The organism is Streptomyces sp. NBC_00237, from assembly GCF_026342435.1.
In the GTDB taxonomy this organism is placed as follows: Bacteria; Actinomycetota; Actinomycetes; order Streptomycetales; family Streptomycetaceae; genus Streptomyces.
Window position 1 is genome coordinate 344,450 of the sequence record NZ_JAPEMT010000005.1, and the last position, 112,350, is coordinate 456,799.

Here is a 112,350-nt window from a genome sequence, read left to right on the forward strand (position 1 = left end):
CACCATGGTCCGTTGGCCTCCTCATGGCTCACTCGTCCGCGCCAGGACTGTACCAACGGCACAGCTCCCGCAGCACGAGTTGAGCCACTGTCCCATCTAATGCTTTCCTCTGCCTACTGATGGCGCCGCGCAGCGCCCGGTCGGCGACGGCGCCGAGCGGACCAGCGGCGCCTTTTCCATGTCCGAAACGTCGAGGCCGCGCACCCGGCCTCCGCACATGACGCAGATGACGCATACGACGCACATGGCGCACGCGAAGCCGGACGACACACGCGACGCGCGCGACACACACGACCGAGGGGGCGGGGCTGCCGCTGTGAAGAGGATGTTCCACGCACCGGACCCGGGACTGCTGCGGCTGCGGGTCTCGACCCGTGCCGTCATCGGCATCGGCTGCGCGGTCGCCGTCGCCGAACTGTGCGGCATGTCCCTGACAGCGTCTATCGTCGGCGGTCTCGCCGCCCTGCTGGCGCTCTTCACCGTCCAGGACCCGACCGTCCCCCGCCAGGCCCTCACGACGGTCCTGCTGCCGGTCGCCGGTTTCCCGGTCCTCGCCCTGGCCACCCTCCTGCACGACCACCCGCTCCCGCGCGACCTGGCCTTCCTCGCGGTCGTCCTGGCGGGCGCGTACGCACGGCGGTGGGGGCCGCGCGGGCACGCGCTCGGCACGTTCGGCTTCATGATGTTCTTCGTCACGCAGTTCCTGCACGCCGTGCCGGGACAGCTTCCCGAGCTGTACGGATCGGTCGCGATCGCGACCGCTGTGTCCGCCCTGGTCCGCTTCGGGCTCTGGCGCATCGAACGGCGCACGCCGCCGCCCGTCGGCCCCGCCCCGCTCACCGGCCTCGGTTTCGCCCGGCCGACCACCCGCCAGGCATTCCAGGTCACCGCCGCGTGCGCGTTCGCACTCGCGATCGGGCAAGTGCTCTCCGAGGACCGCTGGTACTGGGCGGTCGGCGCGGCCTGGTGGATCTTCGTCAACACCGCCTCGCGCGGCGAGACCCTGGTGCGCGGCTTCCGCCGGGTGCTCGGCACGGTCGTCGGCATCGCCGCCGGATTCCTCGTCGCGATCCCGCTCGACGGGGCCCCCGTACCCACGGCGGCCCTCGTCGCCGTCTGCGTCTTCGGCATCTTCTACACGGCGGGCCCCAGCTACTCCTGGATGATGTTCTTCGTCACCGTCATGGCCGGTCTGCTGTACGGGCTGCTCGGCGTGCTGCACCCCGGGCTGCTCGTCCTGCGGGTCCAGGAGACCGCCGTCGGCGCGATCGGCGCGGCCCTCGCCGTCGCGGTCGTCCTCCCCGTCACCACGCACGCCGCCACCGACGCGTGGATCCAGCGCGCCCTGCACTCCGTGCGTGTGTGCACGGGGGAAGCCGCCCGCCGACTGGCCGGGGAGGCGCACGCCGACCCCTCCCCGCACGTCGCCGAACTGGAGCTGCTGCTCGGCCGGGTCAGGCTCTCGCTCGCCCCGCTCGTCCATCCGCTGAGCCCGGTACGCGCCCGCAAGGCGCGGGCCCGCCAGGTGCTGGCCCTGCTCGACGACTGTGCCCGTGAGGTGCGCGGTCTCGCGGGCATCGCCGCCGACGCCGAGGCGTCCCACGACGCACGCCTCACCGCCGCCTGCTGGCGGGTGGAGCGGGCCGTGGAGGCGCTCGTCGCGCCCCGGAACGCGTCCTCGGGAGCCCAGAACGCCCCTGCGGACGAGCACGCCCCCGACGTGACGGCCCTCGTGCACCTCCACGCCATCGAACGCGCCCTGGCGCAGTTGGCCGTACCGCTGGGCGGGCAGGCGCGTCCGTCTTCCGTGAGCGATTGCTGAGGCGCGGAGGGCCCCGGGCCGGTCGACGCCCCGGCTGCCGCCTCGACGACGCCGGTACGCGGGACCGGAAGGGCTCGACCCGCCGGGCGAGGTGGCCGCCGACCGGCAGGCCGATCCGCCCGTGTCCGCGCCACCGTTGACCGTGCACCGCCTGCACGGGGCGCGGGCGGGGGACGAGGGCGGCCCGCGCCGTCCGGCATCCTCCGTTCCGGTCCCGCTGTTCCACCGCGCCCCTGCACGGGGTCGTCCTCGCCGAACCGGATAGCGCGAGCACCTCAGTCCGTCGGCGTCGGCGCGTCCGCCGGTTCCCCTCCGGACAGTCCGGGCGAGAGGTCGAGTTGAGGCAGGGGCGAACGCCCTGGGGCCTCTTCGGTGCCGAGAGGGGGCGTGCGCCGCACTGGTCACGCCTTCGCGCGCTTCCCCGCGCTCCCCGGCGGCCCGTACGTATCCGGATGATCGGCGAGCATCGGGGGTAAACCCGGCGGCATCATGCGGGAGGAACGGCCCGGCGGGGCGAGTTGGTCGACGTCGCCGGGCGTGAATCGTCGATGCCCGGGGATGCGAGCAGGATGCGCAACGATCTTCAGCGAGCCGTGGACCGGATATCCGGCCGAACACCGGCGACCGACCGCACCGGTGCCGACTCTCCGGGACCCGAGGCGGGTTCCGGACCCCGGCACGGCGCGATACGCCAGGGGGCCACGGCACCGGGCGTCCCCCGGCAGCCCGGCGGACGGGAGCCGGTCACCCCGCCCGGAGCCCCTGAGCGGCACGACCGCGACTGGGCCGCCTCGCCCGCCCCGCAGGCCGCACGCGCCGCCCGTTGCCCCGTCGCGCACGGTGGGCTGCTGCCCGAGCCGGAGCAGCCGGACCGGGCCCTGACCGGGCAGCCCGACAACCGCGCGTACGCCCTCGGCCTCGACACTCTGCACCGCCTCGCCGAGGACTTCGTACGGCTGCACCACCGCGAGACCCCCGCCCACGGCGACCCCGGACCGCGCCTGGCCGCCGTGCACGCCGAGATCGACGCCACCGGCACCTACCGGCACACCCCCGGCGAACTCGCCTTCGGGGCCCGCGTCGCCTGGCGCAACAGCAACCGCTGCATCGGCCGCCTCTACTGGAACTCCCTGCGCGTGCGCGACCGCCGCCACATCAGCGACGCCGACACGGTCGCGCGAGAGTGCGTCGAGCACCTCGAAGAGGCGGGCAACGGCGGCCGCATCAGGCCCCTGATCACCGTCTTCGCCCCGGACACTCCGGCCCGCCCCGGCCCCCGCGTCTGGAACGAGCAGCTGATCCGGTACGCGGGCTACACCGCAGCCGGGGGCGAGATCGTCGGCGACCCCCGCAACACCGGCCTCACGGAGCTGGCGATGCGGCTGGGCTGGCGAGGGGGTCCCGGTACTCCCTTCGACGTACTCCCGCTGATCGTGCAGGGCAGCGACGACAGGCCCAGGCTGTACGAGCTGCCCGACGAGGCGGTGCTCGAAGTGCCGCTCCAGCACCCCGAGGACACCTGGGCCGAGGAGTGGGGCCTGCGCTGGCACGCCGTACCCGCGATCGCGCACATGTGCCTGGAGATCGGCGGCATCTGCTACCCCTGCGCGCCCTTCAACGGGTGGTACATGGGAACCGAGATCGGCGCCCGCGACCTCGCCGACGCCGACCGCTACAACCTGCTGCCGCCGCTCGCGGAGCGCCTCGGGCTCGACGTCACGAGTGACCGTTCGCTGTGGAAGGACCGGGCGCTCGTCGAGCTGAACCGTGCCGTGCTCCATTCCTTCGACCGTGCGGGCATCACCATCACCGACCACCACACCGAGTCGGAACGTTTCCTCACCCACCTCGACCGCGAGGAGGCCAAGGGGCGCGAGGTCGGGGCCGACTGGTCGTGGATCGTGCCGCCGATGTCGAGCGCGGCCACCGGGGTCTTCCACCGGACGTACGACAACACCGAACTGTCGCCGCTCTTCACCCACCACGACGACGCGCTCGTACGGGCGCGGGGCGAGGCGGCGCCGTAGGCAGCGGGCGGGAGTTGGTCTAGACCGCCCTGCTACCGTCGCCCCACGCACAACACTTCGCGGAAAGGGGCTGCACGGTGAGCAGCAGCACGGCATCGGGGTCCGAACCCCAGGAGACGCGCGCCTTCGTCGGCTCGTTCACCTCGGCGGGTGGACGCGGCGTCCTCACCGCCGCCGTGGACCCGAAGACGGGCGCGCTCACGCCGCTCGGCGCGACCGACGCCGTCGCCGACCCGTCGTACCTGGCGCTCTCCGCCGACCGGCGGCTGCTGTACGCGGTGAGCGAGACCGGGCAGGGCGCGGTGGCCGCGTTCGACGTGACGGACGCGCTGCCCCGCCCGGCGGGGGAGCCGGTCCCGGTCGGCGGCGGTTCGCCCACCCACCTCGCGCTCGCCGCGGGCCACCTCGTCGCCGCCAACTACGGCTCCGGCAGCGTCAGCGTCCTCCCGCTGCGCGCCGACGGCACTCCTGGCCCGGCCTCCTGCGTCCTGTCCCACCGGGGCGGCGGCCCCGACCAGGACCGGCAGGAGGGCCCGCACGCCCATCAGGTGCTGCCCGACCCGTCCGGCCGCTGGGTGCTCAGCGTCGATCTCGGCACCGACTCGGTGCGCGTCTGCGTGCTCACCCCGGACACCGGCACCCTCGTCGTGCACGCCGAGGTGGCGCTGCGCCCCGGCACCGGGCCGCGCCACCTGGTCTTCCACCCCACGGGCGCGTACGCGTACGTCGTGAACGAGCTGACCACCACGGTCACCGTCTGCCGCTGGGAGGCCGCCACAGGCACCCTCACGCCGCTCTCCGAGGCACCACTGCTTCCCGAGGAGCCGACCGAGGGGCGCAGCTACGCCTCCGAGGGCGTCGTCGCGCACGACGGACGCTTCCTGTGGGTCGCCAACCGGGGCCACGACAGCATCTCCGTACTGGAACTGACGGCCGGGGGCGAGCGGGCCGCACTGCGCACCACCGTGCCCTGCGGCGGCCACTGGCCGCGCGACCTGGCCCTCGACCCGACGGGGACCCGGCTGTACGCGGCCAACGAGCGCTCCGGCGACGTCACCTGGTTCGACGTGGACCCGCGGACGGGCGTTCCGCGGCGCGCGGGCTCGGTGGCGGCCCCGGCGGCGTCCTGCGTGGTCTTCGGCTGATCTCGCGGCGGCACGCGAAGGGCCCGCACCGTCGGCGATCCGGTGCGGGCCCTTCGCGTGTGCCGGGTACGTCCGGTCAGTGAACCGGTGCCGCCTGCTGCGGCGTGATGCCCAGCGCGGTCGCGTACTGCGAGAGCACCAGCTTGCCGATCGCCGGGTACGCGCCGAGCGGCTCGGCGAACGCGCAGCCCGCCTCCTTCGCGGCCGTCTCCAGCAGGTCGGTGGCGACCTCCGGGCCGATCAGATACGGGGCCAGCGCCAGGTTCGCGGAGCCCGAGCCGCGCAGCTGCTCGGCGATCGAGGCGATGGAGCCCTCCTCGTCGAGTGCCGCCGCCATCACCGGTACGGCGAGGCGCGCGGCCAGCAGCATGCCGGTGATCCCGGCGGCCTGAACGGCCTCCTCGCCGCCGACCGTGGCCAGGACGATGCCGTCGGCCGCCGTGGCGACCGTGAACAGCCGGGCGCGGTCGGCGCGCGACAGGCCCGCCTCGGACAGACGCACGTGCAGGGCTTCTGCGAGCAGCGGGTGCGGGCCGAGGACGTCGGTCAGCTCGGCGGCGGCGTGGCTGTCCACGAGAGCCTGCCGTATCCGGCGCATCGTGGACGCCTCGGGTCCGGCCAGCAGCGGCACCACGACGGCGACGGGGCCCTCGGGCTTCGCCACCTCGCGTCCGGCGGCCAGGGCCTGCTCGTAGCGGGCGGTGCGCTCGGTGGCGGCGTACGCGAGCACGGCGTCCAGCGTCGGGTACTCGGGGTACGCGCCCTGGTCGTCACCGTCGAGGTAGCCGATGCGGGCGTCGAGGCCCGGCAGCTCGGAACGGGCGATGCTCAGGAGTTCTTCCGCCAGGTTGCGGGTGGCGGTGGTCGGCTCGCCGGGAACGGCGAGAACAAGTGCGGGTGCGCCCTCGGGAGCCGCCACGGGCTCCGGACGACGGTGTCGTCCGGGCTGGCGGGGGCGCGGCATTCGTACAGGCAGGCCGGAAGCGGGCCCAGTGGGGGAGCTCATGGCGCCGCATGCTACTGGCTTTGCGGGTGCTGCTGTTCGGGGAGGGTGTATTCGAGAGGTATCTGTCCCGTTTTATCCAGTGAATGACGACGAATGCGCGCGAAATCAACGGGTTTGATGTCCCGATACGCACAACATGTACGGATCAGCCGGAAATGACAGGTTGTCGGCTGCGAGAGCGGTGGCGATCCGCACGGCACCGTCGAGCGGGCTGCCCAGCGCGTCCACGAGCCGCGCGTGCGGGAGCGCGCGGGCGAACTGCTCGTGCAGCGGTACGAGGAGCGGCGCGCCCAGCTTCAACAGCCCGCCGGTGAGCGCCACCTCGCAGGGCGCGGTGGGGGAGTGGTTCCCGGCGGCGGGCGCCGGGCACGCGGCGGCGGCCGTCTCCGCGACGTGCCGGGCCGCGTCCCGCAGGATGTCCACGGCCACCGGGTCCCCCTCGGCCGCGCACCCGGCGACCTGGGGGGCGAACGACGCGAGGACCGCCGGGCGGTCGGTACGCGGGTACAACCGCCCCGGCAGCTCCGGGGCAGGCCCGAACACGGCCTCCAGGCGGGCGAGCAGCGCGGCGGAACCGCCCCGCCGGCCGTCGTGCGCGCGCAGGGCCGCTGCCAGCCCGGCCCGGCCGATCCACGCCCCGCCACCGCAGTCGCCCAGCAGATGCCCCCAGCCGTCGGCCCGCCGCCACGCGGTGAGGTCGGTGCCGAGCGCGATCAGTCCGGTGCCCGCGGCGACGACCGCGCCGGGCCGCTGCCCCAGGGCTCCCGCGTACGCGGTGACCGCGTCGGCCGCCAGCGCCACGGGCCGCACCCCGAACTCCCCGGCCAGCAGCCCGGGCAGCCGTGCCCGCAGCGCGTCACCCAGCGTGGCCATCCCGGCCGCACCGACGCAGACGGCCGCCAGCGAGCCTCCGCCCGCGCGCGCCAGCAACGCGCGTGCCGCAGGGACCACTTGCCCGGCCATGTCGTCGGCGTCGATCCCGCCGGAACCGGTGCGCACGGGCGTGCCCGACACCACCGGCGGCGACGCGTACGTCACCGTGCCGTCGGCCCGTGCGGGCGCGAGCGCGACGCGGACGCCGGAGCCGCCCGAGTCCACGCCGAGGACGAACCTGCCGCCGGAAGCCATCACGCCCCCTACGGCAGCTGCCAGTCGACCGGAGCGGCCCCCTGCTGGGCGAGCAGCTCATTGGTCCTGCTGAACGGCCGCGAGCCGAAGAACCCGTTGTCCGCCGACCGGGGGGACGGGTGCACCGACTCGACGACGGGCACCTCGCCGAGCAGCCGCTTCAGGCTGCGGGCGTTACTGCCCCAGAGCACGGCCACCAGCGGTTTGCCGCGCGCCGCCAGCGCCGTGATGGCCTGCTCGGTGACTTGCTCCCAGCCCTTGCCCTGATGGGCGTTGGGCTTGCGGGGCGCCGTGGTGAGCGCCCTGTTGAGCAGCAGCACCCCCTGCCGCGTCCACGGAGTGAGGTCCCCGTTGGACGGGCGGGGGTGCCCGAGGTCCTGGTGCATCTCCCAGAAGATGTTGTCCAGGCTCGGCGGCACCGGGCGCACGTCGGGCGCCACCGAGAAGCTCAGGCCCACCGCGTGCCCCGGCGTGGGATAGGGGTCCTGGCCGACTATCAGGACCCGTACGTCGTCGAACGGCTGCTGGAACGCCCGCAGTACGTTCGCCCCCGCCGGTACGTAGCGACGCCCTGCGGCGATCTCCGCGCGCAGGAAGTCACCCATCGCGGCGATCTGTCCGGCCACGGGCTCCAGTGCGTCCGCCCACCCGGGCTCGACGATCTCTTTCAACGGTCTTGCTGTCACAGGGCGTCACTCTACTGGGCCGGTCCGACAATCGGCCGGGCAGACCGCCGGACCGTACGACGCCCGAGGGGGTGTCAGCCGATCACCGCCGCCCGTACGCACAGCACGTCCGGCAGGTGCGAGGCGAGCTGGCGCCAGCTGTCCCCGTCGTCGTCGCTCGCGAACACCTCGCCGTTGCGGTTGCCGAAGTACACCCCGGCGGCAGGCGCGTTGTCGTCCGTGCACAGGGCGTCGCGCAGCACCGTCCCGTAGTGCTCCCCGCCCGGCAGTCCCGCCGTCAGCGGCTCCCAGCTCTTGCCCGCGTCCTGTGTCCGGTAGACCCGGCACTTGCGGTCCGCGGGCACCCGGTCGGAGTCAGCGGTGATCGGGAAGACGTACGCGGTGTCCCCCCGGTGCGGGTGCGCGGCCACCGAGAACCCGAACGTCGAGGGCAACCCCGCCCCGATGTCCGACCAGTTGGCCCCGGCGTCGTCACTGCGGAACACGCCCCAGTGGTTCTGGAGGTAGAGCCGGTCGGGGTCGGCCGCGTCCTGCGCGATCTTGTGCACGCACTGGCCGAACTCCGGGTCGGGGTCGGGCAGGAAGACCGCCGACACCCCCTTGTTGGACGGCGCCCAGCTCGCCCCGCCGTCCCGGGACCGGAACACACCGGCCGTGGACACCGCCACCGTCACCGCGTCAGGGTCACGCGGGTCCGTGACCACCGTGTGCACGGCCTCGCCGCCACCGCCGGGCACCCACTGCGAGCGGGTCGGGTGCTCCCACAGCGGTCGTACGAGCTCGAAGGTCTCGCCCCGGTCCGCCGACCGGTACAGCGCCGCGGGCTCCGTCCCCGCGTAGACCACTCCCGGCGCGGCGGGCCCCGCCGGATGCAGCTGCCAGACCCGCTCCAGCGAGGTCCCGGTGTCCTGGGGGAACTTCACCGCCGGTTTCTCCGGCTCCGTCCAGGTCCGGCCGAGGTCGTCGGAGTGGAACACCGACGGACCCCAGTGCGCGCTGTCCCCGCCGACCAGCAGCCGGGGCGCGTCCCCGCTGCGGTCGATCCCCACCGAGTACACGGCCTGCGCGTTGAAATGCGGTCCCTCGAACTCCCACTCCCCGCCGCCGCGCCTGCGGCCGAGGAAGAGTCCCTTGCGTGTGCCTACCGCGAGCAGTACGTCGGACATGGCCGACACCTCCCAGACGTCGTTGTCTCCAGGTATCGGCCAGTCTGCACCCCACCACTGACAATGGCCCCGAGATCAGGCGTCCGCCCAGGTCAGGGCGGTAAGCCGGGATTGTCCAGGGGGTCGGCTTCCGTGCGCCCGGCCCGGTTGTGGACGGATTCCTTGACAGTGTCCACCCCCTTGGAAACCATCCAGTCGGTACGCCCCGAACGGTCCGACCGACGAGGAGAGTCAGCCATGACGTCCCCCACCACGGAACAGGTCATCGCCGCCGCCGCAGGACCGATGCCGCCGGGAGTGTCCGTGCCGACGCCCCCGGTCCACGACACCGTCGAGGCGGAACGGCAGTACCGCAAGGAGCAACTCGCCGCCGGGTTCCGGCTGTTCGGGAAGTTCGGCTTCTCCGAGGGAGTCGCCGGGCACATCACCGTCCGCGACCCCGAGCACCCCGACCGCTTCTGGGTGAACCCCTTCGGCATGGCCTTCTCCCTGATCAAGGCATCCGACCTGATCCTGGTCGACCACGAGGGCACCCTCCTGCACGGCCACCGCCCCGTGAACCGCGCCGCGTTCGTCATCCACGCCGCCGTCCACCGGGCCCGCCCCGACGCGCTCGCCGCCGCCCACGCGCACTCCCTGCACGGCAAGGCGTTCTCCAGCCTCGGCGTACCGCTCGACCCGATCACCCAGGACGCCTGCGCCTTCTACGAGGACCACGGCCTCTACACCGACTACACGGGCGTGGTCAGCGACGCCGAGGAGGGCAAGCGGATAGGGCAGGCCCTCGCCTCGTACAAGGCGGTGATCCTCCAGAACCACGGCCTGCTCACCGTCGGCTCCACCGTCGCCGAGGCCGTCTGGTGGTTCGTCACGATGGAACGCTCCTGCCAGGCCCAGCTCCTCGCCATGGCGGCGGGCACCCCCCGGCTGATCGACCGCGAGACGGCCCTGCGCACCCGGGGCCAGCTCGGCGGCTCCTTCGCGGGCTGGTTCCAGGCGCAGCCGCTGCTGGACCAGATCACCGCCTCCGACCCCGACCTGTTCGGCTGACCGGGCAGCGCGGGCCGTCGACCCATGGACCTCGCCGCCGTCTTCCTGCCGATCGCCCTCGCGGTCATCATGCTGGGCCTCGGGCTCGGCCTCACCCCCGCCGACTTCCGCCGGGTGCTCCTCCACCCGAAGGCCACCGTCGTCGCCCTGGCCTGCCAGGTGGTGCTGCTGCCCGCCGTCTGCTTCGGCCTGGTGAACGCCTTCGGGCTGCCGCCCGTCCTCGCCGTCGGCACGATGCTCGTCGTCGCCTCCCCCGGCGGCACCGCCGCCAACCTCTTCAGTCACCTCTACGGCGGTGACGTCGCCCTCAACGTCACGCTCACCGCCGTCAATTCGGTGATCTCCGTCATCACCCTGCCGCTGGTGTTCAACCTGTCGGCGCGGCACTTCCTCGGGGAGGGCACCGAGCTGGGCCTCCAGTTCGGCAAGACCCTCCAGGTGTTCGCGATCGTCCTGGTCCCCGTCGCGATCGGCATGTACGTCCGCGCCCGTGCCGAGGGCTTCGCCCGGCGCATGGACCGCCCGGTGAAGATCGCCTCGGTGGTCATCCTGGTGGGGATCATCGTCGGCGCGGCCCTCCAGGAGCGCGCGAACCTCCTCGACTACCTCCGCTCCACCGGGCCCGTCGCCGTGGCCCTGCTGGTGCTCAGCCTCACTGTCGGCTACTGGGTGCCACGTCTGTTCAAGGTGGAGCGCGGCCAGGCCGTCGCCTCCTGCATGGAGATCGGCCTGCACAACACCACGCTGGCCATCACCATCGCCATGGGCATCCTGGACAACACGGAAATGGCCGTCCCCGGAGCCACGTACGGGGTATTGATGTTCTTCGCCGCCGCCGTCGCCGGAGTGCTCCTGCGCAGGGCGGCGCACACGTCCGGCAACGGGGGCACAACCTCCTTGCCTGATCGAGCACTTCCCTGAGGTGCTTGATGCAGACTGTTGCCTTTTCAGAGAGTGAGCGTCCATGACCCACCTGGCCGGCCGAGGCATCTCCGACATCACCGGGGAGGCCGCCGAGTGCGGCATGCTCGGCTACGGAAAGGCCGGCCAGCAGACCACGGGCCTCCACACGCGCCTGCGCGCGCGTGCCTTCGCCTTCGCCGAGGGCACCGCCCCCGGCGACCGGCGCGTCCTGCTGGTGGTCTGCGAACTCCCGCTGATGTCCGGCGGGATCGTCCAGGAGGTCGTGCGCAGGCTGCCGCCGGAGTGGACCGAGTCCAACGTCATGCTCACCGCCACACACACCCACTGCGGCCCCGGCGGCTACTTCCACCACGCGCTCTACAACAGCAACACGGGCGGCTTCCGGCTCAAGACATACGAGGCGATCGTCGACGGCATCACCGAGGCCGCCCTCGCGGCCCTCGACGACCTCGCCCCGGCGGAACTCTCCCTCGCACACGGCGAACTCCACGGCGCCAGCGCCAACCGCTCCCGCCGCGCCTTCGACCGCAACCCCGGGCACGATCGCGCCCACTTCCCCCGGGGCGTCGACCCGCACACCACGCTGCTGCGCATCGCCCGCGACGGCGAACTCGCCGGCGCCCTGCACTGGTTCCCCGTCCACAACACCAGCATGACCAACACCAACACCCTGATCAGCAGCGACAACAAGGGGTACGCCGCCTACAAGTGGGAGCGCCTCGACAGCGGTACGGACTACCTGTCGCCGCAGCCACCAGCCCTGGTCACCGCCTTCGCGCAGACCAACGCAGGCGACATGTCGCCGAACCTCAACCTCCGCCCCGGCAGCGGCCCCACCGAGAACGAGTACGACAACACCCGCATCACGGGCACCCGCCAGCAGGAGTCCGCCACCGCACTCCTCAAAGAGGCGTCCCCCCTCACCGGCCCCCTCGACCACCGCCTCACCCACCTCGACCTCTCCCGCACCGAAGTGGGCCCCGACCACACCGGGGACGGCCGCGCGCACCGCACGGGCGCCCCCGTGGGCGGCGCCGCGGCCCTCGCCGGGGCCTGGGCCGACGGCAAGGGCTTCGCGGGCTTCCGTGAGGGCCGCAACCCCGTCTGGGACGCCCTCTCGCAGCGCGTCGTGTACGCCCTCTGGCCCGCTCTGCGCGACGCCCACGCCCCCAAGGCGCTCGTCCTGCCCGCAGGACCCCTCAACAAGCTGCGCCCCATGATCCAGGAGCGCGTACCCGTCCAACTCCTGCGCATCGGACGCCTCTACCTGATCGGCATCCCCGGCGAGGTCACCATCGTGGCCGGTCTGCGCCTGCGCAGGACGGTCGCCGGAATCGTCGGCGCGCACCTGGACGACGTCCTCGTCGCGAGCTACAGCAACGGCTACTTCCACTACGTCACCACCCCCGAGGAGTACGACGCCCAGGAGTACGAGGGCGGCAGCACCCTCTTCGGCCGCTGGCAGCTCCCCGCGCTCTGCCAGACGGCGGCCACCCTCGCCACCGCCATGCGCGACGGCCGCCCCGCCCACCGGGGCACCCCCGAACCCCTCCCGCGGGCCCGCCCGCAGCGCCGTACGAAGGCCCCGGAGGCGGCACCCCCGGGACGCGCGTACGGCGACGTGCTCTCCTTCGCGCGCATCGGCAACCGGGCGACCGCCACCTTCGTGGCGGCCCATCCCGGCAACGACCTGCGCAGGGGCGGCACCTACCTCGCCGTCGAGCGCCACGAAGAAGGCGACAGCTGGATCCGCGTCGCCGACGACGGCGACTGGTCCACCACCTTCCGCTGGGCCCGCACGAGCCGCAGCACCTCCACCGCGACAGTGACCTGGACCGCCCCCGACACCACCCCGCCGGGCGTCTACCGGCTCCGGTACCACGGTGACAGCGACACGGACGGCCCGTTCACCGGAGCGACGGAGCCCTTCGCGGTGGGGGACGCCGGGACCGCCACCGCATAGGGACCGGCCCGTCGCCCGGTGTCCGACCCCCCGTGCGCGGTCAGGACCGGCCGTACTGCACCGGCACGCGCACCTCGCCGAGTCCGCCGCGCGCGGCATCCCGCGCCCAGTACGGCGAACGCAGCAGCTCGCGGCCGAGCAGTACGGCGTCCGCCTCGCCGTTGGCGAGGATCTTCTCGGCCTGCTCCGGCTCGGTGATCAGCCCGACGGCGGCCACCGGCAGTCCGGTCTCGGCCTTGACGCGCGCCGCGAACGGCACCTGGTAGCCGGGTTCGACCGGGATGACGGCGTCGGACACGTTGCCGCCGGTCGAGACGTCGAGCAGGTCCACGCCGTGCTCCTGGAGCAGGCTCGCGAAGCGCACCGTGTCGTCGCCGTCCCAGCCGCCCTGCTCCAGCCAGTCGGTCGCCGAGATCCGGAAGAACAGCGGCAGCTCCTCGGGCCACACCTCCCGTACGGCGTCCACGACTTCGAGCGCGAACCGGACGCGATTGCGGAACGATCCTCCGTACTCGTCCATGCGCCTGTTGGAGTGCGGGGAGAGGAACTCGCCGATCAGGTAGCCGTGCGCACCGTGGACCTCGACGACCTGGAAGCCCGCCTCCAGAGCCCGCTTCGCGGCGTCCGCGAACTGCCCGACGATCTCCCGGATCTCCTCGGCCGTCAGCTCGGTCGGCACGTGGTGGCCGTCCTTGAAGGGCACCGGGCTCGGCCCCACCGGCTGCCAGCCCTCGGTCTCGGCACTCACCGGCCCGCCGCCCCGCCAGGGCCGGTCGGTGGACGCCTTGCGGCCCGCGTGGGCGAGCTGGATGCCGGGCACGGTGCCCTGTTCCTTGAGGAAGTCCGTGATCCGCCGGAAGGCGTCCTTCTGGGTGTCGTTCCACAGCCCCAGGTCCGCCGGGCTGATGCGCCCGTCGGGCGTCACGGCGGTCGCCTCCACCAGGATCAGCCCCGTACCGCCGACGGCACGTGCCGCGTAGTGGGCGAAGTGCCAGTCGTGCGCCACCCCCGCGTTCGGGCCGAACACCTCGGCGCTGTACTGGCACATCGGGGCCATCCAGATCCGGTTGGGCATGGTCACGTCGCGCAGGGTGATGGGCTGGAAGAGGTTGCTCACGGCGAACTCCATGGGAGGGAAGGGCCTGTTGCTGGTTGTACGATACCCATCGTAGTACGGCATCTGTCAAACTACGAAAGGTCTCGTACAATGGCGGAGACCGTCGACACCGCCACCCGAGGGAGCCCACCGTGGCCACCGCAGCAGCGCCCAGCAGCCGTGAACTCGCGCACCCCGACCGGACGGAGATCCGGCTCGAAAACGTGCTGCACGCCCTCTCCGACCCCATGCGGCTGCTGATCGTCCGCGACCTCGCCCGTACGGAAGGCGAACTGGCCTGCTCCGCCTTCGAGCTGCCGGTCTCCAAGTCGACGACCACCCACCACTTCCGCGTCCTGCGCGAGAGCGGCGTCATCGAGCAGGCGTACCGGGGCACCGCGAAGAAGAGCGCACTGCGCCGCGCCGACCTGGAGGCGCTGTTTCCCGGACTGCTCGAAGCGGTGCTGGCGGCCGCCGAGTCGCAGGCTCGGCGCGACTGAGGCCGCCCCTCAGGCGGGTGCGCCGCCCGCAGCGCCCAGCAGCCCCGCCCAGTCGTGGATCTTCACCGAGCGCCGCCCCAGGGAAGTGCCCAGTGCCGCCTCCGCCGCCTCGATCGCCAGCCACCCCGGCCACTGGACCGGCCGCAGCCCCGATTCCCGCAGTACGTCCAGGGGTTCCGCCGCGACGGTGCGGGACGCCAGCGCTGCGGCGTCCGCGAGGAGGGAGGCCGCCGTCTCCTTGGCGCACGGCCGGTTCGTCCCGATCACTCCTGTCGGGCCCCGCTTGATCCACCCGGCGACGTACTCCCCGGCCGACGGCACCCCGTCCCGCAGCACCCGCCCGCCCGCGTGCGGCACCGTCCCGCGCCCCGCGTCGAACGGCAGCCCCGGCAGCGGCACTCCCCGGTAGCCCACCGAGCGCAGGACCAACTGCGCCTCGATGTCCTCGTACGTCCCCGTGCCGCGCACCCCGCCCGCCCCGTCCGGCACGGTCCGCTCGAACCGCACGGCCGCCACCCGGCCCGCCTCCGCCAGCAGCTCGACCGGCCGCAGGTGGAAGCGCAGCCGCAGGGTCCGCGCCCGTGCCGGAGGCGGCGTCAGCGCCCAGCCGCGCAGCACCTCCACGTTGCGGCGCAGGGCGCCGGGCAGCCCCGACGGGTCGTGGTACGCCGGGTCCAGCTCCAGCTCCGAAGGTTCCACCGACACGGAGGCGTCCGGAAGGCCACCCAGCTCGCGCAGCTCCTTGGTGGTGAACCGGGCCTGGGAGGGGCCGCGTCGCCCGACCATGTGCACCTCGCGCACGGTGGAACCCGACAGCAGGTCCAGCGCCGTCTGCGGCACGTCCGTGGGCAGCAGCTCACCGGCCCCGCGCGCCAGGATCCGGGCCACGTCCACCGCCACGTTGCCGACGCCGATCACCACGGCGGACCGCACGCCCAGCGCGAAGCCGCCCGGGTCGGCGTCCGGGTGCGCGCTGTACCAGGAGACGAACTCGGTGGCCGAGAAGCTGCCCGGAAGGTCCTCGCCGGGCACCCCGAGCCGACGGTCGGTGGCCGCGCCGACGCAGTACACCACCGCGTGGTACAGCTCCAGCAGCCGCTGCGCGGGGAGTTCGGGCGTGCCTGCCTCGACGTTGCCGACGAAGGTGATCCGCTCGTGCTCCAGGACCGTACGCAGGTTGCCCTGGAGCGACTTGATCTTCTCGTGGTCGGGAGCGACCCCGTACCGCACCAGTCCGTACGGACACGGCAGCCGGTCCAGTACGTGCACCCGCACATCGGGCACGGCGGACTGCTGAGTGAGGGCCTGGGCCGTGTAGAGGCCGCTGGGGCCCGACCCGACGACTGCGACGCGAAGCACGGCGGAGCTCCCTCCCGCGGGGTCGCTCCAGCATCGCACCGCACGGGCGGCAGCGGCAGGGTCGTGCACGGGTGCGGGGTGCCCGGGAGCGGACGCGGCGGTGCTGCGCTAAACGGAGTGCCTGTCGCCGCCATGCGTGCGCGCCGTTCCAGTGATGCGGCCGAGTCCCGATACGTTGCCGAAATGCCGGAAAGTACCTTTTGCAATGCTCCTGGCCGATATGAGCCTAATGGCGCAGTTTCGGTATGGCCTGTCTGGGAACTCCAGGGGCACGGTTCCGTCACGTCCGACACTTCTGGTCCCACCGGTTCCACCGGCCTCTCCTGGAGCACCGGCGGAGTACGTCGTGATCTGCTCCCTCCCTGGTTCAACATCCGTCTGACCTTCGCCGACGGCGCCCGGATCGACGTGCTGGCCGTGGTCTCGGACGGCCGGATCGCGATCGAGGACATGCGGGCCGACCCTCCCCTGTCGCTGGACGGCTTCGCCGTCCTCGCCGACTGGATCGAGGGGCCCCTGGAGGACGCGTGCCGGGTCGTCGCCGAGCAGCACCGGCTCGGCATGTCCGGCCCCCGGGGCTACTACGCCGACGGCCGGGTGTTCGACGAGGAGCCCCCGGGCAAGCGCCGCGCCCGGCCTTCCTGGCCGCGCGGCAGCGCGGGACGCCGGATCGCGGCCGAGGCGTACCTGGCGGCCCAGGGGGAGGGCCGGGACCCGGTGCTCGCGGTGATGTACGCGACCGGGCGCAGTCGCCGCAAGTCGCTCAAGGTCATCGCGAGTGCGCGTGACGAGGGGTACCTCGCGCCGCGCCACAACAGGCGCTGACACCCGGCGGCCCTGAGCGCCCGCTCCACGAGCCTTCCTTCCGGGCCCCGGCTACGAGCCCTTGAGCATCCGGGCCATCCGGTTGATCTCGGTCGTCTGCTGGGCGACCAGGTCCGTCGCCATCTCCTCGATCGTCACGTCATTGCCGTCGGACAGCACGTCCCCGGCCATGGTGAGCGCCCCCTTGTGGTGCGTGATCATCAGCTCCAGGAAGAGCCTGTCGAAGTCCTCGCCCTTGGCGGCCTTCAGATCGGCGAGCTGCTTCTCGGTCGCCATGCCCGCCATGGCCGCGTGGTCGTGCGGCGTCTTCGGCCGCTTCGCCGCGCCGTTGCGGGTGTCCCAGCCCTTCATCGCGTCGATCTCCGGCTTCTGGGCCGCCGCGATGCGTTCCGCGAGCTGCTTGACGCCTTCGGAGGAGGCGCGTGACGGGGCGAGAGCGGTCATCACCAGGGCCTGTCCGTGGTGCACGACCATCATCTCCGTGTAGGTGAAGTCCGCCGAGTTGGGCTTGTCGAGGGGGGCTTCCCTGCGTGCCTCGTCGGCGCTGAGGGTGCGCGCCGGTTCGCCCGGCCTCCCCGGGGCGACGACCGAAGAAGCGCCCTCCGGCCCGGCCTTCACGTCGTCCTTCGGAGTTCCGTCGCAGGCGGACAGAACGAGCAGGGCGGCGGCGAGCGGGGCCGTCATGGCCAACGTGCGTCGCCATCCGCCGGATTGACGGGAGTGCACGACAACCTCCTGGGGTGCACGGGACAGTTGGTGACCGTAGTAGCACGGTTCCGCTCACAGATGATCAAAAAACTTCATTACGTCTCTGTTGCCGTCTGTTGAGATGTACATGAGAAGACAGATACTGCCGGGGTCCCTCAACCGTTCAACTGCGAACCGAAACAAGGGAGTACGCAGTGGCATCGTTGACCAACCCCCTCGTCAAGAGACGCAGACGCCTCGGCGTGGCAGCAGCCGCGGCCGGTCTGCTCGCGACGCTCCTCACGGCCGGCCCCGCCGCCGCGACCCCCGAGCCCGGCGACACCCCCGCGAAGCGGCAGGGCGTCACCACCTCGCAGCAGGAGGAGGCCCGCAAGGCCATCCGGAGCGGCGAGATACCCGGCGTGGACGAGATCGTCCACAGCGAGAACGTCGAGCACCTGGCCAACGTCCCGAAGGACGCCCTCAAGGGCCTCAACACGGACCTGGCGTTCCAGGGCAAGTACGCCTTCGCCGGAAACTACGACGGCTTCCGGATCTTCGACATCAGCAACCCGAAGCAGCCGAAGACCGTCACCCAGGTCCTGTGCCCCGGATCGCAGAACGACATCTCCGTCTCCGGAAACCTGCTCTTCCTCTCCACCGACTCCTCGCGCAGCGACAACTCCTGCACCAGCACCACGCAGCCCGCGACGGAGAAGTCCTCCTGGGAGGGCATGAAGATCTTCGACATCAGCGACATCCGGAACCCGAAGTACGTCGCCGCCGTCGAGACCGCCTGCGGTTCGCACACCCACACCCTGGTGCCCGAGCGCAAGAACGTGTACGTGTACGTCTCCTCGTACTCGCCGCGCGCCACGTACCCGGACTGCCAGCCCCCGCACGACGGCATCTCGATCATCAAGGTGCCCCGCAAGGCGCCCCAGAAGGCCGCGGTCGTCGACTTCCCGGTGCTCTTCCCCGACGGCGGCAACCCCGGCGGCGGCACGACGAACCCGGACCTCTCCGAGACCACCGGCTGCCACGACATCACCGTGCTGCCCTCGAAGGACCTGGCGGCCGGAGCCTGCATGGGCGACGGCATCCTCTTCTCCATCAAGGACCCGGAGAAGCCCAAGGTCATCGACCGCGTCCAGGACAACGTCAACTTCGCGTTCTGGCACTCGGCGACCTTCAACGAGCGCGCCAACAAGGTCGTCTTCACCGACGAGCTCGGCGGTGGCGGCGGTGCGACCTGCAACGCGGAGACCGGACCCAAGCGCGGTGCCAACGGCATCTACGAGATCAAGGGCCACGGCGACAGGCGCAAGCTCGCCTTCAAGAGCTACTTCAAGATCCCGCGCCACCAGGCCGACACCGAGAACTGCGTCGCCCACAACGGCTCGCTGATCCCCGTTCCCGGCCGCGACATCATGGTCCAGTCCTGGTACCAGGGCGGTGTCTCCTTCTGGGACTTCACCGACTCCTCGAAGCCCCGGGAGATCGGCTACTTCGAGCGCGGTCCGCTCTCCACGACCACCGCCTCCACCGGCGGCTCCTGGTCCGCGTACTACTACAACGGCCATGTCTACTCCAACGACATCGCCAAGGGCTTCGACGTCCTGAAGATCAACGACCGTCGTACCGACCCCGCCAAGTGGGTCCGTCAGCGCGAGCTGAACGTGCAGACGCAGCCCGACTACCTCTGACCACCCACCCCGTGATCACCCGTTAGTCGCTCCGGTCGCCGTGCCGCCGGGCGGATCCCCGTCCGGCGGCACGCCGAGCTCCCAGTCCAGCCCGTACCGCTGGAACAGCTCCGCGCGCAGCCGGACCAGCGGCATCGGCGCGCCGGGCAGCAGCAGCGCGAACACCGTGCCCATCAACAGGGCGCGCAGCAGCGGGTACTCCGTGTCCGGATCGGTCGTGCCGTAGCGCAGCATCGCGCCCCTCAGCACCCCGGCCAACTGCTGCTGCTCGGGGCACCGCACGAAGCCCTCCGCCTGGAGGATGCCCGCCATGTGCGTGCGCATCAGCACCGGATGGTCGAGCGCCAGCCCCAGTACGGCGTCCACCGCGCGCGCCAGGACCTCCCGCCCGTCGTCCGTCGCGGGCTCGCGGTCGATCGCCGCGCGGATCGTACGGTGCATCAGCCGGTGCACCGCGGACTGGAGCAACTGCCGCTTGCCGGGGAAGTAGTAAGACACCAGCCCCCGTGCGGAACCGGCCCGGTCCGCGATGGCGCCCAGCGTCGTCGCCTCGTAGCCGCGCTCCCCGACCAGCTCCACGGTCGCCTGGAGAATCCGCTCACGGGAGCGTCTGCGCAATTCCTCGTTGACCGATGCGCTGCGCGGGGACATCCTGTAACTCCTGCGTTGACTGGCTCCGAGCCAATATACTCAGTGCGGTTCGTGCACACCCCTTGCCGGGTGCGCGCGGCACGGCTGCCCGCCTCGGGCGACGCGGGGGATCGTCCGAGGCGGGCAGCGCCGTGCCGGCAGCACCTCACGGGCGGGTGCCGCACGGATCCAGCAGGTCCAGTACGGGCCGCAGGCCGTCCGGCCGCTCCGCCGCCGGGAGATGGTCCACGAAATGGACCGCGCAGCCCAGCGCGGCGGCCCCGCCGTCCGCGTGCCGACTGTCGCCCACCATCAGCGTGTGCGCCGGTTCCTGCCCCAGTGCCGCGCACGCCGTGCGGAAGAGCCGGGGGTCGGGCTTCTGGACTCCGTACTCGTACGACAGCACGTACGCGTCGACGAACCGGTCCAGGTCGTGCGCCCGGAACACCGGACGCAGGTCCCAGCCGATGTTGCTCACCACAGCCACCGGAATCCCCCGCGCCCGCAGCGCGCCCAGCACCTCCGCCGTGTCCGGGTACGGCTGCCACGCCTCCGGCAGCATGTGGCGTGCGTACAGCGCGTCGTGGAGGGCGTCGTCGGGCAGCGCGACCTGCCGTGACAGACCCGTGTACGCCGAGCGGTGCAGCTCCGCGCTCTCGTCGCGCGTCGCCCACAGACCGGCGACCGCGGGCGGAACCGACAGGGGGTCGGCGCCGCCGGGCAGCGCACCCGCCCGCTCCAGCAGGTCGGCGTAGTGCCTCAACTCCTCGACGGTGTGCGGCGACGAGGGCCCGCCGAGCACGGCGTCCACCCAGGAACGGGTCGATTCGATGCGCAACAGGGTGCCGGAGAAGTCGAAGAGCACGGCTTTGATCGTCATGCCGGAGAGCATCCCCGCCGTGCCTGGAGGTACGCGTACCACCGGACAGCCCCCAGCACCACCGCCACGCCCAGCAGCCAGCCGCCGAGTACGTCCGAGAACCAGTGCACCCCCAGGTACAGGCGGGTGAACCCGACACCCAGCACCGACACCACCGCCACCACCAGCAGCGCCGCTCGCGCCGCGCGGGACGCGGTGAACCGGGCCAACAGCCACAGCAGCAGACTGAAAGTGACCGCCGCTGTCATCGCATGACCGGAAGGGAACGCAGCGTACTGAGCGGAATCGACCGGATCGGGCCACTGCGGACGTTCTTTCCCGACAGCGGCCTTGAGCACCTGCTGTACGAGGGCTCCGAGAGCACTCGTCACCGCGATGGCCACGGCGAGCGTGCGCTCCCCGTGCACCAGCAGCCAGAAGAACACCACCGCGATCACCGCCCGCATCGCCCACGGGTCCCACACCCAGTCCGACAGGACGCGCATGACTCGGGTCGTCGCGGGATCGTCGATGGCCCAGCGGTGCAGCCCGTTCGCGATGTCGTCGTCGAGGGCGACCAGCGGCCCCCACTCCACGGCCACCAGGACGAGCAGCACGGCGAACACGGCCGTCAGCAGGGCGCACGCGAGCAGCACCGGCGGACGGGAGGGCGGAAGGGACGACGGAAGGGGAGCGGGGGAGGACATGGGGAGATCCTTGCCGACCCGCAGCCGATCACGCCCCACCAGCACACCCCTTCACGTACGAAACTCCCGTACTCGCAGGACCGCCCGCAGGACGAAGCCCTACCCCAGAGCCCGCAACCCCGGTACGAACGCCACCGCCAGCGGCACCACGGGCACCAGCGCCGAGGTCGCCGTCAGCCGCAGTCGCTGCGCCGGGCTCAGCCGGGGCACCGGCGCGAGCAGCCGGTTCACCCGCTGCGGAAGCCCCGCGTCCGGAGCCGAGGAGGGCCCGAACACCCCACGGTCCTCGTTGAGTTCCACCAGCGCCAGCGCCGTCGTCAGACGGCCGAAGCGGCGGGACGCCATGTCGTCGGCCGCCAGCTCCACCAGCCGGTGCATCTCGTCGCGGAACCCCGCGAACACCGGAACCTGCGGAAAGCCGCTCGCCAGCGCCGCCGAGCAGTGCCGCAGCCAGTCGTGCCGGGCGCGGGCGTGCCCCTGCTCGTGCGCCACCACCGCGTCCAGCTGACGGCCCTCCAGGCGGCGCAGGGCGGCCGTGGTGATGACCAGCCGGGGCTGCGCACCGGGCAGCCACCGCACGTCAGGACGCTCGCCCTCCAGAACGACGAGACGGCCGCCGGGCTCCTCGCCCGGCAGCGCGGGAGCACGCACGAGCAGCTCCGCCCGGTGCTGCCTGCGCCGCACGCGCGCCCGGTGGATCTCCCGGACCAGCATCGCGCCGGTCCACACGCCGCAGCCCGCGAGTACCACCGCGAGCACGGCCGACCACGGACCCGACGCACCCAGCGCGTACGCCTCGACGACCCCGCGCGGCGCCGACGCGAAGACGTGCCCCCGCACCTGGTGCCAGGCCGCCGCCGCACTGAACGTCATGGCGAGCGCGAAGCTCAGCAGCACCGCGCCCACGACGCACTGCCACATCCACAGCGCGACCACGGGTTCCCTGTCCCGCCATTCGGCACCCGCGAGCAGTCGCGGGGCCAGCACGGCGGTCAGCAGGCCGAGCAGCAGCAGGGACAGGGAGACCATCATGGGACTCAGCCTATGAGGGCACCACCACCCCCGGGTACGGGCCGGGTCGCGGAGTGACGTACGACTCACAGCGTCAGCAGCATGGTGAGCATGCCGAGGGCCATCGACAGACGGCAGGCGAGCGCCAGTTCCGGACGGGAACCCCACGACACCGTCCCCCCGGATGCCGAGGCGGCCGCCGGCACCGGCAGCAGCCGCGCCCCGACCCACAGGACGTACACCGCGTAGTACACCAGCAGCGCCCCCGTCAGCAGGGGAACGCCGCCCGCCTGCGCGCCCGCCCCGTGCCCGGTGTGCCCGCCACCGGGAGCGGCCATGGCCACCGCCATGTACACCATCGCGGCGGAACCGATCAGATGGTGCACGTGGTGCGAGCTCCCCGCTCCCGTACTGTGATGCGGGCCCCCCGCTCCCGCGCGCGCCCACCACAGCGCCCGCAGCGCCGCCGCCCCGAACACCACGACGTACACCGCACCGCTCCACCGGGGCGGGGCGAAGACGGCGGCGGGCACCGCCATGACGGCCATCCCCAGTCCCATCAGGGCTTCGCCGCGCGCCACCCCGCGCTCCTCCCTGGGCCCGCTGCGCATCCGCAGCAGGCAGTACGCGCTCGTCACACCGCACAGCGCCACCAGCAGCCAGCCGGACATCGTCGGTCCGTGCACGGCGTACCTCCCCGCTCGGGTCCACCACGACGTGGCGACAGGTCGAGAAGTCGATGCCCGCATCGGCCGGGGCGCACGCATGCGCAACGGCACACGGGGGGAGCACGAAGACCGTTAGGGTCGGACGGATCGTCGCCGTACGGAACCGAACAAGAGGACACATCCACCATGGACACCACTTCGCGCCCGGCCCCCGGGGAACTCGTCTTCCGCGACGCCGCCGAGGGCGACGCGGACGCGCTCGTCGCGCTCGTCGAGTCCGCGTACCGGGGCGACAGCAGCCGTACGGGATGGACCACCGAGGCCGACCTCCTCGAAGGACAGCGCACCGACCCCGAGGGCGTCCTCGCCGTGATCAGGGCCCCCGGCAGCCGCCTGCTCACCGTCGAGCGCGACGGGGAACTCGTCGCCTGCTGCCAGCTCGAACACCGGGGGGAGGCCGCCTACTTCGGGATGTTCGCCGTACGCCCCGGACACCAGGGCGGCGGCCTCGGCAAGATCATCATCGCGGAGGCGGAGCGTCTGGTCCGCGAGACCTGGGGCGCCACCCAGATGCACATGACGGTGATCTCCGTACGGAACGACCTGATCGCCTGGTACGAGCGCCGCGGCTACCGCCGTACGGGAAAGATGACGCCCTTCCCGTACGGCGACGAGCGCTTCGGCGTTCCGCAGCGCGACGACCTCGCCTTCGAGCTCCTGGTCAAGGAACTCTGAAGGCGCCGGGGCGGACCGGCCGTCACGCCATGTAGCGGCCGGTCCTGCGGATCTCCGGGAAGTCGGTGGTCACCCCGTCCAGCTCCAGCGCGTGGGCCAGCCGCAGCTCCTCCGTGGTGTTCACCACCCAGCCGATCACCCGCAGCTTCTCCGTGTGCGCCCGCCGCACGATCTCCAGGGTGAGCCGTTGCAGTTCGAGCACGAGGGCCGAGGCTCCCGCCGCCACGGCGCGGTCCACCACCTCGGGACCGTAGAACTGGGCGACCAGGGCCGTGCGCACCCCGGGCACCAGCGCCGAGATCTGCACCAGCGCCTCGTCGTGGAACGACAGGACCTCGACGCGCTCCACCAGGTCCCGCCGGTGCATCACCTCGGCGAGCGCCCGTGCGGCGGCCGGGTCCTTGATCTCCGCCTGGAGCGGTGCGGAGACGGCGTCGAGCACCTCCTCGAACAGGGGGATGCGGGCACCGCCGCCCGCGTCCAGGGTGCGCAGTTCGGCGAGCGACAGGGCGGAGACCGGCCCGTGGCCGTCCGTGGTGCGGTCGAGGTCGGCGTCGTGCATGACGACGAGCGCGCCGTCCTTGCTCAGATGCAGGTCGAGTTCGATGACGTCCATGCCCGCGCGCTGGGCGTGCAGGAAGGAGCCGAGGGTGTTCTCGGGCTCGACACCCATGACTCCGCGGTGACCGATGGTGAGGAAAGACAAGGCGATCTCGCTTCCGTCGACGGCGGCACACAGCTCAAAGCTGACAGCTCACATCACAAAGCTCACAGCGAGATTAGCGGCCCGCCTCCGCAACGGAACCCGCCTGACGCGAGGAACTGGAGTCCTCCGCAGGGGAGTTCGCGATGCCCAGCAGAATGCCGGTGACGACGGCGGCGAGAAGGATGGCACGCAGGCTCATGGGGGACGGCTCCAGGCGCATCGGGAAGTGACCTGTGCGCACGACCGGCGGGGGAGGCACGGTCGGGCCACCAGGACAGGGTGCGTCCGTCCTACTCCTCCGTGCGGCCCAGACCGCCCCAAGTCACCCTTCCGTGGGCGCGCCGTACGGTGGTTGACCGCCCGTGTCCGGACCGCCGACGTGCCCGAGATCCGCCAGCATCGCCCGCGCCGACGCCGGTTCCGCGAACGGGGTCCGCGAGGTGGCCCAGCCAGACGCGCAGCGAGGAGTCCGCCCACTTCTTCGGCTCGTGGTCTCTGCGGCGAAGGGGAGGCGTACGTCGCCGCGTTGCGGGCAGCAGGAGGGACGGCGGTCGGGCGGCGCTTCCCGGTGATGTGCTCCGGGTTCACCGGGGTCCTCGGATGCACCGCTCTGCTGGCCGGGGCGCGGGCCGCGATAGCCGGGGCGCGGGCAGCGACGGCCGGTGTGACGGGAGTCATCGCCGTCACTGGGTGCTACGACAGGAAGAATTCCGGTGATCTGGGGGGTTGCGCAGGATAATTTCTTCTGGCTCCTCTTGTGCGGAAGAACCACGCGTGGATACGGTTTCTTTACGCGAGGTTCTCCCGTGGAGGAAGTGACATGACGCAAATTCTGGTGCAGGACATTGCTGGTGGGGGCATAGCGGAGTCCTCGCGAGTGGCCGACCACCCGGCCTGGGGGGTGCTCAAGGCCGCGGTCGAGGAGATCCGCCCCTGGCAGAGCCCCGACGGGTCGATCGACCTGGACGCCGACGGAGCCCCGGCCCGCACGGCCGTGGACGCCGTACTGGCACGGGTGATCGCCGGGGTCGAGGAGCTCGCCCCGCTGCTGGAGCACGACGCCGCCTACCACCGCGCCCTCGTCGCGGACCTGCGCGCCTGGGCGGACTCCGCGTACGACGTGCCGGACTTCCTGGACTCGCTGCTGGCCTTCCAGCCCGCACAGTCGCGCGCCGACGGCCTGCAGCACCTCGTCGTCTTCCCGATGTACACCCAGAACGGCAACCCCGACCGCAACCTCGAAGCGGTCGTGCTGCGCATGGTGTGGCCCGAGTGGCTGGCGGAGCTGGAGCGCACCCGCTACGACAACCCGCTGTTCTGCGGCATCACCTTCGAGGACTTCACCTCGGGCTACGACACCAACTCCGCGGTGCTCTTCCCCGAGACGATCGCCGTGCGCCAGGCGCCGGAACGATTCACCTGGGGCGGTATCTTCTGCGACCGCGAGGCGGCCCGCTTCCGCGCGGTCACCGAGGCCGCCGTCGGCATCCTGGGCCTCGAACTGCCCGAGGACATCGCGGCGATGGTCACCGACCAGGACCGCTGCCAGCAGGCGTTCGTGCTGTGGGACATGGTCCACGACCGCACCCACAGCCACGGCGACCTGCCGTTCGACCCCTTCATGATCAAGCAGCGGCAGCCGTTCTGGATGTACGGCCTCGAAGAGCTGCGCTGCGACCTCACCGCCTTCAAGGAGGCCGTGAAGCTGGAGGCCGACGGCGTCTCCCAGGGCCGAGACGTGCAGTACGCGGTGCTCTTCGACCGCATGTTCCGCTTCCCGGTCACCGGCGAGCGGGTCCGCAACTACGACGGACTCGGCGGCCAGCTCCTCTTCGCGTACCTGCACAAGCACGACGTGGTGCGCTGGACCGACAACACCCTCACGATCGACTGGGAGCGGGCCCCGCAGGTCACCAACCAGCTCTGCGGCGAGATCGAGGACCTGTACCGCGCGGGCATCGACCGCCCGAAGCTGGTGCACTGGTTCGCCGCGTACGACCTGGTCTCGACGTATCTCGCCCCGCACCCCGGCTCCCGCTGGGCCAAGGGCCCGGACGCCCTGGACCTGTCGCTGCCGCCGCGGAAACTGGTCGACGACGTGCTTCCTGACGAGTTTCCGCTGAGCATGTTCTATGAGGCGCTTTCCAAGAAGCTCAAGTCCGTGATCGCCTCGACCAAGGGGATCACCGCGGCAGGCGCCGAGCGGGTGGCCGCGTGAGCCCCCACGCCCAGGAGGCGACCGACATGACCGCACAGAACGCACCCGAAGGCCCCCTCGACGGAGCCGTCATCGCCGTCGCGGGAGCGGCGGGACCCGCAGGAAGGGCCACGCTGCTGCGCCTGGCCGAGGCCGGTGCCACGGTCGTCGGCGCCGACGCCGACGTGGCCCGCCTCGCGGAGGCCGTGGACGCCGCCCGGTACGCGCACGGCGGGGCCACCGTCATCGGCGAGACCGTCGACCTCCTCGACCTCGACGCCACCCGCGCCTGGGCGGAGAAGACCGAGAAGGAGTTCGGCCGGATCGACGGCATGGTCCACCTGGTGGGCGGCTGGCGCGGCTCCGCGACCTTCGCGGAGACCGACCTCGCCGACTGGGACCTGCTCGAAAAGCTGCTGATCCGCACCGTCCAGCACACCTCGCTCGCCTTCCAGGCCGGACTCCAGCGCAGTGACAAGGGCCGATACCTGCTGATCAGCGCCGCCGGAGCCTCGAAGCCGACCGCGGGCAACGCCGCGTACGCCGCCTCCAAGGCCGCAGCCGAGGCGTGGACCCTCGCCCTCGGCGACGCCTTCCGCAAGGCGGGGGGCGAGGACGGGCCGCGTACGGCCGCTGCGATCCTGGTGATCAAGGCACTGGTGCACGACGCGATGCGCGCCGAGCGCCCGAATGCGAAGTTCGCGGGCTTCACCGACGTCACGGAGCTGGCCGACGCCATCGCCGGAGTCTGGGACAAGCCCGCCTCGGAAGTGAATGGACAGCGCCTGTGGCTGACCCCCAAGCCGTGAAGGACCCGGTGACCGGAGCCGTGACGACCACGACCACCGTGACGACGACCACGACGACCGTCACCACGGACGCTCCGGTCGACCGGCCCAGGACGGACGCCCGCCGCCACCACGACCCGGCGCTACGGGGCTTCGCCAGCGACAACTACGCGGGCACCCACCCGGAGATCCTGGCCGCCCTCGCCCTCGCCAACGGCGGCCATCAGGTCGCCTACGGCGAGGACCAGTACACCGACCACCTCCAACAGGTGATCCGCTCCCACTTCGGCCCCACCGCCGAGGCGTTCCCGGTCTTCAACGGCACGGGAGCGAACGTGGTCTGCCTCCAGGCACTCACCGACCGCTGGGGTGCGGTGATCGCCGCCGAGACCGCCCACATCAACGTGGACGAGGGCGGTGCGCCCGAGCGCATGGGCGGCCTCAAGCTGCTCACGGTGCCGACCCCGGACGGCAAGCTCACCCCCGAGCTGATCGACCGGCAGGCATGGGGCTTCGACGACGAGCACCGGGCCATGCCCCAGGTCGTCTCGATCACCCAGAACACCGAGCTGGGCACCCTCTACACACCGGACGAGATACGCGCGATCTGCGACCACGCGCACCAGCACGGCATGAAGGTCCACCTCGACGGGGCGCGCATCGCGAACGCGGCCGCCGCCCTCGACGTGCCCATGCGCGCCTTCACCAACGCGGCGGGCGTCGACATGCTGTCGTACGGCGGCACGAAGAACGGCATGATCTTCGGCGAGTGCGTCGTCGTCCTGAACCCGGACGCGGTGCGCCCGACGGCGATGAAGCGGCTGCGGAAGTCGTCCATGCAGCTCGCCTCGAAGATGCGCTTCGTGTCGGTGCAGCTGGAGGCGCTCCTCGCCAAGGACCTCTGGCTGCGCAACGCCCGGCACGCCAACGCGATGGCCCAGCGCCTCGCCGCCGGTGTGCGCGCCGTCGACGGCGTCGAGATCCTCTACGAGGTGCAGGCGAACGCGGTGTTCGCACGGCTGCCGCACGAGGTGAGCGAACGGCTCCAGAAGCGCTTCAGGTTCTACTTCTGGGACGAGGCGGCGGGAGATGTGCGGTGGATGTGCGCGTTTGACACGACGGAGGATGACGTCGATGCGTTCGTGCAGGCGCTCAAGGAGGAGATGGCCCGGTAGGGGCGGCGGCGCCCTCCGCGCCGAACACACAGCAGACCTTGCCCCAGGGCCCCAGCCCCCTCGGGCTCCTCCCCGCCCCGCCCTTCCGGGCTCCGCCCCGCCAAGCCCCCTTGGGCGGCGGGGCCCCTTTGGCCTCCGCTTCCCTAGCCCCTTTGGCCTCCGCCCCGCCTCGCCCCCCTGGGCGGCGGGGCTTTTGCCTAGCCCCCTTGGGCTCCGCCCTCCGCTTCCGCCTAGCCTCCTTGGGCGGCGGGGCCGCCCCCCGGGGGCGGAACGGGCGGGCAAGGGGGCGGCCCCCCTCGCTCCGGGCCCACCCCGGAGCCGCCCGCCGTTACCTCGCCCCATGGGTGCGCCGCACCCCGGTGCGCCTGCGGCGGGCCGCCCCAGACCCACCCCTTCACCTAAACTCGCGAGGCTTGGGGGTCGTACGTGCGGGTGCGTGGGGGCTGGGCGCGCAGTTCCCCGCGCCCCTAAAGGGGCACGTTCACGCGAGCCCCGGCGAGCACAGCCCCGCGCGGCTGAGCCGTAGACAGCGTGGGAGGCCCTGCCGAACGCCCCGTGCCGGGCACTCCTCAGCCGGTCGCCTCACGCAGCTGCGCCGGAGTCGGAGCCGTCCCGCCGAGGTGGGCCGGGATCCACCAGGTGTCCTTGTCGTCCTTCGGGCGCACCGGATAGGCGCGCTGAGCGGCCTCCAGGAGCTCCTGGACGCGCTCGCGCAGCCGCCGGGTGACCGCGCCCGCGTACTCGCCCGCGGCGGTCTCCACGGGCTTGCCCACGCGGATCGTGATCGGAATGTGGTTACGGCCGAAGTTGCGCGGCTTGCCCTTGGTCCAGATGCGCTGGGTGCCCCAGACCGCCATCGGGATCAGGGGCACGCCCGCCTCCTGGGCGAGCCTGGCCGCACCCGACTTGAAGCTCTTGAGGGTGAACGACTCGGAGATCGTCGCCTCCGGGAACACACCGATGATCTCGCCCGAGCGCAGCGACTCCAAGGCGTGCTTGTACGCGTTCTCGCCCTGCTTGCGGTCCACCGGGATGTGCTTCATGCCGCGCATCAGCGGCCCGGACACCTTGTGCCGGAACACCGACTCCTTCGCCATGAAGCGCACCAGGCGCTTCTGCGGCAGGGCGGCGAAGCCGTTGAAGATGAAATCGAGGTAACTGATGTGGTTGCTGACCAGTACGGCCCCGCCGGAGCGGGGGATGTTCTCAGAACCCTGAGTGTCGATCTTGAGGTCGAGCGCCTTGAAGAGCGTGCGCGCGGCGCCGACGACCGGCCGATAGACGAGTTCTGCCATGACGGGGACCCTTCTCTGACCGGGGAGGGCTCTCCCGGTATGAAAGTTACGCTGCCGTAGGTTTTCGGCGTTGGGCAGATCGTGCCCCATGTACGGCCGAGTAGCCAGTCCCCAGGTGCCCAGAACGCGAGATTCTCGTCACGTCCCACGATGTCCGTCCATGCCCTGACCTGCTGCGGATCCGGAACAAGTGTTGTACGCCCGCGGGAATCGCAGCACCGCGCGGCACGCTGCACACTGTGACAAGCAGGACGTAAGGGGAGGGTGAAATATGCCGGAACGGGACGGTGACCGACGGCTTGAAGGCGATGGCCGACGGCTGGGAACGGTCGAACTCGGCGTCGAACGGGGGGAGCGGGCCACGCTCGTGCAGTTCTCCAGCGCCTTCTGCCAGCCCTGCCGGGCCACGCGCAGGACCCTCGAAGAGGTCGCCGCGATGGTGGACGGGGTCACGTACGTGGAGATCGACGCGGAGGACAACCTCGCGCTCGTACGGGAACTGGACGTCCGGCAGACGCCGACCGTGCTCGTCCTGGACGCGGCGGGACGGACCGTGCGCCGGGCGACGGGGCAGCCGCGCCGGGTCGACGTCATCGCGGCACTGGGACACGCTGTCGCATGAGGGCACGGACGGCCCTTTCAGGGGTGCCGCGTGACACAAAGTGATCAATCTCCCATCGCCCCGCCCCGGATGCGCACTTGACGCTGCCCGCCCGGAATCGTCAATCTGACGTCATGCCGTCGGAACTCCTTCTCTACGGGCGGGCCCATGTGGACCTGGCCCGCAACGCGAGCGCGCGCTGTCCGAGTGCCTGAGCAGCCACGGACCACACCAGCGCGCATTCCGTTCCTCCAGAAGGACAGCTCCATGACGCTCCAGCCCACCCTCGCCGTTCCGCAACAGGCCACGCCCGACTTGCTCCGCTCGGTCTTCCGGCAGCACGCCGCGGGGGTCGCCGTCATCACGGCGGCCGGTCCCGGCGGCCGCCCCGTGGGATTCACCGCCACCTCCCTCAACTCCGTCGCCGCCGAGCCTCCGTTGATCTCCTTCGGCATCGGCACCGGCTCCTCCAGCTGGCCCGTCGTCGCGGATGCCGAGCACATCGGCGTCCACATACTCGGTGACCATCAGGAGGCGCTCGCGGCGACGTTCGCCCGCAGTGGTGCCGACCGTTTCGCCGAGCCCACCCGCTGGCACGCGGGGCCCTACGGCGTTCCCGTGCTCGACGGCGTCCTGGCGTGGCTGGTGTGCCGTGTGGTGGCGCGGGTGCCCGCCGGGGACCACCGCATCGTGCTCGCCCAGGCCGTCGCGGGAGACCCCTCGGGCGAGGGGCGGCCGCTTCTCTACCACCAGGGGCGCTTCAACGCCCTGCGCGACTGAAACGCTTCCCGGAAGACAGGAGCGCTTTCCGGAAGCAGGGGCCCGAAAGCACGGATGTGTCGGTGATTACGCAGCGTTGGCAAGGTCACAGTTACCAGCGCTTGCTTGTGGGGAACCCTCTGGGTGTACTGACGAGTAATATTCCGGTCGGGGCGCAACCCGCCCCGACCGGAAACCGCCCCTTCAGGCGCCTATGCTGCCTGCAACGAGGCAGCCGACAAATAGACGATGCAGTAGGAGACCCGGCGTGAGCTTGAGGATCGTTGTCTGTGTGAAGTACGTGCCCGACGCCACTGGCGACCGGCACTTCGCCGATGACCTGACGGTCGACCGGGACGATGTCGACGGTCTGCTGTCGGAGCTGGACGAGTACGCGGTCGAGCAGGCGCTGCAGATCGCGGACGAGGCCGATGACGCGGAGATCACCGTGCTGACGGTGGGTCCCGAGGACGCGAAGGACGCGCTGCGCAAGGCGTTGTCGATGGGTGCGGACAAGGCGGTGCACGTCGAGGACGACGATCTGCACGGCTCCGACGTGATGGCGACGTCGCTGGTGCTCGCGAAGGCGATCGAGAAGACGGGTTACGACCTGGTGATCGCCGGTATGGCGTCCACCGACGGCACGATGGGTGTGCTCCCGGCGATCCTGGCCGAGCGCCTGGGTGTCCCGCAGGTCACCCTGCTGTCCGAGGTCAAGGTCGCCGACGGCAAGGTGACTGGCCGCCGGGACGGCGACGCGGCCTCCGAGCAGCTCGAAGCCTCCCTCCCGGCCGTGGTGTCGGTGACCGACCAGTCCGGTGAGGCCCGCTACCCCTCGTTCAAGGGGATCATGGCGGCGAAGAAGAAGCCGGTGGAGTCCCTGGACCTGGACGACCTGGACCTGGAGGCCGAGCTGGTGGGCCTGGCAGGCTCCTGGACCGCAGTCGACGCGGCGGACAAGCGTCCCGAGCGCACCGCGGGCACGATCGTCAAGGACGAGGGCGAGGGCGGCAAGCAGCTCGCCGCGTTCCTCGCGGGCCAGAAGTTCATCTGAGCCCGCGCCCGCCCCTTCTCGTCTTCTTCCCTTCGTCTTCGCAGGAGCTTTCCCATGGCTGAAGTTCTCGTCTATGTCGACCACGTGGACGGTGCCGTCCGCAAGCCCACCCTGGAACTGCTGACCCTGGCCCGGCGGATCGGTGAGCCGGTCGCGGTGTTCCTGGGGGCCGGTGGCGACGCCGCCGCCCCCGTCCTCGGGGAGCACGGGGCGACCCGGGTGCTGAGTGTGGACGCCCCGGAGTTCGGTGACTACCTGGTGGTGCCGAAGGTCGACGCCCTCCAGGCCGCGTTCGCCGCGGTGTCGCCGGTGGCCGTGCTGGTGCCGTCCTCGGCGGAGGGCAAGGAGATCGCGGCCCGTCTCGCGGTGCGGATCCAGTCGGGCCTCATCACCGACGCCGTCGACCTCGAAGCCGGACCGGAGGGCCCGGTGGCCACGCAGGCCGCGTTCGCCGCGTCCTACACCACCAAGTCCCGGGTCTCGCGGGGTGTCCCGGTCATCACCGTCAAGCCGAACTCGGCCCCGGTCGAGGCCGCCCCCGCCGCCGGTGCGGTCGAGGCCCTGACGGTGTCGTTCTCGGACGCGGCCACCGGTACGAAGGTCGTGTCCCGCACCCCCCGGGAGTCCACCGGGCGTCCGGAGCTGACCGAGGCCGCGATCGTGGTCTCCGGCGGCCGGGGCGTCAACGGCGCGGAGAACTTCTCCGTCATCGAGAAGCTCGCCGACTCCCTCGGCGCGGCCGTCGGCGCCTCCCGCGCCGCCGTGGACGCGGGCTGGTACCCGCACTCCAACCAGGTCGGCCAGACCGGCAAGAGTGTCTCCCCGCAGCTGTACATCGCCTCCGGCATCTCCGGCGCGATCCAGCACCGGGCCGGTATGCAGACCTCGAAGACCATCGTCGCGATCAACAAGGACGCCGAAGCCCCGATCTTCGACCTCGTCGACTACGGCGTCGTCGGCGACCTCTTCAACGTCGTCCCCCAGCTCACCGAAGAGGTCACCTCCCGCAAGGGCTGACCTGCACCTTTCTGTACGACTCGGGGCCGCGCGGCGATATCTGCCGCGCGGCCCCGAGCCGTTGCGGTACGTGTCCCAGGCACCCATTGACTCCGGTGGTGAGCCGCATTAACTTCGCTATGCGGATTGTTGATTCCGTGAAGCGGAAACATGGAGGGTTGGAATGGGTCAGCAGGAGAAGGTGGCAACGAGCCTCGCCGGCGCGGTCAGCGAGGGGATCAGCGCCTCCCTCGTACCGATCGACGCTGAGCTTGAGCGCCGCTACCCCGGAGACCCCGGGACCCGGCAGCCCGTCCACACCGTCTACGTACCCGGCAACCTCTACGACGCGGGCACCATCCGCTCGTGGGGGGAGACGGCGCTGAAGATGCTCGACGAGCACGCCCCGAACGCCGCCGCGTTCGCCGAGGTGCTCGGCCTCGACGCCTCCCTCGCCGACGCCGTGTACGACCGGGTGCGCGCCAAGCTGGAGCGCGAGCCGATCGAGGACCTGCGTGTCGACTTCGAGGACGGCTACACCGGCTCCGCCGCCGACGAGGACACCTACGCGGCGCGTGCCGCGCGCCTGGTGGCCGCCTCGTACCAGGACGGCACGGCGGCCCCGTACACCGGCATCCGCCTGAAGTGCTTCGAGGCGCCGGTGCGCGACCGGGCCATCCGCACCCTGGACGTCTTCCTGACCGGGCTGATGGAGAACGGCGGGCTGCCCGACGGCCTCGTGCTGACGCTGCCCAAGGTGACGTACTGCGAGCAGGTCACCGCGATGGTGCGCCTCGTCGAGGCGTTCGAGAAGGCGCACGGCCTGCCGGAGGGCCGAATCGGCTTCGAGATCCAGATCGAGACCAGCCAGTCCATCCTCGGCGGCGACGGCACCGCCACCGTCGCCCGCATGATCGACGCCGCCGAGGGCCGGGCGACCGGTCTGCACTACGGCACCTTCGACTACAGCGCCTGCCTCGGCGTCAGCGCCGCCTACCAGGCCAGCGACCACCCGGCCGCCGACCACGCGAAGGCGATCATGCAGGTCGCCGCCGCCGGTACCGGCGTGCGCGTCTCGGACGGCTCCACCAACGTCCTGCCCGTCGGCTCCACCGAGAAGGTGCACGACGCCTGGCGGCTGCACTACGGCCTCACCCGCCGCGCTCTGTCCCGCGCCTACTTCCAGGGCTGGGACATGCACCCGGGCCACCTCCCGACCCGTTACGCGGCCGTCTTCACGTACTACCGCGAGGGCTTCGAGCAGGCCGCCGCGCGTCTGGCCGCGTACGCCAACCAGGTCACCGGCGGCGACGTCGCCGACGAGCCCGCGTCCGCCAAGGCGCTCGCCTCGTACCTGCTGCGCGGCATCCAGTGCGGCGCGCTCGACGCCGCCGAGGTCGCCAGGCTCAGCGGGCTGACCCAGGCCGACCTGGAGGGCTTCGCCGCACCGCGTCGCGGAGACCTCACCGCGTCTGCCGCGTAACCGTCCGACACCGTCTGCCCGGCTGTCACTGCTGCCCCGTAGTCTGTTCGCGACCACTTTTGGCGTAACGGAACGGGGCAGTGGTGGCGACGGGGGAGAACGAGCGGCTGGCCGGCCGCTACCGGGTGATCGAGCAGCTCGGCAGGGGCGGCATGGGCGTCGTGTGGCGCGCCGTCGACGAGGTGCTCGGCCGCGAGGTCGCCGTCAAGGAACTGCGTACGTACAACGACTCCTCCGCCCCTGAGCTGGCCGACCTCACGGTCCGCATGCAGCGCGAGGCGCGGGCCGCCGCCCGGGTCAGGCACTCCGGAGTCGTCGCCGTCCACGACGTCACCGAGCACGACGGCCGTCCCGTCATCGTGATGGAACTCGTCGACGGCCCGTCCCTCGACGACGTCCTCAGCGAGCGCGGGCCGCTCGACCCCCGCGAGGCCGCCGGTATCGGCGCGAAGGTGCTGGAGTCGCTGGCCGCCGCTCACCGCGTCGGCGTACTGCACCGCGACGTCAAGCCCGGCAACATCCTGCTGGAGCACGGCGGCCGCGTCGTCCTCACCGACTTCGGCATCGCCGCCATGGAGGACCCGGGCGACGGTTCCACCACCCATCTCACCCGCAGCGGCGAACTGGTCGGCTCCCTCGACTACTTGGCACCCGAGCGCGCCCAGGGGCAGGAGCCAGGACCCGCCTCCGACGTGTGGGCGCTGGGTGCGACGCTGTACGCGGCGGTCGAGGGCGGCTCGCCGTTCCGCCGTACGTCGACCTGGTCCACGCTGACCGCGATCGTCGTGGAACCGCTGCCCGAACCGGTGCGCTCCGGTCCGCTCGGGCCCGTGCTGCAACGGCTGATGAGCAAGGACCCGGCACACCGTCCGGGCGCGGAGGAGGCGGCCCTGCTGCTGGCCGCCGTCGCCGACGGCACCGCGCCGGGAGCGGGGACCGACGCGGTGCACCCCTCGGCCGGGCAGGCTCAACTTCCTTCCCAGCAGCAGGGATTCGGTCCCGCTGCCGCCTACGGGCAGCAGCAGGCGCAGGGGTTCGGCCCGCACACCCCGCCCGCTTCACCGGCGTACGGTGCTGAGGGCCCGGCCTACCCGGGAGGCCCGACGCCTGCGGGGCAGAGCCCGTACCCGACCGGCCCCACCCCGGCCGCGTACTCCCCGTACGGGACCGGGCCTGCGGCTTCCACCGGGCAGGCTTTCACCGGGCAGCAGGCATACGGATCGGGGTCCGTCCCCTCCGGCGGCGGCCCGGCGGCGCAACCGTCATCGGCGGCAGCCGCTCCCGTGTCCGCTTCCCAGCAGGGCGGATCGCACGGCGCGGGCGGACCGCGGGGTTCGGGCGCGGCGTCCGGCGGACGCCGCAAGGCAGTCGTCGCGGCGGGCGTGGCCGCCGTGCTGCTGGTCGGCGCGGGCGTGACGTACGCGGTCAGCGGCCGGGACGGCGACACCAGGGCATCCGGCAGCCCGACGGCCACCGGATCCGCCGGGGACGGCGACGCTCCCCGCGAGGACAGCCCGCTGGCCCCGGGTTCGCTGCCCACCGACGCCGACCTGAAGACCAAGGCGCCCACGCCCCCGGACAAGGACGGCTCGGACAAGGACGGCAAGGGCAAGGGCAAGGACGCCGACAAGGGAAAGCCCACGCCCACGAAGGGCGGCAAGGAGAGCGGAGCGGGCGGCGACGGCACGTCCACGGGCGGCAAGAACAGCGGCGGCACGACCGGCGCTTCCACCGGCGGCAAGCCCGACGGCGGGTCGTCCGGTTCCGGCAGCGGATCCACGGGCGGCGGCTCGAACGGCACGACCGGAGGCAACAACCCGCCTGCGCCACCCCCGCCTCCCGCGCCGGCCTGTCGCGGTGCGGGCGGCGGCAAGTACAACTGCGACGTGTGGCGCACCTCGGACTCGATCCGTACGAACGGAGACCGGGCGGGCACGCTCAACGCGGGCACCAACTACTTCTACTGCCAGGCCGATCTGGGCCGCCGGGTGACCTACGGCAAGTGGACGAACGTGTGGTGGGCCAAGACCGACGACGACAGCGGCAACACGAACGTGTACGTCAGTGTGGTCTACCTCAAGGGCGGCGACAACGACCGACCGCTGCCGGGTCTGCCCACCTGTTGACAGGCACGGTTATTGAGGAGCGCGACCCGGCACGGCCCGCTGCCCGGCACCGGGACGTGTTCGCGCGGCCAAGTCATACGTGCTTCCAGGCGTAGCCGCGCGGAGTGGTCAGGCGCGGTCCCACGGCGGGATCTCGCCCGAGCCGCGTGCCACGAGCCGGGTCTCAAGGATCACGGGAGCCGGTGCGCCGCCCGCCCCGTCGAGCCTGCTGAACAGCAGGTCGGCGGCGGTGCGGCCGAGCGTCGCCGCGTCCTGCGCGACGACCGTGACCCCCGGGACCAGCAGGTCGGCGAGCTCGAAGTCGTCGAACCCGACCAGCGCGACGGGCCGTTCGCGCCCGGCCAGCACCCGCACCACCGTGACCGTCACCCGGTTGTTTCCGGTGAAGACGGCGGTGACCGGCTCGTGCGGCGCGTCCAGCATGGCCTCCGTCGCGGCCCGTACCCTCCCCGGTTCCGTGCTGCCCAGCGCCACCCACGCGTCCGCGACCGGAAGTCCCGCGTCCGCCATCGCCGCGTGATACCCGCGCAGGCGCTCGGTCGCGGTGTGAATGCGCGGCTGGTCGCCGACGAAACCGATCCTGCGGTGCCCGTGCGCGATCAGATGGGCGACTCCGGCCCGTGCACCGCCGAAGCTGTCGGACCGTACGACATCGGCGTCGATCAGGCCCGCCGGGCGGTCCACGAACACGATCGCCACGCCCGCCGCCATCTCCGGCTCCAGGTAGCGGTGGTCGTCCCCGGCGGGGATCACGATCAGCCCGTCGACGCGGCGCGCACACAGCGCGAGCACCAACTCCTGTTCCCGGTCCGGGTCTTCGGCGCTGGAGCCGTTGATGAGCAGGGCCCCGTGCGCGCGGGCGACCTCCTCCACGGCGCGGTTCAGCGGCCCGTAGAAGGGGTCGGCGAGGTCTTCGAGGACCAGCCCGATGCTCGCCGTACGGCCTTTGCGCAGCACCCGGGCGCTGTCGTTGCGGCGGAAGCCGAGGGCGTCGATGGCCTCCCTGACGCGTCGTTCGGTGTCCGGGGTGACGCCGGGCTCGGCGTTGACCACCCGGGAGACCGTCTTGAGGCCGACACCCGCGCGCGCGGCGACGTCCTTCATCGTCGGCCGGTTGCCGTAACGGCGTTGCGGCGGCACGGGACGCGGGGAACTCCCCGGCATCGGGGTCCGGGACCTCCCTGCGGCGGGAGACGGAGGGGCGGTGTCGGCCACGGGGCGCTGTCCTGTCGGTCGTTGGTGCGGGCGAGCGGGAAGGGCGGAGCGGGCGTGCTGGTCGTCGGTGCGGCACCGAGCATAGGGCCCCGTCATCTGGACAACGTTGTCAGCTCAACGGAGACTGGCCCAGTCCTTTGATCTTTCTTGTTCCCCTTCTTACTGGAGATGTTCACCGATGCCCATCGAGTTCACCGACCTCGTCGCCGCGCTCGACATCGGCGGAACCAAGATCGCTGGTGCGCTGGTGGACGACACCGGGCGGATCCACCTCAAGGTCCAGCGGCCGACCCCCGCGCAGGAGGACGGCGACGTGGTGATGGGCGCGGTGGCGGAGGTCGTCGCCGAGCTGGGCACGTCGCCCCTGTGGGCCCGGGTGCGGGCGGTGGGCATCGGCAGCGCGGGCCCCGTCGACGCGTCCGCCGGAACGGTCAGCCCCGTCAACGTCCTTGGCTGGCGCGGCTTTCCGCTGGTCGCGCGGGTGAGCGAGGTGGTGGGAGATCTTCCCGTACGACTCGTGGGCGACGGCGTCGCGATGACCGCCGCCGAACACTGGCAGGGTGCGGCGCGCGGCTACGCCAACGCCCTCTGTCTGGTCGTCTCGACCGGCGTCGGCGGCGGCCTCGTCCTCGACGGCCGACTCCACCCCGGCCCCACGGGCAACGCGGGTCACATTGGCCACATCAGCGTCGAGTTGGACGGCGACCTCTGCCCCTGCGGGTCGCGCGGCTGCGTCGAACGCATCGCCAGCGGACCCAACATCGCCCGCCGCGCCGTCGAACAGGGCTGGCGCCCCGGCCCCGACGGCGACACCTCCGCCGCGGCCGTCGCTGCCGCCGCCGAGGCCGGTGACCCCGTCGCCCTCGCCTCCTTCGAGCGCGCCGCCCAGGCGCTGGCCGCCGGGATCGCCGCCACCGCGACGCTCGTCGAGGTGGAGATCGCGGTGGTCGGCGGGGGAGTGGCGGGCGCGGGCGAGGTCCTCTTCGCCCCGCTCCGGCGTGCCCTCGGGGACTACGCCAAGCTGTCGTTCGTACGGAAGCTGCGTGTCGTCCCCGCCCGCATGGGAACCGACGCTGGCCTGGTGGGCGCGGCTGCCGCAGCGCTGCTGGGCACGGACCCGGTCAGCGGCTGAGCTTCGCTCTCCCCCGGTCCGCAGGGCCACAGTCGGCCCCCGTCCCCGCCGTCCGTGACCACCATCCGCACCGTCCGCGCGCCACTCGCGTCGGCCGGTCCGGCGCGAGGCGTAGGCGGCTCGGCGGTGGGTACGTTCGGCCCGTGACCGCCCACCAGGAACGACACGAGGGTCAACGCAAGGACCAACGCGAGGGTCAACGCGAGGGCCAACGCAAGGGCCAGCGCGCGGACCAACTCGCCGAAGCCCGCCGCCTCGCGGAGTTCCACGGCCTCCAACCCCTCCCCGTCGAAGGGGGGTTGTTCCGGCAGACCTGGGCCGGGGAGCCCGACGCCGCGGGACGTCCGTCCGGTACGGCGATCATGGTGCTGCTCACCAGTGCGCCCGGCGACTTCTCCGCCCTGCACCGGCTTCCCACCGACGAGGTCTGGCACTTCTACCGGGGCGACGCCCTGGAACTTCTCCTCCTCGGCCCCGACGGCACCGCCCGCCGCATCCTCCTCGGCGGCCCCGAAGGAACGGTGCAGTACGTCGTCAAGGCGGGCACCTGGATGGGCGCGCGCGTCGCTCCGGGCGGAGCCTGGTCGTTGTTCGGCACGACCATGGCCCCCGGCTTCCTCCCGACGGACTACGAGGGTGGCGACGCCGAGGACCTCAGCCTCCGCTACCCGGAACAGGCCGTGCTCGTAAGGGAGTTGTGCCGTCCGGACGCCCCTCTGACCATGACCGAAGGTGACGATGATGCCTGAGACCCCCGCCCGCGACACCACGCTCCCCGGCCTCACCGGCCGCGTCGCCCTCGTCACCGGAGCCAGCGGACTCATCGGCTCCGGGATCGCCGCCCGGTTCGCCGCCGCCGGGGCCGCCGTCGTCGTCCACTACCGGCAGGACGAGAAGAGCGCCCAGCACCTCGCCACCCGCATCGTCGGCGACGGGGGCCGAGCCCTGACCGTACAGGCGGATCTGACCCGGGAATCGGAGTGCGAGCGGCTCGTCGAGACGGCCGCCGACTGGCAGGGCGGTCTGGACGCGCTCGTCAACAACGCCGGAATCCAGCCGGTCCGGGCACTCGCCGACATGACCGCCGACGACTGGCGCACGCTGTACGACGCCAATTCCACCAGTGCCTTCTCCTGCACCCGCGCCGCCGCCCCGCTGCTCGCCGCGCGCGGCGGGGGCAGCATCACCCACATCGCCTCGATCGAGGGGACCATGGCGACCCCCGGGCACGCGCACTACTGCGCGTCCAAGGCCGCCCTGATCATGTTCGCCCGCTCGGCGGCCCTGGAGTACGGGCCCGACGCCGTCCGCGTGAACACCGTCTCGCCCGGCCTGATCGACCGGCCAGGGCTCGCCGACGACTGGCCCGACGGCGTACGCCGCTGGACCGGGACCGCACCCCTGGGCCGCCTCGGCAGCCCCGCCGACATCGGCAACGCCTGCGTCTTCCTCGCCTCCGACGCCGCCGCCTGGATCACCGGTACGAATCTGGTGGTGGACGGCGGAGTGAGCGCCGCCCCCACCTGGTAGCCGTACTCAGAGGGCTCCGGCCTCGGCCGGGACCTGCCGGATCTCGACCACGAGGAACGCGTCCGCGTCCAGGTCCATGACGACCTCCGCCAGACATCCCTCCGCGCGGCGGGCGTTGGCGTACTCCTCGGCGGGCCAGCTGCCGCGCGGGCCCCCGGCCGGAAAACGTCGCAAAACAGTGCGGTTCATGCCGCACCCCCTTCGTCCGTGCTCCTGCTGTACTTCTGTGCGCCCAACGAGACTCCGTCACCAGCGGTCACGGTCGCAGTCGTCCCGGGAGCGCCCCCGTTGTCCGCATGGACGCGCGTGGACAGGCGGAACGTTGCTTGCGACAGGCCACAGGACGGCCACGGTTGTGTGCGTGAACCGTCGCGGTGCGTACGCGGACCGGGGAAGGCCCCATCCCGCAGGAGCCGGTGTCCGTGGCAGGGTGTTGCGGGCAGGCCACTGGGGGCTACGGCAGAGGGGGAACCGTGATCATTTGGATCAACGGCGCGTTCGGAGCGGGCAAGACCAGTACCGCGCGCGAGCTGATCGACCTGATCCCGAACAGCACCTTCTACGACCCGGAGGTGATCGGCGCCGGGCTCCGCCACCTGCTGCCGCCCAAGCGGCTCGCCGAGGTGAGCGACTACCAGGACCTGCCGATCTGGCGCCGCCTGGTCGTCGACACCGCCGCCGCCCTGCTCGCCGAGGTGGGCGGGGTGCTGGTGGTGCCGATGACACTGCTGCGGCAGGAGTACCGGGACGAGATCTTCGGTGGGCTCGCCTCCCGGCGCATCCTGGTGCGACACGTGCTGCTCCAGGTTGAGGAAACGATCCTGCGAGAGCGGATCGCCGCCCGCGAGGAGCCCGGCATGAGCGAGGCCGACACCGAGATACGGGTGCGCCAGTGGGCGTACGACCACATCGAGCCGTATCACGCCGCTCTCCGCTGGATCACCGCCGACGCGCACGTGGTCGACGGCGGCGACCGCACCCCGTACGAGACGGCGGAGGCCGTCGCCGAAGCGGTGCGGACGGGTCGGGCCCGGCCCTGCGAGATAGTGCAGACGCCGCCGCCGAAGGCCGAGACCCTCGCGGCGGGTGTGCTCCTCTTTGACGCCGAGGACCGCGTGCTGCTCGTGGACCCCACGTACAAGCCGGGCTGGGAGTTCCCCGGGGGTGTCGTGGAGAGCGGCGAGCCGCCCGCCAGGGCGGGCCTGCGCGAGGTCGCCGAGGAGACGGGGATACGGCTCGACCGGGAGCCCCGGTTGCTGGTGGTCGACTGGGAACCGCCCCGGCCACCCGCGTTCGGCGGGCTGCGGATGCTGTTCGACGGCGGTCGGCTGGAGGGCGACGCGGCACGGCAGGTGAGGCTGCCGGGGCCGGAGTTGCGGCAGTGGCGGTTCGTCACCGAGGAGGAGGCGGCCGGACTCCTCCCGCCCGAACGGTACGAACGGCTGCGCTGGGCGCTGCGCGCCAGGACCGGGGGAACGGTGTACAACCTGGAGGGCGGGGTGCCGGTGGGCGGCGGGCCCGCCACCGGCCGCTGACCGGTCCTGCTCGTCTGCCACTGGCTGCTGACGGGCCGCTGAACGGTTCTGCTCGTCTGTCACCGGCCGCTGGGTCCTACTGGCCCGTCGACGCCTTGTCCGCCGCCGCGATCAGCAGCGTCGCGGTGTCCTTCGTCAGCGGGTCGCCGTGCCCGAAGCAGGCGACGGACGGGGCCAGCGACGCGAGGCGGCGCATCGTGGCCAGCGCCTGCTCGCGGTCCACGTTGAACACCCCGAGCATCACCTCGCCCACCGCCGCGATGCTGTCGCCCGTGAACAGCACGCCGTGGTGCGGGAGATGGACCGCGAGGGAACCGTCCGTGTGCCCGGGGGCGTGCACGACACGCGCACCGCCGCCGAAGTCGAGTACGTCGCCCTCCTCCAGCTCCCGGTCGACCCGGGTGGCCGGAGCCTCCGGAACGGTCAACCCGTGCTCGTACAGGGGCCGTTCCCAGTCGAGCAGCACCGGCTCGGGGGTCGGGGCGAGACCGCGCACCACCGGGGCGTCCAACCGGTGTGCCAGCACCTCGGCGCCGTACCGCCCGGCCAACTCCTCGGCGGCGCCCACGTGGTCGCGGTGGCAGTGCGTGAGCACGATGCGGCGCAGGTCGCGCGGGTCCGCGCCCAGGCTCCGTATCGCCTGCTCGATGTCGGCGGCGGCATCGCGGTGGCCCGCGTCGATCAGCGTCAACTCGGTCCCGTCGGAGGTCTCTTCGCGCCACAGGTACGCCTGGCCGATCGGGAAACGCAGCATGTGCAGGTGCGGAAGCATTTCTACGAGGTCCATGGGGCGAACGTACGAGAGGCCGTACGTCCGCCGCCATGGAACTTCGCTCAGCGCATAGTTCGCTCAGCGCTGATCACCGGTGGGTTTCCCGGTGCGGGGTGCGCCGCCGTCTCAGACCTTCTTGGACTCGGCGTAGTGGGTGAGGAAGAGGGCCTCCGCGATCGAGAGGCGCTCCAGTTCCTCGGGGGAGACGCTCTCGTTCACCGCGTGGATCTGCGCCTCCGGCTCGCTCAGGCCGATGAGCAGGATCTCCGCCTCCGGGTAGAGCGAGGCGAGGGTGTTGCACAGCGGGATGGAGCCGCCCATGCCGGAGATCTGCATCTCCTCGCCGGGGTACGCGAAGCGCATCGCGTCCGCCATCGACGTGTACGCCGGGCTGGAGGTGTCCGCCTGGAACGGCTGGCCCTGGCCGACCTGCTCGACCGCGACCTTCGCACCCCACGGGGTGTGCGCCTTCAGGTGCGCGGTGAGCAGCCGCGTCGCCTCGGCGGCGTCCTGGCCCGGCGGCACCCGCAGGCTGATCTGTGCCCGCGCGCTGGCCTGGAGGGAGGGGGTGGCGCCGACGACCGGCGGGCAGTCGATGCCGATGACGGTGACGGCGGGGCGTGCCCAGATGCGGTCGGCGACCGTGCCGGTGCCGATCAGCTCGACGCCCTCGCGGACCTTCGCGTCGGCACGGAACTCGTCCTGCGGGTACTGCAGGCCCGACCAGGTGCCGTCCGCCGTGAGGCCGTCGACGGTGGTGGAGCCGTCCGCGTCGCGCAGCGAGGCGAGCAGGTGGATCATCGCGGCGAGCGCGTCGGGCGCCGCGCCGCCGAACTGGCCGGAGTGCAGGTTGCCTTCGAGGGTGTCGAGGGTCACCCGCAGCATCGTCATGCCGCGCAGCGTCGCCGTCACGGTGGGCAGGCCCACGCGGAAGTTGCCGGTGTCGCCGATCACGACGGTGTCGGCGGCCAGCAGGTCCGGGTGCGCCTCCGCGTACCGCTCCAGACCGCCGGTGCCCTGCTCCTCCGAGCCCTCGGCGATGACCTTCACGGAGACCGGGACGCCACCGTTCTCCTTCAGGGCGCGCAGCGCGAGCAGGTGCATGACGAACCCGCCCTTGCAGTCGGCCGCGCCGCGCCCGTACCAGCGGCCGTTCCGCTCGGTCAGCTCGAACGGCGGCGAGGCCCACTTGTCCTCGCCGAGCGGCGGCTGTACGTCGTAGTGCGCATACAGCAGTACGGTCGGCGCGCCCTCGGGGCCGGGCAGGAAGCCGTACACCGACTGCGTGCCGTCGGGGGTGTCGAGCAGGGCGACGTCCTGGAAGCCCTCGGTGCGCAGCGCGTCGGCGCACCAGTTCGCGGCGGCCTCGCACTCGCTCTGGGGGAACTGTGCGGGGTCCGCCACCGACTGGAAGGCCACCAGCTCGGCGAGCTCCGACTTGGCGCGGGGCATCAGCGCGGCGACGGACGCGGCGACGGGCGCAGCGATCGGGTGGGTGGCGGTCATGGGCACGCTCCTTGTGGGTGCGGACGGCGGTTCGGTGCTGCGGTGCTGCGGTGTCGTACACGCGTGATCCGGCGTGCACGGGTGCGCACCGGTTACGGTGCGGGGTGCTTCGAGCCTGCTGCGCGTGTGTTGCGCGTGTGCTGCGCGGACAGGTGTGTGTACGACGAAGACATGACCGATCCTCCCACAGCGGACCCGGCTTCCTCCGCGCCGTAGGATGCCGCAGGAAAGCATGGGCCACGGGTCGGATCAGGAGCAGAAGCACATCGTGAGCAGCGAGAACGCAGACGCCGCAGCAGACGCCGGACACGAGTGGGACGAGGACGGCGGGCCCGTGTGGGACGTCGTGGTGGTCGGGGCAGGACCGGCCGGGGCTTCCGCTGCGCACGCGGCGGCAAGCGCGGGGCGTCGTGTCCTGCTGCTGGAGAAGGCCGAACTGCCCCGTTACAAGACGTGCGGGGGAGGCATCATCGGCCCGTCCCGGGACAGCCTGCCGCCCGGGTTCGTCCTGCCGCTCCAGGACCGCATCCACGCGGTGACCTTCTCCCTGGACGGAAAGCTGACGCGCACCAGGAAGTCCAGGCGGATGCTGTTCGGCCTGGTCAACCGGGCCGAGTTCGACCAGCGGCTGGTCGAGTCCGCGCAGCAGGCGGGCGCGGTGCTGCGTACCGGTGTGACGGTCGCCCGGGTCGAGCAGCACGGGTCGGCGGTGCCGGACCGGCGCACGGCGGCCGTGGTGCTGGCCGACGGGGAGACCGTCCTCGCGCGGGCGGTCGTCGGCGCGGACGGCAGCGCCAGCCGGATAGGGGCACACGTCGGGGTCGAGCTCGACCAGGTCGACCTCGGCCTGGAGGCCGAGATCCCGGTGCCGAAGACGGTCGCCGAGGACTGGGCGGGGCGGGTGCTCATCGACTGGGGCCCCATTCCCGGGAGTTACGGGTGGGTCTTCCCGAAGGGGGACACGCTGACGGTCGGCGTGATCGCCGCGAAGGGTGAAGGGTCCGCCACCAAGCAGTACTTGACGGACTTCATCGCCCGGCTGGGGCTCGCCGGATTCGAACCGTCGGTTTCCTCCGGGCACTTGACGCGCTGCCGGGCGGCCGGGTCGCCGCTGTCGCGCGGCCGGGTGCTGGTGTGCGGGGACGCGGCGGGTCTTCTTGAGCCGTGGACCCGGGAGGGGATTTCGTTCGCCCTGCGGTCGGGGCGGCTGGCGGGGGAGTGGGCGGTGCGGATCGCCGAGGCGCAGGATGCCGTCGACGCCCGACGGCAGGCCCTGAACTACGCCTTCGCGATCAAGGCGGGGCTGGGTGTGGAGATGGGCGTCGGCAAGCGGATGCTGACCCAGTTCGAACGCCACCCGGGACTGCTGCACGCCGCGATCACCGGGCTGCGGCCCGCGTGGAACGCGTTCGCCCGCATCACGCGTGGGCAGACGACGCTGGCCGAACTGGTGCGCATGCACCCGATGGCGCAGCGGGCGCTGAACGCGGTGCACAAGGGGGACGTAGTGCGCACGGCGGATGAGGGGCGCAAGCCCGATGAGGAGCGCAAGCCGGACGAGAGCTGATCTGCTCCTGCTCCAGGTGAGTGCGCCGAGTGCGTTCGTTGAGTTCGTTGCGTGAAGCGGTGACCCGTCGGCCCTGTGGGGCGGCGGGTCACTTCGTTTGCGTGCCCGTGCCCGTGCCTGTGCCCGTGGTGGTGCCCGTGCGGTTGCCGTTGAGCGTGATGCGGAAGACCGGGTGCTTGTGGGCGGCGGCGAGCAGTTCCTCGTCGGTGGAGTCGACGGTGACGTCCCCGAAGAACCGGCCGACCTCCCAGCCCCACTTCTTGAGGTACTTCCGCAGGATCACCGGCTTCTCGGCGTCCGGCAGCTCGACGGCCGTGAACTCCTGTGTCCGGCGGCCCACTTGGAGCTTCCCGCCACCGGCCGCGCGCATGTTGCGAACCCACTCCGAGTGCCCGCGTGCCGAGACCAGGTAGGGGCCGTTCTCGTACGGGAGTGGGTTGACCGGCACCCGGCGCCACTCGCCGCTCTTGCGGCCGAGCACGGAGAGCTCGGCCGAACCCAGGAGGCTGACGCCGTGGCGGGCGAGCCAGCCGACGGTGCCGTTGAGGAGGTTGCCGACGCGGCTGGGCCTGACGTAGTGGGTGCTGCCGCTGCCGCTGCTGGTGTTGTTGCTGGTCATGGTGGGGTCCTTTCAGGGGTCTGTCCGGGAATCCGAGAGCACTGCTCTCGTTTGTGAGCACCAGTCTGCGGTGAAGCGGTGCTCTAAAGCAAGAGCAGTGCTCTCTTTTCTGTTCGGCGCTCTTTTTGTGGTGCGGTGCTCTCGTTGTTGTGCAGTGCTCTCGGTCGATGTCAGACTGCTCCCCATGAGCACCACACAGGGAGCCAGGGAACGGGCCAGGACCGAGATCACGGCGGCCATCAAGGAGGAGGCCCGCAGACAGCTCGCGGTCGAGGGCGCGGCAAAGCTCTCGCTGCGCGCGGTCGCGCGGGAACTGGGCATGGTGTCCTCCGCGCTCTACCGCTACTTCCCCAGCCGGGACGACCTCCTGACCGCGCTGATCACCGACGCGTACGACGCGGTGGGCGAAGCGGCGGAGAAGGCCCTCGTGCGGCAGTCCGCCGGGGTGGGGCACCGGGAGCGGTGGGTACGGGTGTGTCTCGCGGTACGGAGGTGGGCGCTCGACCATCCGCAGGAGTACGCCCTGCTGTACGGATCGCCGGTGCCCGGCTACAGCGCGCCGCAGACCACGGCGGTACCCGCTGCGCGGACCATGACGGTACTGATCTCGATCGCACGGGACGCCCACGCGACGCGGGGGCTCGCGGTGGAACGGCTTCCGGCGGGACTGCTCCCCGAGGCGGAGCGGTTGACGGCCGATGTCGCACCGGATCTGCCGGGGGCGGTGGCGATCGGGTTCGTGGCGGTGTGGGCGGAGCTGTTCGGGCTGATCTCCTTCGAGGTGTTCGGGCACTTTCACCGGGTGGTGGAGGAACGCGAGGCGTTCTTCGCCCACGCGGCGAGCGGCCTGGCGGAGAAGGTCGGCCTGCCCAGGACGTAGCACGGGCTCCGTGGTGCGGGCTCCGTGGTGCGGGCTCCGTAATGCGCGCTCCGTAGCGCCGCATCGGCTGCACCGCCCCCGTACTCCCCTCGAAGTACGTCCGCCCACCCCCTCCGGTCGACGCCCCGATCCCGTCGTGCCGTCTAGCGTGTGCCGCATGGAGCGACGAGGCGGAAGAGCGGACCTGGCCGGTCGCGGGCGCGTGCGCGGGCGGAGGCCGTTCCCGGGGGAGGGGTCGCCCCGGGAACGGGAGCACCGGTCCGGGTCCGCCGGGCCGCCCTGGGGCCGCGAGCACCGGGCCGGGATCGCCGGGCTGCCCTGGCGTTCGACCCTCGCGGTGGCCTTCGTCGTCTTCGTCGGGTCGCACTTCGCCCAGCAGGCCGCACAGGGCGACCGCGAGCACCTCGACGCCCTCGCCCGGTTGCTGCTCCTCGGCGGGGCCGCCACCCTCCTCTGGCGGCACCGGCTTCCCGCCGTCGTCGCGTTCGTGGCCACCGGCAGCGTGCTCGCGTACCTGGCGGGCGGCCATCCGTACGGGCCCGTCTTCCTGACCGCCGCCGTGGCGTGTTTCAGTGCGGTCGTGCACGGTCGCCGGGTCGCCGCCTGGTGTGCGGTCGGCATGCTCTGGGGCGGTCACCTGCTCATCGGGCACTGGTGGTACCGGTGGCTGCCGCCCGCCGGTGACGGGCCCGCCCCCTGGGGCCTGGAGAGCGTCGTCGCCGCATGGCTCGCCGTCATCCTCGCCGCCGCCGAACTCGCCCGCGTCAAGCACCAGCAGCGTCGGCAGGCCCGCGCCGAGCGGGCCGCAGCCGAGAAGCGGCGCGCCGACGAGGAGCGGCTGCGCATCGCCCGCGAACTGCACGACGTCCTCGCGCACAGCATCTCGGTGATCAACGTCCAGGCGAGCATGGGCCTCGCCCTCCTCGACACCGACCCCGAACAGGCCCGCACCGCGCTCAGCACCATCAAGTCCGCCAGCAAGGAGGCCCTGGGGGAGGTGCGCCAGGTGCTGGACACCCTGCGGACGCCCGGTGACGCTCCCCGGGCCCCCGCCCCCGGTCTCGACCGGCTGCCCGAGCTGGTCGAACAGGCCGCCGCCGCCGGGCTGTCGGTCCGTACGAGAACGGCGGGCGACGCGCCGCCCCGGATTCCGCCCGGCACCGACCTCGCCGCCTTCCGCATCGTGCAGGAGGCCCTCACCAACGTCGTCCGGCATTCCGGTTCCCGTACTGCAGATGTCCTGATCACGTACGCACCGGGTACGGTCCGGCTCCGGATCGACGACGTCGGGCCCGCCACCGGCGACGAGGCCGGTGGCAGCGGCAACGGACTGGCCGGGATGCGGGAGCGCGCCGCAGCCCTCGGTGGCACGATCGAGGCCGGTCCGCTCCCCGACGGCGGCTTCCGGGTGGACGCCGACATTCCGCTGAGTCGGAACCTTCGAGGAGGAGACACTCCGTGATCCGCGTACTGCTCGCCGACGACCAGGCCCTCGTACGGGCCGGATTCCGCGCCCTGCTCGGTGCTCAGCCCGGCATCGAGGTGGCGGGCGAGGCGGGCGACGGCGAGGAGGCGGTGGCGCTGGTGACGGAACTGCGGCCCGACGTCGTCCTCATGGACATCCGCATGCCCCGCCTCGACGGCCTCGCCGCCACCCGCCGCATCACCGAGGACCCGGCCCTCGACGGCGTACGCGTCGTCATGCTCACCACCTTCGAGCTCGACGAGTACGTCTTCGAGGCCATCCGCTCCGGTGCCTCCGGCTTCCTCGTCAAGGACGCCGAGCCCGAGGAACTGGTCAGGGCGGTCACTGCGGTGGTGGAGGGGGACGCGCTGCTGTCGCCCGGGGTGACGCGACGACTGATCGCCGAGTTCGCCGCCCGGTCCAAGGAGCCCGCCGAAGCGGCCGTCCTCCGGGCGCTCACCGAGCGGGAACGGGAGGTGATGGCGCTCGTCGGCATGGGCCTGTCGAACGAGGAGATCGCCCGGCGCCTCGTGGTCAGTCCGCTCACCGCCAAGACCCACGTCAGCCGGACGATGGTCAAGCTGGGTGCCCGCGACCGGGCCCAACTCGTCGTGCTGGCCTACGAGTCGGGGCTGGTGCGGCCCGGCTGGCTGGGCTGAGTGCCGGGCGCGCCCCGGTAGCCCCACAGCACGTGCACGACCCGGACGACGAAGACGGTCACGGCCAGCGCACCGGCCGTGATCCGCAGGCCGCGCGTCCAGGCCGCCGGGAGATCGAGGAGGAGGTCCGCAGGCACGGCCACCGCCGCGAACGTCACCACGGCCAGCACGAAGGCGCTGACCAGTGCGTATCCGATCTCGATCGTGATGGCGTCGCTCTGTGCCCGCGTCCTGTTCCCCATGCCGTGGAGTATCCCCGCGTTCCCGGCCGGGGGAACGTCAGTTCCAGGTGATCGCGGACAACTCCCGCCAGACATCGGCGAGTCGGGCATCACCGGTCAGGGTCGCCGACTCCACGGGGGCCCGGTTCCACAGCACCGCGTAGAGCGCCCCGGCGGTTCCGCTCAGCTCGGCGTCGGCCGGGCCTTCGTCGTCCCGTACGGTACGGGGCGGACCGTCGGGCGACAGGTGTACGGTCCACACCGCCTCCGGTGGGCCGTCGGTCGGCCGGACCCGCAGCGTGCCGGGCTTCTCCGTCCGCACCCGGCTGCGGCCCCGCGCGTGGAAGGCGGTCAGCAGCTCGTCGATGCCGTCCAGGGCCAAGTCCCGCTGCGCGTCCACCACGTGCTGGCCTGCGGCCGACGACGCGTCCATCCGGTGCACGGTCGTCTCGTGCGTCTGCCGCCGGGCCCAGAACGCGAGCGGCGACGGCGCGGGCAGGAAGGTCCAGCACTCCAGGTCCGCCGGGGCCTCCCGCAGCGCCCCCACCAGTGCGGCGTGGCCCTCGCGGAACCAGGCCAGCAACTCCGCCCCGTCGAGGTCCGGTTCGCCCTCGTCCGGCCGGTACTCCCGGTACCCCTGTGTCACGAAGCCCGTCGCCCAGCGGTGCACCATGCCGGTGTGCCGCACCAGGTCGCGCACCCGCCAGCCGGGACAGGTCGGCACCTCGGCCGACGTGCCCGCCAGTTCGGCCGTCGCGGCCAGCAACTCGCCCTCGCGGGAGAGGCATTCGATGTGTTCGTCGATTCTCATACGGCCGATGCTCGCACGGTCGAGCTCAACCCGGCTGAGCTTCACACGGCCGATCCCGGCACGCTCCGCGCCCGGGCGTGCCGCTCACCGCGCAGCAGGCGGACGAAGGCCCCGAGTGCGAACGACTGGATCAGCACGGACAGGACGAGCGCCGGATAGAGGTACGCGGCGGAGTCGGCCACCCCGCCCGGCAGCAGGTCCCCGCCGATCATGAAGAGGAACACCGTGGGCGCGGCGAGCAGGAACAGCCAGACCCCGGCGAGCGACGCGTCGTCGTGCGTGACGAACAGCATGTCGACGGTCACGAACACCGCGGCCACGGTCACCAGCGACAGGTAGACCACGGAGGCGGGGTTGCGGAAGGTGAGCTGTACGAAGCCGTGCGCGTGGTGATCCTTCATCTCGTCCCCCCGGACGGTTCGACGGTGAGATCTCATCGTGCCCCCGAGGCGGAGGTTCCGCCTGAGTAGCGGCCTGAGTACCCCTACTCAGGGCTGCCCATGCGGACACCGGGGCCCACGGCCGATCCCGGGGTCTGCCCGGCCGTCCGCGCCAGCAGCCCCAGGCAGGAAGCGCCCGCCGCCAGCACGGCCACCGTCGTCAGCGCGGTCGGCAGCGACAGCCCGTCGGCGAGGAAGCCGATGGCGGGCGGGCCGAGCAGCATGCCGCCGTAGCCGAGGGTGGACGCGGCGGCGACCCCGCTCGGTCCGGCCAGCTCGCCCGCCCGGGAGATCGCGACGGGGAAGATGTTCGCCAGCCCGAGCCCCGTCACGGCGAAGCCGAGGAGGGCGAGCCACAGCGTGGGCGCGAGGGAGCCGAGCAGCATGCCGACGGCGGCCGTCGCGCCGCCGAGCACCAGGGTCCTGGTCTGGCCGAGCCGCTCCAGGAGAGTGGTGCCGGTGAGGCGGCCGATCGTCATCGCCAGGGCGAAGAGGGAGTATCCGGCGGCGGCTGTCCCGGGGTGTGCGCCCAGGTCCTCCTGGAGGTGCAGCGGCCCCCAGTCGGCGATCGCTCCTTCGCCGTACGCCGTGCACAGGGCGATGATCCCGAAGAGCGCGACGACGCGGCGGGACCCCCTGGGGGCGGGGGAGCCGACAGCAGGTGATCCCGTACGGGCGGTCAGCGCTTTCGTACGGATCTTCGCGCCGCCCGCCCCACGCTCCAGTTTCTTCGACTCGCGCAGCAGCGTCGGCCCCGCCGTCGCCGTCAGCGCCAGCCCCGCCAGCGTCAGCGACGACAGGTGGACGAGTGGTGAGAGGCCGCCCGCGACCAGCCCGCCGAGCCCCGCGCCGACCATGCCGCCCAGGCTGAACGCCGCGTGGAAGCTGGGCATCACCGGGCGGCGCAGTGCGGTCACGAAGTCCACCGCCGCGCTGTTCATCGCGACGCTGATGCCTCCGTACAGCGCGCCGAACACCAGCAGGACGAGCCCCAGCGCGAGCGGCGAGTGCGTCAGCGGCGGCAGCGCGACGCTCAGCGAGAGCAGCGCTCCGCAGGCCACGGTCACGCGGAAGCTGCCGAAGCGGCCGCACAGCCGCCCGGTCATCGTCATGGTGATCACCGCTCCCGCCGACACCCCGAGGAGGGCGAGGCCGAGCGCGCCAGCCGACGCGGAGGTCTGCTCCTTGATGGCCGGGATGCGGACTACCCACCCCGCGAAGAGGAAGCCGTCGAGGGCGAAGAAGAGGGTCAGAGCGGTGCGGAGACGGGAGAGGGAGGGTACGGCGGGGCGGTGGCCCGGTCCCCCCGATGCGGCCGTCCGGACTTTGTTTAGGTTCGGCACAAAGTCAGCATAGGGGGAGTCCCCTGAACGGGGCAAGGCGCTCCCGGGGCGTGGCAGACTCGCTTGCATGAACGCCGAGGGGACCAGGGTGACCAGCGCCAGGACGAAGTTGGACCGGGGACGGGGTGCGCTCGGACCCGCACTGGAACTCGTGCACACGGGCCGCGCCCCCACCCGCGCCGTCCTCACCGCCGAACTCGGGGTGACCCGCGCCACGGCGGGCGCGGTCGCCGCCGAACTCGAAGCGCTGGGCCTGATCCGCGTCGACTCCAACCCCGGCGCCGCCGCCGGATCGCAGGGCCGCCCCTCGCACCGGCTGACCGTGGACGACACCGGCCCCGTCGTGCTCGCCGCCCAGGTGCACTCCGACGGCTACCGCGTGGCCCTCGTCGGCCTCGGAGGGCGCATCGTGGCCACCGCCCCCGGCTGCCAGGACATCGACGCCGACCCCGCCCGGGCCATCGGTGCGGTCGTCGACGCGGGCGCGGAACTGCTGGAGGAGTCCGGACGCCGCTGCGCCGGGGCCGGACTCGCCGTGCCCTCCGCCGTCGCCGAGCCCGAGGGCACCGCCCTCAACCCGATCCACGTCGCCTGGACCCCCGGCGCCCCGGTCCGCGAGATCTTCGCCGAGCGCGTCGCCGCCGCCGGGATCGAAGGCCCCGCCTTCACCGGCAACGACGTCAACCTCGCCGCCCTCGCCGAACACCGGCACGGCGCGGGCCGCGGCGCGAAGCACCTGCTGTGCGTCGCCACCGGCCACCGGGGTGTCGGCGGCGCGCTCGTCCTCGACGGCCGTCTGCACAGCGGGAGTTCGGGCCTGGCCCTGGAGGTGGGACACCTCACCGTCCACCCCGAGGGCCGCCCCTGCCACTGCGGCAGCCGAGGCTGCCTCGACGTCGAGACCGACCCGCTCGCCTTCCTGGCCGCCGCAGGGCGCACCCCGGGACCCGAGGTCTCGCTGCTCCAGCAGTCCCGCGACCTGCTCCGCGAGGAGTACGCGGACCTGGCCGTACGGACGGCGGCCGAGTCCCTCGTGGACCGGCTCGGCCTCGGTCTCGCCGGACTCGTGAACATCCTCAACCCGGACCGCATCGTCCTCGGCGGCCTCCACCAGGCGCTCCTGGCCGCCGCCCCGGAACGCCTGCGCGCCGTCGTCGCCGACCGCAGCCTGTGGGGGCGCAGCGGCAGCGTCCCGATCCTCCCCAGCACCCTGGACCACAACTCCCTTGTGGGGGCGGCCGAGTTGGCGTGGCAGCCGGTGCTGGACGATCCGCTCTCGGCGCTGGCGGTCGGCGCGGGCGCGTAGGCGCCGGGCACCTCATGGCCGTACGAAGATCACTTGGTACGGTCCGCCCATGACCCTCACCCCTGCCGAAGCGCCCCTCGCCTCCGCCGACGTCCGCCGGGCCACCGACCTCTGCATCGCGGCCCTGCGCCCCGCCCGCGACGCCGACTGGAGCGTCCCGGCCGGTGAGCTGGAGTGGGACTGCTGGGAGACCGCCGAGCACCTGGTCGACGACCTGTTCGCCTACGCGTCCCGGCTGGCCGTCGAACGCATCGGATCCAACCTGCCCCACCGTCGTACGCCCGAGAGTCCCGGCGCTCCCAGGAACGCCGTCCGCGCCGACCGTGCGGCGGGGGTCGAAGGGCTCCTGGCCGTCCTCGACTCGGCCGCCGGACTCATGTGCGCCGTGGCCTCGGTCAAGTCCCCCGAGGCCAGGGCCTATCACGTCTACGGCGACTCCGACCCCGAGGGCTTCGCCGCCATGAGCATCGTCGAGCTCTTCGTGCACACCCACGACCTGACCACCGGCCTCGGCCTCGACGCCTGGGAGCCGCCCGCCGACCTGTGCGCCCGCACCCTGCACCGGCTCTTCCCGCACGTCCCCGCCGACACGGCTCCCTGGCCCACCCTGCTCTGGGCCACCGGCCGGGGCGAACTCCCGGGCAGGGCACGCCTGGACGAGTGGCGCTGGTACGGGGCACCGCGCTAGCCGGAGCGCCGTACAGGAGGGGCGCTGTACAGCAGGAACGCTGTACAGCAGGAATGCCGTACAGCAGGGATGCCGTACAGCAGGGACGCCGCCGGGGAGCACCGCCAGGTCCTCCCCGTACTCCCAGGGACGTACGCGAACGGCCGCTGCCCGTACGACGACCCGCACCCCCGCCCCGGCACATCCTCGGTAGCACCCCATCGACACCGAGGAGTTGGACCCCATGAACACCCTTGCGCACGAAGGCCCCGGCCCCTGGCTGCTGTTCGTCCCGCTGGTCTGGGCGGCCGTCGTGTTCGGCGTCGTCACCCTGCTGCGCCGCACCGTGTGGCGGGGCAGGGGGCGCGGTCCCGGGCGCGGCGGACCGTGGCAGGGCCACGGGCGGGCGGGCCAGGAGCGCGGGCACGGCGAGCAGTCGCCGATCACCGTCCTCGGGCGGCGCTTCGCCACCGGTGAGATCGACGAGGACGAGTACTGGCGCAGGCTCTCCGTCCTGAACGAGCAGTTCGGCAGGACGGAGGAGCCGCTCCGGGGGAAGGGCGGCATGGCCTGACGGGTCATGCCGTGACGGTCGGTCCGCAGCGGCGGGCCGACCCGTGCCGGTCCGGGACGACCGGACCGACCTGGACGGTCCGGTCAGCCCACCGCGGCGGACCGGGCCGTCCGGTCGCGTTTACCGCGCTCGCGCTCAGGGCGCGGCGTCAGGGCCACCGGCGCGGACTCCGGTACGGGCTCCGGCGCGGCCGAAGGGGCCGTTGAAGATGCGGGCAGGGACGTGGGCAGGGGCGCGGGCAGGGACGTGGGCAGGGCGAACCACACGGTCTTGCCCTCCTCCCCGTCCTGGCGCACTCCCCAGGCGTCGCTGACCGCCGCGATGAGCGCGAGTCCGCGCCCTCCGGTGTCGGACGGGTCCGCCTCGCACAGCAGGGGCGGCCGGGGATCGTGGTCGTGGACGGAGACCGTGAGCCGGTCGAAGAGCAGCTCCATCTCCACGGTGCACGTCTTGTCGGGCTGGGCATGCCGATGGACGTTGGTCAGCAGCTCGGTGACCCCGAGCGACGCCTGGTCTATCAACGGGTCCAGATGCCAGTAGCGCAAGTGCGCGGAGACGATCCTGCGCACTTGGCCGATGCGTGACGGCGCAGCTTGGAGCTCCACCGTGCAGTGCCTGCTGGGCTGGCTGATCACTGCTGCGACTCCCCGGGGTGAGATCCGGAAGGCGGTCGAAGAGCTTCGATGAGCTTCGATGGCGAGGGTGCGGATCATTGCCGGAGTGACGGACTGGATCGCAGCGTCACCTCCGACGCACCCTGCGTGAGATATCGCCAGGGTGACCCAGCGGGTGGCACCGCGCAACTCGCGTCGCGTCAGCCACCCACCGCACCACCCGTCGCGCCGCCTGCCCCACCGGACGCCGCACCACCGGCCTTCCGTACGGAGCGGAGCGCGTCCAGGAGCCGCCCGCCCGCCTCGGCGGAGGTCAGCCGGTACCGGATGCCGTTGAGCCGGGCCACCGTGCGGTCGCCACCGGCGAACCACGGCCTGCCCGCGGTCACCGCCCTCAGCGGCGCGCTGTCGATCAGCTGGCCGTCACTTCTCAGCAGTGCCAGTACGCCGTCCCGGACGACGACCTGTCCCGCCCTGGTGAGCGAGCGTGGCCACCGCTCGATCCGTACCCCCAGCACGCTGAAGTCGGGCTCCGCCATTGCCTGTTCGCCTCCCTCCTGTGGTCTTCCGCTGGTCTTCCGCTGGTCTTCCGCATGGGTGGACGCCGTGATTCGCCCCCGTTCACGCCCCCGCTTTCTGTGGGCAGTCTGCATGGGCGCGGGCGTGCACACCAGGGGGGCCAGGACAGTGAATGAGACATTCCACCTCTGCGCCCCCCCTTACGCCCCGACCGGTGACACAAGGAAGTGCTATGGCTGCCCAAAGTGAACGTTTGTGCAGGTGGGAGGCTTAAAGTGGCATGTGGGAGACCGCTGTGCCGGGCGACCATGCCGCAGGCACAGCAGTCAGACAGAGCCCGACAGAGACAGACGTATCCGTACGGAACCGCACGGGACGGCACACAGCAGTACGAGGAGTGGCGCGGATGAGCACCAGCGAACCGGCAGGACGCGGCGCCGCCGCGGTGGCCGATCTACACCCCGTCGACCCCGTCGGCACCCCGGTCGCATCCACCGCGGTGCCCACCGTGGACGTCGACCGCAGCGACCCGGAGTACCGGGCCTGGTTGAAAGAGGCGGTGCGCAAGGTACAGGCGGACGCCAACCGGTCGGCCGACACCCACCTGCTGCGCTTCCCGCTGCCGGAGGAGTGGGGCATCGACCTCTACCTCAAGGACGAGTCGACGCACCCGACGGGCAGTCTCAAGCACCGGCTCGCCCGTTCGCTGTTCCTCTACGGGCTGTGCAACGGCTGGATCCGGCCGGACCGCCCCGTCATCGAGGCGTCCAGCGGTTCCACTGCCGTCTCGGAGGCGTACTTCGCGAAGCTCATCGGCGTGCCGTTCATCGCTGTGATGCCGCGCACCACCAGCGCCGAGAAGTGCCGCCTGATCGAGTTCCACGGCGGCCAGTGCCACTTCGTGGACGACTCCCGCAAGATGTACGAGGAGTCCGCCCGTCTCGCGGCGGAGACCGGCGGTCACTACATGGACCAGTTCACCTACGCCGAGCGGGCCACCGACTGGCGCGGCAACAACAACATCGCCGAGTCGATCTACCAGCAGCTGAAGCTGGAGCGCTACCCCGAGCCGAGCTGGATCGTCGCCACCGCCGGTACGGGCGGCACCTCCGCGACCATCGCCCGCTACGTGCACTACATGCAGTACGACACCTTCATCTGCGTCCCCGACCCGGAGAACTCCTGCTTCTTCGACGGCTGGAACCGGCACGACCCGAACGCCACCAGCGACTGCGGCTCCCGCATCGAGGGCATCGGCCGCCCCCGCATGGAGCCCTCGTTCGTCACCGGCGCGGTCGACCGCATGATGAAGGTCCCGGACGCGGCGAGCGTGGCCGCCGTGCGTGCCCTGGACGCGGCACTCGGCCGCAAGGCGGGCGGCTCGACCGGCACCGGGCTGTGGAGCGCGCTGAAGATCGTCGCCGAGATGGTGGAGCAGGGACGCAAGGGCAGCGTGGTCACGCTGATCTGCGACCCGGGCGACCGCTACCTCGACAAGTACTACTCCGACGACTGGCTCGCCGAGCAGGGACTGGACATCGCGCCCTACTCGGCGGCCGTCGAACAGTTCCTGGAGACGGGCGTCTGGCCCTAGCCCCCGCCCTCCCGCTTCTGTCGCCGTACGGCCAGTCGGCGGTCCAGCTCGCGCACCGCGTCGCGGAAGGAGCGCCCCACCCCGGGGCGTGCCGCCCGCAACAGCAGCCGCAGCGGGGCGGGGCCGTCGACGGCCATGGTCCACTGCACCCGGGTGGCCGCCCCGGCGGGCCGGATCCGCCACTCCTCCAGCATCGCCGTGAGGCCCGGGGCGTTGGTGAGGTCGATCCGGTACGCGTAGCGCTTCGCCGGTTCGGCCGCCACGACGGTCTCCATGAAGCGGGTGCCGCCCTTGAGGTGCACCTCGCGGCCCTCCGCCGTCGGCCGGGCGAACGTCACGGCCGTGAACCAGCGGGGCCACTCCCCGGTCTCCTCGGCCAGAGCCCGGTACACGTCCTCGGGCGATGCCGCGACCTCGGCCACGAAGACCAGGCGTACGGGCGCGGACTCGGCGAAGTCGAGCCCAACGCCCCGCAGTTGGCGGACCATGCGACGTGCACCTCCGGTGATCGACGGAAAAGCGTACGCGCCAAGGTAGTTGACGTACTGTCAGAAGTCTCCGGGCCGCCGGGAGTCCAGAGTCGTCAGAGGTCTTCGGGGTGGTCGGCCCCGGTGTTCTCGCCCGCCACCACCAGACCCGGCAGGTGCTCCGCCATCTCCTCGCGCGCCGCCGCCGAAAGCCCCTGGTCCGTCACGAACGCGTCCACCTGATCCAGCGACGCGAACGAACTCAGGCCCACCGTCCCCCACTTGGTGTGGTCGGCGACCACCACCACCCGGCGCGCCGAACCCACCAACCTGCGGTTCGTCTCCGCCTCCGCGATGTTCGGCGTGGACAGACCCGCCTCGGCCGATATCCCGTGCACTCCGAGGAACAGCACGTCGAAGTGGAGCGAGGCGATGGCCCGGTCCGCGACCGGACCGACGAGCGAGTCCGAAGGGGTGCGCACCCCGCCGGTCAGCACCACCGTCGCCGCGCCGCTGGTGTCGCCGCCCGCCTGCCGCGCGGTGTGGAACACGTCCGCCACCCGCACCGAGTTGGTCACCACCGTCAGGTCCGGCACGTCCAGCAGGTGCCGGGCGAGCGCGTACGTGGTCGTGCCGCCCGACAGCGCCACCGCGCTGCCCGGCACCGCCATCGAGGCCGCCGCCCGCGCGATGTCCTCCTTCGCGGAGAGCTCCAGCGCCGACTTCGCCTCGAAGCCGGGCTCATGGGTGCTCGCCTCCACCACCGGCACCGCACCACCGTGCACCTTCTCGACGACACCCTGACGGGCCAGCGCGTCGAGGTCGCGGCGGACCGTCATGTCGGACACGTTCAGCCGCCGCGTCAGCTCGTTGACCCGCACTCCGCCGCGCCGCCGTACCTCGTCGAGAATGAGGGCGCGACGCTGTTCGGCGAGGAGGTTCTGATTCTCGGTCACTGCGGGCCCCGGTCCTTTCCATGACGCCGTCAGGGGCTGCTCATCCTCGCACGGGGCGCAACACGCCTCCACAGCTGGTGTTATAGCCCGCGAGGCCGGGTCCGCGCGCGCTTTTCGTGGGGGCGACTCGCGAAGAATGTGCGGTGGGGGTGGGCAGCGAGGGGTACGTCCGGGATGCTGAAAGCTCCCCCTCGCACACGCAGGAGAGCGAGCCCCGCAGTGCCCCCAGTCCCCGCCGCTCCGGACGGCTCCACTCCGGAATCCCTCACTCCGGCACCCTCGGCCCCGGAATCCTCCACTCCGGAAGCCCGTGCCCACGAAGGCGCCCACGAAGCCGTTCCCGAAGGCATCGTCGCCTACCTCACCGCCCCCGCCCTCGAACTCCTCGTGCACGGGGTCGGCGGCGCCACCCCCGAGGCGATGCTCGGCGACCCCCGCACCACTCGCGTCACCGGCGACAACACCGCCGCCGTGTTCCGCCGTACCGAGGACGTCGACGCCGAGGACCGCCCCGCCGAGTACCGCGACCGGCCGATCCCCGAGGCGTACGTCTGGTCCAACCTCACCTCCGGCAACGGCATCCGGGCCCTCTGGCTCCTCCTGCTGCCCTTCATGGTCGTCAACCTCGCCCACTGGATGCGCCCCACCACCGAGGGCAACGCCCGCACCGTCCGGCTCTACGGCGTCCTCGTCCGTCTCGTCGCCCTCACCCTGACCCTCCTCCTGGTCGCCGCCGCCTGCGAAGTCGCCCTCGACCTCACCGCCTGGCAGTGCGCGGGCTCCGCAGCCTGCTCCGGCAGGAAGTCCTGGCTCGGCTTCCTCTCCGTCGCGGACGGCGGCTGGTGGAGCCAGCCGGGCCGCCGCATCGCCCTCGCCACCCTCGTCCCCGCCGCCCTCACCGGCCTCCTCTGGTACCTCTCGCACCGCACCTGGAGCGCGTACGAGTCCCAGCAGCCGCTGCCCCACGTCGAAGAGGCCCCCTCCGAGCACGCCCTCGGCCGCCCCGGCTTCTGGTACGGGCGCAGGCTCGTGGCCCGGCTGCGCGCCGCGCACACCACCGCCGGGTTCCTCACCGTCGCCGGGTTCCTCACCGTCGCCACCGCCCGCCACGACCGCGCGGCCCCGAACACCGTTCTGGACGTGTGCGGCTGGGCCCTCCAGGGGGTGCTGATCGGCGGCGGGACCGTCGTCGTCTGGGTCGTCTGCCGACGCGGCCGCACCGAGTCCCGCTTCGACGCCGTCCTGGACCGCGCCCTGGTCACCCTGCTGCCCGCCGCGTCCCTCGTCGCCCTCGTCCTCGCCGTCCTGTACGCGGGCTGGTCCCGGCCCGCCTGGACGTCGGCGGGCCGACTCGACGGCGGGGCCCGCACGTTCGGGCTGCTGACCCTCGCCCAGCTCCTGCTGGTCCTCGCGCTCGCCGTCGTCGCCGTGATCCTCAACCGCCGCACGCCCGTCGCCCGTACGGCCATGCGCGGACTCGGCGGACCCGCCGTCGCCATGCTGGCCTGCGCACTGGGCGGCGTCATGTCCGGCGGCGTCGCCCAGCGCGTCGCCGACTGGCTCGACGGCCCCGGCACCCCCGGCATGACCACGGGCCCCGACGTGCCCGTCCCTGGCCCGCCCGTCCTGCTCACCTGGCAGGCGTCCGTCATCCCGCCGATCCTGCTCGTCCTGCTCCTGCTCGCCCTCTTCTACGGCGTCCGCACCTGGCGCACCCGCAACGCGCTGGCCCCCACCGTCGAGGCCGACTACCCCGCCGAGAAGCCCGACCCCGTCCGCACCGGCCGCATCGCCCTGGCCCGCGCCGCCGCCGACCTCACCGACCACGCACCCCGCATGATCGCCACCCTCTCAGGCTCCACCGTGCTCCTGGGCACCGTCGCCCTCCTCGGGGCCTTCCTGTACGACGAGGTGCCGGGCCGCGCCGCCAAGGGCACGCCGTCCGCCGTCGAAGCGGTCGCGCACACCTCGCAGGCCCTGGGCTCCTGGCTGATCGGCTTCGGGTTCCTGCTCTTCGTCACCTGGGGGCGGCGCGCCTACCGCGACCCCAAGGCGCGGCGCACCATAGGAATCCTCTGGGACGTCGGCACCTTCTGGCCGCGCGCCGCCCACCCCTTCGCCCCGCCCTGCTACGCGGAACGCGCCGTACCCGACCTCACCTGGCGCATGGCCACCTGGACCGAACGCACCCAGGGCCGCCTCGTCATCTCGGGCCACTCCCAGGGCAGCGTGCTGTCCGCCGCAGCCGTCTGGCAGCTCCCGCAGCGCACCCGCCGCCGGGTCGCCCTGCTCACCTACGGGGCCCCGCTGGAGCGGTTGTACGGGCGCTGGTTCCCCGCGTACTTCGGGCCCGCCTGTCTGCGCAGCCTGCACGACGAGGTCGACTGCTGGCGCAACCTCTGGCGGCACACCGACCCGATAGGAGGCCCGGCCCGCGTCGTGCCCGACGAGGGCCGCCACCCCGTGGACCGCGACGCGCTCCTCGACCCGCTCGCGTACGGGCGCACCCCCGAACAGCCGCTGCCCGCACCGATACTGGGCCACTCCGACTACCAGACCGACCCCGCCTTCGCGGGCGAGCGCGACAAACTCCTCGCCCGCCTGCCGGAACCGACCCTGCCCCGGCAGAACATCCCGCACGGGTAACGGCCCGCACCGCTAAGGGAGTTCGGGAAGGTCGTCCGGGTAGAGCAGGGTCAGGTCGTCCGTGGACACCTCGGTGAACTGGGCGACCCGGCCCGCGTGCCGCTCCACCATCGACTCGAACGTCTGCCTGGCCGTACGGCCGTTGCCGAACGCCGGACCCTTGGGCAGTGCCGTGAAGTACTTCAGGAGGGCCTCCGGCGTGCCCGTCCCGAGCCGGTACTCGTGGTCGTCCGCCTGCTGCTCGACGATCCTGAGCAGCTCGTCCGGTTCGTAGTCGGAGAAAGTGATGGTCCGTGAGAAACGGGACGCCACGCCGGGGTTGACGGTCAGGAAGCGCTCCATCTCCGCCGTGTAGCCCGCGACGATCACCACGACCGCCTCCCGGTGGTCCTCCATCAGCTTCACCAGCGTGTCGATGGCCTCCTTGCCGAAGTCCCGGCCGGAGTCCTCGGGCGAGAGCGCGTACGCCTCGTCGATGAACAGCACCCCGCCGCGCGCCCTGTCGAACGCCTCCTGGGTGCGGATCGCCGTCGACCCGATGTGCTCGCCGACGAGGTCCACCCGGGACACCTCGACGAGATGGCCGCGCTCCAGGACGCCCAGCGACGCCAGGATCTCCCCGTACAGCCGGGCCACGGTCGTCTTGCCCGTGCCGGGGGAGCCGGTGAAGACCAGATGGCGGCGGACGGACGCCGCCTTCAGCCCGGCCTCCTGGCGACGGCGGCCGACCTCGATCATGTCGGTGAGGGCGCGCACCTCGCGCTTCACGCTCTCCAGGCCGACCAGCGCGTCGAGTTCGCCGAGGACGTCCTGCGAGGAACGGGCGGCGTCGGCCCGCGCGGGAGGGGCGACGGCGGTCGTGGGCCGCTGCGCCGGGATGGTGGACAGCAGCCCGGGGGACTGGGTGGCGGTGAGCACGGCGGGCGGTGGTTCGGACGCGGCGGCGGCCGCCTTCACGCCGCTCTCGTCGCTGGTGCAGTCCTCGACCAGGGGCCCGTCCTCGGCGAACTCGTAACCGCCGCGCGCGCACCGCTCGGTGCGGCAGCGGGTCATCGTCGTACGGCAGCCGTCCATGACGTGGAAGCCGTAGCCGCTGCTGCCCGCGACGCGGCAGTCGTGGAAGGTGCCACGGCCTTCCGCCGACACGTAGAAGCCGGACTCGGCGGGGGAGTTGACCGTGGTCCGCTCTATCCGGGGGTCCGCGCCCTTGGTGACGATGACGCCCGTCTGCACGGAGTCGATGGTGCAGCCCGCGAGGGTGCCGCCGCTGCCGTGGTCGCGGAACCAGGCACCCGTGGACGCCTCCCTGATCCGGCAGTCGTCGAGCTGGGCGATCGCGCCGTCGCTCACCGACACGGCCGTGTTGCGCACCTGGGAGAGGTCGCTGTCGACGATGTCGGCGCGCGAGCCCCGGTCCAGTACGAACACCGCGTCCGGCACGTCGTGCACCCGGCAGGAGTCCAGGACGACAGTCGCCCCGTCGCTCACCCACACCGCCGGGTAGTCGCCCGTACTGTCGTGGATCTCGCACCCGTTGGCGTCGACCCGGGTGCCCGGGTCCCACACCGACAGACCGTTGCGGCCGAAGCGCCGCACCGTCGTGCGCGTCAGCGTCAGCACCGCGCGCCCGCGCAGGTCGATCGCGTTCTCCGGGATGTCGTGGATGTCGCAGTCGGAGAGCGTCAGCACCGCGTCCGTGTCGAGCGTCACGCCGTCCGCCGACGTGCGGTGCACCGCGCACTCCTTGAGGTGGCCCGCACCGCGCGAGGCGACCTGCACGCCCGTGCCCTTGACCTCGTAGATCTCGCAGCCGATCGCCTCGACCCCGGAACCCTCGCCGGTCACCGCGAGCCCCGAGCCCGACGTGTGATGGATGGAACACCGCTCAAGCCGGGGGTGCGCCCCGCCGCCGACCGAAACCCCCGCCTGCCCGGCCGCGACGACCTCGCACTCCTCGAACAGACCGCCAGCGCCGTCCAGTACGCCGATCCCGACACCGCCCGGATTGTCCACCGTGCACCGGCGCACCGTCGGCCGGGCGGCCCCCCGCACCTCGATGCCGACGGCGGAGCGCGTCACGATGCGCAGCCCCTCGAACTCCGGAGTGCCGTCCTCCACCAACAGCGCGGGCGCCGCCGAGTCCTGACCCTCCAGACTGAGGTCCTGTACGACGGCGGAGGCGCGCACCGTCAGCGCCACGCCGTCTATCGGGGCGATCCGCACCGACCCGGCCGCGCCCTCGGGCCCGCGCAGCGTCACGGCGCGCCGCAGCACGAGGTTCTCCCGGTACGTGCCGGGAGCGATGGTGAGGACGTCGCCGTCCCCCGCGGCCTCCAGGGCGGCGGCGAGGGAGTCGTACTCACCCGTGCGGCGCCGCCACCTGGAAGTGCCGGAGTGCGTCACCTGGACCGTGCCCTGTGCCATGGTGTTTGCGTGCCCCCACCTCGTACGTCCCGCTGCTCGCGCTGATCTCGCTGCACCACCGTAGCGCGCGGGGGAAGCGGCGGTTGACCGGTCGGCCCGCTGTCAGCCGCCCGCGCCCGTCCGGCCCCACTCGGGGCCGACCCTGGCCCACGCGCGGTCGAGCCGCGCGTACCGCCGTTGCATGAGCCGTCGTACGACCAGCAGCCTCGCGCAGTGGGCCACGGACGCCAGCACGGCGAACGCGCCGAAGCCCGACAGGGCGGCCTGGGCGGTCGCCGTCCTCGCGTCCACGGGGCGGTTGACGATCCGGCCCGCGTCGTCCGTCCACAGCGGGAAGGTGTCGCCCGGCTCGGCGGCCCTGAGCACCGTGGACGCCCGCCCGGTGTGCTTGCTGCCGTCGTGCGCCGTCCATCGCGCGAGCACCACGACCGGCCCCGCGTACCCGGCGCCCACTTCCGCGTCCCCGGTGGTGCGCGTCGCACGCACCGGCCGCAGCACCACACCCGTCGTCTCGTGCCGCTCCTCGTGCTGCTGGGCGACCTGGTGCTGGAGGGAGGCGTTCACCCGCAGCCCGACCGCCAGACCGGTGGCGGGCGAGGCGACGGCGATCAGTAGCAGGGCGGCCAGCGCCACCCACGCCTCGACGAGATCGGTGGTGCGGCGCAGCGAACTGTGCCGCCAGCGCCACACCCCCGACGCCGTCCGCCGTCCGCGGCCGGTCGCCGCCCGCTCCGATCCGGTCGAAGGCCCTTGCGGCCCGTCAGCTGCTCGCACCGTCCCGATCCCCTTCCGCGCCCGCTCAACGCGTCTGCCGCCTCAGCGAGTTCCCGGCCACGGGCCCGCTCATTCGGCAGAATCGGGTCGGAACTCTAGGCGCCCTCGACCGTCACACGGTCGCCGATCCGCAGTACTCCGCGCGACTCGGGGATCAGGGTCTGGCCGAATACCAGGCTGTTGCCGAACCTGCGGTGACTGGCCAGGGAGCGCAGCGGCTCCTTGCCGCGCTCGGCGGTCGTCTGGTCGGTGGTGGTGACGAGGCAGCGCCCGCACGGCTTCGCCACCCGGAACGACAGCGTGCCGACGGTGATCCGCTGCCAGCCGTCCTCGGCCCACGGGGCCGTCCCGTCCAGCACCACATTCGGCCGGAACCGGTTCATCGGAAGGGGGCCCTCGTCGGGCAGGTCGCCCTGTGCGATCAGGGAGTTGAGGGCGTCCAGCGACGCCAGCGTGGTCACCAGCAGCGGGAACCCGTCGGCGAAGCTGACGGTCTGGCCCGGCTCGGAGAAGTCCGGGTCGACGGGGCGGCGGACGGCCGGATCGTCCATGTGCACCAGGTGCGCCTCGGCTCCCAGGTACGCGCTCCACCACGCGTCGGGCCCGGAACCCGCGGGAACCGCCTCGTACTTGTCGCCGAACAGTGTCACCGGGACCGTGCGTACGGGATCGGGCACGGGCACGTCGAGAGGGGTGCGGCCCGGGGCGGACACCCGGACCCCGCCGCTGGGCAGCGGCTCCGACGACGCGAGCGCCAGCCGGGCCTCCTCGCGCTGGGTGAGGGCCTTGCCCGACGCGTCGGTCAGCATCCAGCGGCGGTCCCCGGCCGGTCCCCACGGTTCGACCGCCATCTCGCGGGGAGCCCAACCCCGCGTCGCCTTCACGGGATAGACGTGCAACGCGTGCACCGACGCGTGATCAGAGTTCGCCATGCGCTCATAGTGCCAGCAGGCTCGGACAGGTGTCCGAGCCTGCTGTGTGCCTCCGGTGCGCACCGCCGCCTCGCGGTGCGCGTGACCCAGCCGCCGCGTGGTGCCGTGTGACCTAGTAGCCCCCGCCGCCCTGCTGGTACTGGCGGTTGTACGGGTCCTCGTACGGAGCGGCCGCCTGCGCGGGGCGCGGGGCCACCGGACGCATCGCCTCGTAGCCCGAGGGCGCGACCGGGCGCTGCGGCTGTTGCTGCTGCGCCTGCTGGGCCTGCTGCATCTGCGGCGCGACGGGGCGCTGCGGCTGCGGACGCTGCATCTGTGGCTGCTGCTGCGCACCCGGGTAGCCGCGCGGGGGGCCCGCCTGCTGCGGGATGTACGGCGCCGGCGCGTTCTGCAACTGCGGCATCGGGGCCTGCTGGAGGTGCGGCGCCTGCTGGTACGGAGCCGGAGCCTGCTGCTGCGCGGGCTGGGGGTAGCCGTACGAGGGCTGCGGGTGGGAGGGGGCGGCCGGCAGCGCGGGAAGCCCCGACGACAGAGCCGGCAGGGCCGGCAGATAGCTGTTGCCAGTGTCGTACATGGCGGGCACCCGGATCGGGGCAATCTGGGGCGTACCGCGCTCCGCGACGAGGGAGTCGTAGATCGGGGTGTCCGCGAAGGAGGGGGCGGAGTAGTAGCCGCCGCCATAGGTGGAGCGGGGGGAGGTCATGGCACATAAGTTAAGCCCAAGATGTTCGGGTTGGGGAGTCCTAATCTTGGGGTCATCCGTTTTAAGCCGGTTTTGCCCGCCTGACCTGCTAAAACACCGTCAATGTCGTCTTCTGGCGGGGAGATGGGGCCGCGAAGCCCCCCTGCTTCACGGCAGGTGAGGGGATTGCTACCAAGGGCAACGAGCGTGCTGTGCTCGTCAGTTGAGCCTTCCCTGCTCAGAGCCGTTTTGTCATCTTTGGTTGACAGGTGAATTCGGTCAACCTAGGATGACGGCATGGAGATCGATCAGCTCGTGGTTCTGGCGCAGGCGGCCAAGGGTGTCGACCCCGTGGCGGGGCTCAGCGCCACCGTCGAGGTTCGGCGCGAGATGGAGCGGCTGGAGGCGGTGCTGGTGCGGCGCGCTCGTACGCAGGGGCGCACGTGGGCCGACATCGCCGCCGCCCTGGGAATCAGCAAGCAGGCCGTGCACAAGAAGTACGGCGGCCGAGGGCTGTTCCGCAACCAGGACTAGCCGGTCCCGCGAGGGCCCCGCGACGGGGACCGGTCCGTTCCGCGATGAGATGCAGGCCGCGCGCTCGCGCCTCGGCCCGATGAGAGCTGCCCCGGTCCGGGCCTACGAGCTGAACATTTCTGGGCAAACGTTCCCGCTGTAAAGGAATGCGGTGTACCTCATGGGCGCACAGTCCGTCACACAGCAAGCGGTCGCCGTCGCCGTGGCCGCCAACCTGCCCGTCATCCTCTGGGGAGCGCCGGGCACCGGAAAGACCTCGGCGGTGGTCGCGCTGGGAGAGAGCCTCGGCCTGCCCGTCGAAGTCGTCGTCGGGTCCATCCGGGAACCGAGCGACTTCTCCGGTCTCCCCGTGCTCCGCGACGGCGGCACCTGGTTCGCCCCGCCGCGCTGGGCGGAACGGCTCGCGCGGTCCGGGACCGGGATGCTGTTCCTCGACGAGCTGACCACCGCACCGCCCGCCGTCCAGGCCGCCATGCTGCGCGTCGTCCTGGAACGGACCGTCGGCGATCTGGTGCTGCCTCCCGGCATCCGTATCGTCGCCGCCGCCAACCCGCCCGAGCAGGCCGCCGACGGCTGGGACCTGTCGGCACCGCTGGCCAACCGGCTCATCCACCTCGACTGGCAGGTCTCGGCCGCCGACATCGCCGAGGGTCTGGCCAGCGGGTTCACCGTGCCCGAGCTCGCACACGGCGAAGCGCCCACCCTCGCGGAGCTCACCACGTCCCGCGCCATGGTCGGCGCGTTCCTGCGGGTACGACCCGAACTGGTGCTCGCCGTGCCGGACAGCCCGGACCGCGCGGGACGCGGCTGGCCCAGCCCCCGCAGCTGGGAGCTGGCGGCCCGCGCGCTGGGCGCCTGCACGCACAGCGGCGCCGACGAGGCCGTGGTCGCCGAACTGGTGCTGGGCGCCGTGGGTGAGGCCGCCGGGTTCGAACTGCTCTCCTGGGTGCGCAACCTCGACCTGCCCGACCCGGTGCAGTTGCTCAACGACCCGCACGCCAGGCTGCCCGACCGCGTCGACCGGCTGCACGCCCTCCTCGGCGCGCTCGTCGCGCACGTCGTCGCCGAGTCGGGCGCGCCCGTCTGGGAGCAGTCCTGGACCGTGGTCGCCCGCGTCGCCCGCAGCTCGCCCGACGTCGCGGCCAGCGCCGCCCGGGCGTTGGCCAGGCACCGTCCCGCCGGTGCGAAGCTGCCGAGCACCATGCTGGAGCTGGCACCGGTCCTGCGTGCGGCGGGGCTGTTGACATGACGGCCCTCCCCGACGGGCAGGCGGGGCAGCGCGAACGGGTTCTGGCGCAGTTCGCGGCGGCCCGGCTCTGGGCCGCGCACCGGGCGCCCTATCTGGCCTCCGCGGTGTTCGCGCTCAACCCGGTGGTCATCGAGGCGGCCGTCGACGACAGCACCGGGATCCCGGTGCCCGACCCGGAGTTCCGTGCCTTCCCCGCCGACACCCGGTGGAACGTCCACCTCGAAACCGGCACGGCGCTGGCCACCCCCGTGCCGGAGATCGGCTGGTGGCTGCTGCACCACGTGGGCCACCTCGTCCGTCGGCACGCGAGCCGTTCCCCGGTGAATCCGGAGAACGACGGCGGGACGCACGCCGCCGGGCTCGCCGGGGACGCGCTGGCGCACCGCTGGAACCAGGCGGCCGACGCCGAGATCAACGACGACCTGGAGGCCGAGGACCTGCCGGTACCGGAAGGGGTCATCTCCCCGAAGGCGCTGGGACTTCCCGATAACCGGATGGCTGAAGAGTACGTGCCGATGCTCGACGTGCTGGCCGATGCCATGGCGCGGGGCGGCAAAGCCCTGTCCGAGGCCGTCGACTGCGGCAGCGCCGCGGACGGACGCCCCCGGGAGTACGAGGAATCCGGCGGCGGGGGACTGTCCGAGCTCGACAAGGAACTGCTGGAACGCTCCCTCGCCGTCGGCATCCAGGACCGGATCAGTGCCCGCAGTGAGGTGCCCTCCGGCTGGCAGCGCTGGGCAGGGGAACGCCTGGCGCCCCAGGTGAACTGGCGGGCGAGGCTCGGCTCGCTGATCCGCCGCGGCCTGTCCGTGGTGGGCGGCAACACCGACTTCAGCTACCGCAGGCCGTCGCGCCGCGCGGGGGCGTACACCGATGTCGTGCCGCCCGCGCTGGTCTCCCCGGTCCCTGACACCGTGCTCGTCATCGACACCTCGGGCTCGGTCACCAACGCCGTGCTCGACCGCCTCCTCGCCGAGGTCACCGCCATCATCACCGGGGTCGCCGGACCGAACCGGCGGCTGCGCGCCCTGTGCTGCGACATGCACCCGCAGCCGGTCCAGGTCGTACGCCGGGCCGAGGACTTCGAGCTCGTCGGCGGCGGTGGCACGGACATGCGCGCCGGGGTCGAGGCCGCCGCGAACCTGCGTCCCCGCCCCGACCTCGTCGTGGTGCTCACCGACGGCCGGACCCCCTGGCCGGAGCACCGCCCCCGACCGCACGTCGTCGTCTGCCTCATCGGCGAGGACGGCCACGCACCCGACTGGGCCGCCGTCGCCCGCATTCCGCAGGAGGGACCTTCATGACCGTGGCATTCAAGGACGACGAGGAACCCGACGAGGAACCCGGCAAGGCACGCCGCCGCCCCGAGCCGGAGTACGCGCCCGCCCCGGAGCCGTTGCCGCAGTGGCCGGAGCACGGGTTCACCCTGTCCGAGGCACGCAGCTGGATCGACGAGGGCTTCGCCGTCGCCGAGGCCGTGCGCTGGCGCACGTCCGGCGTCTACACCCCCGACACGGCGCGACAATGGCGCACCGTGGGCGCCACCCCGTACACCGTCAACACCTGGCTCAGCGCGGGAATGACCCCGCGCGACGCGGTCCGCTGGCGCGAACTCGGCTACACCGCCCAGGAAGCCACCGAACGGCACCTGGCGGGGGAGAACCCCACTCCGCGCAGCTGGCTGCACCGGCTGTTCCACCCACGCCGTGACACCGCGAGGGACAACCTCGGCGGGGAACGGGCCGATGCCATGAAGGTCCTGCTGCACCACGGCATCCCGGCCGCGGTCGCCAGGGGCTTCGTCGACTCGGACTGGAGCGGCGGGGACGCGCTGCCCTGGGCCCGGCGCGGGATCGACCCCGGCGAGGCCCGTGTCTTCCTCGCCCTGGGCTTCGAGGTGGGCGAGGCGCAGAAGGTGCTCGCCGACGGCGAGTCCGCCATCGAGCTGATGGCCACCTGGTGGCGCGCGGGCATTCCCGTCGACGAGGTCGCGCCCTGGCGCGCGGCGAGGTTCACCGCCCGGGAGGCGGTCGAGATGCGAGCGGAGGGCACCGACGTCGAACAGGCGAAGGTACTGCGCGCTCTCGGCGGCGGCGCGTAGTCCTGACGAGGAGGAGTGCGACCGTGGAGAGCGACGCGGACGGGCTCGACCTCAAGCCCGTGGACTGCTACTCCCTCACGTACCCCTTCGAGGAATCGGCGCTGGCCGATCTCGCGTACTTCTTAGCCGACCAGAACCTCGCGCCCTACATGCTCAACGCGGTCGAGTGGCACGACCGGTTGAGCGCACTGGTCACCCAGTGGCGGGCGGCCTGGGACCACCGGTCGGCTGCTGCGCAGGCTGTCCCCGCCCGCCAAGCCCGAGCAACTGGCCCGGGACTGGCGGGAGGGGCCGGACGACCTGCGGCAACGCCTCGACACACTCACCGAACAGCGGTTCCTCTTCGCGGAGAACGGCCGGGTGATGAGCCTGGTGCTGGTCGGAGGCACCGCGATGACGCTCGCGACCACCTCGATGTTTCCCCTGGTCGTCGAGGGGAACGGCGGGTCGGCCGTCGAACCGCTGCGTGCCCGGCGGGAGGAACTCCGGGCCGCGCTGCACGAACGCGGCGCGCTGCTGCGCGGCTTCGACGTCGAAGGCGCCGACGGCTTCACGGACATCGTCCGGACGCTCTCCGGCGAGCCGCTGCCGTACACCGAGCGATGCTGCACACCACCGGGTCCGCGGCGCAGATGGGACTACTCACGGCCGTCGCCGGCGTCACCTCGCTGCTCACCGGTCTGGTCGCCGGTTCCTGGGCCGACCGCTTCGACCGGCGGCGCCTACTGATGGTGTGTGACGCCGCCCGGTTGGTGCTGTACGGCGCGATCCCGGTCTGCTGGGCCCTGAGCCCGCAGATCTGGCTGCTGTACGTGGTCATGGCGCTGGCCTCGGTCTTCGAGATGCTCTTCAAGATCACGTATGTCACCGCCGTGGTGAACCTCGTCGACAAGGACCAGATCGTCGCGGCCAACGGCCGACTGGAGTCGACGAACGCGATCGCGTACATCGCAGGCCCGGCCCTGGCCGGTGTGGTGGCCGGGCTCTTCGGGCCGACGGCCGCCGTCGCCATCAACGCGGGCAGCTTCGGGATCTCCCTGGTGGGCCTGGTGTTCACCAGGTTCAGGCCGCCCCCGGCCGGCCCACGACGTTCTGGAGGGAGACCACCCCACCCTGTTCGAGCCGCCGTACGTCACCGAACTCGCCCACCTGATCGACCGGACGACGCGGTAGCGCACCGGGCGCGGGCGGGCGGTCCGTCCCTCATGGCGATGGAGCGGTGCTTTCCCTCCGGCTGAGGGTTCCCCCGCAGAGGTCCTCTGCGATTCCATGGGGGAGTCAGGTAAGAGGGTTGTTCTGCGTGTTGTCTGTGGCCCTGGGGCACTCATCAGAGCGAACTTGGGAAAATCGGTCATCTTGTAGCGTTCGGATCGTGTAGGGAACGGTCTCTTTCGACTCGTGATGGGGGCGAGCATGTCCATGCTTAAGGGAACCAACGTGCCGGTGTCGGCACAGTCCGTGCGCGTCGAAGTGGGCCGCAGGTCCGGGCCGGGGGTGCCGGACGTCGACGCGTCCGCGCTGCTGCTCACCGGGGGCCGGGTCCGCTCCGACGCCGACTTCGTCTTCTACAACCAGCCCGCCCACGCCTCGGGAGGGGTCCGCTACGACGGCAAGCAGCCCGGCACGGGAGGCGTCGTCACGGACACCCTGTCGGTCGACTTCGCGCGCGTGGAGGGCGTCGTCGAGACCGTGGTGCTCGCCGCCTCCGCCGACGGCGGCAGCTTCGGGCAGGTGCCGGGTCTGTACGTCCGCGTGCTCGACGCGGCGAGCGGCGCGGAGATCGCCCGCTTCGACAGCCAGGACGCCACCGTCGAGACGGCGTTCGTGCTCGGCGAGCTCTACCGGAGGCAGGGCGCCTGGAAGTTCCGGGCCGTCGGCCAGGGGTACAGCAGCGGTCTGGCGGGCCTCGCGACGGACTACGGCATCACGGTCGACGAACCGCAGCAGGCGGCCCCCGCGCCCGCCCCTACGGCCCCGGCCCCGGCCGCTCCCGCGTGGCCCACGCCGTCCACGCCCGCCTCCGCCCCGCAGGCCCCCGTCTGGCCGACCGCTCCCGGGTCCACGCCGCCGCCCGCACCGATGCCCTCGGCGCCGACGATGCCGTCCGCCCCGGTGCCGTCCCACGCGACGCCGCCGCCCGCGCCGCAGGCCCCGGCCGCGTCCGCCGCCCCCGTACGGCTGACGAAGGTCACGCTCACCAAGGCATCGCCGACCGTCTCCCTCGCCAAGCAGGGCGGTACCGGCGGCGCGATGCGCGTCAACCTCAACTGGGAGTCCCGCAAGCAGTTCAAGGGCTGGGGCAGCAAGCTCGGCCGGGCGATGGCCCAGCACTCCGACCTCGACCTGGACCTGTGCGCCCTGTACGAACTGACCGACGGCCGCAAGGGCGTCGTGCAGGCGCTGGGCAACGCGTTCGGCTCGCTCAACCAGCCGCCGTACATCCACCTCGACGGCGACGACCGCACCGGAGCGGTCTCCTCCGGCGAGAACCTCACCGTCAACCTCGACCACAAGGCCAAACTGCGCCGCGTCCTCATCTTCGTGACCATCTACGAGGGCGCCCGCTCCTTCGCCGACCTGCACGCCACCGTGACGCTCACCCCGCAGAACGGCGCACCCATCGACTTCTCGCTCGACGAGTGCACCGTCCCCTCGACCGTCGCCGCCCTCGCCCTGATCAGTTACGAGAACGGCGACCTGACCGTCCGCCGGGAGGCCCAGTACCTGGTGCCGCAGCGCGGGGTCAGCCCGCAGCGCACCGTCGACCAGGCGTACGGGTGGGGCATGAACTGGACGCCCGGCCGCAAGTAGGCGCGTCCCTCGCGGGTTTCACCGGTCCGGCGCGGCCTCGGGACGGGCGTACGTACGCCCCTTCCAGGCCGCGCCCCGGCCCCGGTGGTGCTGCACCGCCGAGTCGACCGTCATCAGCGTGTACAGCAGCGCCGTGAACGGCAGCAGCGGTGCCAGGGCGAGCGACTGCCGGTAGTAGCGCAGCATCGGGACGTACGTTCCCGTCATCACCGCCCACGCCCCCAGGCCCACCCACCCGGCCGCCGCGTCGTCCGTCAGCAGGCCGGTGGCCAGGGCGTACGGGGGCGCGAGATACACCAGCCCCAGCCCCAGCACCGTCCCGAGCAGCAGCAGCGGGTTGTGCCGGAGCTGGGAGTACGCGCTCCGCGACACCATCCGCCACAGATCCCCCAGACCCGGGTACGGGCGCACGCTGTCCACCCGCTCGGCGAGCCCCAGCCAGATCCGGCCGCCGCACCGCCGGACCGCCCGCGCCAGCGACACGTCGTCGATCACCGCGCCCCGGATGGATTCGGGCACCTGTGCCCGTACGGCGGTCTCGGCGCGCAGCAGTACGCACCCGCCCGCGGCGGCGGCCGTGCGCCCCCTGTCGCGGTTGATCCACCGGAACGGATAGAGCTGAGCGAAGAAGTACACGAAGGCCGGGACGATCAGCCGCTCCCACGGGGTCCGCACCCGCAGCCGCGCCATCTGCGACACCATGTCGAACCCGCCCGTCCCGTCCTCGCCCGGCAGGGCGGAGGCGACCAACTCCCGCAGGCTGTCCGGCTCGTGCGCGATGTCCGCGTCGGTGAGCAGCAGGTACTCCGGGCTGCTCTCCCGGGCCGCCTCCATCCCGTACCGCACCGCCCACAGCTTGCCGGTCCAGCCCGGCTCGGGCTCGCCGGGTGTGACGACGGTCAGCGGCAGCCCGCCGTACCGCCCGGCCAGCGAGCGGGCGAGCTTGCCGGTGCCGTCGCTGCTGCCGTCGTCGACCAGGATCACCTCGGCGCCGCCCGGATAGTCCTGGGTCAGGAGCGAGGGGAGGCTCTCGGGGAGCACCGCCGCCTCGTCGCGCGCGGGCACGACCACGGCGACGTACGGCCACCGCCCGTCGGCGGGGCGGGTGCGCGGCGGCAGGCGCTGGTCGGTGCGCCAGAACAAGCCCCGGCACAGCAGCAGCCACAGCCAGACGGTCAGTGATCCCACGGCGATCCACGCGACGACGCTCACCTGTCGCAGTCTGCCGCAGGAGCAGTGGCTTCCGGGGGCGCGCGGAGGGCTCGCCCGGAGATTCGGACCGGTCGTTTAAAGTGACCGGGTGAAGATCGCGCTGATGGATTCCGGTATCGGCCTGCTCGCGGCTGCCGCGGCGGTGCACCGCATGCGGCCGGACGCCGACCTCGTCGTCGCCTCCGACCCCGACGGAATGCCGTGGGGGCCGCGTACCCCCGACGACATCAGGGCGCACGCCCTCGCCGTCGCCAGAGCGGCCGCCGCCGAGGGGCCCGACGCGCTGATCATCGGCTGCAACACCGCGACCGTGCACGCGCTGCCAGCGATCCGCGCCGCCCTGGAACCCGAGATTCCGGTCATCGGCACCGTTCCCGCGATCAAGCCCGCCGCGGCCTCGGGCGGGCCCTTCGCGATCTGGGCCACTCCTGCCACCACCGGGAGCCCCTACCAGCGCGGGCTGATCCGCGACTTCGCCCAGGGCGTCGAGGTGACCGAGGTGCCGTGCCCCGGCCTGGCCGACGCCTTGGAGACCGCCGACGAGGAGGGGATCGACCGGGCGGTGGCGGCGGCAGCCGCTCTCACTCCGGCCGATGTAAGGACCGTTGTCCTGGGGTGCACCCATTACGAACTCGTCGCTGACCGGATTCGCGCGGCCCTCCAGCAGCCCGGCACCGACCGTCCGCTCACCCTGCTCGGGTCGGCGGAAGCGGTTGCCGCGCAGGCTCTTCGACGGGCCGGAATCGAGCCCGCGCCCGCCGCCGATCCGGCCTCCCACCTCACCGTTCTGCTCAGTGGCCGCCGCTCGGCCACACTCACCGCCCCGGCTCTCGCGTACACCGAAGGCCGTCTGCTGGCTGCCATGGCGGCGGAACGTGAGTACGCTGCTACGCATGAGGGACTTCCCCCGCGCTGACGACGCCGACGGCCTCCCGAGCGAGTCCGTCCCCACCACGACCACCTGGCACGGCCGTGCGACGAACCGCGCCCAGTGGCTGCTCTCGGCCTCCGGTGCGGCGTTCCTGGCCCTCGGAATCGAACTGGCCGTCGATTCTTCGTGGATGCACGGCATCGTCCCGCTGGTGATGTCGGTCGTCGGCTGTGTCGCCGTGGGCCTACTGGTGATCTTCGGGACGCTGGCCTTCGTGCATGTGGCGGTCAAGGTCGACGACCACGCGCTGGAGGTGCGGTGCGGGCACATCGGGCTGCCCCGGCGTCGCATTCCGCTGTCACACGTGGTGGGCGCGGAGTTCGACCCCCGGGTCACGCCTCGGCAGTGGGGCGGGTGGGGGTACCGGTGGCGGCCCGAGAAGGGGATGGCCGTGGTCGTCCGGCGGGGCGAGGCAGTGGTGATCCGGCTGGGGGACGGGCGGACCTTCACCGTCACGGTGGACGACGCGGCGGGGGCGGTCGACGCGATCCGCTCGCGACTGGGGCTCAACCCGGCGGGCACCGCGTCCGGCGCCTAGCGCCGGGTCCCGCCTCCGCACGCCTCAGCCCCCGCAGCCGCATGCCTCAGCCCGGAAGGGCAAACACCTCTTCAAGGGGCCCGGACCTTACCTCGGAGCGGCCACCCGGGCCGAGGCCAGCCCCGCCAGGAGTGCCGCCCCGGCCGTCACCGGCGTGAAGCTGAGCACGTTTCCGATGCTCGCCAGCGCCGCCAAGGCCGTCAGCGTGGCTCCCGCCGTCAGCACCACCTGCGTGGACCGGGGCGAGCGCCACAACCCGTACAGCAGCCACCCGAAGGCCGCCGCCAGCAGTGCCACCCCCACCACCCCCTGCTCCGCCGCCTGCTGCAACGGAGCCGAATGCGGCTTGCCGTCCGCGTTGACGGTCTGCCGCGAGATCTGGCTCAGGCCGCCGAAACGGTCCGGGCCCACCCCTCGCAACGGGTGCTCCTTCGCCAGGGCGAGAGCGTCCTGCCACAGCCCCACCCGGTTCGGCGTGAGCTGCCCCTCCAGGGACGAGGTCAGCCCGTCCGGGAGCGCGTCCTCCGCGACCGCCCACGACGCCCCCACCACCAGCACCGTCGCCACCGCCAGACCCACGAGCCCCAGCAGCCGCCGCCGCATCCGTACCGCCGCGAGCGAACACAGCAGCACCCCCAGCGACGCCACGAACCCGGCCACCGACCCCAGAGCCAGCGCCGCCCCCGCCACCCCGAGCGTCAGCAGCCTCAGCAGCACCGGTGCCACCTGCCCTCGCGCCTCCCCCGCCGCACAGGACGCCGCCCCGGCAGCCACCACCAGCAGCGCCGCCGCCGCACCCGTGTGCCCCGGCGCGGGCGACGCGATCGCCCCCGGCACGCCGTCGTCGGAGGCCAGCGCGAGTCCGAGCGCCGCCAGGGCCAGTCCGACGGCAGCCAGCACCGGCAGCAGCGAACCCAGGATGCGGCCGCCCGCGTACCCGGCGGCCACCGCGAGAACCGCCAGCAGCACGCCCTCGGGCCGCGCCTCCCGGCCCGCCGCGCACACCAGCGACCAGGCCGCGGCCCCGCCCAGCACCGCGACGCCGACGGTTTCGGTCAGGCCGCCGCGCTCCCGGGAGTCCGGTGCCAAGGCCCCGTCCCCGTCCCGGTTCTCCCCACTGTCCGCGTCCCGCTTGCCCAGCACGCTCATCCCGTCGTCCCCCGTACCTGTGACGGGCCCCGGCCGCGCACGGCAGGGACTGGCGCACACGCTAACGGGAGCGACACCTCTTTGTGGACGTATCGCACAGGATCGTGCAGGAACGATGCTTCCGGGGCAGCGCACGGGCCCTGCCAGGACCGCCCTGCTCACACCGGGGGCGGCCACCGTAGACTCCGCCGGGTGAGCGCCACCATCACCCCCGTAGCAGCCCCGCCGGAACCTGCCCCGGCCGCACCCCGCCGAGGCATGTGGCTGGTGCGGACCCTCGCAGCCGCCGTGTCCGGCCTGTTGCTCTACGCGAGCTTCCCGCCCCGACCCCTGTGGTGGCTCGCGCTGCCCGGGTTCGCCCTGCTGGGCTGGGCCCTGCACGGCCGCAGGCTGCGCGCCGGATTCGGGCTCGGCCTGGTCGCCGGGCTCGCCTTCCTGCTTCCGCTGCTGTCCTGGACGGGCGAGGAGGTCGGTCCGGTCCCCTGGATCGCGCTGACCCTCCTCGAAGCACTGTTCGTGGCCTTCGTCGGCATGGGCATCGCGGGTACGTCCAAGCTGCCTGCCTGGCCCGTGTGGGCGGCCGGGCTGTGGATCGTGGGGGAGGGGGCGCGGGCCCGCTTCCCGTTCGAGGGCTTCTCCTGGGGCAAGATCGCCTTCGGCCAGGCCGACGGTGTGTTCCTGTCGCTGGCCGGGCTCGGCGGCACACCGCTGCTGGGCTTCGCGGTCGCCCTGTGCGGCTTCGGCCTCTTCGAGGTGGTCAGGCAGGTCGTCACGTACCGGCGCACGAAGAAGGTTCCGCGTACCGGGCTTGCGGTGGCGGCGCTGGCCGTCGTCGTACCGCTGCTGGCTTCGCCGGCCACGCGTCCGCTGCTCGACGACTCGGCCGAGGACGGGACCGCGACCGCCGCCCTCATCCAGGGCAACGTGCCCCGGTTGGGCCTGGACTTCAACGACCAGCGGCGTGCGGTGCTCGACAACCACGCCCGGCGGACCGAGCAGCTCGCCGACGAGGTGGCCGCCGGGAAGAAGCCGAAGCCGGACTTCGTGGTGTGGCCGGAGAATTCCTCCGACCTCGATCCGTACCGCAACGACGACGCACGCGGCGTCATCGACCGGGCCGTCAAGAAGATCGGCGTGCCCGTCGCGATCGGCGCGGTCCTCACCCCGGAGAAGGGCGACCTGCGCAACACCCTCATCCAGTGGGACCCGCGGCGCGGCCCCGTCGACACGTACGACAAGCGGCACATCCAGCCGTTCGGCGAGTACATGCCGATGCGGGACTTCGCCCGGATCTTCAGCAAGGACGTGGACCGGGTGCGCCGTGACTTCGGGCCCGGCAAGAAGGTCGGCGTCTTCGACATGGCGGGCACGAAGGTCGGGCTCGTGACCTGTTACGAGGCCGCCTTCGACGACGCCGTGCGCGACACGGTGGTGCACGGGGGTCAGGTGATCGCCGTGCCCAGCAACAACGCCACCTTCGGGCGCAGCGAGATGACGTACCAGCAGCTCGCGATGAGCCGGGTGCGGGCTGCCGAGCACGGGCGGGCGGTCCTGGTGCCCGTCACCAGTGGTGTGAGCGCGGTCATCCAGCCGGACGGCGAAGTGGTCCAGCAGACGGGGATGTTCGTGCCGGACGCGCTGGTCGCGAAGATTCCGCTGCGGTCCTCGCTGACCCCGGCGACCCGGATGGGTGTGGGTCCTGAGGTCTTCCTCGGGCTGCTGGGGGCGGCGGGCGTGGTGTGGGCTGTCACCCTGCGGGTGCGCGCGCGGCGCAGCTCCTGAGGTCGTCGGCGGTGGTGTCCTGACGGCCCGGTCACCACGGCTGACGTGGCGCTTTCCGGAGTCCTTTAGGGTCGTGTCATGGCTACTCCCGACTTCATCAAGAACATCCGCGCGACCGCGGGGCACCAGCTGCTCTACCTCCCCGGCGTGACCGCCGTGGTCTTCGACGACGAGGGGCGGGTGCTGCTCGGGCGGCGCGCCGACAACGGGGAGTGGTCGGTCGTCGGCGGCATCCCGGAGCCGGGCGAGCAGCCCGCCGAGGCGGCGGTGCGCGAGGTGTTCGAGGAGACGGGCGTCGAGTGCGTCGTGGAGCGGGTGGTCCTGGTCCAGACGCTGCGCGCGGTGCAGTACGGGAACGGCGACATCTGCCAGTTCATGGACATCACGGTGGCGTGCCGGGCGACCGGCGGTGAGGCGTGCGTGAACGACGAGGAGTCCGTGGAGGTCGGCTGGTTCCGGGTGGACGCGCTTCCCGAGATGCGGGAGTTCGCCAACTTCCGGATCAAGCAGGCGTTGGCGAACGAGCCGACGTGGTTCGCGCAGCCGGGGGAGATGCCGTTGGGTGTGGCGGGGGTGGGGGTTACGCCCGAGGGGCACTGAGGGGGCTGGTGGGGGTTTGTGCGGGCCGGAGGGGGCTGGGGTTACTGCCGGGGGCTCCGCCCCCGGGCCCCCGGCCGCCTTCGGCGGGTTCTGTGCCCCTGGCCCGCCCCTTCACCTAAAGCGCTTGCCGCGCGGCTGTCTCGCGTACGTGCGGGGGCGTCGTGGTTGCTCGCGCAGTTCCCCGCGCCCCTGGAGGCTCAGGTCTTGCGGTAGGTGTAGGCGTCTGTAGCGGCTGCTGCTACGGCGTCCAGGGGGGCTCCTGTTGAGGCTGTGACCATGGCGGCGATCGTGCCCTCCACGAACGGGGCGTCCAGCAGGCGGGTGCCGGGCGGGAGTTCGTCCTCGTCGGCGAGCAGTGTCTTCACCGTCAGTACGGCACTGCCCAGGTCGACCAGGACCGCGACCCCCGCACCCCGGTCGACCTCGTGCGCGGCGCGGGCGACGAGATCCGCGCTCGTCCCGAGGCCGCCGTCCACGTCTCCGCCCGCGGCGGCGACGGGTGCGGTCGGGCCGCCGCCCGCCAGTCCGCGCGCCAGCTCGGCGACGGCGGACGCCACGGCCGCGCTGTGGGACACCAGGACGAGACCCACCATCGCGTCGTTCATCCGGCGGCCTCCGCCACGTCCGCGAGAGTACGGAAGAGGAGGGCGGCGGACGTCGCACCCGGGTCCTGGTGCCCGATGCTGCGCTCACCGAGATAGCTCGCCCGCCCCTTGCGCGCCTGGAGCGGCACGGTCGCGAGAGCACCGCTCTCGGCGGCGTCCCTGGCAGCGGTGAAACCGACGTCGCCGCTGGACGTCAGCGCCTCGGCCGCCGGAATCAGTGCGTCCAGCATCGTCTTGTCCCCGGCCGCCGCCCCGCCCAACCGGGCCACGGCGTCGACCCCGGAGCGCAGGGCGGCCGCGAACTCCGCCACGGACACCTCCGCACCCTCGCCAAGCGCCTTCCCGGTGCGGCGCAGCAGCGTTCCGTACAACGGGCCCGAAGCCCCGCCCACGGTGGAGATCAACGTCCGCCCCGACAGGGCGAGTACGGCGCCCGGTGTCGTGGGTGGCTCCTTGTCCAGTGCGGAGGCCACGGCCGTGAAGCCGCGCCGCAGGTTGCTGCCGTGGTCGGCGTCCCCGATGGCGGAGTCCAGCTCCGTCAAGCGGTCGGCCTCCTCGTCGACGGCGGCGGCCACCGCCACCATCCAGCGCTGAAAGAACGCGGAATCCAGCACCAACACCCCTTCTCCCTTTCGCATCTGACGGATCAACGTCCCCAGCGCAACGCGGCGGTCTGTACCGGCGCGTCCCACCACCGCAGCATCTCCTCGTCGACCTGGCACAGCGTCACCGAGCAGCCCGCCATGTCGAGGGACGTGACGTAGTTCCCGACGAGCGTACGGGCCACGGGCACGCCCCGCTCCGAAAGGACGCGCTGGACCTCGGCGTTGAACCCGTACAGCTCCAACAGGGGGGTGGCCCCCATGCCGTTCACGAGGGCCAGTACCGGGCCGGTCGGCCGGAGGTCCTCCAGTACGACGTCCACCGCGTAGTCCGCGATCTCCCGTGCGGTCATCGCGGCGCGGCGCTCACGGCCCGGCTCGCCGTGGATACCGACTCCCAACTCAAGCTGGCCCACGGGAAGTTCGAAGGTCGGGCTGCCCTTCGCGGGTGTCGAGCACGCGCTCAGCGCGACCCCGAAGCTCCGCGCCGAGTCGTTCACCTTCCGGGCCACCTCGGCCACCCGCTCCAGCGTCGCGCCCTCGTCCGCGGCGGCCCCGGCGATCTTCTCGACGAAGAGCGTGGCTCCGGTCCCGCGCCGCCCCGCCGTGTACAGGCTGTCGGTCACGGCGACGTCGTCGTTCACGAGCACCCGCTCGACCCGGATGCCCTCCTCCCCGGCCAACTCGGCGGCCATGTCGAAGTTGAGGACGTCCCCGGTGTAGTTCTTGACGACGAACAGCACGCCCCGCCCGGAATCGACGGCGGCCGCGGCCCGCACCATCTGGTCCGGTACCGGTGACGTGAAGACCTCCCCGGGGCACGCGGCCGACAACATCCCCGGCCCCACGAACCCCGCGTGCAACGGCTCGTGCCCGCTCCCGCCCCCGGAGACCAGCCCCACCTTCCCGGCGACCGGCGCGTCCCGCCGTACGACGATCCGGTTGGCGACGTCGACCGCGAGATCGGGGTGGGCGGCCGCGATTCCCCGCAGCGCATCGTCGACGACGGTCTCGGGCACGTTGATGAGCATCCGCATGTGTACCTCCGGGAGGGGGTGACAGGTGGGCGTCTGGCCTGCGGTGTGGCTGACGGTGTATCCGTTCGTCCGGGTGGGGCCCGTCGTCCGCGCCTCAAGTATCCAAGAGGGAGCGCCTCGTGGCACGAGGCGTGCAGGTGAGGAGGGAAGGAACACCGAGGGCCCGGGCCGTCCCGTCAGTCGTGGGTGCGAGCCGCCGTCACGTGGTGACCGAGCCAGGTGAGCAGGGGTGTGAGGGTGTGTGCCGCCTGGAGTACGTGGTCCACGGCGGCGGGGGTGAGCGTGACGTCCTCCCCGGCGGGCGGGCGGGCGGGCGGTCGGTCGGTCGGGCGGGCGGGCGGCGAGCAGCGAGCGGTGCCGCAGCAGGGTGGCGCGGGGGTGGTCGGCGGGCAAGCCGAGGGGCACGCGTTTCATGAGGTCGCCGGTGACACCTCGAACGCCCGGTCCGTCCATCCGCCGAAGGCTCCGTTCGTCCGGGGATCCTATGGGGTGCGCAAGGGTTCGGGTGCGCCCACGGGGCCACCGGATTCCGGGTGACCGGAGCCGTCGGCCGAGGCGGCGTCGCGCAGTGCTGCCTCGCGCAGTGCTGCTTCGACCCGGCGATTGCTGGTCATGGTCGCGGTGACGGCGGTCATGGTCAGGAGGAGCCCGGCGGCGGCGTAGAGCGGGGCGCGTACGCCGTGGGAGGCGGCCAGCCAGCCGCCGAGGAAGGCGCCGAACGGGGCGGCGCACATGGCGAGCATGCGGGAGGTGGAGGCGACCCGGCCCATCAGGTGGGCGGGGACGATCGACTGCCGCAGGGAGGGGGCGAGCACCATCGTGGCGCCCATGCCCGCTCCGCAGACGGCGAGCGCGAGACCGGCGACGTACGGATTCGGGGCGGCGGCAAGCCCCAGGATGGCAAGCCCCTCGACTGCGGCCGTGCAGGTCAACGCGGTTCCGGTGCCCAGCCGTCGGCCGATGGAGGAGGCGATGGCCGCGCCGAGCAGGCCGCCGGTGGCCTCCGCCGTGAGGAGCAGTCCGAAGCCGAACGTGCCGATGCCGAGACGCTCCTGCGCGAAAAGGGCGAGGACGGTCTCCACGGCAAGGAAGGCGACGTTCCCGACCGCGGGACGCAGCGCGAGCCCGAGCAGCAACCGGTCGCGGAAGACGTACGAAGCACCGGCCCGAGCCTGCCGCAGCAGAGACTCGCGCGCCTCTTGTACGGGCCGGGGCGTGGCGGGCAGCGACCGTACGAGCAGTGCGGAGAGCGCGAACGACACCGCGTCGGCGATCAGCGGAACCGTCCGCCCGAGCGCGAGGAGCGCGCTGCCCGCAGGGGGCCCCGCGAAGCCGGATGCGGCGGTCTGGGTGCCGCGCAGGCGGGAGTTGGCGCGCTCCAGGAGTGCGGGGTCGCGGCCCAGCAGGTCCGGCAGATAAGCGGTGGCGGCGGTGTCGAAGAAGAGCCCGCCGAGGGCGAGCAGGAAGGCGGTGGCCGCGAGCAGCGGAATGCTCAGTACGTCGAAGGCGGCAGCCGCCGCCGGTATCGCGAGCAGCACCGCACGCACCACGTCCGCGACCCACATGGCGCGCCGACGGTCCCAGCGGTCCACCAGCGCACCGCCGAGCACTCCGAAGAGCAGCCACGGCAGCGTCCCGGCGGCCGTCACCACGGCGAGCGCCATCGGATCCCGCGTCAGCGTCAGCGCGAGCAGCGGCAGCGCGGCATGTGTCACCCCGTCGCCGAGCGACGACACCGTCTGCGCGGTCCACAGCCGTCCGAAGCCGGTGGGCAACTTCTTTGCCTCTGTGGTCACTTGGCGTCCCCCTCGGCCTGCTGGCGCGGAGCCGGGCGGAACAGTGCGAAGGCCAGCGACACGTCCGGCAGCGACGGGTCGGACAGCTTCTGGTACTCGTCCGCCAGAGCCTCCAGCCGCGCCCCCAGCTCCGCGAACTGCTCCTCGGTGAGGCGCAGATGCGCCATCCGTACGTGCCGCTCGCCCTCCACCGGCGCCGCCTCCAGGTCGGCCACCGCCTGCCGCATCAGTACATCCGGCTGCCCCGCCCCCGGATCGGGCAGCACGATCGACTGCGCGGCCATCGCGTAGTACCGCTCGGTGACCCCCCGCACCTTCCGGGTTCGCACCACCTTCACCAGCCCGGCCCGCTCAAGAAGCCGCACGTGGTAGCTGGAACTGCCCTTGGCGAGGCCCACCTGCTCGGCGATCTGCGTGATCGTCGCAGGCTCGAAGCGGAGCGCGGCGATGATCCGGTGACGGGTGAGGTTGGAGACGGCGCGCAGTTGTTCGTCAGTGGTGACGTGGAAGGTCTCGGGGAGATCATCGGTTGTCATGCACCCAATGGTCAAGGAGTCTTGACCATTGGGCAAGGGGTTTTGTGCGGCCGGTCGGAATCCGCCGTCGGGGGCGGGGTCCTCCGGCTTGCGCCGTACGGGCGACGGTCAGGCGTCCCAGGTCACCGGCAGGCTCTTCACCCCGTACACATCGGCCGCCTCCGGACGCAGCCGGACCTCCTCGGCGGGTACGGCCAGGCGCAGCGTGGGGAAGCGGTCGAGCAGTGCGCGCAGGGCGATCCGCATCTCGATGCGCGCCAGCTGCTGCCCCAGGCACAGGTGCACCCCGTGTCCGAAGGCCAGGTGTCCGCCGTCCTGCCGCCGGATGTCGAGCGAGTGCGGGGCGGTGAAACGCTCCGGGTCACGGTTGGCGGTGTTGTAGGAGAGGAGGACCGTCGTGCCCGCCTCGATGGTCTGGCCGCCCAGCTCGACGTCCTCCGTCGCCGTACGCATGAACGTCTTGGCGACGGTCAGGTACCGCAGCAGTTCCTCCACGGCCCGGTCTGTGAGCGAGGGGTCGGCGCGCAGTGCGGCCAGCTGTGCCGGGTTCTCCAGCAGCGCGAAGGTGCCGAGGGCCAGCATGTTGGCGGTGGTGTCGAGTCCGGCCGCCAGCAGGATCAGGCTGATGCCCTGCAACTCCTCGTCGCTCAGGTCGCTGTCGGCGAGTTCGCTGAGTACGTCGTCGGTGGGGTTCGCGCGCTTGGCGGCCACCAGGCCCGCGAGGTACTGCTGGGTCGCGGCGTACGCGGCGATCAGTTCCTCGTCGTTCGGCTCGCCGTTCATGAACAAGGCGATCTGCTCCTCGAAGGAGCCGCGCTCCTCGTACGGCACGCCCAGCAGCTCGCAGATGACGATGGTGGGGATCGGCCGGGCGAACGCGGTCACCAGGTCGGCCGACGGGCCCGCCTTCGCCATGGCGTCCAGGCAGTCGTCGGTGATCTGCTCGATGCGCTCGGTGAGCAGCCGCATCCGGCGCGCGGTGAACTTGCCCACCAGCGGCTTGCGGTAGCGCCCGTGCTCCGGGTCGTCCGTGAGGAGGAACTCGCCGGGCGGTGCCGGAGGGATCTTGAAGTCGGCGACGACGTTCAGGAGGTCCTTGCGCGAGCTGAACCTCGGGTCGGCCAGGACCGACTTGACCAGGTCGTACCCGGTGATCATCCAGCCGGGAACCCCGCCGGGGTGGGTGATGCGGCTGAGCGGCGCGTGCTCGCGGGCGTCGATCAGTTCTGCCGGTGGATCGAAGGGGCAGCCGGACCGGCGCTCCGTCGGCAGGGTCGAGAGGGTGTGGAGGGAGTCACTCATGGCCGTTCCTCATCTCGCGATATGACGTGTTCGACGTGTACTGAAAGCTACGTTGCGTTCACTGATTCAGTCAATTGGTCGAACCGCGTTCTTGCAGGTCAGTGGCTGTTATTTGATGCAATGACGCTGGAAGCGAATGCAATGGCACGTTGCAATGAATGGCGGCGAAGGCAATACTGACTGCATGCCAGGAGGACGATTGACCCAGCAGGAGCGTCAGCGCATCTCCGCCGGACTCGCCGACCGGCTCTCCTACGCCGAGATCGCCAGACGGCTCGACCGGCCGACCTCGACCGTCAGCCGGGAGGTCTCGCGCAACGGCGGTCCTGGCGCCTACCGGCCTCAGCAGGCGCACCAGGACACGGTCAGGCGTGCCCGGCGCGGCACCCCGGCGCCCGCTCGTGGGGCCGGGGTGCCGGACGGCCCGGTGGAGGAGGAGATCATCGAGCTGGCGGTGCGGTCGGGGCTGCCGAGGATGACCGCGCGCGTCCACGTCGACCTGTTGCTGGCCGAGGACGGACGGCGCACCGCCGCCGAGCTGGTCCGCAGGCTGAAGGTCAGCCCGGCCTCCGTGTCGGTCGCCGTGAGCTTCCTGGTGGAGCAGGGGTACGTCCGGCGCGAACGCGATCCGCAGCGGCGGCGGGACGTGTACGTGGTCGACGACGAAGCCTGGTACCACTCGATCGTGATCAGCTCCCGGCAGATTCTCGCGTCGGCGCGGGCCGCGACGAGGACGGCGGAGGCGTTCGGGCCGGACACGCCCGTCGGGCAGCGGCTGGCCAAGGCGGGGGTGTTCCTGGAGCACGTCATCGAGGACATGGCGGCCTCCGCCGACCGCTGGCGCGGCCTGTTGAAGTGAACCCGGGCGAGCAGAAGCCCCACCCCGCACGCACACCGCGCGTCAGCAACGCGTGAAGACGGGCGACCCGACCGGCAAGAAGCCGCTAGGGCAGCGGGCGGACGCCGCAAGGACGTCGAAGCTGGGCGGACGTGCCAGTGAAGGAGCCCGTCCATGTCCGCCTCCCCCCTCTCCGACTCCGTCCGCGCTTCCGCCCCCGTCGAAGGCCCCTCGGCCGCCGGTCGCGCGGAACCCCCCGATCCGTATCCGGCGGGGCGGCCCGACGCCGACCCGGTGTCCCGCCACAAGCTCACCGCCGTGACCGGTCTCGCCGCCCTCTCCCTGGACGCGATGGCGTCCGTGGCGTACGGGCCCGAGGCGATCGTCCTCGTGCTGGCCGCGGCAGGCGGCTACGGCCTCGGGTTCACGCTCCCCGTCACCCTGGGGATCGCCGCGCTGCTGGCCGTACTGGTCGCCTCGTACCGGCAGGTGATCGCCGCGTTCCCCGACGGCGGGGGGAGTTACGCGGTCGCCAAGACGTATCTGGGGGCGCGTACGAGTCTCGTCGCCGCCGCCTCCCTCGTCCTGGACTACGTGCTGAACGTGGCCGTCGCCGTGACCGCCGGAGTCGCCGCCCTCACCTCCGCCCTCCCCTCCCTCTACGACCAGCGAGTGGGGATCTGCCTGGCCGTCCTGGTCCTGGTGACGGGCGTCAACCTGCGCGGAATCGTCGACTCCGCACGGGCGTTCCTGGTGCCGACCGCCGTCTTCGTCGGCGCGATCCTGACCATGATCGTGGTGGGGCTCTTCCGGGACGCCCCGGCCTCCACCGAGGCCGCCGCGGGGCACGCCTCCGTGCTCGGGGACAACGCCACCACCGTCGGCGCCCTCCTCCTCCTGAAGGCGTTCGCGTCCGGCTGCTCCGCGCTCACCGGCGTCGAGGCCATCGCCAACGCCGTGCCCTCGTTCCGGGCCCCGGCCGCCCGCCGCGCCCAGCGTGCCGAGGTCGCCCTCGGGGCGCTGCTCGGCGTGATGCTCATCGGTCTCTCCGTACTGATCTCCCGCTTCGGCCTCCAGCCCGTCGAGGGCGTCACCGTCCTCGCCCAGCTCGCCGACGCCTCGCTCGGCCACAACTGGGCCTTCTACCTGGTCCAGTTCGCGACGATGATCCTGCTCGCGCTCTCCGCCAACACCTCCTTCGGCGGTCTGCCCGTACTTCTGGGGCTCCTCGCCCGCGACAACCACCTCCCGCACGTCTTCGGCCTCAAGGCCGACCGGCAGGTCCACCGGCACGGCGTCCTCACCCTCTCCGCCGTCTCCGCCGCCCTCCTGCTCTTCTCCGGCGGCGACACCAACACCCTCGTCCCGCTCTTCGCGATCGGCGTCTTCATCGGCTTCACCGTCGCGCAGACCGGCATGGTCCTGCACTGGCGGACCGTGCGCGGACCACGCTGGGTCGGCAAGGCGCTCCTGAACGGCTTCGGCGCGTTGCTCACGGGGGTGAGCGCCGTCGTCGTCACCGCCACCAAGTTCCACGACGGGGCGTGGCTGATCGTCGTCGCGCTGCCGTTGCTGATGGTGCTGTTCGCGCAGGTGCACCGGGCGTACGCGAAGATCGGCGCGCGGCTCGAAGTCGGCCGCGTTCCCCACGTGCCGTGCAGGCAGCGCTCGTTGGTGCTCGTCCCCGTCTCTTCGCTGACCAGGCTCACGGGCGAGGCGCTGAGTGCGGCCGTCTCGCTCGGCGACGAGGTGCGCGCGGTCACCGTCTGCCACCCCGACCCCGAGGACCGGGCGCAGACCGAGGCCCTGGAACGCGACTGGGCGCTGTGGAACCCCGGCGTCCCGCTGATCCGGCTCACCTCCGAGCGCCGTACGCTCGGCAGGCCCATCGCCGCGTACGCGAACAAGCTGGCGGAGTCCGAGCCCGGCACCCGCATCACCGTCCTCGTCCCCGAGGCCGAACCCGCCCACCTCTGGCAGCGGCTGCTCCAGAACCAGCGCGGCGCGGTCGTCGCCCACGCCGTCCGCCGGGACACCGACGCGGTGATCTGCCGACTGCGCTTCCGCCTGGGCTGAACCCGTCCCCGGCCCGGCATGCCGGAGGGGCGGCGTACCCCGACTCGTCGTCGGGGTACGCCGCCCTTCGGCGCGTGCGGAGGGCCTGCGAGTCCTACGAGGGGTCGCGGTCGAAGACCGACTTGGACCAGAAGTAGCCGAGCACGGCCAGGCCCAGGCACCAGGCCACGGCCAGCCACCCGTTGTGGCCGATCTCGGTGCCGCGCAGCAGTCCGCGCAGCGTCTCGATGGCCGGGGTGAAGGGCTGGTACTCGGCGATCGGCTGGAACCAGCCCGGCATCGCGTCGACCGGGACGAAGGTGCTGGAGATCAGCGGCAGGAAGATCAGCGGCATCGCGTTGTTGCTGGCCGCCTCGGCGTTCGGGCTGATCAGGCCCATCCCGACCGCGATCCAGGTGAGCGCCAGGGCGAAGATGACGAGCAGTCCGAACGCCAGGAACCATTCCAGGACGGTGGCGTCCTTGGACCGGAACCCGATGGCCACGCCCACGGCACCCACGACGACCACGCTCATCACGCACTGGAGCACGCTGCCGACGACGTGCCCGATGAGGATCGACCCGCGGTGGATCGCCATCGTGCGGAAGCGGGCGATGATGCCCTCGGCCATGTCGGTGGAGACGGACACCGCGCTGCCGATCGTGGTGCCGCCGATGGTCATCAGCAGGATGCCGGGGACGATGTACGCGATGTAGTCGGCGCGGTCCGCACCGGCACCGCCGATGCCCGCGCTCAGCGCGTCGCCGAAGAGGTAGACGAACAGCAGCAGGAGCATGACCGGCGTGAGCAGCAGGTTCAGGGTGAGGGACGGGTAGCGGCGGGCGTGCAGGAGGTTGCGGCGCAGCATCGTGGACGAGTCGCGCACGGCGAGGGACAGGGAGCTCATCGCAGAGCCTCCTTCGGCTGGTTGGTCTGGTTGGGGACGGTGGTGGTGGCGGTGGTGCCGGTGCCGCTGGTCAGGGCGAAGAAGACGTCGTCGAGGTCCGGGGTGTGCACGGTCAGCTCGTCGGCCTCGATGCCCGCGGAGTCGAGCCAGTCGAGGAGGGAGCGCAGCTCGCGCTGGCTTCCGTCGCTGGGGATCTGGAGCGACAGCGACTCGTCGTCACGGGTGGCCTCGTGCAGGGCGGTGGCCGCCGACCGGTAGGCGGCCGGATCGAAGAACCGGATCTTGACGTGGCCGCCGGGGATCATGCGCTTCAGCTCGTCGGCGGTGCCCTCGGCGGCGATCCTGCCGTCGTTCAGGACGGCGATGCGGTCGGCGAGTTCGTCGGCCTCCTCCAGGTACTGGGTGGTGAGGAAGACGGTGACGCCGCTGCTGACGAGTTCGCGGATGATGCCCCACATGTTGTGGCGGGAGCGGGGGTCGAGGCCGGTGGTCGGCTCGTCGAGGAAGATGATCCGCGGGCTCCCGACGAGGGTCATGGCGATGTCGAGGCGCCGTTTCATGCCGCCGGAGTAGGTGGAGGCGGGCTTCTTCGCCGCGTCGGTGAGGTCGAAGCGGGCGAGGAGTTCGGCGGTGATCCGACGGCCCTCGCGGCGGGGAAGGTGGTGCAGGTCGGCCATGAGGAGCATGTTCTCCTCGCCGGTGATCAGTCCGTCGACCGCGGAGAACTGTCCGGTGACGCCGATGGCGGCGCGGACGGCCTGGGGTGCGGTGGCGGTGTCGTGGCCCGCGATGTGGGCGTGGCCGCTGTCGGCGGTGACGAGGGTGGAGAGGATCTTGACGGCGGTGGTCTTGCCCGCGCCGTTGGGGCCGAGCAGGGCGAAGACGGTGCCGGTGGGGATGCGGAAGTCGATGCCGTCGAGGACGGTCTTGTCGCCGTACGACTTGCGCAGACCGCTGGCCGAGATGGCGGCCGGACTGTTCGGGGAAGGGCGCGCGTCGCCCTGAAGTGATGTGATCATGTCAGAGGAAGTCATGTGTCTTCTCCTTCGAAGACTGGGGTGACGGCTGGGGTGACGGCTGGGGTGAGGGTTGAGGTGATGTCTGGGGGCGACGGCCGGGGTCAGACCTTGGCGCGGAGGACGGTGATGTTGCCGTGCTTGGTGCGGGCGCGGATCTTGACCGAGCTCTCGGTCCGCTCCGGCGGCTCGGACGAGGTGAGCGTGTTGCGCACCTGGCCGGAGCCCGCGTCCACGTCGAGCCACGTGGCCGTGCCCGCCCGGACGCCGACCTCTATGGCTCCGTAGTTGGTCTCCAACTGCACCGTTCCGCCCGCCACTTCACCTATGCGGAGGGTGCCGTGCGCGCTGACGGCGGAGACCGAGTCTTCGGCGCGCGTGATGTCGACGTCGCCGAGGGCGTTGCGCACCCGCAGCTCACCCGTTGCTGCGCCGACGCTCGTGGTGCCGTGCGAGTTCTTCAGGGTGGCTGGTCCGTCGATGAGGCCGACGCGTACGCTGCCCGAGCTGGTGGTGATCTCGGCCCTGCCCTCGACCCGCTCCACGGAGATCGAGCCGTGCGACGCGGTGAGGTCCAGCGGTCCTGTCGTGTCGAAGCGGACGTCGCCGGACGAGGTCTTCACGCGGACCTCGCCGAGCCTGCCCTCTCCGAGCACCTGGGTCCAGGTGCCCGTCAGGTCGACGTGGGAGCCCGTGGGCAGTTCGACCGTCACGTCCACCGTGCCGACGCGGCCGATGCTGAGGCCGAGCAGGTTGGGCTTGGGCGTCCTGATGGTCAGTGTGCCGTTCGTGTACGTGACCTCGGTCTGCTCGGCGGCCCGCACGTCCTGGTCCTTCTTCGGGTTGCGGGGCGTCACCCCGACGACGGTGTCCGGGCGGTCCGTCGCGGTGAACTGGATGGAACCGGCTTCCACGCGTGCCGTGGTCGAGATCGCTGCGGGAGTGTCGAAAGAAGGCATGGCTGATCCGTCCTCTTGGGTCTCGGGAGCGTTTCCGCTGGTGGGGCGCGGTGTGGGTGGCGTGGTGCGAGTGGAGCAAGCGCTGGCGGCCGGAGCCGTAGGGGCGTCGTACGGGAGCCCTGCGGTCGCGGAGCGGCTAGCGCGCCCAGCCCGTGTAGGCGGTGCCCATGGTCTGGCTCTTCTCCGTCCTGCGCGGGCGGGTGTCGCTGTCGAGCGCCGTCGTGACGGCGCGTATGAGCCACGCGTTGACCGACAGGCCCTCGCGGCCGGCCGCCTCCTCGGTGCGTGCCTTGAGGTGCGCGGGGAGGCGCAGGTTGACGCGGGCGGTGCCGCCCTCGTCGCTGTCGGCCGGGGCGCTGTGCGGTGCGAAGGCCGAGGTCGGACTCATCGGGGCGCCGCTGTCGGTGGGCGGCAGCGTCACCACGAAGTCGGGGTCGAAACCGCGCATCCGTACGTCGACCGAACCCGGGGCGAGTTCCCGCGTTATCTCGTTCGTCGCGGCGGACAGGACGTGGAGCATCGTCAGCCGGGCCGCCGATTCGAGCGGAGCGGTGAGCCGCTCCGCCAGCTCGCGGGTGTCGTCGCCACCGGCCTCGGCGGCCACCGCGAGTTCGCGGCGAAGGGAGTCGACGTACGGGGTGAGGTCCATGGCGTCATCATGGCACCACATTGGCGTCATGGGCAAGTGGTCTGTCGGGGAATCTGAAGTCAGCTTATTTACATGCGCTTTGACCTGCGGTTTTCCAGTGACGCCAGGTTGGATGGCTGTGGTGTCACGCGAGGTATGGGCCTCTGATGGCTCCGATGTGGCGCGATATGGCGTCATCGCGTGCCACCCGGTGCCGGGTGATGCCGGGCGTGGGGGAGTCCGTACGAGAGACGGACGGTGACATTCGTACAAGACCGGCAGCGGGCGGGTCCCGCACCCTTCCTGGCATGAGCGAACATGACGCCCGACATGACGCCGAACACGACGCCGAACACGACGCGCACAGGATGCACGTGGTCCACGACGGCCCGCCCCAGGCGCCGCCGGTCCTGCTCATCCACGGGTCGGGGGCCTCGGGCTCCTCGTGGAATCCACTGGTTCCGGCACTCGCCGGGCCGCATCACGTTGTTCGGGTCGACCTTCCCGGGTGCGGTCAGTCCCCGCCCGCGGAGTCCTACGACGTGCCGGTCCTCGCGGACCGGGTGGCGCGGCTGCTCGACGGGCTCGGGCTCCGTTCCGTCACGGTGGCCGGACACTCCAGCGGCGGCTACGTCGCCACCGCGCTCGCGGAGCGGCGTCCCGATCTCGTGGGCGCGCTCGCGCTGGTCAGCACCGGACCGAGTTCCGGTGCGCTCCTGCCGCAGCCCGCCGTCGTCCGGGCCCTGACGGCCCCGCCCTTCGGTGCGCTCCTGTGGGCGCTGCGTTCCGACGCGATGATCCGCAAGGGGATCGGTGCGATGCTCGCCCGGCCGGTGGACGTTCCGGACGACGTGCTCGCCGACATGCGCACCACCACCTACCGCGCGTTCAGGTCGGTCCTGCGCCAATTCGGCGCGTACCTCGACGAGCGGAGCGTGCCCGAGCGCCTCACCGCCCTCGACGTCCCCGTACTCGTCGTCTTCGGCGCCGCCGACCCGCGTTGGGAGCCCTCGTCGGCGCACCAGTACGACGCGGTGCCCCGCACGCGCCTCGTCATGCTGCCGGGCGTCGGGCACGTACCCCTGTGGGAAGCCCCTGAGGAGACCGCCCGGCTCCTGCTGGACTTCGCGGCGAGGACTGCCGGAACCCCGCCCGTGACACCCCAACGGGCTTAACCTGTAGGCATGTTGAGGGAGCCGGTGCCATTCGACTGGGCGGGTGTCCGCGTCGCGGTGCCGCGCCCTTCGACAGGGCTGCCGGGGGTGCGCATGGCCGGGTTCGGCCAACGCGCCGTCGCCCCCGTGCACGTGGACATCGCCATGGTCGCCCACCCGTCCGTCACCCTGCTCTTCGACCTGAGCGACGGAGCGGACCTCGTCTGCGGCTCCGAGGGCCGACGCGGGCGGGGCAGTGTCGTCGTCGGGCTTTTGCCGGGGGAGCTGCGGGCCGGAGGGCGCGTCGGCGCGTGCCTCCAGATCAGGCTGGAGCCCGTCGCGGCGGCCGCGGTGTTCGGCCCGGCGGCGGAGCTGAGGGGTGCGGTGGAGTCCCTCGCGGACGTCTGGGGCCGCGACAGCACGGAACGGGCGGAGGCCGGACTGCGCACGGCGGTGACGTGGGACGAGCGCTTCGCGGTCGCGGTGGACATCCTCGGCCGCCGGATGGAGGAAGGGGTGCGGGGCCGCGGGTGCGGTCGGCCACCGGTCGACGCGGAGGTCGCCCACACCTGGCGGCGGACGCTCGCCGGGCGAGGGCGCGTACGCGTCGAGGGACTGGCGTACGAAACCGGCTGGAGCCGCAAACGCCTCTCGGCCCGCTTCCGTTCGCAGCTCGGCATCACCCCCAAGCGCGCCGCCCGGCTCGTGCGCTTCGACCACGCCGCGCACCTGCTCGCGGCGGGTCTCGCTCCGGCCGACGTCGCCCACGGCAGCGGATACGCCGACCAGTCCCATCTGCACCGCGAGGTGAAGGCGTTCACCGGGCTCACGCCCACGGCGGTCGCCGCCGCGCCGTGGCTCGCGATCGACGACGTGGCGTGGCCGGACGCGACCTCGCCCCGGTGACCCCGGCTACCTCGGTGACCCCGGCAGTCCCGGTGACCCCGGTGATGCGATGCCCCGGCGGCCCCGGTGAGGTCCGCCCGAATCCCTGGACTCCGTCGTCCTCCCGGCATGATCATGAGGCATGGAATTCCTCTTCTACCACCGGGACCGCTCCGGCTCCCTCCCACTGCGCATGGCCCTGACGGAGGAGCACTGGTCGTACATGGACACGTACGAGAAGGAGCTCATAGCGCGCGGCCCGACCTTCGCGGACGACGGCGAGACGCCCACCGGCAGCCTGCACATCGCCGACCTGCCGGGCCCCGCCGCCGCCCGCGCCTTCGCCTTCGACGAGCCCTGTTACCAGGCGGGCGCCTTCCGGGACGTCCTGGTGCGGCGGTGGCGCAACACGTTGGGGCGGACCATGGGGGAGTTCCCCGGCCTGCGGGACGACGGCAGCCGGTACCTGGTGATCGGGTTCGGCGCCGGGGAGGCCGTCGACCTGGAGCCCCCGGCCGACCGCGATCACGTCATCGCCCACGGACCCCTGCTGTCGGACGACGGCGACGTCTGGCTGGGCACGGCGGCGCTGGTGCGGGCCCCGGACGCGGACAGCGCCCGCGCCGTCCTGACCGCCGACCGGTACGCGGACGTCGAGGTGCACAACTGGGAGCCCGGCGGGCGGCGTTGACGCCTGTGCCCGGGGTCCCCGGGGCTGATTCCGGGGGCCCCAGGGACGGGGTCAGGCGAAGTTCGCCGTGATGCGCTGAAGCGGTACGTACTTGAAGTTCTGGTTTCCGCTGGTGCCGGGCGCCCCGTTGGAGCCGTCCTGGCAGACGAACACACCCTGCGGGAAGGCCGGGCCGAGGTTCGCGGCCGACGCGTCGATGCCGTCGGTGTCCTCGCAGTCGTCGGCCGCCGTGCCGTTCGCGACGGCGAAACGGCCGAGGTAGGCGCGGCTGGCGCGATCGTAGACGGTGAAGTCGTTGCTGCCCTGCGAGGAGACGTAGATGCGGTTCCCGGCCGCGGTGATGCCCTCGACGTCGGCGGTGAGGTGCCCGCCGGACCCGACCGAGTCGAACTTCGTACGGGCCGTTCCCGAGGAGGGCTCGGCCCCGTACGTCCAGACGCCGACGTCCTCCTCGCCGAGGTAGAGCTTGCCGGTGCTGTCGTCCGCGTAGCAGCCCTCGACCGCGGACCCGGCGTCCCACAGGCGGACCGACGTCGCCTTCACGGTGTCGCCGCTGACCGCCAGTTCCCACTGCTCGACGCGGCCGGAGGTGGAGTTGGGGAAGGCGTACAGCTTGCCGGAGGAGGGCGAGGTGTAGAGGCAGAGGCCGTGCGCGGTGACCTCGGTGGGGACGTCCTTGAGGAGCTTCAGCTTCCGGGTCGCCGGATCGATCCGGTAGACGTGCAGGGAACCGCCCGCCGCCTCGTCGTCCGCCGAGACGACGATGTCGCCGCGCAGGTCGACGTTGTTGCCGTGGTCGCCGTCGATCCGCTGGATGCGTGCGCCCGCCATGTCGTACACCTCCAGCGCACCCTTCTTGTCCGTCGCGACGACCACGGACTTGGCGGGGTCGGAGGGGTGTGCCCAGATCGCCGGGTCGTCGGCGGCGTCACCGCTGTGGGACACGGGTGCGGTCTCCACGGTCGCGGTGACGGAGGCCGCGACCGCCGCCTGTGCGGGCGCGGCGGGGAGGAGCAGCGCGGCGGCCACGGCTGCGGGCAGGGCTGCCGTACGCAGTGAAGCCGCACGCAGTGAAGCCTTGCGCGGTGATGCCGTACGCGGCGAAGCCGTACGCAGTGAGACGGTGAAGGACACCGGGTTTCCCTTCGATTCCGTGAAGTCCGTGAAGTCCGTGGAGTCGGTGAAGCGACTCCGTGGGGCGGGTCGGAGCACATCCGTGGGGGAGCATCCCGGATGGGCGCACGGGAAACCAGGGCCTCACGGTGAGCATGACGTGAACACGTCCGAAACCAGGTGTGGTGTGAACGGGATCACGGCCGGAAGCCGTCACGGTTCGCAGGGCCCGCGTGCCTCGATGAGTGACCCCGGGAATCGGGCGGCGGCCGACCCGGATTCCGTGGACCACCCCCGTGCCCATCTCGTACGCGTGGTGACCCGCCAGGCCCTCAACCACCCGCGCGCCCTCACGCCGCGCCGCGAGGCAGATCGCCCACCGGGCCCGCGCTTACGTCCACGCGCGCCGACGCCGCTTCGAACCCGACGCGGAATCCGCACGACACGAGTGCGCCGCCGGTAGTGCGCTGCCGCCCCACCCGGCCCGGCCGGGACGCGCCGTACGCCACCGACTACGTCGTCGAGCGCGGCTTCCCGCCCGCGCGGCACGAGGTCGGGCGGATGACCTCTACGGCTTGCGGCCGACGCCCCCGAACATCGCCACTTCCGGGGGCAGTCGCGGGTCCTCCGGCCGCCAGTGGTTGCACGAGACCAGGCCGGGGGGCAACAGCTCAAGACCGTCGAAGTACCGCGCGACACGGTCCGGGGTGCGCTGCGTGAGCTTCGGCGTGCCGTTCTCGTTCCAGAACGCGACGGCCGCGTCCACGTCCGGCATCGACGGACTGGTGATCGTGTGCGAGAGGACGAGGTGGCTGCCGGACGGCAGGGCGTCCATCAGACGTCGTACGAGAGCGAACGACTCGGCGTCGTCCTCGATGAAGATCACGACGCCGAGGAGCATCAGGGCGACCGGCTGCGACAGGTCGAGGGTCTTCGCGGCGTGCGCGAGCACGCCGTCGACGTCGCGCAGATCGGCGTCCGCGTAGGCGGTCCGGCCTTCGGGCGTACTGGTGAGCAGGGCCTGGGCGTGGGTGAGGACGACGGGGTCGTTGTCGACGTACGCGACGCGGGATTCCGGTGCGATGCGCTGGGCGACCTCATGGGTGTTGTCCGCACTGGGCAGACCCGTACCCACGTCGAGGAACTGACGGATGCCCGCCTCACCGGCCAGGTACCGCACCGACCGGCCGAGGAAAGCGCGGTCGGCGCGGGCGTAGTCGCCGATTCCGGGGTGCAGCGCGCGGATCTGGTCACCCGCCGCCCGGTCCACCGGGTAGTGGTCCTCGCCGTCCAGCCAGTAGTTCCAGATCCGGGCGGTGTGCGGGCAGGTCGTGTCGATGCGCGAAGCGGCGGTCATGCGTGTTCTCCCCCGGTTCCTTGGTGCCTTGGTGGGTGCCTTGGTGCGCCGAGCCGCACGGCGCACCCGGTCACCGACCGGGCTGCTCGCCGAACGCCTCCAGGATCCTTTCCGCCGCCAGCGTCGCCGTCAACTCCCCTTCCCGCAGAGCCCGTTCGACCTCCGGCGTCACTCCGCGCACGCCGGGGTGCGAACGAAGGCGGCCGAGGAGTTCGTCACGGACCATCGACCACGCCCAGTCGACCTGCTGGTCGGCGCGCTTGGCGGCCAGCCGGCCCGTCGAGTCGAGGAGGGTGCGGTGCTGCTCCAGCCGGTCCCACACCGTGTCCAGACCGGCGTTCTCGCGCGCGCTGCAACTCAGCACCGGGGGAGTCCACGCGGCGTCGACCGGGTGCATGAGACGCAGCGCGCCCGCCAACTCCCTTGCCGCGGAACGCGCGTCGCGTTCGTGCGGGCCGTCGGCCTTGTTGACCGCGACGACGTCCGCCAGTTCCAGGACGCCCTTCTTGATGCCCTGGAGCTGGTCCCCCGTACGCGCCAGGGTCAGCAGCAGGAACGTGTCGACCATGTGCGCCACGGCCGTCTCCGACTGCCCGACACCCACCGTCTCCACGAGGACGACGTCGTAACCGGCGGCCTCCACCACCACCATCGCCTCGCGCGTCGCCCGGGCCACGCCGCCCAGCGTCCCCGCCGAGGGGGACGGCCTGACGTACGCCGCCGGGTCCACGGCCAGCCGTTCCATCCGGGTCTTGTCGCCCAGGATGGAGCCGCCCGTACGGCTCGACGACGGGTCCACGGCGAGCACCGCCACCCGGTGCCCGAGGCCCGTCAGCATCGTGCCGAACGCGTCGATGAAAGTCGACTTGCCGACACCGGGCACCCCGCTGATCCCGATGCGGCGCGCCGAGCCCGAGTGCGGCAGCAACGTGGTCAGGAGCTGCTGCGCGAGCACCCGGTGGTCGGGGCGGGACGACTCGACGAGGGTGATGGCGCGGGCCACGAAGGCCCGTTTCCCGTCGAGCACGCCCTTGGCGTACGCCTCGATGTCGGTCTTCGGGGGCATACGGTTCTCAGTCTCCGTCCGGCTTCAGGGGCATGCGGGTCGGTCTGTGCGCGCGGCGGCCCGCTCGCGCGGCGGTCTCCGTACGGTGGCGGCCACGGTCACCCCACGGTCACCGCTGTCGCCACCGTACGTTTCACTCGCCTTCCGGCACCGCCAGCTCGTGCCCCAGCGCCGCGGCCAGCCGCTCCACCAGGTCGAACGCCGCGTCCGGGATGACCGTTCCCGGCGGGAACACCGCCGTCGCGCCCGCCTCGTGCAGGGCGGGAACGTCCTGCGGCGGGATGACGCCGCCGACGACGATCATCACGTCCTCCCGGCCCTCCGCCGCCAGCTCCTCGCGCAGCGCCGGTACGAGCGTGAGGTGTCCGGCCGCGAGGGAGGAGACGCCGACGATGTGCACGTCCGCCTCGACGGCCTGCCGCGCCACCTCCGCCGGGGTCTGGAACAGCGGGCCGACGTCCACGTCGAAGCCCAGGTCGGCGAAGGCCGTGGCGATCACCTTCTGCCCCCGGTCGTGGCCGTCCTGGCCCATCTTGGCGACCAGGATGCGCGGCCGCCGCCCCTCCGCCTCGGCGAAGGCGTCGACCAGGGTCCGGGTGCGCTCCACGGAAGGGGACTCTCCTGCCTCGTTGCGGTACACACCGGCGATCGTACGGATCTGGCCCGCGTGCCGCCCGTACACCTTCTCCAGCGCGTCCGAGATCTCCCCGACGGTGGCCTTCGCACGCGCCGCGTTCACCGCGAGGGCGAGCAGGTTGTCCTCCAGGCTGCCGGAGGAACCGCGCTCGGCGGAGGCGGTCAGGGCGCGCAGGGCGTCCTGGCAGGCCGCCTCGTCGCGCTCCTCGCGCAGCCGCTTCAGCTTGGCGATCTGCTGTGCCCGTACCGACGTGTTGTCGACCTTGAGGACGTCGATCTCCTCGTCGGTCTCCACCCGGTACTTGTTCACGCCGATCACCGGCTGGCGGCCCGAGTCGATCCGCGCCTGGGTGCGTGCTGCGGCCTCCTCGATGCGGAGCTTGGGGATGCCCGCGTCGATCGCCTTCGCCATGCCCCCGGCCGCCTCCACCTCCTCGATGTGCTGCCAGGCGCGCCGCGCCAGGTCGTACGTCAGCTTCTCGACGTACGCGGAGCCGCCCCACGGGTCGATGACCCGCCCGGTGCCCGACTCCTGCTGGAGCAGCAGCTGCGTGTTGCGGGCGATGCGCGCCGAGAAGTCGGTGGGCAGCGCGAGCGCCTCGTCGAGCGCGTTGGTGTGCAGCGACTGGGTGTGGCCCTGCGTCGCCGCCATCGCCTCGATGCAGGTGCGCGGCACGTTGTTGAAGACGTCCTGCGCGGTCAGCGACCAGCCCGAGGTCTGCGAATGGGTGCGCAGGGAGAGGGACTTGGGGTTCTTCGGATCGAACTGCTTGACCAGCTTCGCCCACAGCAGGCGCGCCGCCCGCATCTTGGCGATCTCCATGAAGAAGTTCATGCCGATCGCCCAGAAGAACGACAGCCGGGGCGCGAACGCGTCGACGTCCAGGCCGACTTCGAGCCCGGCACGCAGGTACTCCACACCGTCCGCGAGGGTGTACGCCAGCTCCAGATCGGCCGTCGCACCCGCCTCCTGGATGTGATAGCCGGAGATCGAGATGGAGTTGTAGCGCGGCATCTTCTGCGAGGTGAACGCGAAGATGTCGGAGATGATCCGCATCGAGGGCTTCGGCGGATAGATGTAGGTGTTGCGGACCATGAACTCCTTGAGGATGTCGTTCTGGATGGTCCCCGCCAGCTTCTCCGGCGGCACCCCCTGCTCCTCGGCCGCCACGATGTACAGCGCCAGCACCGGCAGCACGGCGCCGTTCATCGTCATCGACACCGACATCTTGTCCAGCGGGATGCCGTCGAAGAGCTGCCGCATGTCGTAGATCGAGTCGATCGCCACGCCCGCCATACCGACGTCGCCTGTGACACGCGGGTGGTCGCTGTCGTACCCCCGGTGCGTCGGCAGGTCGAAGGCGACGGAGAGGCCCTTCTGCCCGGCCGCGAGGTTGCGCCGGTAGAAGGCGTTGGACTCCTCGGCGGTGGAGAAGCCCGCGTACTGGCGGATCGTCCACGGCTGGTTGACGTACATCGTCGGGTACGGGCCGCGCAGGTACGGGGCCACACCCGGGTACGTCCGGAGGAAGTCCAGGCCCTCGGTGTCCTTCTCCGTGTACAGCGGCTTGACCGGGATGCCCTCGGGCGTGTCCCAGACCAGGTCCGCCACACCGCGCCCGGTCGCCTCCTTCACGGCCGACTGCCACTGCTCGTCGGAGGCGGCGGCGGGCGCGGTCTCCGGGGCGAGGGGGATCTGCGAGAAGTCGGGAATCCCGGCGGGGTTGGTGCCCATTACTTCACTTCCATACGGTCGAGGACGGAGGTGAGCGTCGCCACCGCGTCCGAGCCCGCGAAGACGAACGCGTCCACGCCGGCACTCCGGTATGTCTCTTCAGCTTCCCCGGGCCGCCCCGCGAGGAACACCGTCTGTGCTCCCGCCTCCTTGAGGGCGCGTGCGACGTCCGCCGCCTGCTCCGCGTACAGGGCGTCGCTGGAGCAGATGCAGACGACGCTCGCACCGCTGGCGCCGAACGCTTCCGCCACCGTGTCCGCGCCAACCGTCACCGGGTCGTGGACCGGCTCGATGCCGCCCGCCTGGAAGAGGTTCGCGGCGAAGGTGACCCGCCCGGTGTGCGCGGCGGCCGGTCCCAGCGCGGCCATGAACACGCGCGGGCGTGCCCCCGTCCGCGCCAGGTGCGCGTCGGAGCGGGCGCGCAGCGCCTCGTACGCCTCGTCGCGCCGTACCCGGGGGAGCCCCCCGGTGGGGCGCTCGGGGGCCGGGTCGCGGTTGACCTCCCGCTCGGCGAGCAGCGGGAACTCGCTGACGCCCGTGATGGGTTCCCTGCGCTGGGCGAGTGCTGTCGTACGACGCTGCCAGGTGGCGGCGATCCGGCTGCCGACCAGGCCCGAGCGCAGGCCCTCCGCCTGGCCGCCCGCCCGCTCGATCTCCTGGAACCACTCCCAGGCGGCTCGGGCCAGCTGGTCCGTGAGCTGCTCGACGTACCAGGAGCCGCCCGCCGGGTCGACGACCCGCGACAGGTGCGACTCCTCGACGAGGATCGTGGAGGTGTTGCGGGCGATCCGGCGCGCGAACGCGTCCGGCAGGCCGATCGCCTGGTCGAACGGCAGCACGGTGACGGCGTCCGCGCCGCCCACCCCGGCCGCCATGCAGGCGATCGTGGTGCGCAGCATGTTCACCCACGGGTCGCGGCGCGTCATCATCACCGACGACGTCACCGCGTGCTGTCGCTGCGCGCCCGTCTCCGGTGCGCCGGACGCCTCGGCGACGCGGGCCCACAGACGGCGGGCCGCACGGAACTTGGCGATCGTGAGGAACTGGTCGGCGGTGGCCGCGTACCGGAAGTCGAGCTGCCCGATGGCCGCTTCGACGTCGAGTCCGGCCTCGGTGAGCCGACGGAGGTAGGCGACACCGGTGGCCAGGGAGCAGCCCAGTTCCTGGGCTGCCGAGGCACCGGCCTCGTGGTAGGGCAGCGCGTCCACCACCAGGGCGCGCAGCCCCGGGTACTGACGGGCGGTCAGCTCGGCGAGCTCGGTGGCCGAAGCGGCGAGTACGGGGTCGTGGTCGCCGGTGCGGGCGGTGTAGCCCAGCGGGTCCGCGCCCAGATTGCCGCGCGCGTCCTCGGCCGCCACTCCGCGCTCCTCGTAGAGGCGCAGCAATTCCCGGGCGGCGGCGTCGAATTCGGCCCCCGCGTCGAGGGCGACGGGAGCCAGGTCCAGGTACACGCCCTCCAGGGCCTGCGCCAGGCCGGAAACGGGCAGGCCGGAGCCGCCCACCGCGAGCCAGAGCGACGAGACGCCGTTCTCCAGGTCCGCCAGTACGGCTTCGTTGGCGCGCGCCGGGTCGGGCCGCTCGTGCCGCTGCCGTACGTCCCAGCCGCCCGCGGCCGTGGTGCCCGCGGCGAACGCACCCCGGGTGAACGGTGCGAAACCGGGTAGACCGGGCAAGTCGCCCGGGAGGGTGGGGTCGTCGGCGGTGTACAGCGGGCGTGTCGTCAGCCCGTCGTCGAGGGAAGTGGAGAGGGCTTTCTCGGCCGCGGACCCCGTGACGTCTTTACCCGATTTGCGTAGCACGCCTTCCACCAGGCGCTGCCACTGCTCATGGGTCGCATCAGGGAACTCGGCGGCCAGGGAAAGCCCGTCGTCAGGCAGGACCGTCATGCTCAGATGCTAGGGCAGCCCACCAAAGAGGCAGCAGGGGTTACCCCTGTGACCTTGACCTCTCCTGACCTGCCTTGATTGGTTCACCCGAATGGCCTACTGGGGAGTAGGGGCGGGAGAAATTCTGGGGTCGTTTCTGGGGTCACCCCTGGGATCGGGGGCGTTGTCAGTGGCAACCCCTACTGTCGGACCATGAGCTACTCACTGAGTCTGTTCCTGGTCGACCCCGCCAAGGTCCGGAGCGTCATCGGCTCGGGCGACGACAAGCTGCGCCGCATGATGGGGGGCCGCTTCAAGGCCGAATTCCCCCGCCACGACGACTACTTCGCGTCCGAGATCGAGCAGGGCGCGCCCACGCGGTACGACGCGCTGCGCGCCGTGATCGCGGGCGGACCCTTCGACGAGCGGTTCGGCTTCCAGTACGGGTACGCGTACGAGATGGTCTGCCGCTTCCACGGCCGCTGGCTCGACAACAGCGGCTTCTCGCCGTTCCGGGGCTCCTGGCTGGAGACGGTGGACGAGGGCCTGCAACAGATAGGCGTCACCGCCGTGGAGGTGACCGACTTCAACTACGGTTCGCTGCCGTCGGAGCTGCCCGGCCCGGAGTTCGTGCCCTGCTACGGGGAGTGGAGCGCCGAGGACTGCCAGAAGGCGCTCGCGCAGTGGGAGGCGAGCACGCCGGAGCAGCGCGCCGAACTGGACTCCGAGGTGCTGGAGGCGGTCGAGACGGCCGTGGGGTGGCTGAAGCAGGCCAGAGAGAGGCCGGGGGCAGGGGTGGTCGGCTTCTTCTTCTGATCCGTGCCGCTGAGCGTTCCGCTGCGACCGTTCTCCCGACCCTTACGGACCTGCCCGAGGTGAGTGCCGGGGGTGAGTGCCCGGGGCGAATGTCCGGGGTGAATGCCGTTCAGGCCAGCCGTAGTTCGCCCTCCGGCTGTTCCTTGCCGCTGCCGGTCGGCGAGGACACCAGGGAGAACGGATGCCCTGCCGGGTCAGAGAAGCGGCGCACGTCCCGGCTGAGACCCGCGTTGTTCGGAGTCTCCAGGGGGCGGGCGCCCAGCCCGATGACCTCGCGCTCCGCCTCGTCCATGTCCTCGTCGGCCACCAGGATGCGCAGGTGCGCCTGCTGGGAGTCGTCGGGGCGCGGCCAGCTCGGCGGTGCGTACCCGTGGTCGCGCCGGATCGCCAGGTGCACGCCGTCGTGCCCGATGACCTCCACGAAGTCCATGTCCTCGCCCCGGCGGGTCTCCGCGTCGAACAACCTGGCGTAGAAGGCCGCCAGTTCGTCCGCCTCCGCGCAGTCCAGTACCAGCACCGGCCGCTTCGCCACCGCCATGTCCCTGCCCCCTGTCCCGCCTCTTCGATCTGCCATCGTGTGCTGCGGGTACCCCCGCCGGGCGGGGAAACGCCACCTAGAGAGCGACGGATCGGAGGAACGGGCGACTCCGGGACTCGCTGTCGGGCGGCCTGGCCTCACCGTGCGGTGAACCGGCCGCTTGCCTCCCCGTGCAGCCGCCCCGCGGGCACCTTCCGCCCGAACACCACCGCCACCAGGTCCTGCGCCCGCCCGGACACCTCGCTGCCGGTGCCGTACGACCAGTCCAGGTCCTCCGCCCGCAGTCGTACGCCACCCAGCTTCGCCCCGAAGAACCTCGTGCCCATCGGGCTCGCCGTGCCCAGCACGATCCGCAGCCGGTCCTCGGGGACCCGGCGCTCCAGGCCCAGCGGGATCGTGATGTCCAGCCCGTGCACCACGTCGTGCCCGAGCGCCGAGGCGAAACCGCCGACCGGGGGCGTCCACGGGTGGTCCGCATTCTCCCGAAGAGCCGCGGCCATCGCCTGCCGCGACATCGCCGCCGCCTCCCGGCGGGCGACGCGGTCGGTCATCCGGTCCATGCTGCCGCGCGCCCTGATCAGCTCGCCCACCACCTGGCCGAAGGAGTACCGGAACCCGAACGACAGGTGGGCCGCCACCTCCCGCACCCGCCACCCCGCACACAGCGTCCGCTCGTCCCACCGCTCGGCGGGCAAGGCGTCCAGCAGATCGGCCATTTCACGGCGTTCGGCCGCGATGGCCGCCCGGATCGTCGCGTCGTCGGCCCGCAGTGTCGTGTTCCCCTTGGCTTTCCCCATGCTCACCAGGGTGCGCGGGCCACGGTGACAAGTCCAAGAAGGGTTCCTTCTCACGGCCAGAACCGCGCGTTCTAGCATCGCGCTCATGGAACTTCGCCAACTGCGCTCCTTCGTCACGGTGGTGGAGGAGGCCAACTTCACCCGGGCCGCCGCCCGCCTCCACCTGGCGCAGCCCGGAGTGAGCGCCCAGGTGCGCCAGTTGGAGAAGGAGCTGGGGCAGACGCTGCTCGACAGGTCCGGGCGTACGGTCACCCTCACCGAGGCGGGCGAGGCGATCCTCGTGCACGCCCGCTCGGCACTCGCCGCCGTCGACGCGATGCGCAGCGCCGCCGACGAATTCGCCGGGCTGCTGCGCGGCCGGGTCAGGGTGGGCTCGCTGCTGGGCGCCCCGGCCGAGGCGTTCGGCCTGGCGGGGCTGCTGGCGGACTTCCACGACACGTACCCGGGAGTGGAGTTCTCCCTCACGGAGGACACCTCGCAACGGCTGCTGAACGCCGTACGGCGCGGCGAACTGGACATGGCGCTGGCCTCGCTCGCCGACGAGAGGCCCCCGCCGGGCGTGGACCTCCAGGTCCTGCTGGACGAACCGCTGGAGGCGGTGGTGACGGAGGGCGACCCGCTGGGAGGAGCGGACCCGGGGCTCCCCCTCACCGCCCTCCGTGACCGGCCCCTCATCACCCTCCCGTCCGGCACCGGAGTGCGTGCCGTGCTCGAACGGGCCTGCGCCGAGGCCGGGTTCGAGCCGCTCGTCGCCTTCGAGGCGTCCGCACCCCAGGCCCTGTTCCACCTCGCCGCACGCGGCTTCGGCGTCGCCGTGCTGCCGTACGGCATCGCGCGGCGGCGCGGCGTCGGCCTGCGTACGGTCGTCCTCACCGACCCGTCGCCCCGCGCACGCGTGGCCCTCGCACGGCCCGCCGGGGGCCCTGCGGGCCCGGCCGCCCGCGCCTTCCTCGACCACCTGTCCCGCGCTCTCCCGGAACACCTCACCACCGGCGGCACCGCCGGCGGTCCGCTCCTTGGTCAGCTCAGCCGAACGCGGCCTTCCGGATGATCTCCGCACGGGCCTGGCGGCCCTCCGGGACCGGAGCCAGGACGTAGTCGTGGAAGCCGCCCTCCACCACGTGCAGTTCGGACCGCACCCCGGCCGCCGTGGCGCGCTCGTGCAGCAGGACGCAGTCCGGGTGGAGGATGTCGTGGGTGCCGACCCGGATGTCCAGGTCGCACAGACCGGCGAGCTCCCCGTGCAGCGGGCTGAGCTCGGGGCGCAGCGGATCGTCCCCGTCCGCCCAGGCCAGCCCCGCCTCGACGAGCCCGGCGCTGCTCAGCCAGGGGTCGTACGGCTCGATCGCCGCGATGCCCGGGTTCGTCATGGTCAGGTCGAGCCACGGCGAGATCAGCACCAGCCGCCCCGGCAGGGCGAGCCCCGCACCTGCGAGCGTCTGGACGACGGCCAGGGCCAGCCCGCCGCCCGCCGAGTCCCCGGCATGCGTCACCGCACCGGGCTCGAACTGCTTGAGGAGCTCGGCGTGCACGGCCCGGCCGAGCGGCAGGGCCGCCCGGTGGGTGTGGTCGGGGGTGAGCCCGTACAGCGGCACCTCCACCCGGCAGCCCGCGTCGGCCAGCTGCGAGACGAAGGACCAGTGCTGGCTGACGATCTCGGCGGTGTACGCGCCGCCGTGCCAGTACACGACGGCCCGCCCGGGGGCTTTCTCGCCGCGCGGGATCACGCTGTAGCAGGGGAAGCCCTCCACCTCGCGGACGATCACGCGGTGGCGGCGCAGCAGTGCCAGCGGGGGCGACGGGTCGGCCTTGGGCGCGGCGATGCGTTGGCGCGCCGCCTGCGCCGTGGCGAGGAGCGGCTTGCGCACACCTCGCAGTACGACGGAAAGAACCCGCATCCGCACACTCGCCACGTCCACCACTCCTCTGCCGGGCCTTCCGGACCGGACACGACGCGTGCCCCGGCCGCTCGTTCCGCGATCCTGCCCGCACCGGCACCCTGTGCCAAGGGGCGTCGGCCGAGCGCCCTCAGCCGCCCACGCTGTCCCCGAACCTGCGCTGTCCCCGAACCCGCGCTGTCCCCGAACGTCAGCCCTCGCCGAACGTCAGCTCCCGGCCCTCCGCACGCGGCGCGAAGAACTCCGCCACCGCTTCCGGCGTCACCTCGCCCAACGTCGCGGGCGACCACCTCGGGTTCCGGTCCTTGTCGACGATCTGCGCCCGTACGCCCTCGACCATGTCCGGCCTGCGCAGCGCCCAGCACGACACCCGGTACTCCTGCTCCAGCACCCGCTCCAGCGAGTCCAGTCCCCGCGCCCGCCGCATCGCCTCCAGCGTCACCTTCACCGACGTCGGCGACTTCGCCAGGATCGTCTCCGCCGCCTCCTTCGCCTCCGGCACCCCGCTGTCCGTCAGCCGCCGCACGATCTCCTCGACCGAGTCCGCCGCGTAGCAGCGGTCGATCCACTCACGGCCCTCCCCGAGCACCCCGCCCGCCACCTCGACCTCGCCTGCGTGCCGCCGCACAGCCTCCGCCGCCGGTGCGGAGGCCAGTTCGGCCCGCAGCGTGTCCAGCCGCTCCGACGGTACGAAGTGGTCGGCGAGCCCGCACAGCAGGGCGTCCGCCGCACCCACCGAGCCCCCGGTCAGGGCGAGATGAGTACCGAGCTCCCCGGGCGCGCGCGACAGCAGATACGTACCGCCCACGTCCGGCACGAACCCGATGCCGGTCTCGGGCATGGCGACCCGCGACCGCTCCGTGACGACGCGTACGCTCCCGTGCGCGCTCACCCCGACGCCGCCGCCCATCACGATGCCGTCCATGAGGGTGACGTACGGCTTGGGGTACCGGGCGATCCGCGCGTTCAGCCGGTACTCGTCCCGCCAGAACGCCTCGGTCGCGGTGCCGTCGCCGTCCCGCGCGTCGTCGTGCATGGTCCGGATGTCGCCGCCCGCGCACAGCCCGCGCTCACCCGCGCCGGACAGGACCACGGTGTCGATCTCCGGATCCTTCGCCCAAGCGGCGAGGGTCGCGTCGAGGAGGCGGACCATGGGGTGGGTGAGGGAGTTGAGGGCACGGGGACGGTTGAGGACGAGGTGCCCCGCCCGGCCCTCCACGTGAACGAGAACCGGGGCGTCGGTCTGCTGCGCGGTCATGCGTCGGCCTTTCGCGGAAGTGGAGGAAGGAGCAGGTCGCGGGCGGTCTGCCAGGTACGCGCCTCGGCGGCGGTGAGCAGCCCGCTGCGGTCGTCGGACGGCCGGTACGGGGAGGAGTCGTCCGGTCTGCGGACGACGCACCCCGCCTCGGTGACGAGGAGCGTGCCGGGCGCGTGGTCCCACGGGAGCGTGCGGTGGTAGAGCAGGAAGTCGAGGTCGCCCCGGGCGAGCCGCGGATAGTCGATTCCCGCGCACTTGGTCCCGGGGGACAACGCGCCGAACCGCGAGGCGGACCCCTCGACGTGCGCGCGTGCGGCGGGGGAGAGGAACCCGGTGAGCGCGGCCCCCCGCAGCTCGGCCGGGTCGCCGGGCGCGGCGGAACGCAGAAGCCGACCCGCTCCGCCGTGCGGGGGACGGCCGGGTGCCGCGTCGGTGTGCGGGGGTGACGGGATCGGCGGCGCGGCGCCCCGGCGGCTCTGCGCGGCGGCGCCCTCCGCCGGGGCTGCGTCCGGGCGCGCCGGTCCGCCACCGGTGCGGCCGAAGGGGTCCGCAGGGCTGCGGGTGGCGTCGTAGCGGTGTGCGGGGCTACAGGCGCCGGTCGGGCCGGGGTCGTACCGCACGGAACCGGTGAGCCGCCGGGTCCCGGCCCCGGACCCGCCTCCGGGGACCGGCCCGTCCAGCCGCCACGCCCCCGACCCCTTCTCCGCCACGTAGGCGACCCCCGTCGCCGGTTGCAGGATCCAGGCGGCGACCGTCTCCCCGCCCCGTACCAGCGCCGCCATCACCGCGTAGTCCGCGCGGCCCGCGACGAAGTTGGGGGTGCCGTCCAGGGGGTCGACCAGCCACACTTCCGGCGCGTCGCGTACGGCACGCAGCAGTGCGGGCACCGATGCCGTCGCCTCCTCGCCCACCACCGGCACGTCCCGGAGGCACCGCAGCCGCCGGGTGATCAGGGCCTCCGCCTCCCGGTCGGCCACGGTGACCACCTCGCCGGGGGTCTTCTCCGTGATCTCGCCCTCGCTGAGGGCCCGGTGGCGGGGCAGGATCGCCTCGACGGCTGCCTCGCGCAGGATGTCGGTCACCTCGTCGATCCACATGATCGCCAGGCTAACGGCACCCCTGACGCGCACCTGCGTCAGTGCGCGTTCTCCGTCGGCCGCAGGTCGCGCGGCACCCACGCCCAGGCGATCGCCGCCGCGCCCAGCGTGAGCAGCGAGCCGATCAGGAAGGCCGGGGTGATGGCCGTCGTGTACGCCGCCGAGAAGGTGTCCAGGAGCGAGCGGCCCGCCTCGCCGCCGATGCCCTGGGCCACGTGCGCGGCCTCGCCGACCGAGCCCCGTACGGTCTCCGCCGTCGCCCCGTCCAGGTTCAGGGACGGCAGGTTGGAGCGGTAGAGGGCGGTGGCCAGGCTGCCCAGGATGGCGACGCCGAGCGCCGCGCCCAGCTCGTAGCAGGTCTCCTCGACGGCGGCCGCACCGCCGACCTCGTGCGCCGGGGTCGCCGCCATCAGGGTCACCGAGGCGACCGTGGTGGCGATGCCGACGCCCATGCCGAGGACGGCGAGCGCGACGGCGAACGCCGGGTAGCCGATGGCGGCGAACTGCTGCACCGTCCACGGGAGGGCGAGGCCGACCGTCATGACGAGGAGACCGAAGCCCAGTACGTGCCGGATCGGGAAGCGCTGCATCAGCGACGGCGTCACCATCGAGGTGACGACCAGACCCAGGGACGCGGGCAGCAGCCGGACGCCCGCCTCCAGAGGCGTGTAGCCCTCGCCGTACTGGAACCACTGCGTCACCAGGAAGAGCACCGCGCCCATGCCGACCATGCCGAGGAAGATCGACACGGCGGCGATGGAGAAGGACCGGTTGGCGAACAGGCGGACCTGGAGCAGCGGGCTCTCCAGGCGGAGCTGACGGCGCACGAAGACCGTCAGCGAGATCGCGGCGAGCACCAGGAGCGCCCACGGCAGCGGGTCCGCGAAGCCGCTCTTGCCGAGCTGCTTGATGCCGCCCGCGAGGGCGAGCATGCCGACGATCGACTGACCGACGCCCCACCAGTCCCAGCGGCCACTCCGCGGCGAGTGCGACTCGGGCAGGAACCAGGCGCCCAGCGCGATCACCAGGGCCGCGACCGGGAGGTTCAGCAGGAACGCGGACTGCCAGCCGAAGTCCTCGACGAGGAGACCGCCGACGACCGGGCCGAGCGCCATGCCGCCGCCGAAGACCGCCGCCCACACGGCGTACGCGAAGGCCCGCTCCTTGGCGTCGGTGAAGACGTGCCGGAGGATCGACAGCGTGGACGGCATGATCGCCGCCCCGCCGATGCCGAGCAGCGCCCGCGCGCCGATCACGTGCCACGCCTCGGTGGCGAACACCGCGAGCAGCGACGCCAGCGCGAAGATCGCGAAGCCGGTCAGCAGCATCCTCTTGCGGCCGAACCTGTCACCCAGCGCGCCCGCCGTCACCAGGAGCCCGGAGAGGGCGAGGGCGTAGACGTCGATGATCCACAGCTGTTCGACCGAGCCCGGCTGGAGGTCGGAGACCAAGGACGGGAAGGCCACGTTGAGGATCGTGGTGTCCATGGCTATCAGCAGGAGGCTGCCCGACAGGATCGCCAGGACGATCCAGCGCCGGGGATCCAGCAGCGGGGCGGCGGCCTTGGCGTCGGGCCGGGTGGCGGCGGGGGAGGACATGAGACTTCCGTTTCGAAGAGGACGACATTGCGAGACCGGCGAGCCTCGAATGAGACATCAGTGTCTCACACGAAAGGATGGTGTCCCACTTCTGGAGGGGTGAGACTGTCCTCGACCGCCCGTCGCCGTACGAAAAGGGCTGGTGGCGGGGGCTTCGGACGGTCACGCTGGGCGGATGCTGATCAGAGAAGCCACCGCCGCAGACTGGGCCGCCATCTGGCCCTTCTTCCACGAGATCACCGCAGCGGGGGACACCTTCACCTTCCCCCTCGACCTCGACCACGAGACCGGCCGAGGCTGGTGGATGCTGAACGCCCCGAACCGAACGGTCGTCGCCGTCGACGACGACGGCACCGTCCTGGGCACCGCCAAGATGAACAACAACCAGAACGGCAACGGCGCCCACATCGCCAGCGCCAGCTACATGGTCGACCCCGCCCACGGCGGCCGGGGCGTCGGCCGCGCCCTGGTCGAGCACAGCCTCGACTGGGCCCGGACGAACGGCTTCCGGGGCATGCAGTTCAACGCGGTCGCCGCGACCAACACCCACGCCGTCCGGCTCTACGAACGCCTCGGATTCTGTGTCGTCGGCACGATTCCGGAGGGCTTCCACCACCCCGAGAAGGGGTACGTCGGCCTGCACGTCATGCACCGCCCGCTGTGACCCGGACGGCTCCGGAGCCCGGAGCCCGAGCCGGAGTCTCAGGGGCCGGGTCAGCCTCCAGGGCTACCGGAACGCCGGAACGTAAGCCCCGAGGAGGACCCCGAGTCCAGCCGGAGAGCTGACAGTTCACCGTCGTGCCGCACCTAGCGTCGAAGCAGGACGACAGGAGGCTCAGGGCCGCCTGCGACGCAGGGGAGGACGGCGGACGGCCATGGCGACGCTCACGTACACGCTCAAGGAATTCCGGGGCCAGGCACGACGGCTCCTGCTCACCGGCGCCGCCGTCGCCGTCGGCGTGGCCTTCCTCGTCCTCGCCGTCGGCGGCAGCGGCGCCCTTGTCAGCTCCTTCAGCCAGCTCGCCGCCGCTGAGGTCGGCCCCGCCGCCGTCCAGGTCACGCCGGACCCACGCGGCCCCGATCGCCCCGCCGTGCCCGAGGACGCCGCCGCGAAGGCCGCCCGCGTGGCCGGCGTCGACGCCGTCGCCGCGCGCCGCACCGGCCGCGCCACCGTGCTCACCCCCGCGGGCCGCCCCCTCGACGACCCCGCAGTCGCCCTCTCCCTCACCGGCGACCCGGCCCTGCGCTGGCAGCTCACCGACGGCGGCAGGTGGGCCACCGCCCCCGACGAGGTCATGCTCGACAGCACCACCGCCGACCGCGTCGGCGTGCGCCCCGGCGACCGCCTCCACCTCCTCACCGCCACGGGCGAGCGCACCAGCGCCCTCCTCGCCGGGACCCTCGACACCCGCGCCGCCCCCAGCACCGCGGGGCAGCCCGTCCTCGGCGCCCCCGACGCCACGATCGCCCGGTACGCCACCGGTCTGCGCACCACCCAGCTCGACCTCGCGGTGAAGCCCGGCGCCGAACGGGCCGCCGCCGACGCCGTCCGTACGGCACTCGGCGACGACCTGCGGGTCCGCACCGGCGCCGCCTCCGTCGACGCGGCCACGCGGGACAGCAGCACCCTGTACGGCATCGTCCTCGTCGCGGCCCTCAGCTTCGTGCTCATCGCCATGGCAGTGGCCCGCATGGTCGTCACCAACACCTTCTCCGTCGTGCTCTCCCAGCAGATCCGCCAGCTCGCCCTGCTGCGCTGCATCGGCGCGGACCGCACCGAGGTGCGCCGCCACGTCCGCCGTCAGGGCCTGCTCCTCGGCATCGGCGCGTCCCTCGTGGGCCTCGGCGCCGGCGCGGGCGCGGCGGCGGGCGGCACGCTCCTGCTGTCCACGTTCGACCTCGGCCCGGTCACCGTCGACCTGATGCCC

General features: G+C 72.2%; 106 protein-coding genes and 2 pseudogenes (1 of these 108 running past the window's edge). 53 read left to right on the forward strand and 55 right to left on the reverse strand.

Annotated elements, in window-relative coordinates:
- The first annotated feature begins 325 nt into the window (after window positions 1-325).
- From OG897_RS37305 to OG897_RS37315, 3 genes are all read left to right on the forward strand, one after another.
- Window positions 326-1,822 carry an FUSC family protein gene (locus tag OG897_RS37305; RefSeq protein WP_266664596.1) on the forward strand — a complete coding sequence of 499 codons (1,497 nt, stop codon included), beginning with the start codon at window positions 326-328 and terminating at the stop codon, window positions 1,820-1,822.
- 926 nt (window positions 1,823-2,748) lie between these two features.
- Window positions 2,749-3,849, forward strand: a complete 1,101-nt coding sequence (locus OG897_RS37310) for a nitric oxide synthase oxygenase (protein WP_266664598.1) — start codon at window positions 2,749-2,751, stop codon at window positions 3,847-3,849.
- Window positions 3,850-3,926: 77 nt separating this feature from the next.
- Window positions 3,927-4,994, forward strand: coding sequence for a lactonase family protein (locus OG897_RS37315; RefSeq protein ID WP_266664278.1), 1,068 nt, complete (start codon window positions 3,927-3,929; stop codon window positions 4,992-4,994).
- 76 nt (window positions 4,995-5,070) lie between these two features.
- On the opposite strand, the gene OG897_RS37320 is transcribed toward OG897_RS37315, so the two are convergent.
- The 4 genes from OG897_RS37320 to OG897_RS37335 form a co-directional block, all read right to left on the reverse strand.
- Complete coding sequence (locus tag OG897_RS37320; RefSeq protein ID WP_266664280.1) at window positions 5,071-6,000, reverse strand: sirohydrochlorin chelatase; 930 nt, start codon at window positions 5,998-6,000, stop codon at window positions 5,071-5,073.
- 105 nt (window positions 6,001-6,105) lie between these two features.
- Window positions 6,106-7,128 (reverse strand): N-acetylglucosamine kinase, encoded by a 1,023-nt coding sequence (locus tag OG897_RS37325; RefSeq protein ID WP_266664600.1) that lies wholly within the window; start codon window positions 7,126-7,128, stop codon window positions 6,106-6,108.
- An 8-nt stretch (window positions 7,129-7,136) separates the two neighbouring features.
- Window positions 7,137-7,814: a uracil-DNA glycosylase gene (locus tag OG897_RS37330; RefSeq protein WP_266664282.1), complete on the reverse strand. Its 678-nt coding sequence runs from the start codon at window positions 7,812-7,814 to the stop codon at window positions 7,137-7,139.
- Window positions 7,815-7,888: 74 nt separating this feature from the next.
- Complete coding sequence (locus tag OG897_RS37335; protein WP_266664284.1) at window positions 7,889-8,980, reverse strand: sialidase family protein; 1,092 nt, start codon at window positions 8,978-8,980, stop codon at window positions 7,889-7,891.
- 285 nt (window positions 8,981-9,265) lie between these two features.
- Here OG897_RS37335 and OG897_RS37340 point away from each other — a divergent pair, with 285 nt between their 5' ends.
- Genes OG897_RS37340 through OG897_RS37350 form a run of 3 tightly spaced genes read left to right on the forward strand, consistent with a single transcriptional unit; the run spans window position 9,266 to window position 12,917 of the window.
- Complete coding sequence (locus tag OG897_RS37340; RefSeq protein ID WP_266664601.1) at window positions 9,266-10,030, forward strand: class II aldolase/adducin family protein; 765 nt, start codon at window positions 9,266-9,268, stop codon at window positions 10,028-10,030.
- A 24-nt stretch (window positions 10,031-10,054) separates the two neighbouring features.
- On the forward strand, window positions 10,055-10,951 hold the full coding sequence (locus tag OG897_RS37345; protein ID WP_266664286.1) for a bile acid:sodium symporter family protein: 897 nt from the start codon (window positions 10,055-10,057) through the stop codon (window positions 10,949-10,951).
- A 43-nt stretch (window positions 10,952-10,994) separates the two neighbouring features.
- Window positions 10,995-12,917 (forward strand): neutral/alkaline non-lysosomal ceramidase N-terminal domain-containing protein, encoded by a 1,923-nt coding sequence (locus OG897_RS37350; protein ID WP_266664288.1) that lies wholly within the window; start codon window positions 10,995-10,997, stop codon window positions 12,915-12,917.
- 40 nt (window positions 12,918-12,957) lie between these two features.
- Here the strand turns inward: OG897_RS37350 and OG897_RS37355 are convergent, their stop codons facing one another.
- On the reverse strand, window positions 12,958-14,034 hold the full coding sequence (locus OG897_RS37355; protein ID WP_266664290.1) for an NADH:flavin oxidoreductase/NADH oxidase: 1,077 nt from the start codon (window positions 14,032-14,034) through the stop codon (window positions 12,958-12,960).
- A gap of 131 nt (window positions 14,035-14,165) precedes the next feature.
- Between OG897_RS37355 and OG897_RS37360 the strand changes: the two genes are divergently transcribed.
- Window positions 14,166-14,513: a helix-turn-helix transcriptional regulator gene (locus tag OG897_RS37360; protein ID WP_266664292.1), complete on the forward strand. Its 348-nt coding sequence runs from the start codon at window positions 14,166-14,168 to the stop codon at window positions 14,511-14,513.
- Window positions 14,514-14,522: 9 nt separating this feature from the next.
- Here OG897_RS37360 and OG897_RS37365 read toward each other — a convergent pair whose 3' ends face one another.
- Complete coding sequence (locus OG897_RS37365) at window positions 14,523-15,872, reverse strand: FAD-dependent oxidoreductase (RefSeq protein ID WP_266664294.1); 1,350 nt, start codon at window positions 15,870-15,872, stop codon at window positions 14,523-14,525.
- Between the two features lie 183 nt (window positions 15,873-16,055).
- Between OG897_RS37365 and OG897_RS37370 the strand changes: the two genes are divergently transcribed.
- Window positions 16,056-16,697 carry a DUF6214 family protein gene (locus OG897_RS37370; protein ID WP_266664295.1) on the forward strand — a complete coding sequence of 214 codons (642 nt, stop codon included), beginning with the start codon at window positions 16,056-16,058 and terminating at the stop codon, window positions 16,695-16,697.
- Window positions 16,698-16,748: 51 nt separating this feature from the next.
- Here OG897_RS37370 and OG897_RS37375 read toward each other — a convergent pair whose 3' ends face one another.
- Window positions 16,749-17,381, reverse strand: coding sequence for a DUF305 domain-containing protein (locus tag OG897_RS37375; protein ID WP_266664602.1), 633 nt, complete (start codon window positions 17,379-17,381; stop codon window positions 16,749-16,751).
- Between the two features lie 227 nt (window positions 17,382-17,608).
- Between OG897_RS37375 and OG897_RS37380 the strand changes: the two genes are divergently transcribed.
- Window positions 17,609-19,090, forward strand: a complete 1,482-nt coding sequence (locus OG897_RS37380; RefSeq protein ID WP_266664603.1) for an LVIVD repeat-containing protein — start codon at window positions 17,609-17,611, stop codon at window positions 19,088-19,090.
- Between the two features lie 15 nt (window positions 19,091-19,105).
- On the opposite strand, the gene OG897_RS37385 is transcribed toward OG897_RS37380, so the two are convergent.
- The 5 genes from OG897_RS37385 to OG897_RS37405 form a co-directional block, all read right to left on the reverse strand.
- Window positions 19,106-19,741, reverse strand: a complete 636-nt coding sequence (locus OG897_RS37385) for a TetR/AcrR family transcriptional regulator (protein WP_266664297.1) — start codon at window positions 19,739-19,741, stop codon at window positions 19,106-19,108.
- 145 nt (window positions 19,742-19,886) lie between these two features.
- Window positions 19,887-20,594 carry an HAD family hydrolase gene (locus tag OG897_RS37390; protein ID WP_266664605.1) on the reverse strand — a complete coding sequence of 236 codons (708 nt, stop codon included), beginning with the start codon at window positions 20,592-20,594 and terminating at the stop codon, window positions 19,887-19,889.
- Between the two features lie 2 nt (window positions 20,595-20,596).
- Window positions 20,597-21,286 (reverse strand): phosphatase PAP2 family protein, encoded by a 690-nt coding sequence (locus OG897_RS37395; protein WP_266664299.1) that lies wholly within the window; start codon window positions 21,284-21,286, stop codon window positions 20,597-20,599.
- Between the two features lie 99 nt (window positions 21,287-21,385).
- Window positions 21,386-22,318 (reverse strand): M56 family metallopeptidase, encoded by a 933-nt coding sequence (locus OG897_RS37400; protein ID WP_266664301.1) that lies wholly within the window; start codon window positions 22,316-22,318, stop codon window positions 21,386-21,388.
- A gap of 65 nt (window positions 22,319-22,383) precedes the next feature.
- Window positions 22,384-22,983: a DUF5134 domain-containing protein gene (locus OG897_RS37405; protein ID WP_266664303.1), complete on the reverse strand. Its 600-nt coding sequence runs from the start codon at window positions 22,981-22,983 to the stop codon at window positions 22,384-22,386.
- A gap of 168 nt (window positions 22,984-23,151) precedes the next feature.
- On the opposite strand from OG897_RS37405, the gene OG897_RS37410 reads away from it, so the two are divergent.
- Entirely contained in the window at window positions 23,152-23,700 is a 549-nt protein-coding gene (locus OG897_RS37410; RefSeq protein WP_266664305.1) for a GNAT family N-acetyltransferase, read from the forward strand.
- A gap of 22 nt (window positions 23,701-23,722) precedes the next feature.
- On the opposite strand, the gene OG897_RS37415 is transcribed toward OG897_RS37410, so the two are convergent.
- Window positions 23,723-24,406 (reverse strand): glycerophosphodiester phosphodiesterase family protein, encoded by a 684-nt coding sequence (locus OG897_RS37415; RefSeq protein WP_266664307.1) that lies wholly within the window; start codon window positions 24,404-24,406, stop codon window positions 23,723-23,725.
- Window positions 24,407-24,479: 73 nt separating this feature from the next.
- The gene (locus OG897_RS37420) at window positions 24,480-24,605 is read right to left on the reverse strand and encodes a hypothetical protein (protein WP_266664309.1); all 126 of its coding nucleotides are present in this window, start codon (window positions 24,603-24,605) and stop codon (window positions 24,480-24,482) included.
- 621 nt (window positions 24,606-25,226) lie between these two features.
- On the opposite strand from OG897_RS37420, the gene OG897_RS37425 reads away from it, so the two are divergent.
- The 3 genes from OG897_RS37425 to OG897_RS37435 are packed head-to-tail and all read left to right on the forward strand — an operon-like array spanning window position 25,227 to window position 28,566.
- Window positions 25,227-26,624, forward strand: a complete 1,398-nt coding sequence (locus tag OG897_RS37425) for a DUF6421 family protein (RefSeq protein WP_266664311.1) — start codon at window positions 25,227-25,229, stop codon at window positions 26,622-26,624.
- Window positions 26,625-26,650: 26 nt separating this feature from the next.
- A complete protein-coding gene (locus OG897_RS37430; protein ID WP_266664313.1) occupies window positions 26,651-27,412 on the forward strand; it encodes an SDR family NAD(P)-dependent oxidoreductase in 762 nt (253 codons plus the stop codon).
- 38 nt (window positions 27,413-27,450) lie between these two features.
- Window positions 27,451-28,566 carry a low specificity L-threonine aldolase gene (locus OG897_RS37435; RefSeq protein ID WP_266664608.1) on the forward strand — a complete coding sequence of 372 codons (1,116 nt, stop codon included), beginning with the start codon at window positions 27,451-27,453 and terminating at the stop codon, window positions 28,564-28,566.
- Between the two features lie 569 nt (window positions 28,567-29,135).
- Here OG897_RS37435 and OG897_RS37440 read toward each other — a convergent pair.
- Window positions 29,136-29,861, reverse strand: coding sequence for a 1-acyl-sn-glycerol-3-phosphate acyltransferase (locus OG897_RS37440; RefSeq protein ID WP_266664315.1), 726 nt, complete (start codon window positions 29,859-29,861; stop codon window positions 29,136-29,138).
- Between the two features lie 271 nt (window positions 29,862-30,132).
- On the opposite strand from OG897_RS37440, the gene OG897_RS37445 reads away from it, so the two are divergent.
- The 6 genes from OG897_RS37445 to OG897_RS37470 all read left to right on the forward strand — a co-directional run bounded on the left by OG897_RS37445 (window position 30,133) and on the right by OG897_RS37470 (window position 36,880).
- A complete protein-coding gene (locus OG897_RS37445; protein WP_266664317.1) occupies window positions 30,133-30,483 on the forward strand; it encodes a thioredoxin family protein in 351 nt (116 codons plus the stop codon).
- Window positions 30,484-30,729: 246 nt separating this feature from the next.
- Entirely contained in the window at window positions 30,730-31,242 is a 513-nt protein-coding gene (locus tag OG897_RS37450; RefSeq protein WP_266664319.1) for a flavin reductase family protein, read from the forward strand.
- Window positions 31,243-31,489: 247 nt separating this feature from the next.
- Window positions 31,490-32,275 carry an electron transfer flavoprotein subunit beta/FixA family protein gene (locus OG897_RS37455; RefSeq protein WP_266660906.1) on the forward strand — a complete coding sequence of 262 codons (786 nt, stop codon included), beginning with the start codon at window positions 31,490-31,492 and terminating at the stop codon, window positions 32,273-32,275.
- 54 nt (window positions 32,276-32,329) lie between these two features.
- Window positions 32,330-33,292, forward strand: a complete 963-nt coding sequence (locus OG897_RS37460; RefSeq protein WP_266660904.1) for an electron transfer flavoprotein subunit alpha/FixB family protein — start codon at window positions 32,330-32,332, stop codon at window positions 33,290-33,292.
- Window positions 33,293-33,455: 163 nt separating this feature from the next.
- On the forward strand, window positions 33,456-34,754 hold the full coding sequence (locus OG897_RS37465; RefSeq protein ID WP_266664321.1) for an aldolase/citrate lyase family protein: 1,299 nt from the start codon (window positions 33,456-33,458) through the stop codon (window positions 34,752-34,754).
- 83 nt (window positions 34,755-34,837) lie between these two features.
- Entirely contained in the window at window positions 34,838-36,880 is a 2,043-nt protein-coding gene (locus OG897_RS37470; protein WP_266664610.1) for a serine/threonine-protein kinase, read from the forward strand.
- Between the two features lie 108 nt (window positions 36,881-36,988).
- Here OG897_RS37470 and OG897_RS37475 read toward each other — a convergent pair whose 3' ends face one another.
- Window positions 36,989-38,044, reverse strand: coding sequence for a LacI family DNA-binding transcriptional regulator (locus OG897_RS37475; protein WP_266664323.1), 1,056 nt, complete (start codon window positions 38,042-38,044; stop codon window positions 36,989-36,991).
- A 229-nt stretch (window positions 38,045-38,273) separates the two neighbouring features.
- On the opposite strand from OG897_RS37475, the gene OG897_RS37480 reads away from it, so the two are divergent.
- From OG897_RS37480 to OG897_RS37490, 3 genes are all read left to right on the forward strand, one after another.
- Window positions 38,274-39,227, forward strand: a complete 954-nt coding sequence (locus tag OG897_RS37480) for an ROK family protein (protein ID WP_266664325.1) — start codon at window positions 38,274-38,276, stop codon at window positions 39,225-39,227.
- Window positions 39,228-39,370: 143 nt separating this feature from the next.
- Window positions 39,371-39,976: a cupin domain-containing protein gene (locus OG897_RS37485; protein ID WP_266664327.1), complete on the forward strand. Its 606-nt coding sequence runs from the start codon at window positions 39,371-39,373 to the stop codon at window positions 39,974-39,976.
- Entirely contained in the window at window positions 39,969-40,757 is a 789-nt protein-coding gene (locus tag OG897_RS37490; protein WP_266664329.1) for an SDR family NAD(P)-dependent oxidoreductase, read from the forward strand. Before OG897_RS37485 ends, OG897_RS37490 begins: the two co-directional genes overlap by 8 nt.
- A 6-nt stretch (window positions 40,758-40,763) precedes the next feature.
- Here the strand turns inward: OG897_RS37490 and OG897_RS37495 are convergent, their stop codons facing one another.
- A complete protein-coding gene (locus OG897_RS37495) occupies window positions 40,764-40,946 on the reverse strand; it encodes a hypothetical protein (RefSeq protein ID WP_266664331.1) in 183 nt (60 codons plus the stop codon).
- A gap of 284 nt (window positions 40,947-41,230) precedes the next feature.
- Here OG897_RS37495 and OG897_RS37500 point away from each other — a divergent pair, with 284 nt between their 5' ends.
- Window positions 41,231-42,292 carry an NUDIX domain-containing protein gene (locus tag OG897_RS37500; RefSeq protein ID WP_266664333.1) on the forward strand — a complete coding sequence of 354 codons (1,062 nt, stop codon included), beginning with the start codon at window positions 41,231-41,233 and terminating at the stop codon, window positions 42,290-42,292.
- A 76-nt stretch (window positions 42,293-42,368) separates the two neighbouring features.
- Here OG897_RS37500 and OG897_RS37505 read toward each other — a convergent pair whose 3' ends face one another.
- Entirely contained in the window at window positions 42,369-43,079 is a 711-nt protein-coding gene (locus OG897_RS37505; protein ID WP_266664335.1) for an MBL fold metallo-hydrolase, read from the reverse strand.
- A 111-nt stretch (window positions 43,080-43,190) separates the two neighbouring features.
- Window positions 43,191-44,570, reverse strand: a complete 1,380-nt coding sequence (locus OG897_RS37510) for a dipeptidase (RefSeq protein WP_266664337.1) — start codon at window positions 44,568-44,570, stop codon at window positions 43,191-43,193.
- A 232-nt stretch (window positions 44,571-44,802) separates the two neighbouring features.
- Here OG897_RS37510 and OG897_RS37515 point away from each other — a divergent pair, with 232 nt between their 5' ends.
- Window positions 44,803-46,137, forward strand: a complete 1,335-nt coding sequence (locus OG897_RS37515) for a geranylgeranyl reductase family protein (RefSeq protein WP_266664339.1) — start codon at window positions 44,803-44,805, stop codon at window positions 46,135-46,137.
- 88 nt (window positions 46,138-46,225) lie between these two features.
- On the opposite strand, the gene OG897_RS37520 is transcribed toward OG897_RS37515, so the two are convergent.
- The gene (locus tag OG897_RS37520; RefSeq protein ID WP_266664341.1) at window positions 46,226-46,756 is read right to left on the reverse strand and encodes a nitroreductase family deazaflavin-dependent oxidoreductase; all 531 of its coding nucleotides are present in this window, start codon (window positions 46,754-46,756) and stop codon (window positions 46,226-46,228) included.
- A 184-nt stretch (window positions 46,757-46,940) separates the two neighbouring features.
- Between OG897_RS37520 and OG897_RS37525 the strand changes: the two genes are divergently transcribed.
- The 3 genes from OG897_RS37525 (at window position 46,941) to OG897_RS37535 (ending at window position 49,760) form a co-directional block, all read left to right on the forward strand.
- Window positions 46,941-47,636 (forward strand): TetR/AcrR family transcriptional regulator, encoded by a 696-nt coding sequence (locus OG897_RS37525; protein WP_266664343.1) that lies wholly within the window; start codon window positions 46,941-46,943, stop codon window positions 47,634-47,636.
- A gap of 157 nt (window positions 47,637-47,793) precedes the next feature.
- A complete protein-coding gene (locus OG897_RS37530) occupies window positions 47,794-49,098 on the forward strand; it encodes a sensor histidine kinase (protein ID WP_266664345.1) in 1,305 nt (434 codons plus the stop codon).
- Entirely contained in the window at window positions 49,095-49,760 is a 666-nt protein-coding gene (locus OG897_RS37535) for a response regulator transcription factor (protein WP_266664347.1), read from the forward strand. Before OG897_RS37530 ends, OG897_RS37535 begins: the two co-directional genes overlap by 4 nt.
- Here the strand turns inward: OG897_RS37535 and OG897_RS37540 are convergent.
- The 4 genes from OG897_RS37540 to OG897_RS37555 form a co-directional block, all read right to left on the reverse strand.
- Entirely contained in the window at window positions 49,721-50,002 is a 282-nt protein-coding gene (locus tag OG897_RS37540; RefSeq protein ID WP_266664349.1) for a DUF6332 family protein, read from the reverse strand. The two genes, OG897_RS37535 and OG897_RS37540, sit on opposite strands and share 40 nt — an antisense overlap.
- A gap of 37 nt (window positions 50,003-50,039) precedes the next feature.
- Window positions 50,040-50,792 (reverse strand): maleylpyruvate isomerase family mycothiol-dependent enzyme, encoded by a 753-nt coding sequence (locus OG897_RS37545; protein ID WP_266664351.1) that lies wholly within the window; start codon window positions 50,790-50,792, stop codon window positions 50,040-50,042.
- Between the two features lie 41 nt (window positions 50,793-50,833).
- A complete protein-coding gene (locus OG897_RS37550; RefSeq protein ID WP_266664353.1) occupies window positions 50,834-51,193 on the reverse strand; it encodes an SCO4225 family membrane protein in 360 nt (119 codons plus the stop codon).
- Between the two features lie 83 nt (window positions 51,194-51,276).
- Complete coding sequence (locus OG897_RS37555) at window positions 51,277-52,575, reverse strand: MFS transporter (protein WP_266664355.1); 1,299 nt, start codon at window positions 52,573-52,575, stop codon at window positions 51,277-51,279.
- A gap of 67 nt (window positions 52,576-52,642) precedes the next feature.
- Between OG897_RS37555 and OG897_RS37560 the strand changes: the two genes are divergently transcribed.
- From OG897_RS37560 to OG897_RS37570, 3 genes are all read left to right on the forward strand, one after another.
- Window positions 52,643-53,881 (forward strand): ROK family protein, encoded by a 1,239-nt coding sequence (locus tag OG897_RS37560; RefSeq protein WP_266664357.1) that lies wholly within the window; start codon window positions 52,643-52,645, stop codon window positions 53,879-53,881.
- Between the two features lie 49 nt (window positions 53,882-53,930).
- The gene (locus tag OG897_RS37565; RefSeq protein WP_266664359.1) at window positions 53,931-54,569 is read left to right on the forward strand and encodes a hypothetical protein; all 639 of its coding nucleotides are present in this window, start codon (window positions 53,931-53,933) and stop codon (window positions 54,567-54,569) included.
- A gap of 223 nt (window positions 54,570-54,792) precedes the next feature.
- The gene (locus tag OG897_RS37570; RefSeq protein ID WP_266664361.1) at window positions 54,793-55,122 is read left to right on the forward strand and encodes an SHOCT domain-containing protein; all 330 of its coding nucleotides are present in this window, start codon (window positions 54,793-54,795) and stop codon (window positions 55,120-55,122) included.
- A gap of 83 nt (window positions 55,123-55,205) precedes the next feature.
- Here OG897_RS37570 and OG897_RS37575 read toward each other — a convergent pair whose 3' ends face one another.
- Window positions 55,206-55,757 carry an anti-sigma regulatory factor gene (locus OG897_RS37575; RefSeq protein ID WP_266664363.1) on the reverse strand — a complete coding sequence of 184 codons (552 nt, stop codon included), beginning with the start codon at window positions 55,755-55,757 and terminating at the stop codon, window positions 55,206-55,208.
- A 179-nt stretch (window positions 55,758-55,936) separates the two neighbouring features.
- Window positions 55,937-56,275 carry a hypothetical protein gene (locus OG897_RS37580; protein WP_266664365.1) on the reverse strand — a complete coding sequence of 113 codons (339 nt, stop codon included), beginning with the start codon at window positions 56,273-56,275 and terminating at the stop codon, window positions 55,937-55,939.
- 386 nt (window positions 56,276-56,661) lie between these two features.
- On the opposite strand from OG897_RS37580, the gene OG897_RS37585 reads away from it, so the two are divergent.
- The gene (locus OG897_RS37585; RefSeq protein WP_266664367.1) at window positions 56,662-57,849 is read left to right on the forward strand and encodes a PLP-dependent cysteine synthase family protein; all 1,188 of its coding nucleotides are present in this window, start codon (window positions 56,662-56,664) and stop codon (window positions 57,847-57,849) included.
- On the opposite strand, the gene OG897_RS37590 is transcribed toward OG897_RS37585, so the two are convergent.
- Together OG897_RS37590 and OG897_RS37595 are read right to left on the reverse strand one after the other, a co-directional pair.
- Window positions 57,846-58,337, reverse strand: a complete 492-nt coding sequence (locus tag OG897_RS37590) for an SRPBCC family protein (protein WP_266664369.1) — start codon at window positions 58,335-58,337, stop codon at window positions 57,846-57,848. The two genes, OG897_RS37585 and OG897_RS37590, sit on opposite strands and share 4 nt — an antisense overlap.
- A gap of 95 nt (window positions 58,338-58,432) precedes the next feature.
- Window positions 58,433-59,272: a DeoR/GlpR family DNA-binding transcription regulator gene (locus OG897_RS37595; protein WP_266664371.1), complete on the reverse strand. Its 840-nt coding sequence runs from the start codon at window positions 59,270-59,272 to the stop codon at window positions 58,433-58,435.
- Window positions 59,273-59,620: 348 nt separating this feature from the next.
- On the opposite strand from OG897_RS37595, the gene OG897_RS37600 reads away from it, so the two are divergent.
- A complete protein-coding gene (locus OG897_RS37600; protein ID WP_266664612.1) occupies window positions 59,621-61,918 on the forward strand; it encodes a hypothetical protein in 2,298 nt (765 codons plus the stop codon).
- Window positions 61,919-61,930: 12 nt separating this feature from the next.
- Here the strand turns inward: OG897_RS37600 and OG897_RS37605 are convergent, their stop codons facing one another.
- The 4 genes from OG897_RS37605 to OG897_RS37620 form a co-directional block, all read right to left on the reverse strand.
- On the reverse strand, window positions 61,931-64,342 hold the full coding sequence (locus OG897_RS37605) for a right-handed parallel beta-helix repeat-containing protein (protein WP_266664373.1): 2,412 nt from the start codon (window positions 64,340-64,342) through the stop codon (window positions 61,931-61,933).
- 102 nt (window positions 64,343-64,444) lie between these two features.
- Window positions 64,445-65,116, reverse strand: coding sequence for a hypothetical protein (locus tag OG897_RS37610; RefSeq protein ID WP_266664375.1), 672 nt, complete (start codon window positions 65,114-65,116; stop codon window positions 64,445-64,447).
- A 95-nt stretch (window positions 65,117-65,211) separates the two neighbouring features.
- Window positions 65,212-66,048, reverse strand: coding sequence for an MOSC domain-containing protein (locus OG897_RS37615; RefSeq protein WP_266664377.1), 837 nt, complete (start codon window positions 66,046-66,048; stop codon window positions 65,212-65,214).
- Window positions 66,049-66,160: 112 nt separating this feature from the next.
- On the reverse strand, window positions 66,161-66,751 hold the full coding sequence (locus OG897_RS37620; RefSeq protein WP_266664379.1) for a DUF6643 family protein: 591 nt from the start codon (window positions 66,749-66,751) through the stop codon (window positions 66,161-66,163).
- 276 nt (window positions 66,752-67,027) lie between these two features.
- On the opposite strand from OG897_RS37620, the gene OG897_RS37625 reads away from it, so the two are divergent.
- The 7 genes from OG897_RS37625 to OG897_RS37655 all read left to right on the forward strand — a co-directional run bounded on the left by OG897_RS37625 (window position 67,028) and on the right by OG897_RS37655 (window position 73,425).
- Window positions 67,028-67,264: a hypothetical protein gene (locus tag OG897_RS37625; protein ID WP_266664381.1), complete on the forward strand. Its 237-nt coding sequence runs from the start codon at window positions 67,028-67,030 to the stop codon at window positions 67,262-67,264.
- A 160-nt stretch (window positions 67,265-67,424) separates the two neighbouring features.
- Window positions 67,425-68,513 carry an AAA family ATPase gene (locus tag OG897_RS37630; RefSeq protein WP_266664382.1) on the forward strand — a complete coding sequence of 363 codons (1,089 nt, stop codon included), beginning with the start codon at window positions 67,425-67,427 and terminating at the stop codon, window positions 68,511-68,513.
- A complete protein-coding gene (locus tag OG897_RS37635; protein ID WP_266664383.1) occupies window positions 68,510-69,817 on the forward strand; it encodes a VWA-like domain-containing protein in 1,308 nt (435 codons plus the stop codon). The genes OG897_RS37630 and OG897_RS37635 overlap by 4 nt, the downstream gene beginning before the upstream one ends.
- Window positions 69,814-70,614: a hypothetical protein gene (locus OG897_RS37640; protein WP_266664384.1), complete on the forward strand. Its 801-nt coding sequence runs from the start codon at window positions 69,814-69,816 to the stop codon at window positions 70,612-70,614. The genes OG897_RS37635 and OG897_RS37640 overlap by 4 nt, the downstream gene beginning before the upstream one ends.
- A 363-nt stretch (window positions 70,615-70,977) precedes the next feature.
- Complete coding sequence (locus tag OG897_RS37645) at window positions 70,978-71,343, forward strand: hypothetical protein (RefSeq protein ID WP_266664386.1); 366 nt, start codon at window positions 70,978-70,980, stop codon at window positions 71,341-71,343.
- Window positions 71,247-71,852 (forward strand): MFS transporter, encoded by a 606-nt coding sequence (locus tag OG897_RS37650; protein WP_266664387.1) that lies wholly within the window; start codon window positions 71,247-71,249, stop codon window positions 71,850-71,852. Before OG897_RS37645 ends, OG897_RS37650 begins: the two co-directional genes overlap by 97 nt.
- Before the next feature lie 163 nt (window positions 71,853-72,015).
- Entirely contained in the window at window positions 72,016-73,425 is a 1,410-nt protein-coding gene (locus tag OG897_RS37655; RefSeq protein ID WP_266664614.1) for a TerD family protein, read from the forward strand.
- Between the two features lie 18 nt (window positions 73,426-73,443).
- Here OG897_RS37655 and OG897_RS37660 read toward each other — a convergent pair whose 3' ends face one another.
- Window positions 73,444-74,637, reverse strand: coding sequence for a glycosyltransferase (locus tag OG897_RS37660; RefSeq protein WP_266664389.1), 1,194 nt, complete (start codon window positions 74,635-74,637; stop codon window positions 73,444-73,446).
- 88 nt (window positions 74,638-74,725) lie between these two features.
- Here OG897_RS37660 and OG897_RS37665 point away from each other — a divergent pair, with 88 nt between their 5' ends.
- Window positions 74,726-75,553 (forward strand): glutamate racemase, encoded by an 828-nt coding sequence (locus OG897_RS37665; protein WP_266664391.1) that lies wholly within the window; start codon window positions 74,726-74,728, stop codon window positions 75,551-75,553.
- On the forward strand, window positions 75,531-76,106 hold the full coding sequence (locus tag OG897_RS37670; RefSeq protein WP_266664393.1) for a hypothetical protein: 576 nt from the start codon (window positions 75,531-75,533) through the stop codon (window positions 76,104-76,106). Before OG897_RS37665 ends, OG897_RS37670 begins: the two co-directional genes overlap by 23 nt.
- Before the next feature lie 87 nt (window positions 76,107-76,193).
- On the opposite strand, the gene OG897_RS37675 is transcribed toward OG897_RS37670, so the two are convergent.
- Window positions 76,194-77,255 carry an O-antigen ligase gene (locus tag OG897_RS37675; protein ID WP_266664395.1) on the reverse strand — a complete coding sequence of 354 codons (1,062 nt, stop codon included), beginning with the start codon at window positions 77,253-77,255 and terminating at the stop codon, window positions 76,194-76,196.
- A 192-nt stretch (window positions 77,256-77,447) separates the two neighbouring features.
- On the opposite strand from OG897_RS37675, the gene lnt reads away from it, so the two are divergent.
- Both lnt and OG897_RS37685 read left to right on the forward strand, forming a co-directional pair.
- Entirely contained in the window at window positions 77,448-79,037 is a 1,590-nt protein-coding gene (gene lnt, locus OG897_RS37680) for an apolipoprotein N-acyltransferase (protein WP_266664397.1), read from the forward strand.
- A gap of 78 nt (window positions 79,038-79,115) precedes the next feature.
- Window positions 79,116-79,637 carry an NUDIX domain-containing protein gene (locus OG897_RS37685; RefSeq protein WP_266664399.1) on the forward strand — a complete coding sequence of 174 codons (522 nt, stop codon included), beginning with the start codon at window positions 79,116-79,118 and terminating at the stop codon, window positions 79,635-79,637.
- A gap of 197 nt (window positions 79,638-79,834) precedes the next feature.
- On the opposite strand, the gene OG897_RS37690 is transcribed toward OG897_RS37685, so the two are convergent.
- The 6 genes from OG897_RS37690 to OG897_RS37715 form a co-directional block, all read right to left on the reverse strand.
- A complete protein-coding gene (locus OG897_RS37690; RefSeq protein WP_266664400.1) occupies window positions 79,835-80,242 on the reverse strand; it encodes a PTS-dependent dihydroxyacetone kinase phosphotransferase subunit DhaM in 408 nt (135 codons plus the stop codon).
- A complete protein-coding gene (gene dhaL, locus OG897_RS37695; protein ID WP_266664616.1) occupies window positions 80,239-80,856 on the reverse strand; it encodes a dihydroxyacetone kinase subunit DhaL in 618 nt (205 codons plus the stop codon). Before dhaL ends, OG897_RS37690 begins: the two co-directional genes overlap by 4 nt.
- A gap of 32 nt (window positions 80,857-80,888) precedes the next feature.
- Window positions 80,889-81,881, reverse strand: coding sequence for a dihydroxyacetone kinase subunit DhaK (dhaK, locus tag OG897_RS37700; RefSeq protein ID WP_266664402.1), 993 nt, complete (start codon window positions 81,879-81,881; stop codon window positions 80,889-80,891).
- A gap of 482 nt (window positions 81,882-82,363) precedes the next feature.
- The gene (locus OG897_RS37705; protein ID WP_266664404.1) at window positions 82,364-83,677 is read right to left on the reverse strand and encodes an MFS transporter; all 1,314 of its coding nucleotides are present in this window, start codon (window positions 83,675-83,677) and stop codon (window positions 82,364-82,366) included.
- Window positions 83,674-84,213, reverse strand: coding sequence for a transcriptional regulator (locus OG897_RS37710; RefSeq protein ID WP_266664406.1), 540 nt, complete (start codon window positions 84,211-84,213; stop codon window positions 83,674-83,676). Before OG897_RS37710 ends, OG897_RS37705 begins: the two co-directional genes overlap by 4 nt.
- A gap of 108 nt (window positions 84,214-84,321) precedes the next feature.
- Window positions 84,322-85,515: a cytochrome P450 gene (locus tag OG897_RS37715; protein ID WP_266664408.1), complete on the reverse strand. Its 1,194-nt coding sequence runs from the start codon at window positions 85,513-85,515 to the stop codon at window positions 84,322-84,324.
- 199 nt (window positions 85,516-85,714) lie between these two features.
- On the opposite strand from OG897_RS37715, the pseudogene OG897_RS37720 reads away from it, so the two are divergent.
- The 3 genes and pseudogenes from OG897_RS37720 to OG897_RS37730 form a co-directional block, all read left to right on the forward strand.
- A pseudogene (locus OG897_RS37720) lies at window positions 85,715-85,834 on the forward strand (helix-turn-helix domain-containing protein); the annotation flags it as partial.
- Window positions 85,835-86,029: 195 nt separating this feature from the next.
- A pseudogene (locus OG897_RS37725) lies at window positions 86,030-86,374 on the forward strand (MarR family transcriptional regulator); the annotation flags it as partial.
- Between the two features lie 153 nt (window positions 86,375-86,527).
- On the forward strand, window positions 86,528-88,429 hold the full coding sequence (locus OG897_RS37730) for an APC family permease (RefSeq protein WP_266664410.1): 1,902 nt from the start codon (window positions 86,528-86,530) through the stop codon (window positions 88,427-88,429).
- A 94-nt stretch (window positions 88,430-88,523) separates the two neighbouring features.
- On the opposite strand, the gene OG897_RS37735 is transcribed toward OG897_RS37730, so the two are convergent.
- The 4 genes from OG897_RS37735 to OG897_RS37750 all read right to left on the reverse strand — a co-directional run bounded on the left by OG897_RS37735 (window position 88,524) and on the right by OG897_RS37750 (window position 91,939).
- Complete coding sequence (locus OG897_RS37735) at window positions 88,524-89,315, reverse strand: ABC transporter permease (protein WP_266664412.1); 792 nt, start codon at window positions 89,313-89,315, stop codon at window positions 88,524-88,526.
- Entirely contained in the window at window positions 89,312-90,349 is a 1,038-nt protein-coding gene (locus tag OG897_RS37740; RefSeq protein WP_266664414.1) for an ATP-binding cassette domain-containing protein, read from the reverse strand. The genes OG897_RS37735 and OG897_RS37740 overlap by 4 nt, the downstream gene beginning before the upstream one ends.
- An 86-nt stretch (window positions 90,350-90,435) precedes the next feature.
- Window positions 90,436-91,290, reverse strand: coding sequence for a DUF4097 family beta strand repeat-containing protein (locus OG897_RS37745; RefSeq protein ID WP_266664416.1), 855 nt, complete (start codon window positions 91,288-91,290; stop codon window positions 90,436-90,438).
- A gap of 136 nt (window positions 91,291-91,426) precedes the next feature.
- On the reverse strand, window positions 91,427-91,939 hold the full coding sequence (locus OG897_RS37750) for a hypothetical protein (RefSeq protein ID WP_266664418.1): 513 nt from the start codon (window positions 91,937-91,939) through the stop codon (window positions 91,427-91,429).
- Window positions 91,940-92,226: 287 nt separating this feature from the next.
- Here OG897_RS37750 and OG897_RS37755 point away from each other — a divergent pair, with 287 nt between their 5' ends.
- The 3 genes from OG897_RS37755 (at window position 92,227) to OG897_RS37765 (ending at window position 94,648) form a co-directional block, all read left to right on the forward strand.
- Entirely contained in the window at window positions 92,227-93,093 is an 867-nt protein-coding gene (locus OG897_RS37755; protein ID WP_266664420.1) for an alpha/beta fold hydrolase, read from the forward strand.
- A gap of 9 nt (window positions 93,094-93,102) precedes the next feature.
- Window positions 93,103-93,978: a helix-turn-helix domain-containing protein gene (locus tag OG897_RS37760; RefSeq protein WP_266664422.1), complete on the forward strand. Its 876-nt coding sequence runs from the start codon at window positions 93,103-93,105 to the stop codon at window positions 93,976-93,978.
- Between the two features lie 121 nt (window positions 93,979-94,099).
- Window positions 94,100-94,648 carry a YciI family protein gene (locus OG897_RS37765; protein ID WP_266664423.1) on the forward strand — a complete coding sequence of 183 codons (549 nt, stop codon included), beginning with the start codon at window positions 94,100-94,102 and terminating at the stop codon, window positions 94,646-94,648.
- A gap of 51 nt (window positions 94,649-94,699) precedes the next feature.
- Here OG897_RS37765 and OG897_RS37770 read toward each other — a convergent pair whose 3' ends face one another.
- The 5 genes from OG897_RS37770 to mutA form a co-directional block, all read right to left on the reverse strand.
- Window positions 94,700-95,782 carry a phytase gene (locus tag OG897_RS37770; protein WP_266664425.1) on the reverse strand — a complete coding sequence of 361 codons (1,083 nt, stop codon included), beginning with the start codon at window positions 95,780-95,782 and terminating at the stop codon, window positions 94,700-94,702.
- 547 nt (window positions 95,783-96,329) lie between these two features.
- Window positions 96,330-97,118, reverse strand: coding sequence for an SAM-dependent methyltransferase (locus tag OG897_RS37775; protein ID WP_266664427.1), 789 nt, complete (start codon window positions 97,116-97,118; stop codon window positions 96,330-96,332).
- A 70-nt stretch (window positions 97,119-97,188) separates the two neighbouring features.
- Complete coding sequence (gene meaB, locus OG897_RS37780) at window positions 97,189-98,184, reverse strand: methylmalonyl Co-A mutase-associated GTPase MeaB (protein WP_266664429.1); 996 nt, start codon at window positions 98,182-98,184, stop codon at window positions 97,189-97,191.
- A 133-nt stretch (window positions 98,185-98,317) separates the two neighbouring features.
- Window positions 98,318-100,555: a methylmalonyl-CoA mutase gene (gene scpA, locus OG897_RS37785; RefSeq protein ID WP_266664431.1), complete on the reverse strand. Its 2,238-nt coding sequence runs from the start codon at window positions 100,553-100,555 to the stop codon at window positions 98,318-98,320.
- The gene (gene mutA, locus OG897_RS37790; RefSeq protein WP_266664433.1) at window positions 100,555-102,441 is read right to left on the reverse strand and encodes a methylmalonyl-CoA mutase small subunit; all 1,887 of its coding nucleotides are present in this window, start codon (window positions 102,439-102,441) and stop codon (window positions 100,555-100,557) included. The genes scpA and mutA overlap by 1 nt, the downstream gene beginning before the upstream one ends.
- A gap of 192 nt (window positions 102,442-102,633) precedes the next feature.
- Between mutA and OG897_RS37795 the strand changes: the two genes are divergently transcribed.
- On the forward strand, window positions 102,634-103,236 hold the full coding sequence (locus OG897_RS37795; protein WP_266664435.1) for a hypothetical protein: 603 nt from the start codon (window positions 102,634-102,636) through the stop codon (window positions 103,234-103,236).
- A gap of 109 nt (window positions 103,237-103,345) precedes the next feature.
- On the opposite strand, the gene OG897_RS37800 is transcribed toward OG897_RS37795, so the two are convergent.
- Window positions 103,346-103,774 carry a VOC family protein gene (locus tag OG897_RS37800; protein WP_266664436.1) on the reverse strand — a complete coding sequence of 143 codons (429 nt, stop codon included), beginning with the start codon at window positions 103,772-103,774 and terminating at the stop codon, window positions 103,346-103,348.
- A 137-nt stretch (window positions 103,775-103,911) separates the two neighbouring features.
- On the reverse strand, window positions 103,912-104,571 hold the full coding sequence (locus tag OG897_RS37805; protein WP_266664438.1) for a maleylpyruvate isomerase family mycothiol-dependent enzyme: 660 nt from the start codon (window positions 104,569-104,571) through the stop codon (window positions 103,912-103,914).
- An 85-nt stretch (window positions 104,572-104,656) separates the two neighbouring features.
- Between OG897_RS37805 and OG897_RS37810 the strand changes: the two genes are divergently transcribed.
- Complete coding sequence (locus OG897_RS37810) at window positions 104,657-105,622, forward strand: LysR substrate-binding domain-containing protein (RefSeq protein WP_266664440.1); 966 nt, start codon at window positions 104,657-104,659, stop codon at window positions 105,620-105,622.
- Here OG897_RS37810 and OG897_RS37815 read toward each other — a convergent pair.
- The 4 genes from OG897_RS37815 to OG897_RS37830 all read right to left on the reverse strand — a co-directional run bounded on the left by OG897_RS37815 (window position 105,597) and on the right by OG897_RS37830 (window position 110,422).
- Window positions 105,597-106,484 (reverse strand): alpha/beta hydrolase fold domain-containing protein, encoded by an 888-nt coding sequence (locus OG897_RS37815; protein ID WP_266664442.1) that lies wholly within the window; start codon window positions 106,482-106,484, stop codon window positions 105,597-105,599. The genes OG897_RS37810 and OG897_RS37815 overlap by 26 nt on opposite strands.
- A 175-nt stretch (window positions 106,485-106,659) precedes the next feature.
- Window positions 106,660-107,727, reverse strand: a complete 1,068-nt coding sequence (locus OG897_RS37820; RefSeq protein WP_266664444.1) for an enoyl-CoA hydratase/isomerase family protein — start codon at window positions 107,725-107,727, stop codon at window positions 106,660-106,662.
- Window positions 107,724-108,824, reverse strand: coding sequence for an inositol monophosphatase family protein (locus OG897_RS37825; RefSeq protein ID WP_266664446.1), 1,101 nt, complete (start codon window positions 108,822-108,824; stop codon window positions 107,724-107,726). Before OG897_RS37825 ends, OG897_RS37820 begins: the two co-directional genes overlap by 4 nt.
- Before the next feature lie 38 nt (window positions 108,825-108,862).
- Window positions 108,863-110,422 carry an MFS transporter gene (locus tag OG897_RS37830; RefSeq protein WP_266664448.1) on the reverse strand — a complete coding sequence of 520 codons (1,560 nt, stop codon included), beginning with the start codon at window positions 110,420-110,422 and terminating at the stop codon, window positions 108,863-108,865.
- A gap of 175 nt (window positions 110,423-110,597) precedes the next feature.
- Between OG897_RS37830 and OG897_RS37835 the strand changes: the two genes are divergently transcribed.
- On the forward strand, window positions 110,598-111,086 hold the full coding sequence (locus tag OG897_RS37835) for a GNAT family N-acetyltransferase (protein WP_266664450.1): 489 nt from the start codon (window positions 110,598-110,600) through the stop codon (window positions 111,084-111,086).
- Between the two features lie 211 nt (window positions 111,087-111,297).
- On the forward strand, window positions 111,298-112,350 hold the 5' portion of the coding sequence (locus tag OG897_RS37840) for an FtsX-like permease family protein (protein WP_266664452.1). The gene runs 1,416 nt beyond the window's last position; the window shows 1,053 of its 2,469 coding nt (coding positions 1-1,053); the start codon lies at window positions 111,298-111,300; its stop codon lies beyond the right edge, outside the window.

Excerpts from the sequence above, each read along its gene's own strand:
- OG897_RS37760 (WP_266664422.1), top strand. The coding sequence starts at position 93,103 with ATGTTGAGGGAGCCGGTGCCATTCGACTGGGCGGGTGTCCGCGTCGCG.
- OG897_RS37385 (WP_266664297.1), bottom strand. The coding sequence starts at position 19,741 with ATGTCCCCGCGCAGCGCATCGGTCAACGAGGAATTGCGCAGACGCTCC.
- OG897_RS37510 (WP_266664337.1), bottom strand. The coding sequence starts at position 44,570 with ATGACCGCCACCCACCCGATCGCTGCGCCCGTCGCCGCGTCCGTCGCC.
- OG897_RS37615 (WP_266664377.1), bottom strand. The coding sequence starts at position 66,048 with ATGGCGAACTCTGATCACGCGTCGGTGCACGCGTTGCACGTCTATCCC.
- OG897_RS37350 (WP_266664288.1), top strand. The coding sequence starts at position 10,995 with ATGACCCACCTGGCCGGCCGAGGCATCTCCGACATCACCGGGGAGGCC.
- OG897_RS37340 (WP_266664601.1), top strand. The coding sequence starts at position 9,266 with ATGCCGCCGGGAGTGTCCGTGCCGACGCCCCCGGTCCACGACACCGTC.
- OG897_RS37410 (WP_266664305.1), top strand. The coding sequence starts at position 23,152 with ATGGACACCACTTCGCGCCCGGCCCCCGGGGAACTCGTCTTCCGCGAC.
- OG897_RS37590 (WP_266664369.1), bottom strand. The coding sequence starts at position 58,337 with ATGGTCCGCCAACTGCGGGGCGTTGGGCTCGACTTCGCCGAGTCCGCG.
- OG897_RS37620 (WP_266664379.1), bottom strand. The coding sequence starts at position 66,751 with ATGACCTCCCCCCGCTCCACCTATGGCGGCGGCTACTACTCCGCCCCC.
- OG897_RS37525 (WP_266664343.1), top strand. The coding sequence starts at position 46,941 with ATGAGCACCACACAGGGAGCCAGGGAACGGGCCAGGACCGAGATCACG.
- OG897_RS37320 (WP_266664280.1), bottom strand. The coding sequence starts at position 6,000 with ATGAGCTCCCCCACTGGGCCCGCTTCCGGCCTGCCTGTACGAATGCCG.
- OG897_RS37565 (WP_266664359.1), top strand. The coding sequence starts at position 53,931 with ATGACCCTCACCCCTGCCGAAGCGCCCCTCGCCTCCGCCGACGTCCGC.
- dhaK (WP_266664402.1), bottom strand. The coding sequence starts at position 81,881 with ATGCGGATGCTCATCAACGTGCCCGAGACCGTCGTCGACGATGCGCTG.
- OG897_RS37400 (WP_266664301.1), bottom strand. The coding sequence starts at position 22,318 with ATGATGGTCTCCCTGTCCCTGCTGCTGCTCGGCCTGCTGACCGCCGTG.
- OG897_RS37750 (WP_266664418.1), bottom strand. The coding sequence starts at position 91,939 with ATGGACCTCACCCCGTACGTCGACTCCCTTCGCCGCGAACTCGCGGTG.
- OG897_RS37630 (WP_266664382.1), top strand. The coding sequence starts at position 67,425 with ATGGGCGCACAGTCCGTCACACAGCAAGCGGTCGCCGTCGCCGTGGCC.
- OG897_RS37795 (WP_266664435.1), top strand. The coding sequence starts at position 102,634 with ATGAGCTACTCACTGAGTCTGTTCCTGGTCGACCCCGCCAAGGTCCGG.
- OG897_RS37640 (WP_266664384.1), top strand. The coding sequence starts at position 69,814 with ATGACCGTGGCATTCAAGGACGACGAGGAACCCGACGAGGAACCCGGC.
- OG897_RS37545 (WP_266664351.1), bottom strand. The coding sequence starts at position 50,792 with ATGAGAATCGACGAACACATCGAATGCCTCTCCCGCGAGGGCGAGTTG.
- OG897_RS37515 (WP_266664339.1), top strand. The coding sequence starts at position 44,803 with ATGGGCCACGGGTCGGATCAGGAGCAGAAGCACATCGTGAGCAGCGAG.
- OG897_RS37805 (WP_266664438.1), bottom strand. The coding sequence starts at position 104,571 with ATGGGGAAAGCCAAGGGGAACACGACACTGCGGGCCGACGACGCGACG.
- OG897_RS37440 (WP_266664315.1), bottom strand. The coding sequence starts at position 29,861 with ATGGCAGAACTCGTCTATCGGCCGGTCGTCGGCGCCGCGCGCACGCTC.
- OG897_RS37550 (WP_266664353.1), bottom strand. The coding sequence starts at position 51,193 with ATGAAGGATCACCACGCGCACGGCTTCGTACAGCTCACCTTCCGCAAC.
- OG897_RS37755 (WP_266664420.1), top strand. The coding sequence starts at position 92,227 with ATGAGCGAACATGACGCCCGACATGACGCCGAACACGACGCCGAACAC.
- scpA (WP_266664431.1), bottom strand. The coding sequence starts at position 100,555 with ATGGGCACCAACCCCGCCGGGATTCCCGACTTCTCGCAGATCCCCCTC.
- OG897_RS37505 (WP_266664335.1), bottom strand. The coding sequence starts at position 43,079 with ATGGACCTCGTAGAAATGCTTCCGCACCTGCACATGCTGCGTTTCCCG.
- OG897_RS37375 (WP_266664602.1), bottom strand. The coding sequence starts at position 17,381 with ATGACGGCCCCGCTCGCCGCCGCCCTGCTCGTTCTGTCCGCCTGCGAC.
- OG897_RS37830 (WP_266664448.1), bottom strand. The coding sequence starts at position 110,422 with ATGTCCTCCCCCGCCGCCACCCGGCCCGACGCCAAGGCCGCCGCCCCG.
- OG897_RS37580 (WP_266664365.1), bottom strand. The coding sequence starts at position 56,275 with ATGGCGGAGCCCGACTTCAGCGTGCTGGGGGTACGGATCGAGCGGTGG.
- OG897_RS37820 (WP_266664444.1), bottom strand. The coding sequence starts at position 107,727 with ATGACCGCGCAGCAGACCGACGCCCCGGTTCTCGTTCACGTGGAGGGC.
- OG897_RS37675 (WP_266664395.1), bottom strand. The coding sequence starts at position 77,255 with ATGAGCGTGCTGGGCAAGCGGGACGCGGACAGTGGGGAGAACCGGGAC.
- OG897_RS37810 (WP_266664440.1), top strand. The coding sequence starts at position 104,657 with ATGGAACTTCGCCAACTGCGCTCCTTCGTCACGGTGGTGGAGGAGGCC.
- OG897_RS37460 (WP_266660904.1), top strand. The coding sequence starts at position 32,330 with ATGGCTGAAGTTCTCGTCTATGTCGACCACGTGGACGGTGCCGTCCGC.
- mutA (WP_266664433.1), bottom strand. The coding sequence starts at position 102,441 with ATGACGGTCCTGCCTGACGACGGGCTTTCCCTGGCCGCCGAGTTCCCT.
- OG897_RS37345 (WP_266664286.1), top strand. The coding sequence starts at position 10,055 with ATGGACCTCGCCGCCGTCTTCCTGCCGATCGCCCTCGCGGTCATCATG.
- OG897_RS37690 (WP_266664400.1), bottom strand. The coding sequence starts at position 80,242 with ATGAACGACGCGATGGTGGGTCTCGTCCTGGTGTCCCACAGCGCGGCC.
- OG897_RS37775 (WP_266664427.1), bottom strand. The coding sequence starts at position 97,118 with ATGACCGCCGCTTCGCGCATCGACACGACCTGCCCGCACACCGCCCGG.
- OG897_RS37685 (WP_266664399.1), top strand. The coding sequence starts at position 79,116 with ATGGCTACTCCCGACTTCATCAAGAACATCCGCGCGACCGCGGGGCAC.
- OG897_RS37540 (WP_266664349.1), bottom strand. The coding sequence starts at position 50,002 with ATGGGGAACAGGACGCGGGCACAGAGCGACGCCATCACGATCGAGATC.
- OG897_RS37710 (WP_266664406.1), bottom strand. The coding sequence starts at position 84,213 with ATGACAACCGATGATCTCCCCGAGACCTTCCACGTCACCACTGACGAA.
- OG897_RS37735 (WP_266664412.1), bottom strand. The coding sequence starts at position 89,315 with ATGAGCTCCCTGTCCCTCGCCGTGCGCGACTCGTCCACGATGCTGCGC.
- OG897_RS37605 (WP_266664373.1), bottom strand. The coding sequence starts at position 64,342 with ATGGCACAGGGCACGGTCCAGGTGACGCACTCCGGCACTTCCAGGTGG.
- OG897_RS37745 (WP_266664416.1), bottom strand. The coding sequence starts at position 91,290 with ATGCCTTCTTTCGACACTCCCGCAGCGATCTCGACCACGGCACGCGTG.
- OG897_RS37335 (WP_266664284.1), bottom strand. The coding sequence starts at position 8,980 with ATGTCCGACGTACTGCTCGCGGTAGGCACACGCAAGGGACTCTTCCTC.
- OG897_RS37395 (WP_266664299.1), bottom strand. The coding sequence starts at position 21,286 with ATGTCCTCCCCCGCTCCCCTTCCGTCGTCCCTTCCGCCCTCCCGTCCG.
- OG897_RS37645 (WP_266664386.1), top strand. The coding sequence starts at position 70,978 with ATGAGCCTGGTGCTGGTCGGAGGCACCGCGATGACGCTCGCGACCACC.
- OG897_RS37835 (WP_266664450.1), top strand. The coding sequence starts at position 110,598 with ATGCTGATCAGAGAAGCCACCGCCGCAGACTGGGCCGCCATCTGGCCC.
- meaB (WP_266664429.1), bottom strand. The coding sequence starts at position 98,184 with ATGCCCCCGAAGACCGACATCGAGGCGTACGCCAAGGGCGTGCTCGAC.
- OG897_RS37490 (WP_266664329.1), top strand. The coding sequence starts at position 39,969 with ATGCCTGAGACCCCCGCCCGCGACACCACGCTCCCCGGCCTCACCGGC.
- OG897_RS37800 (WP_266664436.1), bottom strand. The coding sequence starts at position 103,774 with ATGGCGGTGGCGAAGCGGCCGGTGCTGGTACTGGACTGCGCGGAGGCG.
- OG897_RS37430 (WP_266664313.1), top strand. The coding sequence starts at position 26,651 with ATGACCGCACAGAACGCACCCGAAGGCCCCCTCGACGGAGCCGTCATC.
- OG897_RS37520 (WP_266664341.1), bottom strand. The coding sequence starts at position 46,756 with ATGACCAGCAACAACACCAGCAGCGGCAGCGGCAGCACCCACTACGTC.
- OG897_RS37475 (WP_266664323.1), bottom strand. The coding sequence starts at position 38,044 with ATGCCGGGGAGTTCCCCGCGTCCCGTGCCGCCGCAACGCCGTTACGGC.
- OG897_RS37495 (WP_266664331.1), bottom strand. The coding sequence starts at position 40,946 with ATGAACCGCACTGTTTTGCGACGTTTTCCGGCCGGGGGCCCGCGCGGC.
- OG897_RS37305 (WP_266664596.1), top strand. The coding sequence starts at position 326 with ATGTTCCACGCACCGGACCCGGGACTGCTGCGGCTGCGGGTCTCGACC.
- OG897_RS37585 (WP_266664367.1), top strand. The coding sequence starts at position 56,662 with ATGAGCACCAGCGAACCGGCAGGACGCGGCGCCGCCGCGGTGGCCGAT.
- OG897_RS37425 (WP_266664311.1), top strand. The coding sequence starts at position 25,227 with ATGACGCAAATTCTGGTGCAGGACATTGCTGGTGGGGGCATAGCGGAG.
- OG897_RS37825 (WP_266664446.1), bottom strand. The coding sequence starts at position 108,824 with ATGTGGATCGACGAGGTGACCGACATCCTGCGCGAGGCAGCCGTCGAG.
- OG897_RS37560 (WP_266664357.1), top strand. The coding sequence starts at position 52,643 with ATGAACGCCGAGGGGACCAGGGTGACCAGCGCCAGGACGAAGTTGGAC.
- OG897_RS37445 (WP_266664317.1), top strand. The coding sequence starts at position 30,133 with ATGCCGGAACGGGACGGTGACCGACGGCTTGAAGGCGATGGCCGACGG.
- OG897_RS37625 (WP_266664381.1), top strand. The coding sequence starts at position 67,028 with ATGGAGATCGATCAGCTCGTGGTTCTGGCGCAGGCGGCCAAGGGTGTC.
- OG897_RS37635 (WP_266664383.1), top strand. The coding sequence starts at position 68,510 with ATGACGGCCCTCCCCGACGGGCAGGCGGGGCAGCGCGAACGGGTTCTG.
- OG897_RS37325 (WP_266664600.1), bottom strand. The coding sequence starts at position 7,128 with ATGGCTTCCGGCGGCAGGTTCGTCCTCGGCGTGGACTCGGGCGGCTCC.
- OG897_RS37715 (WP_266664408.1), bottom strand. The coding sequence starts at position 85,515 with ATGAGTGACTCCCTCCACACCCTCTCGACCCTGCCGACGGAGCGCCGG.
- OG897_RS37465 (WP_266664321.1), top strand. The coding sequence starts at position 33,456 with ATGGGTCAGCAGGAGAAGGTGGCAACGAGCCTCGCCGGCGCGGTCAGC.
- OG897_RS37530 (WP_266664345.1), top strand. The coding sequence starts at position 47,794 with ATGGAGCGACGAGGCGGAAGAGCGGACCTGGCCGGTCGCGGGCGCGTG.
- OG897_RS37420 (WP_266664309.1), bottom strand. The coding sequence starts at position 24,605 with ATGAGCCTGCGTGCCATCCTTCTCGCCGCCGTCGTCACCGGCATTCTG.
- OG897_RS37480 (WP_266664325.1), top strand. The coding sequence starts at position 38,274 with ATGCCCATCGAGTTCACCGACCTCGTCGCCGCGCTCGACATCGGCGGA.
- OG897_RS37740 (WP_266664414.1), bottom strand. The coding sequence starts at position 90,349 with ATGACTTCCTCTGACATGATCACATCACTTCAGGGCGACGCGCGCCCT.
- OG897_RS37450 (WP_266664319.1), top strand. The coding sequence starts at position 30,730 with ATGACGCTCCAGCCCACCCTCGCCGTTCCGCAACAGGCCACGCCCGAC.
- OG897_RS37370 (WP_266664295.1), top strand. The coding sequence starts at position 16,056 with ATGCCGGAAAGTACCTTTTGCAATGCTCCTGGCCGATATGAGCCTAAT.
- OG897_RS37670 (WP_266664393.1), top strand. The coding sequence starts at position 75,531 with ATGAGGGACTTCCCCCGCGCTGACGACGCCGACGGCCTCCCGAGCGAG.
- OG897_RS37650 (WP_266664387.1), top strand. The coding sequence starts at position 71,247 with ATGGGACTACTCACGGCCGTCGCCGGCGTCACCTCGCTGCTCACCGGT.
- OG897_RS37570 (WP_266664361.1), top strand. The coding sequence starts at position 54,793 with ATGAACACCCTTGCGCACGAAGGCCCCGGCCCCTGGCTGCTGTTCGTC.
- OG897_RS37730 (WP_266664410.1), top strand. The coding sequence starts at position 86,528 with ATGTCCGCCTCCCCCCTCTCCGACTCCGTCCGCGCTTCCGCCCCCGTC.
- OG897_RS37765 (WP_266664423.1), top strand. The coding sequence starts at position 94,100 with ATGGAATTCCTCTTCTACCACCGGGACCGCTCCGGCTCCCTCCCACTG.
- OG897_RS37655 (WP_266664614.1), top strand. The coding sequence starts at position 72,016 with ATGGGGGCGAGCATGTCCATGCTTAAGGGAACCAACGTGCCGGTGTCG.